Origin of the sequence: Micromonospora okii (genome assembly GCF_020884795.1) — a bacterium.
Classification (GTDB): domain Bacteria; phylum Actinomycetota; class Actinomycetes; order Mycobacteriales; family Micromonosporaceae; genus Micromonospora; species Micromonospora okii.
The window spans coordinates 114,873-228,862 of the sequence record NZ_BBZF01000018.1; the positions used below are offsets into that span (position 1 = coordinate 114,873).

The window sequence follows — 113,990 nt, forward strand, 5'->3', positions numbered from 1 at the left end:
TTCGGCTATTGTCCACAGCGGGGTGCTCGTCCACAGCTCGCGGCCGGTCGGCTGGTTTTCTGTCGGACCCAGCGCCTAGCGTGTCCGCGTGACGCGAAGCTCAGGAAAGACGCCGGCGAAGGCAGGGGTGGCAACGATGGCGGCAGGTCCTGACCGGGAGAAGGCGCTCGACCTTGCTCTCGCTCAGATCGACAAGCAGTTCGGCAAGGGTTCGGTGATGCGGCTGGGGGAGCGCCCGGTCATCCAGACCTCGGTGATCCCGACCGGGTCCATCGCCCTCGACGTGGCGCTCGGCGTGGGCGGCCTGCCCCGCGGCCGGGTGGTCGAGATCTACGGCCCGGAGTCCAGCGGTAAGACGACGGTGGCCCTGCACGCGGTGGCCAACGCCCAGCGGGCCGGCGGCATCGCCGCCTTCGTCGACGCCGAGCACGCGCTCGACCCGGAGTACGCGAAGGCCCTCGGCGTCGACACCGACGCCCTGCTGGTCTCGCAGCCCGACACGGGCGAGCAGGCGCTGGAGATCGCGGACATGCTGGTCCGCTCCGGCGCGATCGACATCATCGTGATCGACTCGGTGGCGGCCCTGGTGCCGCGCGCCGAGATCGAGGGTGAGATGGGCGACAGCCACGTGGGTCTCCAGGCGCGGCTGATGAGCCAGGCGCTGCGGAAGATCACCGGTGTGCTCAACAACACCGGCACCACCGCGATCTTCATCAACCAGCTCCGCGAGAAGATCGGGGTCATGTTCGGCTGCATGTCGTACTCGACCAGGGTCACCCTGGCGGACGGCACACAGGAGAAGATCGGCAAGATCGTCAATCAGCGGATGGACGTCGAGGTTCTCTCCTACGACCCGGAGACCGACCGGGTGGAGCCGAAGCGGATCACCAACTGGTTCAACAACGGCCCGGCGGAGCAGTTCCTCCAGTTCACGGTGGCGAAGTCGGGCGGCAACGGCCGGGCCCAGTTCGCCGCCACGGCCAACCACCTGGTCCGTACGCCCGGTGGCTGGCGCGAGGCCGGTGAGCTCATCGCCGGTGACCGCGTGATGCTGGCCGAGCCGCGTCGCCTCAGCGAGCAGCAGTGGCAGATCGTGCTCGGCTCGCTGATGGGCGACGGCGCCCTCTCCCCGAACCGGAACGATCGGGCCGGGGTCCGGTTCCGGCTCGGCCACGGTGCGGCGCAGGTCGACTACCTGGACTGGAAGGTGTCGCTGCTCGGCAACATCAACCACTCCCGGCGGACCGACCCGCGCGGGGCGTCCTTCGCAGACTTCACCCCGTTGCCCGAGCTGGACGAGCTGCGTCGTGCGGTCTACCTGGGCGACGGCATGAAGCACCTGAGCTGGGACTACCTCAAGGCGCTGACCCCGCTCGCACTCGCGGTGTGGTACATGGACGACGGCTGCTTCACGCTGCGCTCCAAGGGCGTGCAGGAGCGCACGGCGGGGGGCTCCGGCCGGATCGAGATCTGCGTCGAGGCGATGGCCGAGGGCAGCCGTGCCCGGCTGGTCGAGCACCTGCGCGACGCCTACGGGCTGGACGTGAAGCTGGTGGCTCGCGGTGCCCGCCAGACGGCCTCGATCCTCTTCACCACCGAGGCGTCGGCGGCGTTCCAGGCCCTCGTCGCCCCGTACGTGCCGGCGGCGATGGAGTCCAAGCTGCTGCCGAGGTTCCGTGGCCAGTGCGCCGTCGAGCCGCAGTTCGTCTCGGCGGAGCTGAGGCCCGTGCCGGCGCGGATCGTCGATGTGCATGTGAAGCCCAAGACGCGCTCGATGAACCGCTTCGACATCGAGGTGGAGGGCAACCACAACTACTTCGTCGACGGCGTCATGGTGCACAACAGCCCCGAGACGACCACCGGTGGCCGGGCGCTGAAGTTCTACGCCTCGGTCCGGCTCGACGTGCGCCGCATCGAGAGCCTCAAGGACGGCACCGACGTGGTCGGCAACCGCACCCGGGTCAAGGTGGTGAAGAACAAGGTCGCCGCGCCGTTCAAGCAGGCCGAGTTCGACATCATGTACGGCAAGGGCATCTCCCGCGAGGGCTCGCTCATCGACGTGGGCGTGGAGCAGGCGATCATCCGCAAGTCCGGCGCCTGGTACACCTACGACGGCGACCAGCTCGGCCAGGGCAAGGAGAAGGCCCGCGAGTTCCTCCGGGAGAACCCGGACGTGGCGGCCGAGATCGAGAAGAAGATCCTGGAGAAGCTCGGCGTCGGGGTCGGCGCGGGCGACGCCGCCGGCGGCCCGGAGCTGCCGCCGGTCGACTTCTGACCGGTCGCTGACCCGTGGCAGGACGACGCGCCCGCACGGGGCGGGGCTGGGATGCCAGCCCGCCCCGCGCGGGCGACGCCGACGGCCCGCCCCGCGAGGGCAGCACTCCGCCCCGTCCCCGGCGCGGCCGACCCGGCGGCACCGGGGAGACGACCGACCCGGCGACCGGCGGCGGGGCCGCGCCCCGTGACGAGGCCGAGCTGGCCCGGGAGGTCTGCCTGCGGCAGCTCGCCGTGCGCCCGCGCACCCGGGCCGAGCTGGCCGCCGCGCTGGCCCGGCGGGGGATCTCCGAGGAGGTCGCCACGCGGGTGCTCGACCGGTACGACGAGGTCGGCATGATCGACGACGCCGCGTTCGCCCGGGCCTGGGTGTCCAGCCGGCACACCGGCCGGGGGCTGGCCCGGCGGGCGCTGGCCAACGAGCTGCGCCAGCGCGGCGTGGACGGCGACGTGGCCAGCGAGGCGCTCGGCGAGCTGGACGCCGAGACCGAGGCCGAGACGGCGCGGGCGCTGGTCGAGCGGAAGCTGCGCACCGCCCGGGGCGAGCCGGACGCCGTGTTCCGCCGCCTCGTCGGCATGCTCGCCCGCAAGGGCTACCCGCCGGGGGTGGCGATCCGGGCGGTGAAGGACGCGCTGGCCGCCCAGAGCGCCGAGGCGGCCGAGTTCGCGGACGGGATCGACGCGGACGCGCTCGCCGACGCGGAGGGCGACCTCGACCGCGAGCCCCGCAACCTCGACTGAGTTGCCGGCCGCCCGGGTGGCGGGCCGGTCCCGGGTCGTGGACGATCGGTCGGGGCCGGAGCCGGCGGTGGGAGGGCGGGAGCGATGCTGAAGGCGTGTCTCAACGGCGGGCGTACGCGGGCGGAGCACCCGGCGGTGCCGGTCACCCCGGCCGAGTTGGCGGGTGACGCCGCCCGCTGCGCCGCGCTCGGGGTCGCCGCGGTGCACGTCCACCCGAGGGACGCGGCGGGGGCCGAGTCGCTCGCCCCGGGGGTGATCGACGCGGCGGTGACCGCGCTGCGCGCCGCCTGCCCCGGGCTGCCCGTCGGGGTGAGCACCGGCGCGTGGATCGAGCCCGACCCCGCCGCCCGGGTGGCGGCCGTGCGGGCCTGGCGGGTGCTGCCCGACTTCGCCTCGGTCAACGTGCACGAGGCCGGTGCCGAGCAGGTGGCGGAGGCGCTGGCCGAGCGGGGTGTCGGCGTCGAGGCCGGTGTCTGGACCGTCGACGCCGTCGCGGCGTACCGGCGCTGGCGGGTGCCGGTCCTGCGGGTCCTGGTCGAGTGCCTGGCGACCGAGCCGGCGGTGGCCCTGACCGATGCTTCCGGCATTCTCGCCGCCCTTCCGTCCGACCACCCGCCGGTGCTGCTGCACGCCGAGGGCCCGGCGGTGTGGTCGATCCTCGACGAGGCGGTCGAGCGCGGGCTCGACACCCGGATCGGCCTCGAGGACACGCTCCACCTGCCGGACGGCGCGCCGGCTGCCGACAACGCCGCGCTGGTCGCTGCGGCGGCGCGCCGGGGTGCCCGCTGAGCGGGCCGACACCCGGCGGCTCGCGTCGTTTGCCCCTTCCTGTCCGACCCTGAATGAGCGCTGGGTAACCCGTCGACTTCTCTCCGTTCGAGGGGTTTGATCATGAGTTCTTGACCAGACGGCCTCTGGAGACCTAGCCTCGCCATACAGGCTCACATTGCCCGACCAGCGCAGGCTAAGCGCACAACATAGAACGCGTAACAGAACAGCATCACTTTGGCCGGCTCGCCGGCCTGCGGTGTCAGCCCCGGACAGGCCGGTCCGGGGTCGGCGCGACAACTGCACCCGGCCGCCGGCGATGCCCCATGGGCACCGCCGGCGGAGAGCTACCCACGGCCAGCCGCTCAGGTCGGGCGTCTCAGAGCCGCAGGTACGTGCCCACCGGCACGTCACTGCGGCGTTGGCGTTCAGGGGAGGCGGCCATGGCGGGGCAGCAGAGGTTCATTGGTGGTCCCGACGGGACGGCGGTCGGTGGCGACGCGCCACCGGGAGGCGACGACGCGCCGCCGGGAGGCGATGCCGGGCTACCGGGAGGCGTCGGCGCGCCAACGGAAGGCGATGCCGGGCCCTGGAGCGGTCGGCACGCGCGGGCCCGGCTCGACGTGGCGGTCCGGCCGTGACCGCCTTCGACGCCGTCATGCTCGCGGTGGTGGTGCTCCTCGCCGTGGTCGTCGTCGGCGCGGTGCTGGTGGGCCTGCGGGCGATGCGCCGGATCAGCGCCGCCCCCCGCCCCGAGGACCCGGCCTTCATCGCCGAGAAGGACCGCCAGGAGCAGTCCCTGGCCGCGCTGCGCACCGCCGCCGACGAGGCGAACAGCACCATCGACGTGGCCAAGTCGGCCGCCGCGGCGGCGCGGGCGGAGGCCGCCGCGGCGGCAGCCGAGGCGAAGGCGGCGCGCGCCGAGGCCCGGCGGGTGCTCGACGGCGCCCGCGCCGAGGCGGACACCGTGCTCGAGCGGGCCCACAAGCAGGCCGAGGCGGACGCCGAGCAGCTCCGCACGGCGGCCCGGCGCAGCGGCGAACGCGAGGTCGCGGTGCTCGCCGCGACCACCCGGGAGCAGGCCGCCGAGGTGGAGCGCCGGGCCGCCCGGATGGACGAGCGGGAGCGGCTGCACACCGAGGAGGTGGAGCGGCTGGCCGGCCGGGAGCGGCAGCTCACCGCCGCCAGCGCCGCCCTGGCCGCCCGGGAGGCCGCGCTGGTCGAGCGGGAGCGGGCGGTCGCCGAGGCGGAGGAGCAGCGCCGCCGCGAGCTGGAGCGCGTCGCCGGGCTGACCGCCGACGCCGCCCGGGCCGAGCTGATCGAGGCGATCGAGACGCAGGCCAAGCGCGAGGCCGCCCTGCTGGTGCGGGACATCGAGTCCGACGCCCGGGGCAACGCCGAGCAGCGGGCCCGGCACATCGTGGTGGACGCGATCCAGCGGGTGGCCAGCGAGCAGACCGCCGAGAGCGTGGTCAGCGTCCTGCACCTGCCCGGTGACGAGATGAAGGGGCGGATCATCGGCCGGGAGGGGCGCAACATCCGCGCCTTCGAGTCGGTCACCGGGGTCAACCTGATCATCGACGACACGCCCGAGGCGGTGCTGCTGTCCTGCTTCGACCCGGTGCGCCGGGAGGTCGGCCGGCTCACCCTGGAGAAGCTGGTGCTCGACGGCCGCATCCACCCGCACCGGATCGAGGAGGTCCACGACCTGGCCCGGCAGGAGGTGGAGGAGCTGTGCCAGCGGGCCGCCGAGGACGCCCTCGTCGAGGTCGGCATCACCGAGATCCACCCCGAGCTGGTGACGCTGCTCGGCCGGCTGCGCTACCGCACCTCGTACGGGCAGAACGTGCTCAAGCACCTCGTGGAGACCGCGCACATCGCCGGGATCATGGCCGCCGAGCTGCGGCTGGACGTGCCGACGATCAAGCGGTGCGCGTTCCTGCACGACATCGGCAAGGCGCTCACCCACGAGGTGGAGGGCAGCCACGCCATCATCGGCGCCGACCTGGCCCGCAAGTTCGGCGAGAGCGAGGACATCGTCCACGCCATCGAGGCGCACCACAACGAGGTGCCGCCGCAGACCATCGAGGCCGTCCTCACCCAGGCGTCCGACGCCTGCTCGGGCGGGCGGCCGGGGGCGCGGCGGGAGAGCCTGGAGGCGTACGTCAAGCGGCTGGAGCGGATCGAGGAGATCGCGGCCGGCAAGCTCGGCGTGGAGAAGGTCTTCGCCATGCAGGCGGGCCGGGAGATCCGGGTGATGGTCAAGCCCGACGACGTCGACGACATCGGCGCGGCGGTCCTCGCCCGGGACGTGGCCAAGCAGATCGAGGAGGAGCTGACCTACCCGGGGCAGATCCGGGTGACCGTGGTCCGCGAGTCGCGGGTCACCGAGATCGCCCGCTGACCGGAAAAACGTCCGTCCCCGGCGAACGGGTCGCCGGGGACGGACGGTGGGCGGGCGTGGAGAAGGACGGAGCGGCTCAGCCCTGCGGCTCGACGACGGTCTGTTCGGCGGCGGGGGCGGCGGAACGCCGCGCGACGCGGAAGGCGCGCCGCTGGGAGCGCCGGTCGAGCCAGTTCGCCAGCAGGGTGATCAGCGAGTTGATCGCGATGTAGATCGCGGCCACCACGATCGCCGCCGCGACCACGTTGCCGTAGTTGGCCGAGAGGTCGTTGACGCCGCGCTGGAGGAGCTCGGGGTAGGCCACGATGTAGCCGAGCGCGGTGTCCTTGAGCAGGACGACGAGCTGGCTGACGATCACCGGCAGCATCGCGCGGGCGGCCTGCGGCACCAGGATCAGTTGCATGACCTGGCTCTTGCGCATCCCCACGGCGTAGGCGGCCTCCGACTGGCCGGCGGGGATCGACCGGATGCCGGCGCGGAACGCCTCGGCGAGCACCGACCCGTTGTAGAGGGTGAGGCCCACGACCACGGCCCAGAACGCCGGGACCGGCCCCTGGATGAGGAACGGCACGCCGTACAGGATGAAGAAGATCATCAGCAGCAGCGGCACGGCGCGGAAGAACTCCACCACGACGCCGGCCGGCACCCGGAGCCACCAGCGGTCGGAGAGCCGCCCGACGGCGAAGACGATGCCGAAGGCCAGCGACAGGGCCATGCCGGTGGCGGCGGCGATCAGGGTCTGCCACAGGGCGGGGAGGATGAACTCGGTCCAGGTCTTCGCCTCGGCGAACGGCTTCCAGAGCCGGGCCTCCCACTGGCCCGCCTCGTCGAACCTGCGGTAGATCCACCACAGCAGGACGACCACGCCGACGCCGAAGATCACGCTGAGCACCGCGTTGCGGACGCGGGCGCGCGGCCCCGGGTGGTCGTAGAGGACGCTGCTGCTCATCAGCGCTTCACCGCCAGTCGGTTGGCCAGCCAGCCGAAGAGGTAGCCGGTCGGGATCAGGAACGCGGCGAACGTGCCGGCGAAGACCAGGAAGATCGGGATGACCGCGTCGCCGTTGCTGTTGATCAGGTCCTTCATCACGTTGGAGGACTCCATCAAACCGATCGTGCCGACGATCGTGGCGTTCTTGCACAGGGCGATGAGGACGCTGCCGAGCGGCGCCACCACGGCCCGCCCGGCCTGCGGCAGCACCACGATGCGCAGGGTCTGGAAGAAGGTGAGCCCGATCGCGCGGGCGGCCTCGGCCTGCCCGGCGGGCACGGTGTTGATGCCGGAGCGGACGGCCTCGCAGACGAACGCGGCCGTGTAGACCGACAGGCCGACCACGCCGAGCCAGTAGTTGTTCAGGTCGAGGTCGTCGGCCAGGCTCAGCCCCAGCGTGGAGAAGAGGCCGAAGTAGCAGAAGAAGACGATCAGCGTGAGCGGCGTGTTGCGGAAGAGGCTGACCCAGGTGGCGCCGACGCCGCGCAGCACCGGCACGGGTGAGACCCGGAACGCGGCGAGCAGCACGCCCAGCACCAGCGCGAGGAACGCCGACGCGCCGGTCAGCTTGAGGATCCAGAGAAAACTCGACAGGTACGCGTCGAGGTTGGCCTGATCAGCGAATACGTGCATGCGTCGACTCCCGGGGCACGTCGTCGGCGTCGCGGCGGACCGGGGCCGGCACCGTCAGGCGGTGCCGGCCCCGGAACCGGTCAGCTGCCGCAGTTGGTCAGCTTGGTGGTGTCCAGCTCGGGCGCGGCCTTGCCGCTCTTGCCCAGGGTGGAGTCCCAGGCGGCCTTGTAGGTGCCGTCCCCGGCGGCGGCCTTGAGGATCTCGTTGACCTTCTCGCAGCCGGCCTTGTCGTCCTTCTTCAGGCCGATGCCGTAGGGCTCGCTGGAGAAGGGCTTGCCGACCACCTTGAACTTGCCGGCGTACTGGTCCTGGGCGGCGTAGCCGGCGAGGATGATGTCGTCGGTGGTCACCGCGTCGACCTTGCCGTTCTCCAGCAGCGGCAGGCACTTCGAGTACGAGTCGAACTGCTGCAGCTTCGCCTTCGGGTGGTCGGTCTGGATCCGCTTGGCCGGGGTCGAGCCGGTGACCGAGCAGACCGTCTTGCCGTCCAGGGCCTCCGGCCCGGTGAGCGGGGAGTCCGCCTTGACCAGCAGGTCCTGCCCGGCGATGAAGTACGGCCCGGCGAAGTTGACCTTCTGCTTCCGCTCGTCGTTGATCGTGTAGGTCGCGATCACGAGGTCGACGGTGCCCTGCTGGATGAAGGGCTCGCGGTTGTTGGAGACGGTGGTCTTCCACTCGATGTTGCCCGCGTCGACGCCGAGGCCCTTCGCGATGATCTTCGCGACCTCGATGTCGAAGCCCTCGTACTGGCTGCCGGTCTGCAGCCCCAGGCCCGGCTGGTCCGCCTTGACGCCGATCACCAGCTTCTTCTGGCTCTGCGCCTTGCCCACGAGGCCCTTGGCCGAACTGCCGGACTCGCCGTCGCCGTCGCCGCCGCAGGCGGCCATCCCGAGGGTCAGGGCCGCGGCCATGGCGACGGCCGCCACGCGCTTGATACGCATACTTCTCTCCTTCTTCGACGGAGCCCGCCGGGGGGCGACGCGCTCCACGGACGGACGCCTAGTGCGTCAGGATCTTCGACAGGAAGTCCTTGGCGCGCTCGCTGCGCGGGTTGGCGAAGAACTCGGCCGGGGCAGCGTCCTCGACGAGCTGGCCGTCGGCCATGAAGATGACCCGGTTCGCCGCGTGCCGGGCGAAGCCCATCTCGTGGGTGACCACGACCATGGTCATCCCCTCCCGGGCCAGCGACGTCATCACGTCCAGCACCTCGCCGACCATCTCCGGGTCCAGCGCGCTGGTCGGCTCGTCGAAGAGCATCGCCTTGGGCTGCATGGCCAGGGCGCGGGCGATCGCGACGCGCTGCTGCTGGCCGCCGGAGAGCTGGGCCGGGAACTTGTCGGCCTGGTTGGCGATGCCAACCCGGTCCAGCAGGGCCAGGCCGCGCTCGCGCGCGTTCGCCGGCTTCTCCCCGCGCACCTTGATCGGGCCGAGGGTGACGTTCTCCAGGATCGTCTTGTGCGCGAAGAGGTTGAACGACTGGAACACCATGCCGACCTCGCTGCGCAGCTTCGCCAGCGCCTTGCCCTCGGCGGGCAGCGGCTGCCCGTCGAAGGTGATGGTGCCGGAGCTGATCGGCTCCAGCCGGTTGATGGCGCGGCACAGCGTCGACTTGCCGGAGCCGGACGGGCCGATCACCACGACGACCTCGCCCCGGCCGATCGAGAGGGAGACGTCGTGCAGCACGTGCAGCGGACCGAACCACTTGTTGACCGAGTCCAGCACGATGAGCGGTTCGCCCGTCGTCACGTCGTCCACCGTCCCCTGTCGTTGCGCGTCGGTGGGTCTGATGACCCCCGGTTGGGCAACTCTAGGCGGGCTGACGTGGCAGGACGCAACCCAACTGGTCACGGTGCGGTAACACCGGTAACGATCCGCGTCGGGCGTCCGAATTCCGTCGCCGACCGGCACGGCCGGGTGGCGTCGGACACGCCCGGCGCACATCATGGGGGGATGACGGAGCCGGTGCGCCTGACCGAGTACGCCCGCGGCGGGGGCTGCGCCTGCAAGATCCCGCCCGGTGAGCTGGAGGCGATGGTCGCCGGCCTCGGCCCCGCGAGCGGGACGGCGGAGCTGCTGGTCGGCCTCGACCACGGCGACGACGCCGCCGTGGTCCGCCTCGACGAGCGGACCGGCCTGGTGAGCACCGCCGACTTCTTCACCCCGGTGGTCGACGACGCCTACGACTGGGGGCGCATCGCCGCCGCGAACGCGCTCTCCGACGTGTACGCGATGGGCGGCACCCCGCTGGTCGCGCTCAACCTGCTCTGCTGGCCCCGGGAACGGCTCCCGCTGGAGCTGGCCCGGGAGGTGCTGCGCGGCGGCCAGGACGTGGCCCGGGAGGCCGGCTGCCACCTGGCGGGCGGGCACAGCGTCGACGACGACGGCCCGAAGTACGGGCTCGCGGTCACCGGCGTGGTCCGGCCGGAGGAGCTGATCACCCTCGACGCCGGGCGGGCCGGGCTGCCGCTGTCGCTGACCAAGCCGCTCGGCGTCGGGGTGCTCAACACCCGGCACAAGGCCACGGGCGAGCGGTTCGCCGAGGCGGTCGCCTCGATGGCGGCGCTCAACCGGGACGCCGCCCGCGCGGCGGTCGCCGCCGGCGTCCGGTGCGGCACCGACGTGACCGGGTTCGGGCTGCTCGGGCACGCCTCGAAGCTGGCCCGGGCCAGCGGGCTCACGGTGGCGATCGACGCGGCGGCGGTGCCGTACCTGCCGGGGGCGCGGGAGGCCGTCCGCGACGGGTACGTCAGCGGCGGCAGCCGGCGGAACCTGGACTGGGTGACCCCGTGGACCGACTTCGGCGGCGCGGACGAGGGGGAGCGGCTGCTGCTGGCCGACGCGCAGACCTCGGGCGGGCTGCTCGTCGCCGGCGAGCTGCCCGGCGCGCCCGTGATCGGCGAGCTGCGCCCCCGGGGCGAGCACATGGTCGTCGTCCGCTGAGCGGCCGCTGGCCCGGGTGTCGCCGCACCGGCGGGGCACCATAGCTGACAAGCTGTCGCGTTTCCGTCACTTCCCGCTACGGCCACCCAGGAAATTTTGCCCGGAATGGTCACAGACCGGTAACTTGCCCCCGGCTGCGGTCATATGCCCCCCACCATCGTCAGTAAGGCCCGATCCGGAGGCCGGTGGGACGAACGCAGCGAGGAGGCGGCGTGACCGAGCTGTGGAACTGGAGAATCGACGCGGTACCCCCGGTGGAGGTGTACCCGGCGCTGGCCGAGGCCCTGGGGCGGGTGGTGATGCCGCTCGCGGTGGCCGACCCCGCCCGGCTGCCCGCGTACGCGGTGGTCTGCGACGTCTGGGAGGCGCCGGGGGAGTTCGGCACCGTCGTGGACTGCTACGGGGTGCCCGAGCGACTGCCGGAGCTGCCCGCCGTGGCGGCGCTGGCCCGCCTGCTGGGGCGCGACTGCCTGTTGCGCGACGACACCCTCGACGCCGGTCGGCACCTGCTCGTCGCGCCCGGCGGCACGATCCGCCCGGTGCACTTCGACGTCGTCGAGACCGACGACGGGGAGGTGCTCAGCGGCCGACGGCTCTGCACCCTGGCCCACCCCGGCTGCCGGGGCTGGTCCCGGTGCCACCGGTCCCGGTGGGCCCCCGACTCGGTCGCCCCGGCCCTCGCCGCGGCCTGAGCCGGCGGGCCCGGGACGGGTCAGCCCCGCCCGGCCGGCTGCTGGCCCCCGCGCACCACGAGCTGGTCGAGCAGGGTCGCGGTGGCCTCGGCGACGGCGGCCACCGCCGCGTCGAACGCCGCCGCGTTGTGCGCGGCCGGTGCGCGGAACCCGGAGACCTTCCGGACGTACTGCAACGCCGCCGCCTCGATGTCGGCGCGGCTCACCTGCGGCACGAACGGCTCACGCAGGGTCTTGATGCTTCGGCACACGGCTTGCTCCTCGTTCGGGTCGGTCGGTGGGTGCGGATACGCTGTGCGGGTCATGACTACCGCAGCCGCGGGCAGCCCGCGCACCTACCAGGTGCGCACGTACGGCTGCCAGATGAACGTGCACGATTCCGAGCGCATCTCCGGCCTGCTGGAACAGGCCGGCTACGTGCGCGCCGCCGAGGCCGACGACAACCCCGACGTGATGGTGTTCAACACCTGCGCCGTGCGGGAGAACGCCGACAACCGGCTCTACGGCAACCTGGGTCACCTGCGCCCCGTGAAGGACAGGCACCCGGGGATGCAGATCGCCGTGGGCGGCTGCCTCGCCCAGAAGGACCGGGGCGACATCGTCCGCAAGGCCCCCTGGGTCGACGTGGTCTTCGGCACCCACAACATCGGGTCGCTGCCGGTGCTGCTGGAGCGGGCCCGGCACAACGCCGCCGCCGAGGTGGAGATCCTCGAATCCCTCGACGTCTTCCCCTCGACGCTGCCGACCCGGCGCGAGTCGACGTACGCCGGCTGGGTGTCGATCTCGGTGGGCTGCAACAACACCTGCACGTTCTGCATCGTGCCCTCCCTGCGCGGCAAGGAGAAGGACCGCCGCCCCGGCGACATCCTCTCCGAGGTGCGCGCCCTGGTCGACTCCGGCGTGCTGGAGGTGACCCTGCTCGGGCAGAACGTCAACTCCTACGGCGTCGAGTTCGGCGACCGGTACGCCTTCGGCAAGCTGCTGCGCGCCTGCGGCGACATCGAGGGCCTGGAGCGGGTGCGGTTCACCAGCCCGCACCCGAAGGACTTCACCGACGACGTCATCGCCGCGATGGCCGAGACCCCGAACGTCTGCCACTCGCTGCACATGCCGTTGCAGTCCGGCTCCGACGACGTGCTGAAGGCGATGCGCCGGTCGTACCGCTCGGAGAAGTACCTCGGGATCATCGAGAAGGTCCGGGCGGCGATGCCGGACGCGGCGATCACCACGGACATCATCGTCGGCTTCCCCGGCGAGACCGAGGCCGACTTCCAGCGCACCCTCGACGTGGTCCGCGAGGCCCGGTTCTCCTCGGCGTTCACCTTCCAATACTCGAAGCGCCCCGGCACCCCGGCCGCGACCATGCCCGGCCAGCTCCCGAAGCAGGTCGTCCAGGAGCGGTACGAGCGGCTGATCGCCGCCGTGGAGGAGATCACCTGGGCGGAGAACAAGAAGCTGGTCGGCGAGACCGTCGAGGTGCTGGTCGCCGTCGGCGAGGGCCGCAAGGACGAGCGCACCGGCCGGATGTCGGGCCGCGCCCGCGACGGCCGCCTCGTGCACTTCGCGACGGGCGCGGACGACGGACCCGGCTCCCTCGCCGGGCGGATCCGCCCCGGCGACATCGTGCACACCACCGTCACCTACGCCGCCCCGCACCACCTCAACGCCGACGGCGAGCCGCTGGCCCACCGGCGCACCCGGGCCGGGGACGCCGCCGAGGCGGGGCGCTCCCCGCGTACCCCCGGGGTGTCGCTCGGGCTGCCCACGATCGGCGCGCCGGCCGCGCCGCCCGCGCCGACGACCGGCTGCGCCGCCCACTGACGCGACCGGGGCCCGCCGCGCCAGCGACGGGCCCCGACCGGGGGGTACGAACGGCTCAGCCGGCCTGCTCGGCGAGCTGGAGGAACTGCCGCTTCGAGGCCAGCGCCTGCTCGGCCTCCTTGACCCGCCGCGCGTCGCCGGCGGCCTGGGCGCGGGCCAGCCGCTCCTCGGCCTCGGCCACCTGCGCCCGCATCTGGGCCAGCAGCGGGTTGTCCTCCTTGGTGGTGCGGCGCCACGCCGAGTCCATCACCTCGCGGACCTTCTCGTCGACCACCCGCAGCCGCCGCTCCAGCCCCGCCGCGGCCTCCCGCGGCACCCGGCCGGCCTCGTGCCACTGCGCCTGGATGTCCCGCAGCTTCGCCTGCGCGCCCTTGGGATCGGCGTCGACGTCCAGCGCCTCGGCCTCGGCGAGCAGCGCCTGCTTGCGCTCCAGGTTGGCCCGCTGCTCGTTGTCCCGCGCGGAGAAGACCTCGCTGCGCCGGGTGAAGAAGCCGTCCTGGGCCGCCCGGAACCGTTCCCAGAGCTTCTGCTCGGCCTCCTTGGCGGCGCGCGGGGCGGCCTTCCAGCGGGCCATGAGGTCCTTGAGCTCGTTGGCGGTGGCCGCCCACTCCGTGGAGTCCTTCAGCTTCTCCGCCTCGGCGACCAGATCCTCCTTGACCTGCTGCGCCTGCTTGCGCTGCGAGTCCAGGGTGGCGAAGTGGGCGCCACGGCGGCGGGTGAAGCCGTCCCGGGCGGCGGCGAACCGCTTCCACAGCTCACCGTCGGTCTTCTTGTCGACGCCGCGGATGGTCTTCCACTCGTCGAGGATCTCCTTGAGCCGGTCCCCGGCGGTCTTCCAGCCGGTCGACTCGGCGGCCAGCTTCTCCGCCTCCTCCACGAGGGCGGTCTTGCGCGCCAGCGCCTCGCCCCGGGCGGCGTCCCGCGCGGCCCGGGCCTCGCCGGCCTTCTCCTCGGCGAGGGTGGCCAGCTTGTCCAGCCGCGCGGCCAGCGCGTCGATGTCGCCGACGACGTGCGCCTCCGGCAGCGACGCGCGGATCCGGCGGATCGTGGTCAGCGAGTGACCGGCGTCCGCCGCGCCCGAGTTGAGCCGCGCCGCGGTCAGGTCCACCTCGGTGACCAGGTCCGCGTAGCGGCGGGCGAAGTGGGCGAGCCCCTCCTCCGGGGCCCCCGCCTGCCAGGATCCGACCACCCGCTCGCCCTCGGCGGTCTTGACGTACACGGTGCCGTCCGCGTCCACCCGTCCGAAGGCCGTCCAGTCGCTCATGTGCCCATCCTCGTTCTCCCGGCGTCGACGGGAAGACCCGCGATCGCCGCCACGGCGCAGCAAAGTTACTCCCGGCATTGTCACAGGTCCGACCCGGTCCGCGTCGAGCGCCTGTCGCCGACCGTGACCATACGGTGTCCTAGACCCCGGACGACACCATCGGCGCGGGGACGCACCGGCGCGTCCCGCTACGGTGAACGGGTGCCTCTGGTCGCCGCCGCCGTCTGCCCCCATCCGCCCCTGCTCGTCCCCGAGGTCGCCGGCGCCGCCGCCGGCGAGCTGGACGACCTGCGCGCCGCCTGCGAGGCGGCGGTCGCCCGGCTGCTCGCCGCCGAGCCGGAGGGGATCCTGCTGGTCGGCGGCGGGCCGGCGACGGAGTCCTTCGGCGCGGCCGACTACGGCTCACTGCGTCCGTACGGGGTGGACCGGTACGTGCGGCTGTGGAAGACCAACTGCGCCGGCTCCGACCGGCTCCCGCTGAGCCTGACGATCGGCGCGTGGCTGGTCGGCCGCTCCGGCACCGGGCTGCCCCGCCTCGCGTACGCGGTGGCCGCCGACGCCTCCCCGGCCGAGTGCGCCCGGCGGGGCGCCGAGCTGGTCGCCGACGACCGGGTGGCGCTGCTGGTGCTGGGGGACGGGTCGGCGTGTCGCGGCACGAAGGCGCCCGGCTACGACGACCCCCGCGCCCAGGCGTACGACGAGGGGGTGGCCCGGGCCCTGGCCGACGCGGACGCCGACGCCCTGCTCGGCCTCGACCCGGGCCTGTCGGCGGAGCTGCGGGCCGCCGGGCGCGCGCCCTGGCAGGTGCTCGCCGGCGCGGCGCGGGCGACCGGCGGCGACTGGCGCGGCGAGCTGACCCACCACGAGGCCCCCTACGGCGTGGCCTACCTGGTGGCGACCTGGGCGCCGGCGTGAGCGCGAGGAGTGAGCTTGCGAGCCCCGCAGTCGTGAACGGGGGTTGGGCTGTGAGCGCGAGGAGTGAGCTTGCGAGCCCCGCAGTCGTGAACGGGGGTTGGGCTGTGAGCGCGAGGAGTGAGCTTGCGAGCCCCGCGTCGTGAACGGGGTCGCGCTGTGAGCGCGTACGTCGGGCGCGGCACGGTCGTGGCGGTGGTCGGGCCGACCGCCGCCGGGAAGTCGGCGCTGAGCGTCGCCCTCGCCCACGCGCTCGGCGGCGAGGTGGTCAACGCCGACTCCATGCAGCTCTACCGGGGCCTGGACATCGGCACCGCGAAGCTCACCCCGGCCGAGCGGGAGGGGGTGCCGCACCACCTGCTCGACATCTGGGAGGTGACCGAGCCGGCCAGCGTCGCCGAGTACCAGCGGCTGGCCCGCGCGGCGATCGACGACGTCCTCGCCCGGGGGCGGGTGCCGCTGCTGGTCGGTGGCTCCGGCCTGTACGTGCGGGCGGTGCTGGAGCGGTTCGAGTTCCCCGGTACCGACCCGGCGGTGCGCGAACGGCTGGAGGCGGAGCTGGCCGAGTCGGGCCCGGCCCCCCTGTACGCGCGGCTGCGCGCCGCGGACCCGGCCGCGGCGGCGGGCATCCTGCCCGGCAACGGCCGGCGGATCGTCCGCGCCCTGGAGGTGATCGAGCTGACCGGCGCGCCGTTCACCGCCTCGCTGCCCGAGCCGACGCCGTACTACCCGTCGGTGCAGCTCGGGGTGGACCTGGACACCGCGCTGCTGGACGAGCGGATCGCGTTGCGGGTGGACCGGATGTGGGCCGCCGGCCTGGTCACCGAGACCCGGGAGCTGCTCGGTCGGGGCCTGGCCCAGGGGCGCACGGCCAGCCGGGCGCTCGGCTACCAGCAGGTGCTGCGGCTGCTCGCCGGCGACCTCACCGAGGCCGAGGCGCGCGACGAGACGGTGCGCGCCACCCGCCGTTTCGTCCGCCGGCAGCGCTCCTGGTTCCGCCGCGACCCGCGCGTGCACTGGCTGGACTCGGCCGCTCCCGGCCTCGTCGAGGACGCGCTGCGGCTCGTCAGGTCGGCTGCGCGATGATGGGGCCGTGGAGTTCACCAAGGGACACGGCACCGGCAACGACTTCGTCATCCTCCCGGACCCGGAGGGCGCGCTCGACCTGACGTCCGGCCTGGTCGCGGCGCTCTGCGACCGGCGGCGGGGGATCGGCGCGGACGGTGTCCTGCGGGTGGTCCGCTCGACCGCGCACCCGGAGGCCGTCGGCCTGGCCGGCGAGGCCGAGTGGTTCATGGACTACTGGAACGCCGACGGCTCCTTCGCCGAGATGTGCGGCAACGGCGCCCGGGTCTTCGTCCGCTACCTGGTCTCCACCGGGCTGGCCGAGCCTGACGGGGCGACCCTGCGGGTGGTCACCCGCTCCGGCGTCGTGCGGGCGCGCCTGGACGGGGAGACGGTCGCCGTGGAGATGCGTCGCCCCCGGCTGCGCGACACGGCGACGGCCACCCTGGGCGGGCTCACCCTGCCCGGCGCGGCCGTGGACGTCGGCAACCCGCACCTGGTCTGCGTCCTGCCGGCGGGGCTGGCGCTGGGCTCGCTCGACCTCACCCGGGCGCCCGAGGTCGACCCGGTGGTCTTTCCCGCCGGGGTGAACGTCGAGTTCGTCGCCCCGGGCGACCCCGTCGACGGCCACGTGCTGATGCGGGTGTACGAGCGCGGCTCGGCCGAGACGATGTCCTGCGGCACCGGCGCGTGCGCGGTGGGGGCGGTGGCGCTGCGGGACGCGGGCCGCGACACCGGCACGGTGGCGGTCGACGTCCCCGGTGGCCGCCTGACGGTCACGGTGACCGACGACTCCTGCTGGCTGGCGGGCCCCGCCGTCCTGGTCGCCACGGGCACGGTAGACCCGGCAACCCTCACGGCCTGACCCACACCCCGCCGACCTCCCCGCGCCCACCCCCGCCCCCGCCCATGTTGATCAAGAGGTTTGCGTCGGGAAAGATCGTCACTCTGACGCAAACTTCTTGATCAACGCGTCTCCGCGGAGGGCGGGAAGCGGGGGAGCGGGGGAGCGGGGTGGGTCAGGGGGTGGCGCTGGCGTTGGCGGCGATTTCCGGGAGGTCGGCCGGGCCCGGGTCGGCCGCGGGGGGCGGGGCCGGCTGCTGGGCGGCGGCGCGGACGGCGGCGGCGACCGCCGGGGCGACCCGGGAGTCGAAGACGCTCGGCACGATGACCGTCGGGTTGATCTTGTCCTCGCCGACCACGTCGGCGATCGCCCGGGCGGCGGCGATCGCCATCTCCTCGGTGAACTCCTCGGCGTGCGCGTCGAGCATCCCCCGGAACACCCCGGGGAAGGCCAGCACGTTGTTGATCTGGTTGGGCTGGTCGGAGCGGCCGGTGGCGACCACCGCGGCGTGCTTGCGCGCCTCCCGGGGGTCGACCTCCGGGTCCGGGTTGGCCAGCGCGAAGACGATCGAGTCCTTGGCCATCGTGGCGATGTCGTCGCCGGTGAGCAGGTTGGGCGCGCTCACCCCGATGAAGACGTCCGCGCCGCGCACCGCCCCGGCCAGGTCGCCCGAGTAGTTCTCCCTGTTGGTGTTCTCCGCCAGCCACTGCCAGGCCGGGTTGAGCCCGGTCAGGCCGCGGTGCAGGGCGCCCTGGCGGTCGTACGCGATGATGTCGCCGACGCCCTGGCGTAGCAGCAGCTTCATGATCGCGGTGCCGGCCGCGCCGGCGCCGGAGACGACCACCCGCACGTCCGCGATCTGCTTGCCCACCACCCGCAGCGCGTTGGTCAGCGCCGCCAGCACGCAGATCGCGGTGCCGTGCTGGTCGTCGTGGAAGACCGGGATGTCCAGCGCCTCGCGCAGCCGGGCCTCGATCTCGAAGCAGCGCGGCGCGGCGATGTCCTCCAGGTTGATCCCGCCGTACGCGGGCGCGATCGCCTTGACGATCGCCACGATCTCGTCGGTGTCCTGGGTGTCGAGCACCACCGGCCAGGCGTCCACCCCGCCGAACCGCTTGAACAGGGCGGCCTTGCCCTCCATCACCGGCAGCGACGCGGCCGGCCCGAGGTTGCCCAGGCCGAGCACGGCCGAGCCGTCGCTGACCACCGCGACCGTGTTGCGCTTGATGGTCAGCCGCCGGGCGTCGGCCGGGTTCTCGGCGATGGCCTGGCAGACCCGGGCCACCCCCGGGGTGTACGCGCGGGACAGCTCGTCGCGGTTGCGCAGCGCGACCTTGGAGCTGACCTCGATCTTGCCGCCGAGGTGCAGCAGGAACGTCCGGTCGGAGACCTTGCGCACGTCCACCCCGTCGAGCGCGGTCAGCGCGTCGACGACCTGGTCGGCGTGGCCGGCGTCGGCGGTGTCGCAGGTCAGGTCGACCAGCACGTGCGTCGGGTCGGAGTCGACGACGTCCAGCGCGGTGACGATCGCCCCGGCCTCGCCCACGGAGGTCGTCAGGCGGCCGATCGAGGAGGCGTCCGCGGGCACCGCGATCCGGATGGTGATCGAGAACCCCGCACTCGGCAGTCGGGTGATGGCCACGGGAATGCCTCCGTCAACGCTGATCGCAGGTCGAATGTTGTCCCGCCTTTCTACTCGCCCGTGTGCGCCGCGCCGCATTCGCCCCCACTCCCGGGGCCCCGGCGACGGGCATATAGCGGGTGCGTCGGGCGTTGACACGTGACAGGATTGCTCGTACGCGACAGAAAGCTGTCATTGCGGGACAGACCGTCACCGCAGAGCAGAACGGACAGGAGGCGCGGCTTGCGCGACCAGGAGACCTACGTACCCTTCTCGGACGACGAGCTCGAAGCGACCACTGGGGAGTTCGAGCTGGCGGAGCGGCAGGCGCTGCGGCGGGTCCCTGGCCTCTCGACCGAGCTGACCGACATCACCGAGGTCGAGTACCGCCAGCTCCGGCTGGAGCGGGTCGTCCTCGTCGGCGTCTGGACGGAGGGCAGCCAGACCGACGCCGACAACTCCCTCACCGAGCTGGCGGCGCTGGCCGAGACCGCCGGCTCGCAGGTGCTGGAGGGGCTGATCCAGCGCCGCAACCGCCCCGACCCGGCGACCTACGTCGGCCGGGGCAAGGTCGACGACCTCGGCGCGGTGGTGCTCTCCACCGGGGCCGACACGGTGATCTGCGACGGGGAGCTGTCCCCGTCCCAGCTCCGCAACCTGGAGCAGCGCACCAAGGTCAAGGTGATCGACCGGACGGCGCTGATCCTCGACATCTTCGCCCAGCACGCCAAGAGCAAGGAGGGCAAGGCGCAGGTCGAGCTGGCCCAGCTCGAATACCTGCTCCCGCGCCTGCGCGGCTGGGGCGAGACGCTGTCCCGGCAGGGCGGTGGCGCCGGCGGTGGCGCGGGTGGCGGCGTGGGCCTGCGCGGCCCCGGTGAGACCAAGCTGGAGACCGACCGGCGACGCATCCGCACCCGCATCGCCCGGCTGCGCCGGGAGATCAAGGCCATGAAGACGGTCCGGCAGACCAAGCGCGCCCGCCGGTCCCGCAACGCCGTGCCGGCGGTGGCCATCGCCGGCTACACCAACGCCGGCAAGTCCAGCCTGCTCAACCGGCTCACCGGGGCCGGCGTGCTGGTGGAGAACGCGCTGTTCGCCACGCTGGACCCGACCACCCGCCGGGCCACCGCCGCCGACGGCCGGCTCTACACGCTCTCCGACACCGTCGGGTTCGTCCGGCACCTGCCGCACCAGATCGTCGAGGCGTTCCGCTCGACCCTGGAGGAGGTCGCCGCCGCCGACCTGGTGGTGCACGTCGTCGACGGCGCCCACCCCGACCCGGAGGAGCAGGTCCGGGCCGTCCGTGAGGTGCTCGCCGAGGTGGGCGCGGACCGGCTGCCCGAACTGCTGGTGGTCAACAAGATCGACGCCGCCGACGAGGAGACCCTGCTGCGGCTCAAGCGGCTCTGGCCGGACGCCGTCTTCGCCGCCGCCCACTCCGGTCGGGGCATCGACGACGTGCGGGCCGCGATCGAGCAGCGGCTGCCCAGCCCGGCGGTGGAGGTCCGCGCCGTGCTGCCGTACGACCGGGGGGACCTGGTCGCCCGGGTGCACCGGCAGGGCGAGGTGCTCAGCACCGCCCACCTGCCGGAGGGGACGCTGCTGCACGTGCGGGTCGGCGAGGCGCTGGCCGCCGAGCTGGCGCCGTTCGCGGCGGCGGAGGAGCGGGTCGTCGCCTACACCGGCTGACGGGGGCGTGGGCGGGGCAACATCGTCGCCCCGCCCCGTCCCGCCGTCCGCCCCACGGCCCACCCCCGGGCGCGGCGGGCGGTCCCGGCATGACCGTCACCTTCCCGTCGGCATGCGACACTGAGCCAATGCGCCGCGCTGTTTCCTCGGTCACGGTTGCCCTCGGCCTGCTCGGGGCGACCGTGGCGCTCCCCGGAGCCATCCTGGCCGCGCCTGCGGCCGCCGCGCCCGAGTCGACCCCGGGCAAGAAGCGCTGCACGGTGACCGACGAGCGGCTGCGGGAGATCTCCGGCCTGGTGGCGACCAAGGACGGGTACGTCGTGATCAACGACGGGACCACCGACGAGAGCCGCAAGCGGGTCTTCTTCCTCGACACCAGATGCAGGATCAGCGGGGAGCCGGTGCGCTACTCCGGCAACGGTCCGCTCGACACCGAGGACCTCGCGCTCTCCCCGGACGGCAAGAAGCTGTGGATCGCCGACACCGGCGACAACATCACGAACACCACGCGGCGGGAGCGGGTGGCCGTGTGGAGCATGCCGGTCGACGGGTCGTCCCGGCCGGTGCTGCACCGCCTCTCCTACCCGGAGAAGAAGCCGCACGACGCCGAGGCGCTGCTGATCGGCAACGACGGCAAGCCGCTGATCATCACGAAGGTGGCCAGCGGCAAGGCCCAGATCTTCGCCCCCTCCGGGAAGCTGCAGACCGGCGACACCGAGCCGGTGCCGATGACGAAGGTCGGCGAGATCGGGCTGCCCAAGACCAACACCGAATCCCGGCTGGGGGTCCTCGGCCGGGTCGCCATCACCGGCGCGGCCCGGTCGCCGGACGGCGCGCGGGTGGTGCTGCGCACGTACGCCGACGCCTTCGAGTACGACGTGTCGAACGGCGACCTCGTCGGCGCGCTGACCGGCGGGAAGCCCCGGGTGACCCCGCTGACGGACCCGTTCGGCGAGGCGATCTCGTACACGCCGGACGGCAAGTCCTTCGTCACCGTCTCCGACGGCGGGGAACTGGCCGAGGACGACCCCATCGAGATCCTCGCCTACACCCCCTCCACCAAGGGGGCCGAGGCGCTGGCCGGCGCGGCCGGCCCGCCGAAGCCGACGGCGGAGAAGTCCTGGATGGAGGGGCTGAGCCTCGACGAGATCACGTACCTGATCGCGGCGGTCGGCGTGATCGGCGCGCTGATGGTCGGGGCGGGCGTCCTCGGCATCGTCCGGGCCCGGAAGCGTCCCGCGCCGCCCGACGACCCGAGGGACGACTCCGACCTGCCGGAGCGCGACGAGTTCCCGCTGAACGTCGCCCCGGTGGAGCCCGCCCGGGCCCGGCCCGTCGACGGCCCGCCCCAGGGCGGGGACCGGCCCCGGGGCGGCGTCTACGGCGGCGGTGCCCCGGCGCGCGGCGGGGTCTACGGCGGGGCACCGGCGGACGCCGGGCCGGGCCGGGCGACCCCCGGCAGCGGCGTGTACGGCGGCGGCGCACCGGCCGGTGGCGGCGGTCGCCCCCAGGGCGACGGTCGCGGCGGTCGTCCCCAGGGCGGCGGAGTGTACGGCGGTGGTCGGCCCGCCGGCAGCGGCGTGTACGGCGCGGGTCAGTCCGCCGGTGGCCCTCCCCCCGGCGGCGGGCAGCCCGGACGGAACGGCCAGCCCGGTCGCGGCGCGGTCCACGGCGGCGGCCGGGACGCGCAGCCGGGTCGCGGTGGGGGACGGGCGCAGCCGCCCCGGCGGGAGCAGGACCCCCGGGACCCGCGAGCGGGCCGGCGGGGCGACGGCGGCCGGGGCGACGGCGCTCGCGGTCGGGGCGACGGCCGGCGGGGCGACGGTGGGCACGACGACGGGCGGGGCCGGCACGGTCAGCCGCCCGGCGGCGGTCGCGGGTACCGGGGCGACCGGTACTGACCGACTACCCGGCCGCCCGGACGACGTCAGCCGGGCCGGCGAGGGCCGGCTGACGTCACCCGAGTCCGGCCGGATGCGGGCGTGCGGTCAGATGCGGCGCAGGACGGCCACGACCCGGCCCATGATGGTCGCGTCGTCGCCCGGGATCGGGTCGAAGGCCGGGTTCTGCGGCATCAGCCAGACGTGGCCGTCGCGCCGGCGGTAGGTCTTCACGGTCGCCTCGCCGTCGAGCATCGCCGCGACGATGTCCCCGGCCTCGGCGGTCGGCTGCTGCCGGACCACCACCCAGTCTCCGTCGCAGATCGCGGCGTCGAGCATCGAGTCGCCCTTGACCTGGAGCATGAAGACCTCGCCCTCGCCCACCAGCTCGCGGGGGAGGGGGAAGACATCCTCCACCGCCTGCTCGGCCAGGATCGGGCCGCCGGCGGCGATCCGGCCCAGCATCGGCACGTAGGCCGGGGCGGGGCGCTGCGAGCGGGACGCCTCGTCGTCGAGCGTGTCGTTGGGGGCGCGGACGTCCACGGCGCGCGGCCGGTTGGGGTCGCGGCGCAGGAAGCCCTTCTTCTCCAGCTCCTTGAGCTGGTAGGCGACGCTGGACGGGGAGACCAGGCCCACGGCCTCACCGATCTCCCGCACGCTCGGCGGGTACCCGTGCCGCTCGACCCAGGTGCGGATGAACTCCAGGATGCGGCGCTGCCGGGCGGTCAGGTCGACGGTGGCCGGTTCGGGGAAGCTGCTGACCACGGGGGTGACCGGGCGCACGGCGGGCTGCCCGGCCCGGCTGCGCGCGGCGCGGGGGCGCCGGGTGGCCGGCGGACCCGCCTCGGCGATCTGCTGCGGGTTCTTCGGCCGGCTGGCCCGGTCGTCGGTCACGTCCGTCCTCCCTGGTCGGCGCTGGGTGCCTCGGCGGCTCGTGGTGTGGATGGGGGTGTGGCCACCGATCCGACGCGACCCGCCGGGCTCGGTTGTTCTTGACCGTATAGGTGGGATCAGTCATTTTCAAACATCTGTACGACCTTCGTCGGCGTGTCGGAGCCGAAAAGCGGGAAATCCGAACGCCTGTTCTGATAAATGGTACGCCGTGGTCGAACACCCGTTCGACTGTCGTTCCTTTCGGTGGGTCAGGGGTGTGCCCCGTGTCCGCCCGGGCCGTGCCGCGTTGCACACTCGGCGGGGCGGGGGAGATGCGGCGGGGGCGTGATTCTGGCGACTCGCCGGAGGTGCCGGCCAACTTGACCTCGGTCCGTGGGGCGAATACGGTCGACCCCTAGATGTAGTAGTCACACGGGCGTAAGTCGCCTACAGGTTGGGTTCGACTACCGACCGCACTCCCGTCGCCGCATCCCGGTGGCGGCCCCTGCGCGGGGCCGGCGCCGTGGTTCCGCGCGTCCGGGGGTGTGTCGGTGTGCCCGCCGTCGATGAGGAGGTCAGGCGATGCGGTGCCCGTACTGCCGGCACGCCGACTCGCGGGTCGTCGACTCCCGCGAGGCCGACGACGGCCAGTTGATCCGCCGGCGGCGGTCCTGCCCGGAGTGCGGCAAGCGGTTCACCACCCACGAGGAGGCGGTGCTCGCGGTGGTCAAGCGCAGCGGGGTCACCGAGCCGTTCAGCCGCATCAAGATCATCGGCGGGGTGCGCAAGGCGTGCCAGGGCCGGCCGGTCGACGAGGACTCGATCGCCCTGCTCGCCCAGAAGGTCGAGGAGACCGTCCGGGCCAAGGGCGCCGCCGAGATCCCCAGCCACGACGTGGGGCTGGCGATCCTCGGGCCGCTGCGGGACCTGGACGAGGTGGCGTACCTCCGCTTCGCCAGCGTCTACCGCTCGTTCGACTCGCTGGCCGACTTCGAGCGCGAGATCGAGACGCTGCGGGCCGCCGCCCGCGCCCGTGCGGGTGCCGCCGGGGCGGACGGCGACGCCGGGGCCGCGGCGGGGGCCGCGGGCCGTACCAATTGATTTTTGCTGGTTTCTGACAGTTGGACGCGCGGCGGGTGACCGCGCAGACGAGGGGGCGGATGAGATGGCGGGGGACGGCGTGACAGCCAGCCGGTCGCGGACCAAGGCCGGGGCGGGGCTGAAGATCGAGCGGGTGTGGACGACCGACGGGGTCCACCCGTACGACGAGGTGGCGTGGGAGCGCCGCGACGTCGTGATGACGAACTGGCGGGACGGCTCGATCAACTTCGAGCAGCGCGGGGTGGAGTTCCCCGAGTCCTGGAGCGTCAACGCGGCCAACATCGTGACCACCAAGTACTTCCGGGGCGCGGTGGGCACCCCGGAGCGGGAGTGGTCGCTCCGGCAGCTCATCGACCGGGTGGTCAGCACCTACCGCGCCGCCGGCGAGCAGCACGGCTACTTCGCCACCCCCGCCGACGCCGAGGTCTTCGCCCACGAGCTGACCTGGATGCTGCTGCACCAGGTGTTCAGCTTCAACTCGCCGGTCTGGTTCAACGTCGGCACGCCCTCGCCCCAGCAGGTCAGCGCGTGCCTGCCGTACGACTCGCTGGTCAGCACCCCCGGCGGCCTCGTGCCGATCGGCAAGCTGGTTGCCGACGACGCCGTCGGCACCAAGGTGTACGACGGCACGGGGCTGACCCGGATCGTCGCCGTCAAGGCCAACGGGGTGCGCGAGGTCCTCCGGCTGCACACCAAGGCGGGCTACCAGCTCGACGTCACGCCAGACCACGTGGTGTGGCGCAGCACGGGCCACGGCACGGGCGAGTGGGTGGAGGCCGGCACCCTGAAGACCGGCGACAGGCTCGAGTGGCACCGCACGTATGCCTACGGCGAAGCCGAAATCGATCTGCGGGAGATCCGCGAGGCGGCACTCGCGGGCTGGTTGCAGTCGGACGGCTTCGTGGGCCAGTACGACGAGGGCACCAACCGGTCGCTGACCGTCGAGGCGATGACTGTCAACGACGACGAGCTGGACTGGGTTCGCGGCACCCTCGACGAGGTCTTCCCGGGCGCGCACCGGCACGAGCGTGCCGTGGAGACGCAGAGCGACGAGCTGGACTGCCGGCGTACCCGCCTCTACGGCGAGCACCTGCGCCCGTTCGTGGAGAAGTGGGACCTGCTGACGCGCGGCGTCGAGATGGAGGTGCCGCAGCGGCTCCTCACCGCCCCGCTGCCGGTCGTCGCGGCGTACCTGCGCAGCATTTTCCAGGCCGAGGGGTACGTCTCGGCGCGTGAGCGCTCGACGCTCGTCGCGGTGGACATGATCTCCGAGAAGCTGATCCGCGGCGTGCAGAGCCTGCTGCTGCGGTTTGGGATCTTCTCCCGGGTCGGGTACAAGGCCGACCCGCGCCCGAACCGCAAGGGTTGCTGGTCGGTGCGGATCCAGAACGACGGCGACCGGGACCTCTTCGCCACCCACATCGGGTTCATCGGCGCGGAGAAGATGGCCAAGCTCGAGGCGAGCTTCGCCAAGGCGGGCCGATCGGCCGCCGACGTCAAGCGGCTGGAGATCGACCGCATCGAGCCGCTGGGCGCGATGGAGGTTTACGACATCCAGACCGAGAGCGGCGAGTTCCTGGCCGGCAACCTGCGGGTGCACAACTGTTTCATCCTCTCCGTGGATGACTCCATGGACTCGATCCTCGACTGGTACAAGGAGGAGGGGCTGATCTTCAAGGGCGGCTCCGGCTCCGGGGTCAACCTGTCCCGCATCCGCTCCTCCAGGGAGCTGCTCTCCTCCGGCGGCACCGCCTCCGGCCCGGTCAGCTTCATGCGCGGCGCCGACGCGAGCGCGGGGACCATAAAGTCCGGCGGCGCCACCCGGCGCGCGGCCAAGATGGTCATCCTCGACGTCGACCACCCGGACATCGAGGAGTTCGTGATCACCAAGGCGCGCGAGGAGGACAAGATCCGCGCGCTGCGGGACGCCGGCTTCGACATGGACCTCGGCGGCAACGACATCGTCAGCGTGCAGTACCAGAACGCCAACAACTCCGTCCGGGTCTCCGACGAGTTCATGACCGCCGTGGAGAACGGCGGCGGCTTCGACCTGCGCGGCCGGCTCGACGGGCAGACCATCGAGACCATCGACGCCAAGAAGCTGTTCCGCACGATCTCCCAGGCCGCCTGGGAGTGCGCCGACCCCGGCCTCCAGTACGACGACACCATCAACGACTGGCACACCTGCCCGGAGACCGGGCGGATCACCGCGTCGAACCCGTGCTCGGAGTACCTGCACCTGGACAACTCCTCGTGCAACCTGGCCTCGCTCAACCTGATGAAGTTCCTCCGCGCCGACGGCGGCTTCGAGGTGGAGAAGTTCGTCCGCTCCGTCGAGCTGGTCATCACCGCGATGGACATCTCGATCTGCTTCGCCGACTTCCCGACCGAGCGGATCGGCGAGACCACCCGCGCCTACCGGCAGCTCGGCATCGGGTACGCCAACCTGGGCGCGCTGCTGATGGCCTCCGGCCTGCCGTACGACTCGGAGCAGGGGCGCTCGGTCGCCGCCGCGATCACCTCGCTGATGACCGGCACGGCGTACCGCCGCTCGGCCGAGCTGGCCGGCGTCGTCGGCCCCTACGACGGCTACGCCCGCAACGCCGAGCCGCACAAGCGGGTCATGCGCAAGCACGCCGCCGCCAACGACGCGATCAAGCCGGCCGGCACCGTCGCCACCGCCATCCAGCGCGAGGCGACGAAGCAGTGGACCCAGGGCAACAAGGTCGGCGACCGGTTCGGCTGGCGCAACTCGCAGGCCAGCGTGCTCGCCCCGACCGGCACCATCGGCCTGATGATGGACTGCGACACCACCGGCGTCGAGCCGGACCTGGCGCTGGTCAAGTTCAAGAAGCTGGTCGGCGGCGGCTCCATGCAGATCGTCAACCAGACCGTCCCGCGCGCCCTGCGCAGCCTCGGCTACCCCGAGGAGCAGGTCGAGGCGATCGTCGAGCACATCGCCGACCACGGCCACGTCGTCGACGCCCCCGGCCTCAAGCCGGAGCACTACCCGGTCTTCGACTGCGCCATGGGCGAGCGGTCCATCGCCCCGATGGGCCACGTGCGGATGATGGCGGCCGTCCAGCCGTTCATCTCCGGCGCGATCTCCAAGACGGTCAACATGCCGGAGCAGGCGACCGTCGAGGACGTCGAGAAGATCTACTTCGAGGGCTGGAAGCTCGGCCTCAAGGCCCTGGCGATCTACCGGGACAACTGCAAGGTCGGTCAGCCCCTGTCGGTCGCCAAGCCGAACAAGGCCGTCGCGACCACCGTCGCCCCCGCCGAGACGGCCGCCGTCGCGCCGGTGGTGGAGAAGGTCGTCGAGTACCGCCCGGTGCGCAAGCGGCTGCCGAAGAAGCGCCCGTCGCAGACGATCTCCTTCTCGGTCGGCGGCGCGGAGGGGTACCTCACCGCCTCGTCGTACCCCGACGACGGCCTCGGCGAGGTCTTCCTCAAGATGTCGAAGCAGGGCTCGACCCTGGCCGGCGTGATGGACGCCTTCTCGGTGGCCATCTCCATCGGTCTCCAGTACGGCGTCCCGCTGGAGACGTACGTCAGCAAGTTCACCAACATGCGCTTCGAGCCGGCCGGCATGACCGACGACTCGGACCTGAGGATGGCCGCCTCGGTGATGGACTACATCTTCCGTCGCCTGGCGCTGGACTTCCTGCCGTACGAGCGCCGCGCCGAGCTGGGCATCTTCACCGCCAAGGAGCGGGCCGCCCAGCTCGCGGCCGAGGCGGAGGCGGAGGCCAGCGGTGCGGACCTCACCGCGATGGCCTCCTCCGCCCCGGTCGAGGCGCCGGAGACGAAGACCGGCCCGGTCGCCCAGCCGGCGCAGGAGGTCGCCGACGTCGCCGCCGCCAAGCCCGCGCCGTCGGTGGGCTCCAGCACCGAACTGCTGGAGGCCGTGATCGGCAAGGCCGCCGACGCGCCGCTCTGCTTCACCTGCGGCACGAAGATGCGCCCGGCCGGTAGCTGCTACGTCTGCGAGGGCTGCGGCTCGACCAGCGGCTGTAGCTGAGGGATGCGGCGGTCGAGCCCCGGGCGCTGACGCGCCCGGGGCTCGACCTGCCGGAAAGGAAGGGCACCTTGTTAACGCCTGCGGTAGAGAAGGGAACCCCTCTCACACCCGAGGCGTGACTACCCTGTCCCGATGAGCCGCACCCCGACGGACGACCAGGAGACGACGACCGCCGGCCGCTACGCCGAGTTCGCCGCCCGGGAGGCGCGTGACGTCTCTCCCACGTACGAGCGCCTGGCCCTGGCGGTCTCCCGCGACCGCGAGGTGCTCGCGCTGCTCGCCGCGCTCCCGCCCGCCGATCGGCAGCCGAACCTGCTGTTCGGGGTCGTCCGGTTCCTCGGCGGCCCGGTCGAGGACCCGGCCGCGTTCCGCGACTTCGTCCTGGCGCGCTGGGCCGCCGTCGCGGCGGAGCTGCGCGCCCGGGCCACCCAGACCAACGAGGCCGGGCGGTGCGCCGTGCTGCTGCCGGTGCTCGCCGCGCTGCCGCAGCCGCTCGCGCTGCTGGAGGTCGGGGCGTCCGCCGGGCTCTGCCTCTACCCCGACCGGTACGCCTACCGTTACGGCGACCGGCAGGTCGGCGCGGGCGGGCCGGTCCTCGACTGCGCGCTCACCGGAATCGCCCCGCCGGCCCGCCGGCCCGAGGTCGTGTGGCGGGCCGGCCTGGACCTGAACCCCCTCGACGTGACCGACCCCGCCGACATGGCCTGGCTCGACGCCCTCGTCTGGCCGGAGCACACCGCACGCCGCGCCCGGCTGCGCGCCGCCGCGTCGGTCGCCGCCGCCGAACCCCCGCTGCTCGTCCGCGGCGACCTGGTGGACGACCTGCCGGCCCTGGCCGCGCGGGCGCCGGCCGGCGCGACGCTGGTGGTGTTCCACACCTCCGTGCTCTACCTGGTGCCGCCGCCACGCCGGGCGGCGTTCGCCGAGGTGATACGCAACCTGCCCGGACACTGGATCGCGAACGAGGCCCCGGACGTGCTGCGGCACGACGGCCTGCCCGCCCCGCCGGACGGCGCGCACCACAACGTGCTCGCGTTGGACGGCGTGCCGTTGGCGTGGACTCGTCCGCACGGGCAGGCGCTCACCTGGTTCGCGTGACGTCCTGCGCGTGGCGCCGGGCTGCACGGCCGCCGCCGGCTGTTCGATGGGCCAGGCAGGACCGACTCCTGTACGACCCCGTGTTCCAGGACCGCTACGGCAGCGCCCGTCCCGAGGCCGCCAGCCGGTCGGCGAGCGCGATGACACGGCCGCGGAGCTCGTCCGGGCGTTCGATGACGAACGGCAGGTCGAGCGCGGCGAGCACGGCGGGCAACCAGTCGAGACTCTCGGCCCGGATCTCCACGGACTGCCAGCCTTCGTCCTCGCCCTCTCGCACCTCGGCGACGCTGGCCGGCAGTCGTGTGCGGATCTGCTCGAGTGTTCCCTGTATCCGCAGCGTCACCGCATGCCGGTACGGCACCCGGGCCATCGACGCGAGAAGGCGTTCGGCGGGATCGTCTCCGGCGGTGGCCGGCGGCGCGACCGGCGTGGTGGTGACCCAGGGCACCGACACGCTGGAGGAGACCGCGTTCCTGGCCGACCTGGTCTGGCCGCACCCGGAGCCGCTGGTCCTCACCGGCGCGATGCGCAACCCCACCCTGGCCGGCGCGGACGGCCCGGCGAACCTGCTCGCGGCGGCCCGGGTGGCCGCCGCGCCGGCCGCCCGGGGCCTGGGCGCGCTGGTCGCGTTCCACGACGAGGTGCACGCCGCCCGGTGGGCCCGCAAGACGCACAGCACCAACACCGCCGCGTTCGTCTCCCCGAACGCCGGGCCGCTCGGGCACGTCGTGGAGGGCGAGGTGCGGGTGCTGACCCGGCCGCAGCGGCTGCCCCCGGTGACCGGGGTGGACCGGGGCCGGCTCGACACGGTCCGGGTGGCCCTGCTCACGGTCACCCTCGACGAGGACGCCGACCACCTCGCCCACCTGTTCCGGGGCCGGGACGCGGTGGTCGTCGCCGGGTTCGGCGTCGGGCACGTCCCGTCCGCGCTCGCCCCGGTGCTCGGGGAGCTGGCGGAGCGGGTGCCGGTGGTGCTCACCTCGCGGACCGGCGCGGGGTCGGTGCTGCGGCACACGTACGGGGCGGTGGGGTCGGAGACCGACCTCCAGCGACGTGGGCTCATCAACGGTGGGCTGCTCGACCCGTACAAGGCGAAGGTGCTGCTCCGGCTGCTGCTCGCGGCGGGCGCGGACCGGGCGGGGATCGCCGCCGCGTTCGCCCGGCACGGCTGACCCGGCGCACTCCCGCCGCCCCGGGCCGTCCCACCGCGCGCTCCCGCGCCCTCGCGCCACGCCCGCCCCGGGGCGACTTGTTAGGAAGGGGCCCTTCCTATGCAGAAAGCGTTAACAAGGTGCCCTTCCTTACCCCGGGGTGTCAGTGGGCGGCGACGAAGACCCGGGAGGCGACCTCGCGGGGGAGCTGGATGCGGTCGCCGGAGCGGTCGATGAAGACCTCGCCGCGTTCCTGGGCGACGGTCACGGTCGCGCCCGGGTCGACCCCGGCGGCGCGCAACTGCCGCAGCACGCCCGCGTCGGTCTGCACGCTCTCGCAGATCCGCCGGACCACCACCGGGCCGGAGAGCCCGGGGAAGGCCAGGTTGCGCTCGCCCTCGCTGCCGTCGGTCTCCGTCCCGGCGGTGCCCAGGTCCGCCAGGCCGGGGATCGGGTTGCCGTACGGGGACCGGGACGGCCGGTTGAGCAGCTCGTAGACCCGCTTCTCCACCGCGTCGCTCATCACGTGCTCCCAGCGGCAGGCCTCCTCGTGGGCCTCCTCGTAGGGCATCCCGATGACGTTGACCAGCAGCAGCTCGGCGAGCCGGTGCTTGCGCATCACGGAGACGGCGGCGGCACGCCCCTGCGGGGTCAGTGCCAGGTGCCGGCCGCCCTCGACGGTGAGCAGCCCGTCGCGCTCCATCCGGGCGACGGTCTGGCTGACGGTGGGGCCGCTCTGGCTCAGCCGCTCCGCGATGCGGGCGCGCAGCGGCGGCACCCCCTCCTCCTCCAGCTCGAGGATGGTGCGCAGGTACATCTCGGTCGTATCTACAAGATCGTGTTTCATCCGATCTGCCACCTCTCTCCGGTGGTGATCGAACTAACGGTCGTCTCGACCAGGTCATTCACGTCAGGGACCTCCCGGAAGTCGATGGTACCCCGGCCGACGCCCACCGCCGACCGCCGAAACGCGAGGTCGCCGCCCTGATGGTGTTGACTGGTCGCCATGTCCGATGCCGAGAATCCGCTGGTCGAGGCCGACCGGCTCGCCGCCGAGCTGCGCTCCGCCGCCCCGCCCACCCTGCTCGACGTGCGCTGGCGGCTCGCCGGCCCGCCCGGCCGCGACGACTACGCCGCCGGCCACCTGCCGGGCGCCGTCTTCGTCGACCTGGACGCCGAGCTGTGCGGGCCGCCCGGCGCCGCCGGCCGCCACCCCCTGCCCGACCCCGACGCCCTCCAGGCCGCGCTGCGGGCCGCCGGAGTGCGCGCCGGTCACCCCGTCGTCGTGTACGACGGCGGCGACGGGATGGCCGCCGCCCGCGCCTGGTGGACGCTGCGCTGGGCCGGTCACCGGCCGGTCCGCCTGCTGCACGGCGGCTTCCCGGCCTGGGTGGCCGCCGGCCTGCCCGTCTCCACGGACCCGCCCGCGCCGACGCCCGGCGACGTGACGGTCCGGCCCGGGGGGCTGCCGGTGCTCGACGCCGGCTCGGCAGCCGCGCTGGCCGCCGCCGGGGACGGGGTGCTGCTCGACGTGCGGGCCGCCGCGCGCTACCGGGGCGAGAACGAGCCGGTCGACCCGGTCGCCGGGCACGTGCCGGGCGCCGTCAACCTCCCCGCCGCCGGGTACGTCGGCCCGGACGGCCGCTTCCCGTCCGCCGCCGCCCTGCGCGAACGGTTCGCCGCCGCCGGGGTCGCCGACGCCGCGCCGGTCGGGGCGTACTGCGGGTCGGGGGTGACCGCGGCGCAGGCCGTGCTCGCCCTGCACCTGGCCGGCCGCCCGGACGCCGCCCTCTACGTCGGATCGTGGAGCGGGTGGGTGGCCGACCCGTCCCGCCCGGTCGCCACCGGCGGCTGACCGGCCGGGATCGGCCGCCGGGCAGCGCGTGCGCTGGGCGGGTCGCGGCGCGCGTGCGACGATGACGCCATGTCCGAGGACACGGTGGTGGTGTGGGACGAGGCCCTGCTCGCGTACGACATGGGCGATCATCCGCTCGACCCGGTGCGGGTGGAGCTGACCGTCGCGCTCGCCCGCGAGCTGGGCGTGCTCGACCGGCCCGGGGTGCGGCTGGTGCGGCCCGAGCCCGCCGACGAGGCCCTGCTGACCCGGGTCCACGACCTGCGCTACCTGGACGCGGTGCGGGTCGCCCCCCGCGACCCGCTCTTCGCCGGGCACGGGCTCGGCACCGCGGACAACCCGGTCTTCGACGGGATGCACGAGTCCAGCGCCCTGGTCGCCGGGGCCACCGTGGCCGCCGCCGAGGCCGTGTGGCGGGGCGAGGCCCGGCGGGCGGTCAACGTGGCCGGCGGCCTGCACCACGCCATGCCGGCCCGGGCCGCCGGCTTCTGCGTCTACAACGACCCGGCGGTGGCCATCGCCCGGCTGCTCGACCTGGGCGCGCGCCGCATCGCGTACGTGGACGTGGATGTGCACCACGGCGACGGCGTGCAGCAGGTCTTCTACGACGACCCCCGGGTGCTCACGGTCAGCCTGCACGAGACCCCGCTCGCGCTCTTCCCCGGCACCGGCTTCCCCGACGAGACCGGGGGGCCGGGCGCGGAGGGCGCCGCCGTGAACGTCGCGCTGCCGCCCGGCACCGACGACGCCGGCTGGCAGCGCGCGTTCCACGCGGTCGTGCCGTCGGTGCTGCGCGTGTTCCGGCCGGAGATCCTCGTCACCCAGTGCGGCGCGGACGGGCACCGGCTGGACCCCCTCGCCGACCTGCACCTGAGCGTCGACGGGCAGCGCGCCACCTACCTCGCCCTGCGGGCGCTCGCCGACGAGCTGTGCGAGGGCCGCTGGGTGGCCACCGGCGGCGGCGGGTACGCCCTCGTCGAGGTCGTGCCCCGGGCGTGGACCCACCTGCTCGCGGCGGCCACCGGGGCCCCGCTCGACCCGGCGACGCCCACCCCGCCGGGCTGGCGGGCGCTGGCCGCCGCGCGCCGCCCCGGCCGGGAGGTGCCGCTGCGGATGACCGACGACGTCGACCCGGCGTACCGGCCGTGGCAGCCGACGGGCGAGCCGAACTCCGTGGACCGGGCGGTGGCGGCCACCCGCAAGTCGGTGTTCCCGCTGCTCGGGCTCGACCCGCACGACCCGCGCGACTGAGCCGGCACGCCGGGGGAGGGGAGCCGGAGGCGTGACCACAGTCGACCAGCCGGTGGACGTGCTGCTCAGCGACGGGACGACCGTCGCGCTGCGACCGATCCGACCGGACGACGGGCCGGGGATCGTGGCGATGCACTCCCGATTCTCCGAGCGCACCCGCTACCTGCGCTACTTCTCGCCGTACCCGCGCATCCCGGAGCGGGACCTGCGCCGGTTCGTCCACGTGGACCACCGCGACCGGGAGGCGTTCGTGGTGCTGGCCGGGGAGCGGATCGTCGCCGTCGGCCGGTACGAGCGGCTCGGCCCCGAGGCCCCGGAGGCCGAGGTGGCCTTCGTCGTGGAGGACGCCTACCAGGGGCGGGGGATCGGCTCGGTGCTGCTGGAGCACCTGGCCGACGCCGCCGCGCGGGCCGGGATCGTGCACTTCGTCGCCGAGGTGCTCCCGGCCAACGGGGCGATGCTGCGGGTCTTCGCCGACTTCGGCTACCAGGTCCAGCGCCAGTACGCCGACGGCGTGGTGCACCTGAGCTTCCCGATCGCCCCGACGGAGGCGACCCTCGAGGTGCAGCGCGGCCGGGAGCACCGCACCGAGGCCCGCTCGATCGCCCGGCTGCTCGCCCCCCGGGGCGTCGCCGTCTACGGGGCGAGCGCCACCGGGCAGGGCGTCGGCGCGGCGCTGCTCGGCCACCTGCGCGACGCCGGGTTCACCGGCGCGGTGGTGCCCGTGCACCCGAGCGCGGCGACGGTGGCCGGGCTGCCCGCGTACCCCTCGGCGGTCGAGGCCGGCCACGCGATCGACCTGGCGGTGGTCGCGGTGCCCCCGGAGGCGGCCGGCGCGGTGGTGGCCGACGCGGCGGCGGCCGGCGCGCACGGCCTGGTGGTGATCTCGGCCGGCTTCGCCGAGGCCGGCGCGGCGGGCGCGGCGGCGCAGCGGGCCCTGGTCCGGGCCGCGCACGCCGCCGGCATGCGGGTGGTCGGCCCGAACTGCCTCGGGGTGGCCAACACCGACGAGACGGTACGCCTCAACGCCACCCTCGCCCCGGCGCTGCCGGCCCCCGGCCGGGTGGGGATCTTCAGCCAGTCCGGCGCGTTCGGGGTGGCGCTGCTGGCCGAGGCGGCCCGGCGCGACCTCGGCCTGTCCAGCTTCGTCTCGGCCGGCAACCGGGCCGACGTCTCCGGCAACGACCTGCTCCAGTACTGGCGGGACGACCCCGGCACCAACGTGATCATGTTGTACCTGGAGACCTTCGGCAACCCCCGCAAGTTCGCCCGGCTGGCCCGGCGGATCGGCCGGGACAAGCCGGTGGTGGCGCTCGCCTCGCCGGCCCGCCCGCCCGGGCTGAACGCCGACGCCCCCGGCCCGGACACGGTCGCGGTCAGCGCCCTGTTCGCCCAGTCCGGGGTGATCCGGGTCGACACCGTCGCCGAGCTGCTCGACGTCGGCGTGCTGCTGGCCCACCAGCCGCTGCCGGCCGGCCGGCGGGTCGGCGTGGTCGGCAACTCCTCGGCGCTGACCGGGCTGGCGGCCACCGCCTGCGCCGCGCAGGGGCTCACGGTGGCCGCCGGGTACCCGTGCGACGTGGGCCCCCGCGCCGGGGCCGCCGACTTCGCCGCGGCCCTGCGCGCGGCCGTCGCCGACGACGGCGTGGACGCCCTCGTCGCGGTGTTCGCCCCGCCGCTGCCCGGTCAGCTCACCGACACCGAGGCCGACTTCGCCGCCGCCCTGCCCGGCGCGCTCGACGCCGGCAAGCCGGTGGTGGCCACGTTCCTCGCCGGCCGCACCCCGGTCGGGGTGCCGGCGTACCCGAGCGTGGAGGAGGCGGTGCGGGCGCTCGGTCGGGCCGCCACGTACGCCGACTGGCGACGCCGCCCCCTCGGGACGCTGCCCGAGCTGCCCCGCATCGACCCCGCCGCCGCCCAGGCCGCGCTGCGGCCCGACGGGGCCGACCCCGCCGGGCTGCTCGGCGCGTACGGCGTCGACGTGGTGCCCTCGGTGGCCGCGCGCTCGGTCGACGAGGCGGTGGCCGCCGCCGGGGCCCTCGGCTACCCGGTGGCGCTGAAGGCCGCCGCCCCCGGGCTGCGGCACCGCGCGGACCTCGGCGCGGTCCGCCTCGACCTGTCCGACGCCGGGGCGGTGCGCCGGGCGTACACGGAGATGTCGCCGGCCTTCGGGGCGGAGGTGCTGGTGCAGGCGATGGTCCCGCCGGGCGTGCCGTGCGTGGTGGAGCTGGTGGAGGATCCGGCGTTCGGGCCGGTGGTGGGCTTCGGCCTCGGCGGCGTCGCCACCGAGCTGCTCGGCGACCGGGCCTGGCGGGCGGTGCCGCTGACCGACTCCGACGCCGCCGAGCTGGTGGACGCGCCCCGGGCCGCGCCGCTGCTGCGGGGGCACCGGGGCGCCGCCCCGGTCGACCGGGCGGCCCTGGCCGACCTGCTGCTGCGGGTCGGCCTGCTCGCCGACGAGCAGCCCCGGGTCCGCTCGCTGACGCTCAACCCGGTGCTGGCCCGCCCGGACGGCATCTCCGTGCTGCACGCGAGCGTCCGCGTCGGCACCGGGGCCGCCCGCCCCGACACGGGCCCCCGCCGCCTGTAAGGAAGGGCCCCCGGTTAACGCTTCCGGTAGAGGAAGGGCCCCCTGTTAACGTCCCGCCCACCCGCGCGGCGGGCCGAGGCGGAACACCCGGCGGGTGGAGCCGAAGGCGGCAGGTCGGGGCCGAACGTCCGGCGGGTCGGGGCCGAACGCCCGGCGGGTCGGGGCCGAATGCCCGGCGGGTCGGAGGGCCGAACGCGGCGAGGGGCCCCGGCGAACCGCCGGGGCCCCTCCTTACGTGTGCCGGCTCAGCAGGCGTACGCCTCCAGCCGCTGCGCCCGCTCCGGGGCGCGCAGCTTCAGCAGCGTCACCTTCTCGATCTGCCGGATCCGCTCCCGGGACAGGCCGAACTCCTTGCCCACCTCGTCCAGGGTGCGCTGCCGGCCGTCGTCCAGGCCGAAGCGGAGCCGGATCACCGCCTGCTCCCGCTGGGACAGCGTGGCCAGCACGATCCGCACCTCGTCGCGCAGCTCACCGTCCGCGGCGGCCTCGCCCGGCCCGGCGGCCGGGTCCACGGCGGCGACGAAGTCCCCGAGGGCGCTCTCGCCGTCCTCGCCGACGGCCTGGTCCAGGCTCACCGGCTCCCGGTCGTACGAGATCAGCTCGATGACCTGGAACTCGGGGACGTCCATGGCGCGGGCGACCTCGGCCACGGTGGGCTCGCGGCCCAGCGTGACGGCCAGCTCGCGGCGGGCCCGGACCATCCGGTTGACCTGCTCGACCACGTGCACCGGGATGCGGATGGTGCGGGCCTGGTCGGCCATCGCCCGGGTGATGGCCTGCCGGATCCACCAGGTGGCGTACGTGGAGAACTTGAAGCCCTTGGTGTAGTCGAACTTCTCGACCGCCCGGATCAGGCCGAGGTTGCCCTCCTGGATCAGGTCGAGGAACGCCATGCCCCGGCCCGTGTACCGCTTGGCGATGCTGACGACGAGGCGCAGGTTCGCCTCGAGCAGGTGCTCCTTGGCCGTACGGCCCTCGGCGACGATGAGCTGGAGGTCGGCGCGCAGCTGCGCCGAGACCGGCGTGCAGGTCGCGAGCTTCTCCTCGGCGAAGAGCCCGGCCTCGATCCGGCGGGACAGCTCCACCTCCTGCTCGGCGGTGAGCAGCTTGGTGCGGCCGATGCCGTTGAGGTACGCCCGCACCAGGTCGGTGGAGATGCCGCGCTCGTCGGTGGCGTCCAGGTCGGTCAGGGTGTCGGCGGCGGCCTCGGCGTCGCTCGTGCCGGCCGGGCCGATCTGGTTCTCGATCATCTGCAGGGCCATCTTCGTCTCTCCCCGTGTCCACGTCGGTGCCGCCTTGCCGGCCCAGTGGCGCCGGTGACACACACTCTGGCAAGCGGAGCGTGAAACGGGAGTGAGGCGATCGGGGAACCGACACCGGATAGGGGTGGTCGGCGCTCCGGCGAGCGGCGCTTGCCGGGCCGGGCTACGGTGCCAGCGGTCGGCCGATCGGGCCGGCGCTGCGGTTGGATTCGGGAGAGAGTGGAGGGTGTCGTGGTCTTCAAGCGGCTCATGCAGGCAATGGGCGTCGGCGGCCCGTCGGTCGAGACGGTGCTGGCCAATCCGAACTGCCGGCCCGGCGGCCAGTTGGAGGGCATCGTCCACGTGGCGGGCGGCGAGCACCCCGTGGACGTCGAGTACGTCGCGCTGGGCCTGGTCACCCGGGTCGAGGTGGAGAGCGGCGACAACGAGTACGACACCACGCAGGAGTTCCACCGCCGCCAGGTCACCGGCGCGTTCCGGCTGGAGCCGGGGCAGCGGTACGACGTGCCGTTCCGCCTCGACGTGCCCTGGGAGACCCCGCTGACCGTCCTGTACGGCCAGCACCTGCACGGGATGACGATGGGGCTGCGCACCGAGCTGGAGGTGGCCCGGGCCGTCGACAAGGGAGACCTCGACGCGGTGGCGGTGCACGCCCTGCCCGCGCAGGAGCGGCTGCTGGAGGCGCTGCTGCGACTGGGCTTCCGGTTCGCCCGCGCCGACGTCGAGCGGGGCCACATCTACGGGGTACGCCAGCACCTGCCGTTCTACCAGGAGATCGAGTTCTACCCGGCCCCCCAGTACGCGAACGCGATCAACCAGCTCGAGGTCACCTTCGTCACCGACCCGCAGCAGGTCCAGGTGGTGCTGGAGATCGACAAGCGGGGCGGCCTGTTCACCGAGGGCCGTGACGCCTTCGGCCGCTTCACCATCGACCACGCCACCGCCCAGAACACGGACTGGGCCGCCCAGCTCGACGGCTGGCTGCGGCAGTCCCTCCAGCGCCGGGGCCTCTTCTTCTAGGGGCGGAGGCCGTCAGAGGTCGAGCAGGATCGTGCGTGGGCCGACGTTGACGCTCTCCACCAGCATGTGGGCGCGGAAGCGGCCCGTGGCGACCGACGCGCCGCGCTCGCGCAGCGCGTCGACGACCGCGGTGACCAGGGGCTCCGCGGTCTCCGCCGGGGCGGCGGCGGTCCAGCTCGGCCGCCGGCCCCGGCGGGCGTCGCCGTAGAGGGTGAACTGGCTGACCACGAGGATGCCCGCGCCGGTGTCGGCGGCGCTGCGCTCGTCGTCCAGGATGCGCAGCTCGTGGACCTTGCGGGCCATCGTCCGCGCGACCTGCGGCGTGTCCGTGTGGGTCACGCCGAGCAGCACCAGCAGCCCGTCGTCGACCGCGCCGACCACCTCCCCGTCGACCGTGACGCTCGCGCGTCCGACCGTCTGCACCACCGCCCGCATCAGGCCGTCACCGGCTCGACGATCCCCCGCTCCACGAGGTGCGCCACGATCGGGCCGGCGGCCTCGGTCAGCTCCTCCGGGGCCACGTCGTGCGCGGCGGCGAGCAGGGCGAGCTGGTCGCGCAGCGGCAGCCGGCCGTCCGCCCCGCCGACCAGGGCCAGCACCAGCGGGTCGATCTCCTCGGTCCAGCGCAGCCCGCGCGGCATGGCGAGGACCTGCCGGTCCACCGCCCAGCCCTCCTCGCCCATGGTGGCCTCCTGCCGTAGCTGGAGGCCCTCGGCGGCCCGGTAGCGCTCGGCGAGCAGCCCCTCGGTGTCCCGGGCCCGCAGCCAGTCCTGGCGGTCGAACCAGGCGGCGACCCGGTCGCCCATCGGCGGCTCCACCCGCTGCCGCAGGTCCTCCACCCGCACCACCGGGTCGGCGTGTCCGGCGTTGCGCAGCGAGACGATGCCGAACCCGACCGCCTCCACCTTGTGCGCGTCGAACCAGTCCAGCCAGGCGGCCATCCGGTGCGGGTCGGCCGCCTCGCCGACGTCGGTGAGCCACAGGTTGACGTACGCCATCGGGTCGGCGACCTCCCGCTGGACCACCCAGGCGTCCAGGCCGGTGCCGGCGAACCAGCCGGCCACCCGCTCGCCCCACTCCTCCCCGGCGACGTGCACCCAGTTCGCGAGGTACTGCATGGTGCCGCCGGGGGTGAGCAGGCCCGGGGCGGCGGCGGCCAACTCCGCGCCGATCGCGTCGCCGACCCGGCCGGAGTCCCGGTAGACGTGGGTGGTGGTGCCGGGGCCGACCACGAACGGCGGGTTGCTGACCACCAGGTCGAACCGGCGGCCGGCGACCGGGGCGACCATGTCCCCCCGGAGCAGCTCCCAGTCCTGGCCGTTGAGCGCGGCGGTGGTGGCGGCGAAGCGCAGGGCCCGCTCGGAGACGTCGGTGGCGGTGACCCGGCGGGCGTGGGTGGAAAGGTGCAGCGCCTGCACGCCGGAACCGGTGCCCAGGTCGAGCGCGGTCTCCACCGGCCGGCGGACGGCCGCGCCGATCAGCGTCTGGGTGGCCCCGCCGATGCCGAGCACGTGCTCGGCGTGCAGCGGCCGACCCGGTCGGGAGCTGACCGGCAGGTCGGCGAGCACCCACCAGTCGTCCCCGTACGGCTCCAGGTCGACGCCGGCGCGCAGGCCGTCGCCGTGCCGTTCGACGAGCCCGCCGGCCAGCGCCTCGTCCACGGTCAGCGGGGCCAGCGCGGCGGCCACCGCGGCCTCCGGCTCGGTCTGGTCGCAGACGAACACCCGGATCAGCGTGCCGAGCGGGTCGCGGTCGGCGGTGGCGCGCAGGGCGGCCCGGAAGTCGTTGCGGGCCACCCCACCCGTGGCCTGCGGGCCGAGCCGGGCGGCGATGCCGTTCGAGGTGTACGCGGCGCGGGACAGCGCCGTCCGGAGCGCCTCGACGCCGGCGGGGGAGAGCAGCATGTCGTGTTCGTCCACGTCACCATCCTGCCCTCCCCACCCCGACGGGTCTCCCACCACCCGGGCTTTCCCGTGCCCGTCCTCGACGGCGGAACCGGGGAGCGCGGCGGTTCGTTGAGCCAGCAGGCGAGGCGGCGGCGACGGGTGGGTGATGGCGGACGGGCGGGGCACGGAGCTGCTGCGGGGGGAGGTCAGCTCGCCCCGGGCCACCTTCCTGGAGCTCTTCTTCGACCTGGTCTTCGTCTTCGCGCTGACCCGGGTGTCCCAGCGGGTCATCGACGACGTGGCGGCCCCCGGCGACGACCTGCTCCGCGAGGTCGCCCAGACCGTGCTGCTCTTCCTCGCCCTCTGGCTCGTCTGGTTGCTCACCGCCTGGGTGACCAGCCGGTACGAGCCGGAGAGCTGGGTGATCCAGTTCGTCGTGGTGGCGTCGATGTTCGGCAGCATGGTGATGGCCGTGGCGCTGCCCCGGGCCTTCGCGGAGCGGGCGCTGACGTTCACGTGCGCGTACGTGGCGATCCAGGTCGGCCGGCCGCTCCTGCTCACCGTCGTGCTGGGGCGGCACTCCCGCCGGGGCGTGACGGCGCGGATCGCGGCCTGGGCGGCGCTCGGCGGGGTGTTCTGGCTGGCCGGCGCCCTGACGTCGGAGCCGACGCTCCGCGCGGTGCTCTGGACGGTGGCGTTGGCCTGGGAGTACGCCGGGCTGGCGCTCGGCTGGCCGGTGCCGCGTCACGGCCTGTCCCGGACGTCGGGCTGGGGGGCGATGGGCGAGCACCTGATCGAGCGCTACCAGCAGTTCTTCCTGATCGCCCTCGGGGAGAACATCCTGGTGATCGGGCTCACCCTCAGCGGCAGCGACTTCTCGTCCGCGAGATTCGGCGCCTTCGCCCTGTCGTTCCTCGTCACGGCGCTGCTCTGGCGGATCTACTTCCACCGGGCCGGGCGGTTGCTGGCCGAGACGATGCGGGTGGCCCGGTCGCCGGGGCTGCTGGGCGAGTCGGCGAGCTGGACCCATCTGGTGATCGTGGCGGGCCTGCTGATCACCGCCGTCGGGTACGAGTTGGTGATCAACCACCCGTTCGGCCGTACGGAACCGGTGTGGTCGGCCTTCGTCATGGGCGGCCCCGCGCTGTTCCTGGCCGCGCGGGCGCGCTTCGAGTACGAGGTCTTCGGCCGGGTCTCGGCCTCCCGCGTGGTCGGGGTGCTGCTGCTGATCGCGCTGGTCCCGCTGGCACCGCGGCTGCCGCCGACGGGGGCGCTGGGCACGGCCGCCGCGATCCTGGCGGGGGTCGCCGCGAGCGACGCGCTGCGCAGCCGGGGACGGCCGGTGGAGCGGCCGGCGTCGCCGCTGTAGGGGCACGCCCCGGGCGGGGGAGGCGCCGTGGGGGCCGATTTTCGCCGATCATCGGCCCGGAGTGACAGGATGGACCCAATCCCTGTTGGAGGTCGTGGTGAAGCGTCAGGCGTACCAACCGATCCTGATCACCGACGCCCCGCGCAGCCAGGAGGACCAGCTCACCAGCCGGCAGCGCCGCTACGTCCTGATGATGGGCATCCGGATGGCGTGCCTGGTCGGCGGCGCGATCCTGGTCGGCGTGCGGGCACCCATGCTCTGGCTCTGGCTGCCGCTGTGCGCGATCGGGATGGTGCTCATCCCGTGGCTGGCGGTGCTGCTGGCCAACGACCGGCCGCCGAAGGACGAACACCGGCTGGCCCACCGGTTCCGCTCCCGCAACCGCGACGAGGCCCCGCCGATGAGCCTGACCGCCGAGGAACGACCCCACCGGGTCATCGACGCCGACTCCTGACCGGGCCGGGGCGCGCCGAGCGGCACGACCCGGCCCGGGACTCGTCAGCCCGCCGGCCGGGCGCCGACCGTGGAGACGGCCAGCGCGCCGAGGTCGCCGGCCCGCTCCAGCGCCGCCCGGGGGGCGGCTCCGGCCAGCCAGGCCGACAGCAGCCCGGCCGCGAAGGCGTCCCCCGCCCCGGTGACGTCGGCCACCGCCGCCCGCCGCGCCGGGGCCACGCCGACCGACGTGGTCCGGTCCGCCCAGACCGCCCCCGCCGCGCCCCGCTTGACCACGACCCGGCGCGCCGTCGCCGACAGCGCCCGGGCCTGCGCCGCCGGGTCCAGCCCGCCGGCCAGCACGGCCGCCTCGTCCGCGTTGACCAGGAGCAGGTCGACGTCGCGTACCCAGGCCAGGAACGTCGCCGCGCCGACCCGCCGCAGCGGCTCCGTAGACGCCGCGTCGACGCTGGTGGTGAGCCCGCGCTCGCGCGCCACGGCCAGCGCGCGCAGCCCGGCGCCGCGCGAGGCGGCGTCCAGCAGGGGGTACGCGGACAGGTGCAGGTGCCCCGCGTCGGGCGCGGCGGCCAGGGCCGCCTCGACGTGCCGGGCGTCCAGCCGCAGGTTCGCGCCCCGCTCGGTCACCATCGTGCGCTCCCCGTCGCCGGTGAGCACGACGACCGTGCCGGTGACGGCCCCGCTGACCCGCTCGACCGCGCAGTCGACGCCGGCCCGCTCCAGTTCGGCGACGCGCTCCCGCCCCGCGTCGTCGTCGCCGACCGCGGCCACCAGGGTCACCGGGACGCCCTGGGCGGCGAGCCAGGCGGCGGTGTTGGCCGCCTGCCCGCCCCCGGCGACCCGGATGCTGGCCGGGGTGTCCGAGCCGGGGGCGAGCGGCGCGCCGAGCACCGCCACCACGTCGGTGACCAGGTCGCCGACGACGACGACCCGGCGCGGACCGGTCATGCCACGGCGGCGGCGCGGGCCGCCGTGGCGACCGCGATCCGGGCGGCGAGGTCGGCGTTGCGCAGGATGATCCGCACGTTCACCGCGAGGCTGGCACCGGAGGTCGCGGAGTGGAAGTGGGCCAGCAGGTACGGCGTCACGGCCTTGCCGGTCACGCCGTTCCGCTCCAGCAGGGCGAGGCCCTCGGCGAGCGTCCGGTCGTGCAGGGCCGGGTCGAGCTGCTCGTCGACCGGGAGGGGATTGGCCACGATCAGCCCGCCGCCGTGCGCGCCGTGGGCGTCCCGGGCGGCCAGCACGCCGGCGACCTGCTCGGGCGAGTCGACCGACCAGTCCAGGTCGAAGCCGGCGTCGGTGAGGTAGAAGCCCGGGAAGCGCCGGGTGCGGTAGCCGACGACGGTGACGCCCAGGGTCTCCATCCGCTCCAGGGTGGCCCCGACGTCGAGGATCGACTTGACCCCGGCGCAGACCACCGCGATCGGGGTGCGGGCCAGGGTGACCAGGTCGGCGGACTCGTCGAAGGTCGTCGCGGCCTCCCGGTGCACCCCGCCGAGCCCGCCGGTGGCGAAGACCCGGATGCCCGCGGCGGCGGCCACCGCGCTGGTGGCGGCGACCGTGGTGGCCCCGTCCGCGCCGGTCGCCGCCGCCACCGCGAGGTCGCGCACCGAGAGCTTGCTCACGCCGTCGGCGGTGGCGAGCCGGGTCAGCTCGGCGTCGTCGAGCCCCGCCACGAGGCGGCCACCGATCATGCCGATGGTCGCCGGGACCGCCCCGGCGTCGCGGACGGCCTGCTCGATCTCGCGGGCCACCCGCAGGTTGTCCGGCCGGGGCAGGCCGTGCGAGACGATGGTGCTCTCCAGGGCGACGACCGGGCGGCGGTCGCGCAGGGCGGCGGCCACCTCGGCGCCGAGTTGGATACGAAAGTTGTTCACGCCCGCAACGGTACGTTTCTTCCCCGGGGCGGCCTGCGGTGGACCTGTCTTCGGCGACCTGCCAAACTTGGACGGTTGGAGGTGGAGAAGTGAGCACTGAGGTTCTCGAGCGCCCGGAGTTGAAGGACGCCGACACCGGTCCCGAGATGTTCCACTACGTCCGTAAGGACAAGATCGCCGAGAGTGCCGTGATGGGCACCTTCGTGGTCGCGCTGTGCGGGGAGACCTTCCCGGTGACGAAGGCCGCCAAGCCCGGCTCGCCGGTCTGCCCGAAGTGCAAGGAGATCTACGACTCCTGGCGCGAGTGACCGTGGGCGGTTGGGACTGCCGCCCACGTAACCTTCGTCGGTGACCACCTCCACCGCCCTGCTCCTCGCCGACCTCACCGGCGTGGCGGTCTTCGCCGCCTCCGGCGCCTCCGCAGCGGTGGTCAAGCGGCTCGACCTGTTCGGCGTCGCCTTCGTCGGCTTCGTCGCCGCCCTCGGCGGCGGGATCTTCCGCGACCTGGTCATCGATGAGGTGCCCCCGCTGGCCTTCGCCGACTGGCGGTACGCCGCCACCGCCGCGGTCACCGCCGCCGCCGTGTTCTGGCTGCACCCCCAGTTCGCCCGGCTGCGCACCACCGTGCTGGTCCTCGACGCCGCCGGCCTCGGGCTGTTCACCGTCACCGGCACCCTCAAGGCACTCGACGCGCAGGTCCCGCCGGTCGGGGCCTGCCTCATCGGCATGCTCACCGCCATCGGCGGCGGGCTCGCCCGGGACCTGCTCACCGGCGAGATCCCCGTGGTGCTGCGCCGGGAGATCTACGCGGTGGCGGCTCTCGGCGGCTCGATCGCCGTGGCGGCGCTCCACGCGTCCGGGCACGCCGGCGCAGCCGGACTGACCGCTGCCGCCGTGTTCGTCTTCGCACTGCGCCTGACGGCGTTGCGGCGGCGCTGGTCGGCCCCGGTGGCCACGCTCCGCCCGCCCCGCGCCGGCGCCCCTCGCCCCTGACCCAGGGTGCAGGCCGGGGCGCTGTCAGTGCGGCGTCGAGCGGTGCGAACGTGACCAGCGTGGCGTCGCCTGGGCGCTTCGGCCCGCGCTGGTTATGCTGATCCGGCCTTCGCGGCATCCGATGCGCGAGGGCCTTTTCATGGGCGGCGGTACCGTGGCCCTCGGCCCTGGTCGCCGTCGTGCGATCGGAGAGGAGCCTGACGCGTGGCAGCCCGGACGCCGGCGCTCGAGACGTTTCCATCACTACGCGCATGGCAGCGCAGGGCGCTGGTGGAGTACCTGCGCCGACGCACCGAGGACTTCACGGCGGTCGCCACCCCCGGGGCCGGCAAGACCACCTTCGCCCTACGGATCGCCGCCGAGCTGCTCGCCGACGGCACCGTCGAGGCGGTCACCGTGGTCGCCCCCACCGAGCACCTGAAGACCCAGTGGGCGCAGGCCGCGGCCCGGGTCGGCATCCAGCTCGACGCGGCCTTCCGCAACGCCGACCTGCACTCCTCCGCCGACTTCCACGGCGCCGTGGTCACGTACGCCCAGGTCGGCATGGCGCCCCAGGTGCACCGGCGGCGCACCATGACCCGGCGCACCCTGGTGATCCTCGACGAGATCCACCACGCCGGCGACTCCCGCACCTGGGGCGACGGGGTGAAGTCGGCGTTCGAGCCCGCCGTACGCCGGCTCATGCTCACCGGCACCCCGTTCCGCTCGGACGACAACCCGATCCCGTTCGTCACCTACGAGCGGGGCGGCGACGGCCTGCTGCGCTCCCGCGCCGACGCCGTGTACGGCTACTCCGACGCGCTGCGCGACGGCGTGGTGCGGCCGGTGCTCTTCCTCGCGTACTCGGGGGAGACCCGGTGGCGGACGAACGCCGGCGACGAGCTGGCGGCGCGGCTGGGCGAGCCGATGACCCAGGACCTGATCGCCCAGGCGTGGCGAACCGCGCTCGACCCGGCCGGCGACTGGATGCCGCAGGTGCTGCGGGCCGCCGACGCCCGGCTGACCGTGCTGCGCGAGGCCGGGATGGCCGACGCCGGGGGGCTGATCATCGCCAGCGACCAGCAGGCCGCCCGCTCGTACGCGAAGCTGATCGAGCAGGTGACCGGCGAGAAGGCCGCGGTGGTCCTCTCCGACGACCAGGGCGCGTCCGCCCGGATCGCGACGTTCGCGGAGTCGCAGCAGCGGTGGCTGGTCGCGGTGCGGATGGTCTCCGAGGGGGTCGACATTCCCCGGCTGGCGGTCGGCGTCTACGCCACCAGCGCCAGCACCCCGCTCTACTTCGCCCAGGCCATCGGCCGCTTCGTCCGCGCCCGCCGCACGGGGGAGACCGCGTCGGTCTTCCTGCCCAGCGTGCCGCACCTGCTGGAGCTGGCCAGCCAGATGGAGGCCGAGCGCGACCACGTGCTGGGCAAGCCGAAGGACCGCGAGGGCTTCGACGACGACCTGCTGGAGCGCGCGCAGCGCGACGACCAGGCCAGCGGCGAGCTGGAGAAGCGGTTCGCCGCCCTGTCGGCCACGGCCGAGCTGGACCAGGTGATCTTCGACGGTGCCTCCTTCGGCACCGCCGCCCAGGCGGGCACCCCGGAGGAGGAGGAGTACCTCGGCCTGCCCGGCCTGCTCACCGCCGACCAGGTCTCCCTGCTGCTGACGAAGCGGCAGGCGGAGCAGTTGGCCGCCCAGCGACGCCGCGCGGCCGAGCGGGCCGCCGAGCCCGCCCTCACGGCCACCGTGGCGCCCCCGCCGCCGATGAGCGCCGCCCAGCGCCGGGTGGCGCTCCGGCGGCAGCTCAACGCGCTCGTGGCCGCCCGGCACCACCGCACCGGCCTGCCGCACGGGAAGATCCACGCCGAGCTGCGCCGCCTCTGCGGTGGTCCGCCGAGCGCCCAGGCCACCATCGAGCAGCTCGAGGAGCGCATCGCCACGGTCCAGACCCTCTGACGGGCGGGCCTAGGAAATAGTCGACCGGAGGCGCCCTCAGGGCGCCTCCGGTCGACTATGTCGGGTTGTGGAACCGCCGTCTCAGTTCGCGATCAGGTCGGCGCCACGCCAGCTGAACTCGGGGTCCGTCGCGTACCGCACGGTGATCTTCACGAGATCCTCCGCGTACTTGTTGGCGTGGTGCCCACAGAACACCAACTCGCTCCCGCCTGCGAGAGTGATACGGAGCTTGCCGGCAGCGTTGCAGCGGTCGCACCGTTCATCGGCGGCTGGGGGAGCCACCGTCTCGCCCGGCGGCGTGAGGGTCGGGGTCATCGCCTTCCTCCTCTGGTCGTCACCGATGAACAATCTCTTCGGTCGTTGCTCACCTATCCTGCAACGCCCACGCCGGGCGCTGCCTTCCCTGTGTGCCCGCGGGGGACCGAGGTCACACATGGCGGCAAGAGTGTGCCGTGCACCAAGGGTGCCACGTCAACGATCACAATCGCGCAGCCGGCCCATCGCCACGCGCCGTTGTACGCGTGGTGATCAAAGCGACACGCCTAGTTGACGAAACGTCCTCAGTCCAGGTAGTCCCGGAGCACCTGCGAGCGGGACGGGTGGCGCAGCTTCGACATCGTCTTCGACTCGATCTGCCGGATCCGCTCCCGGGTCACGCCGTAGACCTGACCGATCTCGTCCAGCGTGCGCGGCTGGCCGTCGGTCAGGCCGAAGCGGAGCCGGACCACGCCCGCCTCGCGCTCGGAGAGCGTCTGCAGGACCTGCTGGAGCTGGTCCTGGAGCAGGGAGAAGGAGACGGCGTCGACCGCGACGACGGCCTCCGAGTCCTCGATGAAGTCGCCGAGCTGGCTGTCGCCCTCGTCGCCGATGGTCTGGTCGAGCGAGATGGGCTCCCGGGCGTACTGCTGGATCTCCAGCACCTTCTCCGGTGTGATGTCCATCTCCTTGGCCAGCTCCTCCGGGGTGGGCTCGCGGCCCAGATCCTGGAGCAGCTCCCGCTGGATGCGACCGAGCTTGTTGATCACCTCGACCATGTGCACCGGGATGCGGATGGTGCGGGCCTGGTCGGCCATGGCCCGGGTGATGGCCTGCCGGATCCACCAGGTGGCGTACGTGGAGAACTTGTAGCCCTTGGTGTAGTCGAACTTCTCGACCGCGCGGATCAGGCCGAGGTTGCCCTCCTGGATCAGGTCGAGGAACGCCATGCCCCGGCCCGTGTACCGCTTGGCCAGCGACACCACGAGTCGGAGGTTGGCCTCCAGCAGGTGGTTCTTGGCCCGCTCGCCGTCGCGGGAGATCCAGCCCAGGTCGCGGAACATCTCCCGGGTCATCTTCTCGTCGCCCTCGTCGGCGACCCGCAGCCGCTCGGCGGCGTAGAGCCCGGCCTCGATCCGCTTGGCCAGCTCCACCTCCTGCTCGGCGTTGAGCAGAGGCACCTTGCCGATCTGCTTCAGGTATGCCCGGACCGAGTCGGCGGAGGCGGTCAGCTCGGCGTCGCGGCGCGCCTGCTTGAGCGCCTCGGACTCCTCGTCGTCCCACTCGAAGTCGTTGTCCGTGGCGGCGCTGGCGGCGTCGGCCTCGGCGGCCTGGGCCAGCTCGGCCGGCTCCTCGACCACCACGTCCTCGATCTCGGCGGCGAGCTCCTCCGGGTCGATGTCGCCCTCGGCGGCCTCGCCCGGGGCCTTGCCGGGCGCGCCCTTCGCGGCCTTGCCCGGGGCCGCGGCCACGGTCGCCTTGGCGGCGCGGGAGGGGCGCGCGACCTTCGCCGGCACGGCCGCCTTGGCGACCGCCTCGGTCGTGGCCCGCCGCGCGGCGACCTTGCGGGGCGCCGGCGCGGGGGAGCCGTCCGCCGCCGGGGCCTGCTTCGGGGCGGGCACGGCGGCCTTCTTGGTGGTCTTCGCGGTGGTGGCCCGGGACGCGGGGGTGGCGGACCGGGCGGCGGCGACCCGGCGGCGCGGGCTGGCCGAGCCGTCCACGACGACGGTCACCCCCGCTTCCGCGAGCGCCCGCAGGATCTTCTTGGCCTGGGCCGGAGTCACCTCGGCGGACTCGACGGTGCGCGCGAGCTGGGCCGACGTGAGCTGGCCGCCCGCGCTCTGCGCGTGGGCGATCAGGGTGTCGGTGAGCGAGCGAACGTCGGCGCCGGTCTGGCGGGGTTCTGTCACGAATGACCTTCCGGAGGCGAAGAGCGAGCACGGCCGGGTTGCCCGGCGCAGCGCGCGGAGCACGGTGCTGGGCGATGTGGTTGAGGGGCCCCCGTGTCCCGGGCCGGCCGGTCGTCGGCGGTCCGTGGCGCGTGGGCAGGGGTGAATTGTAACGCCGTCTGCGGCGATCATCCTGCGCCGCACGGCGCACGGGCGGTCGGGACCGCCGATTGGGCGCAGATGTGGACTTTGTAAGGATGATACCCGCGCGTGACCCGGAGGGGCCCGGTCGTGCGGGAAGGGGACGAACATGGATCGCTCGGCGCCGCCGCCCGGCGAGTTGCTGGAGATCGCCGTCGATGTCGCCCGGGGCGCGGCGGCGACCGCCCACCGGATGCGCGCCGAGGGGGTCTCCGTCGCCGCCACCAAGTCCACCGTCACCGACGTGGTCACGGCCGCCGACCGGGCCGTCGAGCGGCAGGTGGTCGAGGCCCTGCGCGGGCTCCGGCCGGGCGACGCCGTCCTCGGCGAGGAGTACGGCGCGGGCGAGGCCGCGCCGGCGGCCGACGCGGCCCGGGTGCGCTGGATCGTCGACCCGATCGACGGGACCGTCAACTACCTGTACGGGCTGCCGTACTGCGCCGTGTCGCTGGCCGCCGAGGTCGACGGCGAGGTCGTCGCGGGCGTGGTGCGCAACGTCTCCACCGGCGAGGAGTGGACCGCCACGGCAGGCGGGGGCGCGTGGCGGGACGGGCGTCGGCTGCGCTGCTCCACGGAGACCGACCTGGGCCAGGCGCTGGTCGGCACCGGGTTCGGCTACGACGCCGGGCGGCGGGCCCACCAGGCCCGCGTGCTCGCCGAGCTGATCCCGCACGTGCGGGACATCCGCCGCCAGGGCGCCGCCGCCCTGGACCTCTGCCTGGCCGCCGAGGGCCGGCTGGACGTGTACTACGAGAAGGGGCTGGCCGCCTGGGACCAGGCCGCCGGGGCGCTCGTCGCCACCGAGGCCGGGCTCCGGGTCGGTGGGCTGGGCGGGCTGCCGGCCGGGCCGGACCTGGTGATCGCGGCCCCGCCCGCGCTGTTCGCGCCGCTGCACGACCGGCTGGCCGCCCTGGACGCCTCCGGCGGGCCCTGAGCCGCGCCCCTGCGCCCGGCCGGACCCGCACGGGCCCGGCCGGGCGTCAGCGGGTCACTTGTTGACGGGCATCGGGCAGGTGCCCGGCGGGGGGGTGGGGGCGCCCAGGTCACCGAGGGCCTGGTTGACCTCGGTGGTGGTGGCGAGCTGGGCGAAGCCGCTGCCCAGTACCACGTCGACCGTGTCGTCCTTGCGCTCCATGTCGAACTGGGTGTCGGCGTTGTCGAGGAAGTACGCGCGCAGCAGGTGGGCGGAGCCGACGCCCTTCGGGCCGTACCGCAGGACGGCGACGTCGTCGAGCTGCTTGGGGGCGGTGCCCTCCTTCTTCACCTGGAACTTGCGGTTGCGGAACTCGTCCGCGACCTTCTTGGCCAGGCCCGGCTCGTCGGTGGCGTTGTAGACGTTGATCCGCACGTCCTTGCGCTCGCGCAGCCGCACGTCCGCCAGCGGCGCGTCCTCGGGGCAGCCGCCCGCCACGCCCTTGCCCTGGGTGTCGCGCACCACGGCGACGACCACGAAGACCAGGGCGACGACCGCCAGCAGACCGACGACAACGAGTGCTCGCACTCGCGCAAAGCTCATCTGGGCGCTCCCCGGACGGTGGATGGGTGGCGGCGGCCGGGGGTGGTCGTCCACCGCGCCGGCCGTCAGGTACGCCGCTGAGGCTAGCGGTTGTCCGACGGACGCGTGGAAACAGTCCGACATACCGGCGCGGCACCCGGCGAGCGGGTAGTACTACCCCTATCTTCGTGTCGCCTGAGTCACATTGGGAACAACTTCGAGGTCTGGGGCGTACATCTGAGCCGCGAGGGCGGTATACATGCCTCGCCCGGTGGGGGTAAGGTACCGCGCTCGCTGGGGGAGTTTCTCCGGCGACCCCGATCCGGGGTGCTCGGGTCGGGTGACCGACACATCTCGGTGGCCGGCCGGCGGAACCGAAACAGCGTCGTCCGGCGTTACAACCGGAAGCGACCATATCGATATGGGAGAGTGAAACCGATGGCCACCGACTACGACGCCCCGCGTCGCGACGAGGTAGACCTCGGCGAGGACAGCCTGGAAGAGCTCAAGGCCCGGCGCGTCGACTCACAGTCGGGTGCCGTGGACGTCGACGAGGCCGAGGTGGCCGAGACCTTCGAGCTCCCGGGCGCCGACCTGGCCGACGAGGAGCTCACGGTCAAGGTGCTACCGATGCAGCAGGACGAGTTCCGATGCGCCCGCTGTTTCCTGGTCCACCACCGCAGTCAACTGGCCGTCGAGCGTAACGGCGAGCTGATCTGCCGCGAGTGCGTCTGACCCGTACCCACGGAAATCGGCGGCGGCCTCACCGGTGAGGCCGCCGCCGTGGGGTGGGCCACCCTCGGCGCCCGCGCCACCGGCTCGCGGCCGTGCCGTGCGCCGGCGGCGGGGAACTGCTTGACTTCTTCAGGGCAGTCTCCCCGCCGACGGATTCGGGAGGTCGACGCGATGGCCGAGGACATTGACCCCGGGCCCAGCACGGGCTCCGGCGGCTCCGGCACCACGTCCGGCTCCGGCGGCAGCTCCAGCCCCGGCACCACGTCCGGCACCACGTCCGGAACCACGTCCGGCGGCGACCCCGCTTCTCCGGCGGCGGCCGGCGACGGGGAGGCGCTCGGCGCGACCGTGGCCGCGCTGACCGCCGACGACATCGAGCCGGCCCGCCGCCGGCAACTGCTGACCCGGATGGTCGGCCAGGTCCGTGGCCGTGGGCTCGGCGACCTGTTCAAGCCGAGGGCCGCCGTCCGGTGGATGACCGACGCCGTGGCCGACGTCGCCCCGCACGTGCCGATCCGCGACCTGGCCACCCTGCGCCGGCACTTCCCCGGCCTCGACGACGAGGCGCTGGCCGACCGGCTGGTGCGCAACGCCGCCCGGACGACCGCCGGGATCGGCGCGGCCGGCGGCGGGGTGGCGGCCGTCGAGTGGGCCGTCACGCCGGCCCTGCTCTCCGCGCCGGTGCTGCTGGCCGCCGAGACGGTCGCCGTGGTGGCCGTCGAGCTGAAGCTGATCGGCGAGCTGCACGAGGTGTACGGGGCCCCGCTGCCCACGGGCGGCAGCCAGCGGGCGGTGTCCGTGGTGCAGTCCTGGGCCAGCCAGCGCGGGGTCAACCCGATGATGCCCGGGGTGGGCGTCGGCGCGGTGCTCGGCACGGCGGCCCGCAAGGAGCTGCGCGACACCCTGCTCAAGCGGTTCGGCCGCAACCTGACCACGCTCGGGCCGTTCCTCACCGGGGCGGCGGTGGCCAGCTACCTCAACCGGCGGGCCACCCGGTCCCTCGCCGACCAGCTCCGCGCCGACCTGCGCCGGCAGCGGCGCGAACTGCCCTGAGCGCCGCCGGCCCGCTCCCGAGCGCCGCCGGGGGCCGCTCCGCCGCAGAGCCGGTGCGGCGGGGGAGCCGTCGCCCCGCCGCTCTCAGCGGGCGTCGCGGGCGGCGACCAGGGTCGCGGCGAGCCGCACCGGGTCGCGGGTGCTGACCACCCAGAACGGGGTGGGGTCGGCCGGGTCGTCGAGCACCACCTGCACCGCACCGGAGATCCAGGGACGCTGGACCACGAACGCCAGCGGGTCGGCCCCGACGCCGAGCACCTCGCGGCGGCCCTCGGCGTCCAGCGGGACGGCGTCGGCCACGAAGCGCACCGGGAGCCGGGCGTCGTCGACCCGCAGCTCGCCGTCGGTCACCTCGACCCGGATCCGGCCCAGCCACCACAGCGTGGCCAGGCTCGCGAGCGGCAGCACCACGAACGGCAGCCAGGCGCGCGCCCCGTCGGCGCCCATCCACAGCTCCACGGCGAGGAAGCCGCCGACGAGCAGCCCGGCCAGCCAGAGCCACCAGGGCAGGCCGAGCCGCTCGGCGTAGGTCGTCGGAGCGGCGGTGGCGGGCGGGGAGGACGGCGATCGGCTCACTCCTCGAAGGGTACGGCGCGCGGCGGCCTGTCGACCCGGCAGGATGGCAGGGTCACCCCGTGGATCGGACGGAAGAGGGACAGGCGTGACCGACGACGTACCCGTGCCCGTGCGGCGGCTCGACCCGGAGCTGCCGCTGCCGGCGTACTCCCATCCCGGCGACGCCGGGGCCGACCTGGTGGCCGCCGCGGACGTGGAGCTGCCCCCCGGCGGGCGGGCCCTGGTCCCCACCGGCCTGGCGATCGCCCTCCCGCAGGGGTACGTCGGCCTGGTGCATCCCCGATCGGGCCTGGCGGCCAGGCTCGGCGTGACGGTGCTCAACGCGCCCGGTACGGTCGACGCCGGCTACCGGGGTGAGATCCTGGTGAACCTGATCAATCATGATCGGGAGACACCGGCGAAGATCGCCCGTGGCGATCGGATCGCGCAGCTCGTTGTCCAGCGGGTGGAGCGCGCCGATTTCCGGCCGGTGGCCGAGCTGCCGCCGTCCGGGCGGGGCGCCGGTGGGCACGGGTCGACCGGCGGACACGCCGGGCTGGTCCCGCCGGCCGACCGGGTCGGCGGGCAGCCGGAAGAGGTGGCAGGGTGAGTGCGAACAGCGGAAGGTGGGCGCAGTGATCTTCTCCCGAAAGCGGGCCGACGGCGATCGGCGTGCCGGTGACGGGCGGGCCGCCGAGGTCCTCGACGGCCGCGACGCCGAGGCCGCGGCCCCGGCGCGCGGGCCGTACGACCTCTCCGAGGCCCCGGGCGACGTGGAGCGGCTCGACCTGGGCAGCCTGCGCATCCCGGCGGTGCCCGACGTCGAGGTGCGGGTGCAGGCCGACCCGGAGGGCGTGATCCAGCAGGTCGTCCTGGTGCACGGTCAGAGCGCGCTCCAGCTCGGCGTCTTCGCCGCGCCCCGCTCCGAGGGCATCTGGGACGAGGTGCGCGAGGAGATCCGCCAGTCGTTGTTCGACGACGGCGCGGCGGCCCAGGAGGTGCAGGGCGAGTACGGCCCCGAGCTGCGCGCCCGGGTGCGCACGCCGGACGGCCTGACCGACCTGCGCTTCGTCGGCGTCGACGGCCCGCGCTGGATGGTGCGCGGCGTCTACCAGGGCGCGGCCGCCACCGATCCGGCCGCCGCCGGGCCGCTCGCCCAGTGCCTGGAGGGGCTGGTCGTCGACCGGGGCCAGGAGGCGAAGCCGGTGCGCGAGCCGCTGCCGCTGCGCCTGCCCCGCGAGGTCGCCGACCAGGCAGCCGCCTCGGCCGAGGCGACGCCGCCCGGGGCCTGACCCCGCACCGGTCTGCTCAGCCGGGGCCCGTCCGTCGGCGTGTCGCCGGTGGACGGCCCCCGGCGGGTCGCCGGGGCCGCCGGGCGGGCCTGGCTGCGGTCCCGTCCCGTCGCCCGTCGGCGTACGCTGGCGGGACGGCACCGCGTGGCGCCGCATCGGTGCCGGCGCGGCCGGCCGGCGGAGGAGAGGGTGACGCGGAGGTCATGACGACCGACGAGGGCAGCAGGGTATCGCTCCGGCGACTCCTGCGGCGGCTCACCGCCAGCGAGGCCGAGATCGAGGCGCAGGAGTTGCGCCGGGAGAGCGCCGAGTCCGGCGGCGTGCCGGCCCGGCAGTGCACGCGGGGCCAGGTGGTCTCCGTCACCGGACGGCTGCGCACGGTGGTCTACACTCCCCGGACGAACCTGCCCACCCTGGAGGCCGACCTCTACGACGGCAGCGACGTGGTGACCCTGGTCTGGCTCGGGCGGCGGCACATCGCCGGGATCGAGCCGGGCCGGCACCTGACGGCGCGGGGGCGGGTGGCGGTGCGGGGCGACCGCAAGGTCATCTACAACCCGTACTACGAGCTGGAGTCGCCGAGGTGACGGCGCGGACGCCCCGGACGGGAGAGGCGCGATGACCACCGGACAGCACCGCACGGAGCCGGAGACCGGCCCGGAGGACGACGAGCGGCTGCCGACCATGGCCGAGCAGATGGCCGACCAGCTCGGCGGCTGGCGCGGGCTGGTCGAGTCGAGCATCCCGGTCGTGGTCTTCGTGATCGCCAACATCGTCGGCGAGCTGCGGCCGGCGGTGATCGCCTCGGTGGCCGTGGCGCTGCTCATCGCCGGGCTGCGGCTGGTCCAGCGCCGGCCGGTCCGGCACGCGGTCAACGGGCTGTTCGGCGTCGGCATCGGCGCGGCCATCGCCTGGCGCACCGGCGACGAGCGCGACTTCTACCTCCCCGGCATCCTCTACGGCATCGGGTACGGGCTGGCCCTGCTGGCCTCGGCGGCGATCCGGCAACCCCTGGTGGGCTGGATCTGGTCGGTGCTGGTGGCCAAGGGCCGCTCGGAGTGGCGGGACGACCCGCGCCTGGTGCGCACCTTCACCCAGCTCACCGTGCTCTGGGGCGTGGTCTGGCTGGCCAAGGTCGGCGTGCAGGCCGGGCTCTACCTCGCCCACCAGGACACCGCGCTCGGCGTGGCCCGGCTGGCGCTGGGCTACCCACCGTACGCGCTGCTGTTGTTGATCACGGTCTGGACGGTGCGCCGGGTGACCCGCGAGACGGCGACCGCGCCGGAGCCGCTGCCGCGCGGCTGAGCCCCCACCGCCCCACGCTGAGCGCCCGGCCGGGCCGGGCTCCGCTCAGCTCCCGCCGCGGGTGCGCTCGACGCTGTCCGCGCCCAGGATCACCGCGCGGACGGCGTCCTCCGCCTCGGCCGTGCAGACGAAGATCAGCTCGTCGCCGGCCTCGATCGGGTCGTCCGGGCTGGGCACCAGCACCCGCTTGCCGCGCAGGACGGCCACCAGGGCGGCGTCCCGGGGGAGCGGCACCGCGTGGAGGGGCTGCCCCACGTACGGGGCGGTGGGCGGCAGGGTGATCTCCACGAGGTTCGCCTCGCCCTGGCGGAACGTCATCAGCCGCACCAGGTCGCCGACCGTCACCGCCTCCTCGACCAGGGCCGCCATCACCCGCGGCTTGCTCACCGCGACGTCGACGCCCCACTGCTCGGTGAAGAGCCACTCGTTCTCGGCCCGGTTGACCCGGGCCACCACCCGGGGCACCGCGAACTCGGTCTTGGCCAGCAGCGACACCACCAGGTTGACCTTGTCGTCCCCGGTCGCCGCGACGACCACGTCGCAGCCGGCGACGTCGGCCTCCTCCAGGCTGGCCAGCTCGCAGGCGTCGGCGAGCACCCAGTCGGCGGCGGGCACCCGGTCCGGCCGCAGCATCCGGGGCTGGCGCTCGATCAGCATCACCTGGTGGCCGTTGTCGATCAACTCCTGGGCGATCGAGCGGCCCACGTTGCCGGCGCCGGCGATGGCGATCCGCATCGTCAGTGCGCTCCTTCCGGCGGGCTCCCCGCCACCGAGGTCACCGACGCCGCGATGTCGTCGGTGACCAGCATGAAGGTCTGGTCGCCCTCCTGGATGGCGGTCGACCGGGTGGGCAGGGTGCCGATGCCGAAGCGGCTCAGGTACGCCACCCGCGCCCCGGTGGCCTCCTCCAGCGCCCGCAGGGGCCGGCCGATCCAGTCCTTGTGCGTCGGGACCTCGACGATCGACACGGTGCTGGTCGGGTCGCGGAAGATCTCGACGTTGCCCTCGGGGACCAGGTGGCGCAGCATCCGGTCGGCGGTCCACCGCACCGTGGCCACGGTGGGGATGCCCAGCCGCTCGTAGACCTGCGCCCGGCGCTGGTCGTAGATCCGGGCGGCGACCCGGGACACGCCGAAGGTCTCGCGCGCCAGCCGGGCCGAGATGATGTTGGAGTTGTCGCCGCTGGAGACCGCCGCGAAGGCGTCCGCCCGCTCGATGCCGGCCTGCCGCAGCACCTCGCCGTCGAAGCCGGCCCCGGTGACGGTGACCCCGGCGAAGTCCGGGCTGAGCCGGCGGAACGCGTCGGCGTCCTGGTCGATGACCGCCACCGAGTGCCCCCGGGACTCCAGGTTCTGGGCGAGGGTCGAACCGACCCGGCCGCAGCCCATGATCACGACATGCACGGTGTCCCTCCCAAGGTGCGCGCCCGCCGGCGTCGGTGGCCGTCGACTGCGAGCCTGCCACGTCCGGGTCACGGGCGGGGGACGACGGTACCGCCCCGGCCCCGGCCGACGTCACGCCACCCCCGGGCGACCGCGCGACGGTGGTCGTACCCTTAGCGCTTGTGGCCAGTCCCACCTCGCTGCTGAAGCGGCTGCTCGTCGGTCGACCGTTCCGGTCCGACCGGCTCCAGCACACCCTCCTGCCGAAGCGCATCGCGCTTCCGGTCTTCGCCTCCGACGCGCTGTCCAGCGTCGCGTACGCCCCCGACGAGATCCTGCTGACCCTCTCCATCGCGGGGGCGTCGGCGTTCATCTTCTCCCCGTGGATCGCGCTCGCGGTGGTCGTGGTGATGCTCACCGTCGTGGCCAGCTACCGGCAGAACGTCCACGCCTACCCGTCCGGCGGCGGCGACTACGAGGTGGCCACGGTCAACCTCGGCCCCCGGGCGGGCGTCGCGGTGGCCAGCGCCCTGCTGGTCGACTACGTGCTCACGGTGGCCGTGTCGGTCTCCTCCGGGGTGGCGAACCTGGGCTCGGTGGTGCCGTTCGTGGCCACCCACAAGGTGCTCATCGCGGTCACCGCGGTGGTGCTGCTCACCGCCATGAACCTGCGCGGCCTGCGCGAGTCCGGCACCGCGTTCGCCGTGCCCACGTACGGCTTCGTCATCGTGATCGGCGGGATGATCCTCACCGGCCTGGTCCGGGTCTTCGTCCTCGGCCACGACCTGCGCGCCCCGAGCGCCGGGCTGGAGATCCAGGCCGAGCACAGCGTCACCGGGTTCGCCCTGATCTTCCTGCTGCTGCGCACCTTCTCCTCCGGCTGCGCCGCGCTCACCGGCGTGGAGGCGATCTCCAACGGGGTGCCGGCGTTCAAGGCCCCGAAGAGCCGCAACGCCGCCACCACCCTGCTGCTGCTCGGCACGATCGCGGTGAGCATGCTGGTCGGCATCATCTGGCTGGCCCGGCTCACGAACCTCCAGTTCGTCGAGGACCCGGCGATGCAGATCGTCTCCGGCCCCGCCGGGTACGTGCAGAAGACCGTCACCGTCCAGCTCGGCGAGACGGTCTTCGGCTCCGGCTCGATGCTGCTGTACGTCGTCGCCGGGATGACCGCGCTGATCCTCTTCCTCGCCGCGAACACCGCCTTCAACGGTTTCCCGGTGCTCGGCTCGATCCTCGCCCAGGACCGCTACCTGCCCCGGCAACTGCACACCCGGGGCGACCGGCTGGCGTTCTCCAACGGCATCGTCTTCCTCGCCGTCTTCGCGATCGTGCTGATCGTCGGCTTCCAGGCCGAGGTGACGCGGCTGATCCAGCTCTACATCGTCGGCGTCTTCGTCTCGTTCACCCTGTCGCAGGCCGGCATGATCCGGCACTGGAACCGGCACCTGCGCAACGAGCGGGACCCGCAGGCCCGGCGGCGGATGGTCCGATCCCGGGCGATCAACACGTTCGGCATGCTGCTGACCGGCACGGTGCTGATCATCGTGCTGCTCACCAAGTTCCTGCTCGGCGCGTGGATCGCCATCGTCGCGATGGCGCTGATCTACGCGCTGATGCTGGCGATCCGCCGGCACTACGACCGGGTCGCCGCCGAGCTGGAGCCGACCGAGGCCCGGGGCGTGCTCCCGGCCCGCAACCACGCCATCGTGCTGGTCAGCAAGCTGCACCAGCCGACCCTGCGGGCCATCGCGTACGCCCGCGCCACCCGGCCGGACACGCTGACCGCCGTCACGGTGAACGTCGACGACAAGGACACCCGCGACCTTCAGGCCGACTGGGAGCACCGGGAGCTGCCGGTGCCGCTCACGGTGATCGACTCGCCGTACCGGGAGATCACCCGGCCCATCCTGGACTTCGTGGCCAACACCCGGCGGGAGTCGCCGCGCGACGTGGTCACGGTCTTCATCCCCGAGTACGTCGTCGGCCGCTGGTGGGAGAACCTGTTGCACAACCAGAGCGCGCTGCGCCTCAAGGGACGGCTGCTGTTCGAGCCGGGCGTGATGGTGACGAGCGTGCCCTGGCAGCTCGCCTCCACCGCCGGCAAGAATCTCGACCGGCTGGACGCCACGCTGACCCGAGGCCCCGCCCGCGGCCCCCGGGTCGCGCCGCGCAGCACCCTGCCGCCGCCGGTGCCGCCGGTGGTCTCCGTCCCGCCCGGTGAGACCGGCCCGACCGACGGGGACCGGTCGTGACGCCCCCCACCAACGCCGGCCGCCCGGCACCCGCCCCCGGTGACCCCGACCGGCGCGGGCTGACCGAGGCCGAGCGGGTCGAGCTGACCGTGGACGCGGTCGCCCCCGGCGGGCACTGCGTGGCCCGGGTGGACGGGCAGGTCGTCTTCGTCCGGCACGCGCTGCCCGGCGAGCGGGTCGTCGCCGAGGTGACCGAGGTGCACCGGGGGTTCGTCCGGGCCGACGCGGTGACGGTGCTCGACGCCGCCCCGCAGCGGGTCGAGCCGCCCTGCCCGTACGCGAAGCCGGGCCGCTGCGGCGGCTGCGACCTGCAACACGTCGCCCCCGAGGCCCAGCTCGACTGGAAGACGGCCGTGGTGCGGGAGCAGCTCGGCCGGCTCGCCGGCCTCACCGACGCGGAGATCGACCGGCTCGGCGTGCGGGTCGCGGCGCTGCCCGGCGGGCCGCTCGGCTGGCGCTCCCGGATCCGGTACGCCGTCGACGCCGCCGGCCGGGCCGGGCTGCTCAAGCACCGCTCGCACGAGGTGGTGCCGATCGACCGCTGCCTGATCGCGCACCCGGCGATCCAGGAGCTGCCGGTGCTCGGGCGGCCCTGGCCGACGGCGGAGGCGGTGGAGACCGTCGCCTCCACCGGCGGGGACGTCGCCGTCACCGCCCTGGCCGACGGGGTGCCCACGCCGGTCGACGGGCCGACGACGGTCCGCGAGGTGGCCGCCGGCCGGCAGTGGGCGCTGCCCGCGTCCGGCTTCTGGCAGGTGCACCCGGCGGCGGCGGACACCCTGGTCGCCGCCGTGCTCGACCTGCTCGACCCGAGGCCGGGGGAGTCGGCCTGGGACCTCTACGGCGGGGCGGGACTCTTCGCCGCCGCCCTGGCCGAGCGGGTCGGCCCGACCGCCCGGGTCACCGTCGTCGAGTCCGCCGCCCCGGGCGTCGCCGCCGCCCGGGAGAACCTGAGCGACCTGCGCGGGGTCGAGGTGGTGGCCGCCCGGGTGGAGACCGCGCTGGCCCGCCGCCGGATCACCGGGCCGGTCGACCTGGTGGTGCTGGACCCACCCCGGACCGGTGCGGGCGCCCGGGTGGTACGGGACGTGGTGGCGGCCTCGCCGCGCGCGGTCGCGTACGTGGCCTGCGACCCGGCCGCCTTCGCCCGGGATGCGCGGACGTTCGCCGAGGCCGGGTGGCGGCTGGCGGAGCTGCGCGGCTTCGACCTGTTCCCGATGACCCAGCACGTCGAGCTGGTGGCGCTGCTGCTCCCGGCCGGCGACCGCTGAGGGGATGTCGACTTCCGTGCGGGTCGTGGGGTTGATGTCGGGGACGTCGTACGACGGGGTGGACGTCGCGGCGGCCGAGTTCACCCTCGACGGGGAGACCCTGCGGCTGCGCCCGCTCGGGTTCGCCGAGCTGGCGCACGACGCGGGGCTGCGGGCGGAGATCGAGGCGGTGCTGCCGCCGAACCCGACCACGATCGAGGCGGTCTGCCGGCTGGACAACCGCCTCGGCGAGGTCTTCGCCGAGGCGGCGGCGCGTGGCGTGGAGCTGGCCGGCGGCCGGGTCGACGCGGTCGTCTCGCCGGGGCAGACCGTCTACCACTGGGTCGACGGCGGCGCCGTGCGGGGAACCCTCCAGCTCGGCGCGCCGGCCCGGGTGGCGGCGCGGGTCGGCGTACCCGTGCTGTCGGACCTGCGCTCGGCGGACGTCGCGGCTGGCGGGCAGGGCGCGCCCCTGGTGCCGGCCTTCGACGCGCTGCTGCTCGGCGGCGGGGACGGGCCGCCCCGCGCGGCGCTGAACCTGGGCGGCATCGCCAACCTCACGGTGGTCGCGCCGGGCGCGCCGGTCCTCGGGTACGACGTGGGCCCGGCCAACGCCCTGCTCGACGCGGCGGCCCGGCGGCTCCTCGGCCGCCCCTGCGACCTCGACGGGGCGCGGGCGGCGGCCGGCCGGGTGCACCCGGCCCTGCTGGAGCTGCTGCTCGCCGAGCCGTACTACGCCGCGCCGCCGCCCAAGTCGACCGGCAAGGAGCTGTTCCACGCCGGGTACCTGGACGCGCGGCTGGCCGCGCTGGGCGAGCCGGTGGCCGCCGACGACGTGTTGGCCACCCTCACCGAGCTGACCGCCCGGACGGTGGCCGCCGAGTGCGACCGGCACGGGGTGACCGAGGTGGTCGCCGCCGGGGGCGGGGTGCGCAATCCCACACTCCGGGGCCGGCTGGCCGCCCTCGGCAAGGGGCGGTGGCGGCTGCGGGTCGCCGACGAGCTGGGGGTGCCGGCGCAGGCCAGGGAGGCGTACGCGTTCGCCCTGCTCGGCTGGCTCTCCTGGCACGGCCTGCCAGGTGCGATCCCGTCGGTGACCGGGGCCGAGGAGGCGGCCGTGCTCGGCTCCTGGACGCCGGCCGGGCCGTCCCGCAGCGCCCCGCCGCCCGTCCCGCCCCGGCGGCTGGTGATCACGGCCTGACCGCCCGCCGGGGGCGGCCGGGGCGCTCACGGCCCGGCTGCGGACTGTCGGAGGGCCGATAGACTCTTGGCTCATGAGTGCTGAAGAGGACACGGCCAACCACGGCCGGCTGCTGGCCACGGTGCGGGGTCCGCAGGACGTGAAGCGGATGACCACCGAGCAGTTGGACATCCTCGCCGCCGAGATCCGTGACTTCCTGATCGCCAAGGTCTCCCGCACCGGCGGGCACGTCGGCCCCAACCTGGGCGTGGTGGAGCTGACGCTGGCGATGCACCGGGTCTTCGACTCCCCCCGGGACCGGCTGCTGTTCGACACCGGCCACCAGGCGTACGTGCACAAGATCCTCACCGGCCGGCAGGACGGCTTCGACAAGCTGCGCCAGCGCGGCGGCCTCTCGGGCTACCCGAGCCAGGCCGAAAGCGAGCACGACCTGGTCGAGAACTCGCACGCCTCCACCGCCCTGTCCTACGCCGACGGCCTGGCCAAGGCGTACGCGCTGCGCGGCGAGAAGCGCGCCGTGGTGGCGGTGGTCGGCGACGGCGCGCTCACCGGCGGCATGTGCTGGGAGGCGCTGAACAACATCGCCACCGCCGGCAACCCGCTCGTCATCGTGGTCAACGACAACGGTCGGTCGTACGCGCCGACCATCGGCGGCCTCGCCGACCACCTCTCGTCGCTGCGGCTCAACCCCGGCTACGAGAAGATCCTCGACACGGTCAAGGACGCCCTCGGCTCGACCCCGCTGGTCGGCCGGCCGATGTACGAGGTGCTGCACGCGGTCAAGAAGGGCATCAAGGACGCGGTCGCCCCGCAGGCCATGTTCGAGGACCTGGGCATCAAGTACGTGGGCCCGGTCGACGGCCACGACCTGGAGGCGGTCGAGTCGGCGCTGCGGGCGGCGAAGCACTTCGGCGGCCCGGTGATCGTGCACGCGGTGACCCGCAAGGGCTACGGCTACCGCCCGGCCGAGGAGGACGAGGCGGACTGCCTGCACGGCCCCGGCGGCGCGTTCGACGTGGAGACCGGCAAGCTGGTCGCCGCCCCCTCGGTGAAGTGGACCCACGTCTTCGCCGACGAGCTGGTCTCGATCGCCGACTCCCGGCCCGACGTGGTGGGCATCACCGCCGCGATGGCCGAGCCCACCGGCATCGCCAAGCTGGCCCGCAAGCACCCGCACCGGGTCTACGACGTGGGCATCGCCGAGCAGCACGCGGCCACCTCGGCCGCCGGGCTGGCCCTCGGCGGGCTGCACCCGGTGGTGGCGGTCTACGCGACCTTCCTCAACCGGGCCTTCGACCAGGTCCTGCTCGACGTGGCGATGCACAAGCTGCCGGTGACGTTCGTGCTGGACCGGGCCGGCATCACCGGCCCGGACGGGCCGAGCCACTACGGCATCTGGGACATGTCGGTCTTCGGGGTGGTGCCGGGCCTGCGCATCGCCGCCCCCCGGGACGCCGCCACGCTGCGCGAGGAGCTGCGCGAGGCGGTCGCCGTGGACGACGGCCCGACGGTCGTGCGGTTCCCGACCGGAAGCGTCGCCGCCGACCTGCCGGCCGTGCGCCGGGTCGGGACGGTCGACGTGCTGGCCGAGTCGGCGCGCACCGACGTGCTGCTGGTCGCGGTCGGCGCGTTCGGCCACCTCGGCATGGAGGTCGCCGCCCGGGTCGCCGAGCAGGGCTACGGGGTGACCGTGGTCGACCCGCGCTGGGTGCGGCCCGTCCCGGCCGAGCTGGTCGAGCTGGCCGCCGGTCACCGCCTCGTCGTCACCGTCGAGGACGGCGTGCGCGTCGGCGGCGTCGGCGACGCCCTCGCCCAGGCGATGCGGGACGCCGACGTCCGGGTGCCGCTGCGCGACCTGGGCGTGCCGGCGGACTGGCACCCGCACGGCACCCGCGCGCAGATCCTCGCCGACCTGGGGCTCACCGCCCAGGACGTGGCCCGGGACGTCACCGGGTGGATCTCCCGCCTCGACGCGCAGCCGGTCGAGCCGGTGCGCCTGCCGCACTGAAAGAAGGGGCCCCTTCTCGACGCCTGACGTCGAGAAGGGGCCCCTTCTCACCGGCCGTTCGTCGGCGGATGCGCCGCACGCCCGCCCGCCAGCGGGCCCGCGTCAGCGACCGCCGACCGAGCGGTAGTAGGTCTTCTCGGCCCCGGCCAGGCTGAACGTCGCCTTGCCCGCCGGCTGCGGCACCACCACCAGGCCGGGCCGGTCGACCAGCCGGGGGGTGCCCGGCGGCACCGACAGCGAGGTGTACCGGTTGGCCCGCCAGCTCAGCAGCACCAGCGGCTGCCCGGGCACCGGCAACGTGTACGCCTGCAACGTGCTGGCCCGGTCGGCGGGGGAGACCACCGGGTCGCCGTCGGCCGGCCGGTAGACGATCGCCGTCATGGTGCCCGTGCCGGTCTCCCAGCTCAACTGCTCCAGGTCGGCCGGGTCGCCCCCGCCCAGCGCCACCTCGCCGAGCGCGCGCACGCTCACCTTCCCCAGCGGCCAGGACTCCGGCACGGAGCGCGGCGCGTCCCGGTCGCCGATGCGGCGGGGGATGCTGCCGAACGGGCCCCGCTCGTCGGCGAGCACGCAGGTGTCCAGGCCGTCCAGCGCCCGCCGGCCCGAGCCGGTCTCGTCGCGCACCAGGGGGTAGCGGGGGTCGGCGGTGGCCGTACCCAGGTCGAGCAGGCGGTCGGCGGCCCGGCCGCGCGGCAGCGACCGGGTGGCGCGCAGCGTCGCGGTCAGCGGCACGGCCCCGCAGGCGGGGGCCTTCACCGGCTCGGTCAGCCCGTCCCGGGACGGCACGGCCCGGCCGCCGGGGCCGAGCAGCCGCTCGACCCGCTCAGACAGCAGGTAGCGCCGCCCGCCGCCGGTCTGCACGGGCAGCACGTCGGAGTAGACGAGGTAGCCGGGGTCGGTGTACTCGCTGGCCCGGTCGACCACCCACCGGTCGCCGTCGCGGGTCAGTTGCAGCAGCCAGGACGCGCTCTCGCCGGGCACGTCGGCGGCGACCAGGGCCAGCGGCGCGCCGTCGGCCTCACCGGACCAGAGCAGCCCGGACGAGGGCAGGTGCGCCCGGTCGTCGACCGGCGACCGCCAGCCCCGTACCGCCTCGGTGATCGCCGCCGTCGCGGCGGCGTCGCCGGCCAGGGCGCCCCGCGCGGGCCACACCCGCAGCGTGCCGTCGAGGGTGTCGTAGCCGACGGGCAGGTCGTCGGGCTTCCGGTCGGCCACCGGCCCACAGGCCGTCGCCGTCAACAGCAGGCTGAGCAGTGCGGTGGCCGTCATGCCGCGCCGGCGGGCTGAAGCCACCTGTACGCCCCCGATCGCGTCGCCCGGTCGTGTTCGCGCCCCACATGGTACGAGACGCCCCGGTGGCGCGGACGGGCACCTCGTGCCGCTCCGCGACCGGCCACAATGGAGTCGTCGGCGGTTTCGGGAGCCCTCGCCCGCTCCGGTAGACTCCGCCGACTGTGACCCCTGCCGAGCCCCGTGGAGACCTCCGTCCGGTGCCCGACGCTCCCGCCGACGCAGCCCCCGCCGGGGCGCTGGCGACGGCCCGGCCGACCCCGGTCGACGCGACCGCCGCACCGGCCCCGGCCGACGCGACCGCCGAGCCGACGCCGGCCGACGCGGGGACCGAGGCGACCGGGCCGACCGCGAAGCCGACTGACGCGACCGCCGGGGCGGGCGGCGGTGGCCGGCGGCGGTGGACGACCCGGCGGCGCGACCTCGCCGTGTACGGCCTGTTCCTGCTCGCCGCGCTCTGGGTGACCAGCCAGATCTGGCTCGACCCGTCCGGCCGGGTCGCCTCGCTCTACAGCAGCGACCCCGCCCAGGTGCAGTTCTTCCTCGCCCACTCGGTGCGGGTGGTGCTGCACGGCGAGTTCCCCTTCTACACCGAGCAGTTCAACTACCCGGACGGGGTCAACCTGATGGCCAACACGGCCATCCTGGCGCTCGGCATCCCGATGGTGCCGGTGACCCTGCTCTTCGGCCCGGCCGTCACCTTCGTGGTGCTGGTCACCTGCGGCCTGGCCGGCACCGCCGCCGCCTGGTACCGGGTGCTCTCCCGGCACGTCGTGCGCAACCCGGTCGCCGCCGCCGTCGGCGGCTGGTTCTGCGGCTTCTCCCCGGCGATGCTCTCGCACGCCAACTGGCACCCGAACATCATCAGCCAGTTCCTGCTGCCGTTCATCGTCTGGCGGGTGCTGGTGATCACCCGCTCCCGGCGGCCGGTCCGCGACGGCGCGCTGCTGGCCCTGCTGGTCGTCGTGCAGGCGTTCATCAACGAGGAGATCCTGCTCTTCACCGCGATGGCCCTCGGGGTGTTCCTGATCGCCGTGCTGGTGCAGCGCCCGAGCCTGTGGGCGGCGGCGTGGAAGCCGCTCGGCATCGCCGTCGCGGTCTGCGCCGTGCTGGCCGGCGCGCTGCTGGCGTATCCGCTGTACGTGCAGTTCGCCGGCCCGATGGCGTACCACGGGCTCAGCGACGCGGTCCGCGACTACGGCAACGACATCGCCGCCTTCTTCGCCCCCGGCTCGCCCACCCTGGGCGGCAACGAGCGGGCCAACGTCAACCTCGCCCCGAACTACTCCGAGGAGAACGCCTTCTTCGGCTGGAGCCTCGCGCTGATCACCGTGGGCATCGTGCTCTGGCTGCGCCGCGAGCCGGTGGTCCGGGCGCTCGCGGCGACCGGGGCGTTCTTCGCGGTGCTCTCCCTCGGGGAGCGGGTCTCCTGGTGGGACCGGGAGCTGTTCACCGGCCCGTGGGAGCTGCTGGTGAAGCTGCCGCTGCTCGACGCGGTGGTGCCCACCCGGTTCGGCATGATCACCTCGGTGGTGATCGGCGTGCTGCTGGCCCTCGCCGTCGAGCGGGTCTGGTCGCTGCGCCCGGCCGAGGCCCGCACCGTGCGTACCCTCGGGGTCGGCGCGCTGGTGCTGGCGCTGCTGCCGATCGTGCCGATGCCGCTGAAGGTCACCTCCCGCCCGCCCGTGCCGCAGTTCATCACCGCCGACCGGTGGCGCGAGTACGTCGGGGCGGACCAGACCCTCGTGCCGATCCCGGTGCCGAGCATGGGCAACACCCACGGGATGCGCTGGGCCGCCTCCACCAACCTCGACTTCAAGATCCCCGGTGGCTACTTCCTCGCCCCGCGCAACGGCAACACCGGCGACCCGGGGCGCTTCGGCGGGCGGCCCAGCGGCATCGGCGAGCTGCTGGAGGAGGTGTCCAGCACCGGCCGCACCCCGAAGCTCGACGACCGGCAGCGCCGCCGGGCGCTGGACGAGCTGCGGCACTGGCGGGCCGCCGTCCTGGTGCTCCCGCTGCGCCAGCACAACGCCGAGCCGCTGCGCCGTACCGTCGAGGACCTGGTCGGGCCCGCGCGCCGCGAGCTGGACGTGTGGGTCTGGGACGTCCGGACGCTGACCGACCCCTCGGCCTGATGGCCGAGCCGGCCGCGCCCGCCGCCCGCGAGCCCGCCCCGCCGCCCCGCCCGGAGGCGGCGGCCGACGGCCGGGCGGGGCGCCGCCGCTGGCGGGTACGGGGCGTCGACGCCGCCGTGGTCGCCGGCTACCTCGGGCTGGCGGTGCTGCTCACCGGCGGGCAGTGGGGCCGGCCGGAGCGGCTGTTCCACCAGGACAACGACCAGATGCTCTTCGAGTGGATGCTGGCCCACGCCGCCCGGGTCGTCACCGGCGCGGAACACCCCCTGCACAGCACCGCCCTCAACGCCCCCGACGGGGTGAACCTGATGGCCAACACCTCGGTGCTCGGCCTGGGCGTGCCGCTGGCCCCGGTGACGCTGCTGCTCGGCACGCAGCCGGCGTTTCTGGTCGCGGTGGTCGCGTGCCTCGCCGGCACCGCCACCGCCTGGTACGCCCTGCTGGCCCGCCGGCTGGTCCGCTCCCGGGTCGCCGCCGCCGTCGGCGGGCTGGTCTGCGGCTTCGCGCCCGGCATGGTCGCCCAGGCCGGGGCACACCTGCACATGGCCGCCCAGTTCCTGGTGCCGCCGATCCTGGCACTGGTGTTCCGCCCCGGCGTCGACCGGGTCCGCCGGCACGGGGTGGCGCTCGGGCTGCTGGTGGCCTACCAGGTCTTCCTCGGCGAGGAGGTGCTGGTCTTCGTGGCGCTCGCCGCCGGGGTGCTGGCCGTGGCGTACGCCCTCGCCGACCGGGGCGCGGCCCGCCGGCTCGCGCCCGCGTTCCTGGGCCGGATCGGGGTGGGCGCGCTCGTGGCGGCGCCCCTGCTGGCGTACCCGCTGTGGTTCCAGTTCCTCGGGCGGCAGCACTACTCGGGGATGCCCTTCCACGCGCGGAGCTTCCAGCTCGACGCGGCCTCGTTCACCGCCTCGGCCCGGCAGACCGTCCTCGGCGACGACCACCTGCCCGGGCTGCTCGCCCCGAATCCGACGGAGGAGAACTCGTTCTTCGGGCCGGGGCTGCTGGTGCTCGCCGTGGTGATCGTGGTGTGGCTGTGGCGCCGGCCGCTGGTGCGGGCGCTGGCCGTGGTCGGCACGGTCGCCGCGCTGCTCTCCCTCGGCACCACGATCCGGGTGGACGGCGCGTCGACCGGGCTGCCCGGGCCGTACCGGCTGCTCGCCGGGGTGCCCCTGCTCGACCTGGTGGTGCCGGCCCGGTTCGCGCTGATCTGCGTACCGGTGCTCGGGGTGCTGGTCGCGCTCTCCCTGGACCGGGTCCGGCAGCCTGCCCTCTCTTCGGGCGGTGGCCGACCGGCGGGTGGGGACCGGCCGGTGGTGCCGGTGCGGCTGCTCTGGGGCGGCGCGGTGGCCGCCGCGCTGCTCCCGCTCACCCCCACGCCGATCCGCACCGTGCCCACCTGGCCGGTGCCCGCGTTCGTGGCCGGCGGGGGCTGGCGGGCGTACGTGCCGCCCGGCCGGACGCTGGTGCCGGTGCCGCCGGTGACCGGCGCCGGGGCGAGCCCGGCGACGTTCTGGTCGGCCCGCACCGGCGTGGCGTTCACCGCGCCCGGCGGCTACTTCATCGGCCCCCGCGCGGCGGGCGACCCGAGCGCCCGCTGGGGCGCCCCGGACCGCCCGACCGCCGCCCTGCTGCGCCGGGTGGCGCTGACCGGCGAGGTGCCCGCGCTGGGCGACGGCGACCGGCGGCAGGCGGTGGTGGACCTGCGGCACTGGCGGGCGGCCGTGCTCGTCCAGGGCGGCCTGCACCGGGGTGACCCGGTGCGCCGCACCGTCGACCAGCTCGTCGGCCCGGGACGGGAGATCGGCGGCGCGTGGGTGTGGGACGTCCGCCCTCTGGTGGGCTGACTTCCGCCCCGGTCCCCGCCCTACCTTGGGCGGGAGGCGTTGAGCAGGTTGCCGTGAGTGTTGCGTAGGTTGCCGTAAGTCCGGTCGGCTACCGATGCCCGGAGGCGCACGCCCGGCCGGGCACCCGGCCTCGCCGGCGCCACCACCACCGACACGGCCTGCTCAGCAGGACCCGAACCCCTGCCGCTGAACGCTCGCCCCGGCAGCGGTGAACCGGCCCCGGTGCGCCGGCTTTCCGCTTCGTCGCCCTGCCACTGCACCCTCTCGCCGCCCTTTGCTCTGCATCCAAATAGGCAACAGTCACGATCGGTGATCCTGCTGGGGGCCGGTGCGCCAATCATCGTCCCTGATCATGCCCCTGTTGCGTGGGCGGGTGCAGAGCAAAGGGCGGCAGCCGGGGGCGGTGGTGGGGCCGTGTCGCTTACGTGCCGTGACCGTTGGCGTGTCTTGCCGGGCACGGGTGGCTGACCGTGGTGGCCCGTAGCGGCATTGATCGACTCCGTGTCGCCGACCCGGGGCGGTCCAGGAGCGGCGGAAGGCGCAATGTCGCCGACATGGAGCGCCTCAAGCGTTAACCGGGGGCCCTTCCTCACACCTTCCAGAGCCAGACGTCGTCGACGCGCTGCGCCGGGCCGAGCAGGGCCGTCATCAGGTCGCGCAGGACCGCCTCGCGCGGGTGCGCGCCGAGCACGACCACGGACGCCTTCCAGTGGCGCAGGTCCTCCGCCGCCTGGCGGCGGTGCTCCTCGGTCAGCGGCGGCACGACGCCCGAGTCCATCGTGGCGTAGATCAGCGTGCTGGTCGGCCGGTTCGGCGCGCCGAAGACGCCCTCGCCGTCGGCGTTGGGCCCGATGAAGTAGCCGCCGGGGACGGGGAACGCGTGCTGGGTCAGCGCGCTCCAGCGCAGGGTGGACAGGCCGTGCACGTTGCTGGGGATCGGCACCGGCACCAGGGTCCGGCCCGCCGGCACGTACGGCCGCCAGCCGCCCGAGGTGATGAAGCGCGGCGGTGGGTCGACCGGCTGGGCCGGCAGCGGGCGGGGGACGAGCGGGAGCACGGCCAGCGCGAGGGCCGCGTACCCGACCGGGCGCAGCCAGCGCCGGGACCGGGCCGGGACGGCGGTGGCCGTGGCCGTGGCCGGCGCGGCGTCCGCCGGGTCGGCGGCGGCGTCCGCCGGGGCCCCGTCGGCGGGCGGGCGGGGGGCCGGCACGCGCGGCCCGCCGGCCGGGGCGGTGCGGGCCAGCGCGTCCCAGGCCAGGGCCAGCAGCACGCCGAGGGCGGCGGCCACCACCAGGGAGAGCCGGGTGGGCATCATCATCTCGACCAGCGGCAGGTCGTCGGGGATGTACGCCCACGGCCCGTCGATCGTGGTCTCTTCGCCGTCGAAGCGCACCACCGGGCCGATCGAGGCGACGGTGAAGACCACCACCAGGACCGCGACGATCCGGGCGGCCAGCGACCGGCGCACCAGCAGCGCCAGGGCGACCAGCGCCACCAGCACCAGGGGCCAGCCGAACCAGGTGTTCTGTTCGGTCAGGCCGATGGTCTTCTCCACCGCCTCGTCCCCGGCGAGGGTGTCCCGGGCGAACGTGACGAACGCCACCAGGTCCTCGCCCCAGTTGTGGAACACCCCGCCCTGCAGGCCCCGGTAGGACTGCGGGCCGTTGAACTGGAACCAGATCGGATACGCCGTGAGCAGCAGGGCCAGCGCGCCGCCGAGGCCCAGCGCGCCCAGGAAGCCGCCGGCCCGCGCTCGCGCCGCCCGGGGCCGCTGCGCCACGTAGGCCAGCACGATCACCAGGCAGGCCAGCGCCGTGAGCAGCAGCATCTCCTCGTTGATGAAGATCTGGTACGCCACCAGCAGGCCGAGCACCAGCCCGTCGCGCCGCCAGCTCCGCCCCGGCGCGCCCAGCAGCAGCACCCGGGCCACGATCACCGGCAGCAGGAAGTTGGAGACGAAGTTCGGCTGCCCGTTGGCGTGGTGCACGATGCCGGGCGCGAAGCCGAGGAACGCGCCGCCGACGAACGCCGCCGCGCGCGAGCGCACCAGGTGCCGCGACAGCATCCAGTACGCGGTGCCGGCCGTCGCCGCGAGCGCCCCGCCCAGGTAGAGGGAGTACGTCACCTGCGGGCCGAGCAGCCAGGTCACCGGGGCCAGGGGCAGGGTGACCCCGAGCAGAGACGTGTTCGCCATCATGTTGACCCCGTCCGGGGCGTTCTGGCGCAGGGAGAACAGCGGGTTCTCCAGGTTGCGCACCGAGTACGCGCCGTGCGAGAAGAGCCACTCGAACCAACTGTGGTCGGTCGGCAGGTGCGACGACACGCGGTGGTGGATGTCGGCCCAGTAGTTGAGGCACACGAGGACGCCGAGGAGCACGTACGCTCCGATGGCCAGCAGATCGGCGCGGCTCGGCCGCCGGCGGCGTGCGGTGGCTGTGCCCGTCCCGTCGGGTCCGGTCGGCGCGGCCTGCGCCGAGGCGGGTGCGGAATTCGAGTTCAGCGAGGGGTCTACCACCGGAACGGCCACGACGCGCCATCGTACAGACGTCGCCGCGTGGCGCGGGCCGGCCGGTGCGGCCCGGCCGTCTTCGGGGGAGGAGCGTCGGTGACCGTCATCGACCTCGGCGAGCTGCGGAGCGACGCCGAGCGGGATCCCCCGCCGCCGCCCCGGGCCGTAGGTCGGCCGCTGCGGGTGGCGCTGGCCGGGGCCGCCGCCCTGCTCGCCCTGGCCGGCTCCGCGCCGGTAGCGTCGCCCGCCTCGGCGCTCGTCACCGGCCCACCCGGCACCGAGGCCGTCGCCGCCGGCGGCCGGGTCTACGTGGCAGGACCGGTGTCGTCGGGCGAAGGTGGGACGCGCGAGGTGACCGCCCACGCGCCCCCGGCCCGGGCGGGCGGCGCTCTGCGACCGCTGTGGCGTGCCTCGGTGCAGATCGGTGCGGGCCCGTTGCAGGTGTGGGAGCACGTCGGGCTCGTGCTGGTCACCGGCGGGGACGACAGGCTGCTCGCGACGGTCGCCCTGGACGCGGCGACCGGCCGTCAACGGTGGCGGCTGCCCGGTGCCTCGGCCCCGACCGTCGGCGGAGGGCTGCTGCTCTTCGGCTACGGGACGGTCGATCCGCTGCGCGGGGTGGACGCGGCATCGGGGCGGCCTCGCTGGTCGGTGGCGGCCCACTGGAGCTGGACGGTCCGCCAACGGGGTGTGGAGATCGACCGGATCGTGCTGCTCGGCAGGTCGGGACGGATTGAGGTGCGGGAGGCGGCGTCCGGGGCGGTTCTCGCCGCCCGCGACACTGGTAGGTCGCCGGGAGTCCAGACGGCCCGCGTCGCCGGGGGCCTGCTGCTGTTGGCGACCGGCGGCGAGACCGGCCTCGATCGGGTCACCGCCTACGGGCTGGACGCGCTGGACCGGCGCTGGGAGCTCGACCTGCCCCGGACCGGGGACCTGCCGGATTGCGGCGACCTGCTCTGCGTCGCCACCCCGGAGGCCGGGCTGGCGGTGTTCGACCCGGCGACGCGCCGGCCCAGGTGGACGAACCCGCGCTGGACCGGGGTCGTCGCGGCCCGGGGCGGCCGGCTCCTCGTGGCCGACATCGAGGACGTGACGTCGTCGGCGGCGTCGGAGGTCGCCGTGCTGGACGCCGCCACCGGGCGGACGGTCGCCGCGCTGGGAAGCTGGCGTCCGGTGGACCAGTGGGACCCGGACGGGCCGCTGTTCGGCACCCGGCCCACCCGGGAGGGCGGGCTGATCGTCGCCGAGCTGGACCCGGCGCGGGCGACGGCCCGGTGGCTCGACGTGCTGCCCGACGTGACGGGGAGGTGCCGCGCCGTCGACCGGGACCTGCTCTGCCCCGTCCGGAACGGAGCGCAGGGCTGGTGGCGGCTGCCCCGGTGAGGCCGCTGGCGGCTGCTGTGGTGCGCCCGGGCCCGGCGCGCCCGACCGGTCACCAGTTGGGCTGGGCGGGCGGCGGGGGCAGCGGCACGTCGGGCGGGCGGATCACGTAGGCGATCCCGCCGCTGCCGGACTGCCAGGCCGCCTCCAGGCGGTGCCGGTCCACGGTGCGGCGCACGCCGGAGTCGTCGGGGGCGTACGGGTCGTTGAGCACCGGGTCGCCGTCGGCGGTGAACCCGACCAGCACCATCAGGTGCCCCCGGGTGTCGTAGTCCAGCCCCGGCACGTCGCCGGCGCGGAACGCGGCGGAGATCACCAGCGGCACCCCGGCGGCCACGAACTCCCCGGCCTCGGCCAGTGACCGCAGCCGGGTGACGAACGCGTCCACCCCGTGCCCGGCGGCGTACGCGGTGTTGAAGGCCCAGTTCCCGGCCCCGCCGTAGGCCGGGTCGAAGCAGTGCCGGGCGGCGTGCGTCACCACCGGCCGGGGGCCGGTGGGCACGACCCAGGCGTACCGGTCGGGGGTCGGGCCGACGCCCCAGTGGTCCAGCACCATGGAGACGCTGGTCGGGCTGCACCAGGAGTCCCCGCCGCCGCCCCAGCGCCGCTCGGCCCCGCCGTGCAGCCGCTGCGAGTACCGGGGCACGTCCAGCACCCGGCCCCACCCGGTCCGGTCGCCCTCGGCGGCCCGGTGCGCGTCGACCGGCAGGACCGGACGGGGGCCGGAGGCGACCGCGCCGAGGCCGCGCAGGACGGGGGTGGCGGCACTGCCGCCCGGCCGCAGCAGGGTCACCCGGGCCTGCCAGCCGGTGACCGTCGCGCCGCTGACGACCAGGGTGTCCGCGTCGACGCGGGCGTCGGCGTCGGCCTGGCCGGGCAGGGAGGTGCGGCCGAAGGGCTCGTCGTCGGCGGCCCAGCGGGCCAGCGCGTACCAGCCGGTGGCCGGGGCGCCGTCGTGCCAGCCGCGTAGCTCGACGATGATGCCGCAGCCGTCGGGGGTCTCCGCGGCCCAGGAGGGGACGATCTCGGCGACGGCGAACCCGGTGGCCACCGGCGGAGAGGTCCAGGTCGCCGCGTCGTACCGGCGGGTGTCGTCGGCCGGGTGGGCGAGGGTGCCGGTCGGGGCGGCGAGAACCGCGCCGCCGTCGCCCGCGCGCACCCCGTCGCAGGCCCCGGCGGGCAGGTCGGCGGGGAGGCGGAAGCGCCGCTGGGCGACGTCGCGCCGGGACACGCGTGCCGGTCCGGTCATCGCCACTCCCTCCGCCGCAGATCAGCGCCGGGAAGCATCCCGTACCTGAAGATTTTTTGCAACGCCCCGGCGGTGACGCGGCCGGGGCGACGCCGGTTTGGTGGCCGGCACTAGGTTGTCGGAAGGTCAGCCGGCGGGGAGGTCGGGATGCGGGTACTGGTGGTCGAGGACGAGCGCAACCTCGCCGACGCGATCGCGCGCGGGCTGCGCAAGCGCGGCATGGCCGTGGACGTGGCCTACGACGGCGACAGCGGCCACGAGATGGCCTTCGTCACCCGGTACGACGTGGTGGTGCTGGACCGGGACCTGCCCGGGATGCACGGCGACCAGATCTGCGCCGAGCTGGCCGCCTCCGGCACCCTGACCCGGGTGCTCATGCTCACCGCCAGCGGCACGGTCGCCGACCGCGTCGAGGGGTTGCAGCTCGGCGCGGACGACTACCTGCCCAAGCCGTTCGCCTTCGACGAACTGGTCGCCCGGTTGCAGGCGCTCGGCCGACGGGCCACCCCGCCCGCGCCGCCGGTGCTCGCCGTCGCCGACCTGGTGCTCGACCCGGCCCGCCGGGTGGTGACCCGGGGCGGCGTGCCGGTGGACCTGACGAACAAGGAGTTCGGCGTGCTGGCCGAGCTGCTCAAGGCGCGCGGGGCCGTGGTCTCCAGCGAGGAGCTGCTGGAGCGCGTCTGGGACGCCAACACCGACCCGTTCACCACCATCGTCCGGGTGACCGTGATGACCCTGCGGAGGAAGCTGGGCGACCCGCCGCTGATCGAGACGGTGGTCGGGGCCGGCTACCGCACGGCGGAGGGGGCGGCGTGAGCGGCGGGACCGGGCGGGGCGTGCTGCCACGGCTGCGGCCCACCCTGCGTTTGCGGCCCACCCTGCGGCTGCGGCTGACCCTGCTCAACGGGGTGCTGCTGGTCGGCGCCGGGGCGATCCTGGTGCTGCTGGCCTGGCTGCTGGTCCGCGACGCGCTGCGCCCCACCGACGAGCTGCTCCCCGGCACCACCGTGCTGCTGGCCGACGGCCGCTCCCTGGACGCCGCGCAGTGGCAGCAGCAGCTCGTCGACGCGACCTCCCAGGAGCTGCTGGTCAAGGGGCTGCTGGCGCTGCTGGCGATCGGCCTGGTCGGGGTGGGCGGCGCGTACGCCGTGGCGGGTCGGGCGCTGCGCCCGCTGCACCAGGTCACCGCGACCGCCCAGCGCCTCGGCGAGGCCACCCTCGACCAGCGGATCGGCTGGTCCGGCGCGGACGACGAGGTGGCCGAGCTGGCCAAGACGTTCGACGCGATGCTGGACCGGATCGCCGCCGCGTTCGAGGCGCAGAAGCGCTTCGTGGCCAACGCGTCGCACGAGCTGCGCACCCCGCTCGCGGTGATGCGTACCGAGATCGACGTGACGCTCAGCGACGACGAGGCCGACGCCGCCGAGTACCGGCGGATGGCCACCGTGGTCCGGGACGCCTCCGAGCGGGCCAACGGGCTGGTCGACGCGCTGCTGGTGCTGGCCCGCAGCGAGGCGCAGGCCGGCCGCTCCCTGGGCCGGCGCACCCGGTGCGACCTCGCCACCGGCACCACCAACGCGCTGTCGGCGATGCGCCGGGAGGTGGAGCGGATCGGGCTGCGGGTGCAGACCTCGCTGAAGCCCGCGCCGGTGGTCGGCGACCCCGGCCTGCTGGACCGGCTGGCCGGCAACCTCGTCGAGAACGCCGTGCGCTACAACCACCTGCACGGCCGGATGGTGGTGCGCACCGGGACGGACGGGCGTACCTCCTGGCTGGTGGTGACCAACACCGGGTTCGAGGTCAGCCAGGCCGACGTGCCGGGGCTGTTCGAGCCGTTCCGCCGGGGCGGGCAGGAACGCACCGGGGCCCGGGGCTCCGGGCTGGGGCTTTCCATCGTCCGGGCGGTCTGCGACGCGCACGGCGGCACCGTGCGCGTGGTCGCGCAGCCCGGCGGCGGCCTGGAGGTCACCGTGACCCTGCCCGCCGCCGACGCCACGCCGGCGGCGACCGGCCCGGCCGCCCACGTCGGCCGCACCGCCGCCGGCCGCTGACCACCGCCGATTTCCGCTGACCACCGCCGGTCTCCGCCGACCACCACCGATGGTCGACCGCCGCCGCGCCGGCCGGCGACGCGGGCGGGACCTTCGGCCACTGGACTCCACGGCGGCGGTGGGCCACAGTGTGGTGGCGCCACGCCCCCCGAGGCGCGCCCCGGGCCGGCCGCGCGCGAGCCGTCCGGTGGCGAGAACCCCTTCCGTACGTGCTCCGGGAGTTGCCCGTGCCCCACCACCCGGCCCTGCCCCGCCGTGCCGTGGCCGCGCTCGCCGCGGTCGGCCTGACCGCCGCCGGCCTCGCCGTCGGCGGCGCGGCGTCCGCCGCCCCCGACCACGCCACGGTGGTCTCCGCCGTGCCGTCCAACGCCTCGCCGGACATCGTGGACGGCACCGTCTTCGCCATCCACGACGCCGGCACGAAGATCATCGCGGCGGGTTCGTTCACCAAGGTCCAGAACCGCAACTCCGACGTGGACATCAGCCGCAACTACGTGCTCGCCTTCGACAAGGCCACCGGCGAGGTCGACACCGCGTTCGCGCCCGTCGTCGACAACGAGGTGAGCGCCGTCGCGGCTGGCCCCACCGCCGGCACCGTCTACCTGGCCGGCAAGTTCAACACGGTCAACGGGGTCACCCGGCGCAAGGTGGCCCTGGTCGACGTCGCCACCGGGGCCACGGTCACCAGCTTCGCCGGCCCGGCGTTCAACGGCCTGGTCAACGACGTCGCCCTGGCCGGCAACCGGCTGCTCGTCGGCGGCATCTTCACCACCGCCGGCAACGCCAACCCGCGCGGCGGCCTCGCCTCGCTCAACGCCACCACCGGGGCGCTCGACGGCTACCTCACCACCACCCTGACGGAGAACCACAACTACGACGGGGTGAGCGGGGCCAAGGCCGGCGTCGGCCCGGAGAAGCTCGCGCTCTCCCCGGACGGCGCCACCCTCGTCGTCGTCGGCAACTTCAAGAAGGCCGACGGGGTGCTGCACGACCAGATCGTGAAGCTGGACCTCGGCCCCACGGCGGCGACCGTCGCCGACTGGAACACCAGCCGGTACACCCCGCGCTGCACGTTCAAGTCGTTCGACTCGTACATGCGCGACGTGGCCATGTCCCCGGACGGCAGCTACTTCGTGGTGGTCACCACCGGCGGGAAGTACGGCGGGACGCTCTGCGACTCCGCCGCCCGCTGGGAGACCGCCGCCACCGGCGACGGGCAGGAGCCCACCTGGGTCGACCACTCCGGCGGCGACACGTTCCTGTCGGTGGCGGTCAGCGAGCAGGCCGTCTACGTCGGCGGGCACCTGCGCTGGCTCAACAACAGCCTGGGCGCCGACAACGCGGGCGCCGGGGCCGTCGGCCGGGCCAGCGTCGCCGCACTCGACCCGCGCAACGGCCTGCCGCTGTCCTGGAACCCGGGCCGGCACCCGCGCGGCTACGGCGTCGCGGAGCTGCTGGTCACCCCGGAGGGCCTCTGGCTGGGCTCGGACCATTCCTGGATCGGCAACTTCCGGTACCGCCGGGAGCGGATCGCGTTCTTCCCGCTGACCGGCGGCAGCGCGCCGCACCCGACCACCACCGCCGGCCTCCCCGGCACCGTCCACCAGCTCGGGGTGCCCGCGCCGACGAACGTGCTGTACCGGGTCAACGCGGGCGGCCCGGCCGTCGCGGCGACCGCCGGCGGGCCGGACTGGAGCGCCGACGACGCCGCCAACCCCAGCCCGTACCACAACGGCGGCAGCAGCGCGTCGGGCTTCGCCGCCGGGGCCACCCTGGACTCCACCGTGCCGGCCGGCACCCCGGCCGCCCTCTTCGACGACGAGCGGTACGACCCCAACGGCGCGCCCGAGATGCAGTGGGACTTCCCGGTGCCCGCCGGCACCGAGGTGGAGGTCCGGCTCCACCTCGCCAACCGGTACGCCGGCACGGCGCTTCCCGGGAGCCGGGTCTTCGACGTGGCCCTGGACGGCACGCTCGTCCTCGACGACCTGGACCTGGCGGTGAACCCGGGGCACAACGTCGCCACCACGCGGTCGTTCACCGTGGTCAGCGACGGCAACGTCGACATCGACTTCGGCCACGTGCGGGAGAACCCCATCGTCAGCGCCATCGAGATCGTCAAGACCGGGCCGCCGCCCGCCGGCACCGGCGACGAGGCGCAGTCCCGCTCGTACGACGGGGCGGGCGCGGTCGGCGCGCCGACCCCGCTGGCCAACCCGGACGGCACCGCCTGGTCGACGGCCAGGGGCGCGTTCTGGGTCGGCGGCACCCTCTTCTACGGGATGAACGGGGCGCTGCACCGGCGCTCCTTCGACGGCACCACCCTCGGCGCGCCGAGCCTGGTCGACCCGTACCACGACGCGTACTGGGACACGGTGGAGACCGACTCGGGGCCGGAGGGCCAGACGTACGTCGGCGTGACCAGCAACTTCTACCCGGAGATCGCCAACGTCACCGGAATGCTGTACACCGCCGGCCGGCTCTACTACACCCTGGCCGGCCAGAACGGGCTGTACTGGCGCTGGTTCACCCCGGACAGCGGCGCGGTCGGCGCGGAGAAGTTCACCGTCGCGGGCGTGACCGGCTTCGCCGACACCGGGTCGGTCTTCCTGGCCGGCGGCACCCTGTACCGGGTCAGCCGCTCGACCGGCGCGCTCGCCTCGACCGCGTGGGCCGGCGGCGCGCCCACCGGCGCGTTCACCACCGTCAGCGGCCCCGCCGTGGACGGGGTGGACTGGCGCGCCAAGGCCGTCTTCGTCGGCCCGTAACCCCGCGCCACGACGGCGTTCCGGCCCGGTCCCGCGTCCGCGCGGGGCCGGGCCGCCCCCTTTCCGGTACGCGTCGAAAAGGCGTTGCCGGTGCCGCCGGGGCCTGGCACGATCACCGGCGTCAGCCCGAGGCCCGGAGGGAGGTGCGGTTGATGTCCACGACCAGTCCCGCGCCCCGCTCCACCCGCCGCTGACCTCTGCCGATCGCGCGGGGCGCTCCACTCCACGACGGAGGAACGACCGTGAGCGCACGGATCAGGAACATCAGCGTCGACTGCCACGACACCTATGCCCTCGCCGGCTTCTGGGCGGAGGTGTTCGGCACGCAGCGGCAGCCCGACGACCTCCCCGGCGACCCGGAGGCGATGGTGCTCACCGCCGAGGGGGAGACCGTGCTGTTCCTCCGGGTGCCGGAGGGCAAGGCGGTGAAGAACCGCCTGCACCTGTGCCTGGAGCCGGCCGACCGGGGCCGCGACGCCGAGGTCGAGCGGCTGCTCGCGCTCGGCGCGACCCAGGTCGACGACCGGCGCCGGCCGGACGGCACCGGCTGGGTGGTGCTCGCCGACCCGGAGGGCAACGAGTTCTGCGTGCTGCGCAGCGCCGCCGAGCGGGCCGCGACGGCGTAGCGCCGCACACCGGCCGGGCCCCCGTCACCGGCACCGGCGCGGGGGCCCGGCCGGGCCGCTCCGACGGGACGGGCCCCCTCCGCCACCGGCGGAGGGGGCCCGTCTCACGCGTGGCTCAGGAGCGCTGCTCGATCTGGCCGCGCATGGTGACGAACTCGGCCTTCGCCTGGGCGGCCGTCTTGAAGTACATGACGATCATGCCGACGCTGCCCTTGTCGGCCCAGAGGCAGACGCCCAGCTTCATGCCCTCGCTCTTGCCGTCGCCGCAGCGCGCCTCGCCGCCCAGCGGGCCCGCGTCGACCGTGGCGACGTTGCTCAGCGGCATCTCCTTGCCGAGCTCGCTGATCGCGTCGTCCAGCTCCTTCGTCGGGTCGGCCAGCAGGCCCGACGCCGCCGCGATCATCACCAGGTCCTGCTTCTGCAGGTCGCCGTAGAAGCCCCCGGCGGTGCTGGTCTCGTTCTGCACCGTGGACTTCATCTGGGCGATCATCGTGTCCACCGCCGCCTGGAGCTGCGGCTCGGTGACCTTCGGCCGACCGGCGAGGGTGGCCGGGGCGGTCACCCGGGTCTTGGTGGCCTCGACCGCGTCGGTCACGTCGTCCTTGACGGCGAACCAGGCGATCGCCCCGCCGCCGCAGCAGAGCACCAGCACCACGGCCAGGACGATCAGCACGATCTTGCCGGCCTTGGACTTCTTCGGCGCCGGCGGTGGCGCGGCCACCGGGTCGCCGTACGGCGCGCCGACCGGCGGGTAGCCGCCCTGCTGCTCGCCGTACGGCTGCTGCGGGACGGGCTGCTCGCCGTACGGCTGCTGCGGCTGGTTCGGGTAGGGGTTGCCCGGCTGGGACATGTTCAGTCAGCTCCAGGTTGTCGATCAGGAGCGGTGATCGTAGCCAGGTGGTCCGACATCCGCCGACCCGCCCACCTGCCCGTACGACGAACGCGGTGGTCGGAGCGCCCTTTCAGGACGCCCGGCCACCGCGTTCGGGTGAGCGGGGGTGGGTCAGCCGGGCAGGCTGGCCGCGCCGCGCGGCAGGAACCGCCGGCCGGTGACTCGCTCGCTGGTGCCCGTCCGGTCCAGGTACGGCGTGATGCCGCCCAGGTGGAACGGCCAGCCCGCGCCGAGGAGCATGCACAGGTCGATGTCCTGCGCCTCGGCGACGACGCCCTCGTCCAGCATGAGCCGGATCTCCTGCGCCAGCGCGTCGAGCGCGTTCTGCCGCACCTGCTCGGCGGTGAGCGGCGCGTCGCCGGTCACCAGCAGCTTCGCGACCTCGGCGTTGATCTCGTCGTCGACCACGATGGGCTGCCCCGAATCGGCGATCCGCTTCAGGTTCTCGCTGACCACGAACCGGTCCGGGAACGCCGCGTGCAGGGTGCCGCCCACGTGGTACGCCACGGCCGGGCCGACGAGCTGGAGCAGGGCCAGCGGGCGCATCGGCAGGCCCAGCGGGTCCAGCGCGGAGTTCGCCACGTCCAGCGGGGTGCCCGCGTCCACGGCGGCGAAGACGGTGCCGAGGAAGCGGGTCAGCAGCCGGTTGACCACGAACGCCGGGGCGTCGGACACCAGCACGCTCGACTTCTTGAGCTGCTTGCCGACGGCGAACGCGGTCGCCAGGGTGGCGTCGTCGGTCCGCTCGCCCCGGACGATCTCCAGCAGCGGCAGCACGGCGACCGGGTTGAAGAAGTGGAAGCCCACCACCCGCTCCGGGTGCTCCAGGTCGGCGGCCATCTCGGTGATCGACAGCGACGAGGTGTTGGTGGCCAGCACCGCCTCCGGGGAGACGATCTTCTCCAGCTCGGCCCAGACCTGCTTCTTGACGCCGAGGTCCTCGAAGACGGCCTCGATGACGAAGTCGGCGTCGGCAAAGGCGGCGGCCTTGTCGACCGAGCCGCTGACCAGCCCGTACAGCTTGGCGGCCGTGCCCTTGTCCATCCGGCCCTTGGTGACGGCCTTCTCGATCTGGGTGTGCACGTAGCCCACGCCCTTGTCGACCCGGGCCTGGTCCAGGTCGGTCAGGACGACCGGCACCTGGAGGCGGCGGGCGAACAGCAGCGCGAGCTGGCTGGCCATCAGGCCGGCGCCGACGATGCCGACCTTGGTGACCGTGCGGGCCAGGCCCTTGTCCGGCGCGCCGGCCGGGCGCTTGGCCCGTCGCTGCACCAGGTCGAACGCGTACAGGCCGCTGCGCAGCTCCTCGGAGAAGACCAGGTCCGCGAGGGCCTCGTCCTCGGCGGCGGTGCCGGCGGCGAAGTCGGCGTCCTTCGCCGTCTCCAGCAGGTCCAGCGCCCGGTACGCGGACGGGACCGCGCCGTGCAGCCGCTGGTCCAGGGTCTGCCGGGCGAAGTAGAGCACGCCCGCCCACATGTCCCTGTCGACCTCGGGCCGGGTGACGGTGATCTCGCCCCGGACCACGCCGGCGGCCCACTGAAGGGACCGCTCCAGGAAGTCCGCCGGCTCCAGCAGCACGTCGGCGATGCCCATTTCCGCCGCCTGCTTCGGCTTGAGCATCCGGTTCTGCATCAGCGGGTTCTGGAGGATCACCTGGGTCGCGGCCGGAATGCCGATCAGGTTCGGCAGGAGCTGCGTGCCGCCCCAGCCGGGGACCAGGCCGAGGGAGACCTCGGGCAGCGCGAGCGCCGCTGCGCCGCCGGAGAGCGTCCGGTAGTGGCAGTGCAGCGCCAGCTCCAGGCCGCCGCCCATCGCCGCGCCGTTGACGAACGCGAACGTCGGGACCGTGCTGTCCTTGAGCCGGGCGAAGACCCGGTGGCCGAGGCGGCCGATCTCCAGGGCCTGCTCCCGGTCGGCGAGGTGCGGCAGGCTGGTGAGGTCCGCCCCCACGCAGAAGACGTACGGCTTGCCGGTGACCGCGACGAACGCCGGGTTCGCCGCGAGGGCGGCGGTGATCGCCTCGTCGAGGCTGGTCAGGCCGCCGGGGCCGAAGGTGTTCGGCTTGGTGTGGTCGAAGCCGTTGTCGAGGGTGATCAGGGCGGCGGGCCGGTCCAGCCCCGGCACGTTCACCTGGCGCAACAGCGCCCTGGTGACCACCTCGTTCGGTGCGGTGAGCGCGCTCACTGGGCTTCCTCCGTTCGCGACTGCGGGACTCGCAGGCCCGGCTCGTTCCTCGCGCTCACTTGTTGCCCTCCTGTCCAGCCTCGGCGGCGGAACCCTCCCAGTGCGGGTTCTCCCAGATCACGGTGCCGCCCATGCCGATGCCGATGCACATGGCGGTGACGCCGTAGCGGACCTCGGGGTGCTCGGCGAACTGCCGCGCGAGCTGGGTCATCAGCCGCACGCCCGAGGAGGCGAGCGGGTGACCGATGGCGATCGCGCCGCCCCACGGGTTGACCCGGGGGTCGTCGTCGGCGATGCCGAAGTGGTCGAGGAAGGCGAGCACCTGCACGGCGAACGCCTCGTTCAGCTCGAACAGGCCGATGTCGTCGATGGTCAGGCCGGCGATGCGCAGGGCCTTCTCCGTCGACGGGATCGGGCCGACGCCCATCACCTCGGGCTCGACGCCGACGAAGCCGTACGACACCAGGCGCATCGCCACCGGCAGGCCCAGCTCGCGGGCGGTGGACTCGGCGGCGAGCAGGCTCGCGGTGGCGCCGTCGTTCAGGCCGGCCGCGTTGCCCGCGGTGACCTTGCCGTGCGGGCGGAACGGGGTCTTGAGGGTGGCGAGCTTCTCCATCGACGTGTCGCGCGGCGCCTCGTCGACTCCTGCCAGCCCCCAGCCGCCCTCGTCGTCCCGGATCGCCATCGGCACCAGGTCGTCCTGGAGCTTGCCGTTGGCGTACGCCTTCGCGGTCCTCTGCTGCGAGGCGAGCGCGAAGGCGTCGGTGCGCTCCTTGGTGATGTGCGGAACCCGGTCGTGCAGGTTCTCCGCGGTCGCTCCCATGACCAGCGCGGACGGGTCGACCAGCTTCTCCGCGACGATGCGCGGGTTGGGGTCCACGCCCTCGCCCATCGGGTGCCGGCCCATGTGCTCCACGCCGCCGGCGATGGCGACGTCGTACGCGCCCATGGCGATGCCGCCGGCCACGGTGGTGACGGCGGTCATCGCCCCGGCGCACATCCGGTCGATGGCGAAGCCGGGGACGGTCTTCGGCAGGCCGGCCAGCAGGGCGGCGGTGCGGCCGATGGTGAGGCCCTGGTCGCCGATCTGGGTGGTGGCGGCGATGGCGACCTCCTCGACCCGCTCCGGGGGCAACTGCGGGTTGCGGCGCAGCAGCTCGCGGATGCAGCGGATCACCAGGTCGTCGGCGCGGGTGTTGGCGTACATGCCACCCGCCTTGCCGAACGGGGTGCGGACGCCGTCGACGAAGACGACATCCCGAACTTCACGGGGCACTTGAGCCTCCTTTTCGACCGTCGTCCGGCCTCCGCGCCGACGGGCGGCGCCGGGAGGCGGAACGAGGATCGCCGGCACGGGCGTGTCCCTCGGATGCTACTCGTCGGTAACTATCGCCGACAGCACCCCCCGTGTGGCCCACCCCACACGCCGGCGCGGCCGGCGGCGGGCCCGACCCTGCGGCCCGCCGACGACCACCGTCAGCCCGCGACGGACGGGGGGACCAGGGCCTCGGCCAGCCCTCCGGTGAGGAGGCCGAGCTGCCACTCACGGGCACCGTAGCCGCGCAGCACCTCCGCGACCGTGGCCTCGGTGATCTCGTCCGGCGGCGTCCACGCGAGGCGGCGGATCGAGTCCGGGGCGATCAGGTTCTCCGGCGGCAGGGCGTGCTCGCCCGCGACGCGGACCACCACCTCCCGGCACCGGGCCAGCCGGCCGGCCGCCACCGGGTCCCGCTCCGCCCAGCGGTGCGGCGGGGGCGGCCCCTCCACGACCGGGGTCGCCGGCAGCGCGTCGTCCGGCAACTGCCGGGCGTCGTCCAGCGCCGCCAACCAGGTCCGGGCCAGCCGGCGCACCGACCGGCCGCCGAAACCGGGCAGGGTGAGCAGGGTCCTCTCGTCGCGCGGGTCCAGCTCGGCGGCGGCCACGATCGCCGAGTCCGGCAGCACCCGCCCCGGCGCGGAGTCCCGGCGGAGGGCGATCTGGTCCCGGGCGTACCACAGGGACCGGACCCGGGCCTGGGCCCGCGCCCCGCGCACCCGGTGGATGCCGGAGGTGCGCCGCCACGGCTCCGCGCGGACCCGGGGCGGCCGGGCGCCGTTGCGCACCAGCGCGGCGAACTCCTCCGCCGCCCACGCCGACTTGCCCTGCCGGGCCAGCTCCGCGTCGAGGGCGTCGCGCAGGTCCGTGAGCATCTCCACGTCCAGCGCGGCGTACGTCAGCCACGACTCCGGCAGCGGCCGGCTCGACCAGTCCGCCGCCGAGTGGTGCTTCTCCAGGCTGAACCCGAGTAGCTGCTCGGTCAGCGCGGCCAGGCCGACCCGCTCGAATCCCGCCAGCCGAGCGGCCAGTTCCGTGTCGAACAGCCGACGTGGGCGCAGCCCCACCTCGGCCAGGCAGGCAAGGTCCTGGCTGGCCGCGTGGAGCACCCACTCGGTGTCGGCGATGGCCGCGTCGAGGAGGCTCAGGTCGGGCAGCGGCAGCGGGTCGATCAGCGCCGTGCCCGCCCCGGCCCGCCGCAACTGCACCAGGTACGCCCGCTGGCTGTACCGGTACCCCGACGCGCGCTCGGCGTCCAGGGCGACCGGGCCGGTGCCGGCGGCGAATCGGGCGACGACCTCGGCGAGCTCGGCCTCGGTGGCCACCGGCTCGGGTGTGCCGTCTCGGGGCGCGATCAGCGGCACGGGCCCGCCGTCGGTCGGTTCGGGCTCCGCGTCCACCGGCTCGGGCACGGCCGACGACGGAAGGGGCGGCTCGTCTCCCGTTCGGCTTTCGACGGCCCGACGGCGCAGGGGTGGTTCGTCGGTCACCTGACAACCCTAGTGCGCGCGGCGATCCGCCGCGCGCAGCCGGGTGCGCCGTGTGTCGCGGCGGCGACTTGACGCGGCATGGCAGGGTCGGGACATCGGGGGAGACAAAGCGCGTTCGCGCGGGTACGTTCCTTCGGGCCCCCGGCCGGGACAAAATCGCGCGGGCGCGGACACCGGGGGCGGCTACGGGGAGGACGTGACGATGACGACGGCTGGGTACGGTCCGACAGGCGCGGGTCAGGGGGCCGGCGACGGCTCCGGCGCGGGCTGGGCCGACGCGACGCCGAGCGCCGAGGGGCGGGGCGCCGACAACCGCCCCGGCCCGCTGCCGCCCCGGATGGTCCCGCCCCGAGGCTCCGCCACCCCGTACCCGCCACTGGCCGCCCCCACCGGCCACGCCTCCGTCCCGGGTTACGCCCCTGCCCCCACCCCCGGCGGCCCCTTCCCGGGGCCCGCCCCCGCACCGGGACCCGCTGTGCCGGGCCAGGCTGCGATTCCTGGTCAGGCCGCCATTCCTGGTCAGGCGTCCGTGCCGGGACAGGCCGCCGCTGCCGGGAAGTGGCCCGGGGCCGCGCCCACCGGCTGGGCCGCTCCCGGGCAGCCCCCGCAGTCGCCGCAGCCCCCGCAGCCGCAACAGTCGCCGCCGACGCCGCTGCCGGGGCAGCCACCCGCTGGGCGCCCGGGAGTGCCCGGCACCCCGGTGGGGCAGTCCCCGGCGGCCGGGCCGGCGTACCCGCAGGGCGCGGCGGCGTATTCCCCGGGTGGGCCGACGCCGGCCGCCGGGCCCACCTGGTCCACGCCCGCCCCGGCCGGCGGCCCGACCCCCGCCGCGCCCGCCGCCCGGGGGCGGGCGCTCACCCTGGTCGCCTTCGGGCTGGCCGTGGTCCTGGCCGTGGTGGCGGGCGTGCAGGCGTACCAGATCAACCGGCTCTCCGACCGGCTCGGCGACACGAACCAGCGGCTGGCCGCCGGGCAGGAGGGCGACGGCAGCCGGCTCGACGGTCTGGACCAGCGGACCCGGGCCCTGGAGAAGCAGGCCGGGGCGCAGTTCAACCCGGAGGCGGTGGCCAGCGCGGCGCTGCCCAGCGTGTTCCGGGTGCGGGCCGGTCAGTTCACCGGCACCGCGTTCGCGATCGGCAAGCCGGCGAGCGGCGGCGGGACCAACCTGTTCACCAACTACCACGTGGTGGAGTCGATCTGGGCCGGCGGCGGCCGGGAGGTCTTCCTGGAGCGCACCGACCAGCGTTACCCGGCCACCATCGTGAAGGTGGACGAGGCCAACGACATCGCCCAGCTCCGCACCACCAGCAAGTTCACCGGCCTGGTGCCGGCCTCCGCCGCCGTCAAGTCCGGCCAGCAGATCGTCGTGGTCGGTGCCCCGCTCGGCCTCCAGGACAGCGTCACCACCGGCGTGGTCAGCGCCTTCCGCGAGGCCCGGCAGGGCTCGGGCCCGGTCATCCAGTTCGACGCACCGATCAACCCAGGCAACTCCGGCGGCCCGGTGATCAACGGCCAGAAGCAGGTGGTCGGGATCGCCACCGCCAAGGCCCGCGACGCCGAGGGCATCGGCCTCGCCGTACCCATCAAGGTCGCCTGCGACGGCTTCCGGATCTGCTGATCCGGGGGCGTCGGCCCCGTACCGCCCGGTCCGCCGCACCCCGTCCGGCCGCCGGGCCGCCTCACCTGGAGGAAGAGAAGATGACCCAGCCACCGAACGGGCCGGGGGGCCACCCGCCGTACCCGCCGGGCGGCGGGTACGGCCCCGGCCAGCCCGCCCCCCAGCAGTACGGCCCGCCCGGCCAGCCGAACGACCCGACCCGGCAGTTCACCCCCGGCCAGTACGGCGCGCCGCAGCCGGCGGCGGAGCCGACCCAGCAGTTCACCCCGGGCCAGTACGGCGCGCCGCAGCCCGGCCCCGCTGCGCCGCAGCAGCAGCCCCCGTCCTACGGCCAGCAGCCGCCCCAGTCGGCCCCGCCGTACCAGCCCGTCTCCACCCCGCCCGTCTCCACCCCGCCGTTCTCCGGCCCGGGGTACCCCCAGTCGGCGCCGCCGGCCTCCGGGCCCGGCTACGGCCAGCCGATGTCCGGCCCGCCGGGGGCGACGCCCCCCTACGGCGCCCCGGCACCCCCCGCCGGCAAGGGCAGGCGCGGCGTGCTGGTCCTGGCCCTGGTGGCCGGTCTGCTCTTCGTCCTCGGGGGCGTGATGACCGGCCTCTACCTGGCCAAGGGCAACGAGCTCGAAGACACCGAGAAGCGGCTGACGGCCCAGGTCAGCCAGCGGGACGGCACGATCGCGGCGAACAAGACCGAGATCGAGAAGCTCAAGTCGGATCTGCAGGGCGTGCGGGAGAAGCTCTCCAACACCGAGCAGGACCTCACCGGCACCCGCAACGACCGCGACGAGCAGGCCCGGCAGAAGAAGGTCATCGCCACCTGCCTGGACAAGCTCACCACCGCGCTGGCCGCGGCGGCGGCGAACAACAAGGCCGCCTACGACAAGGCCACCCAGGGCATGAACAAGGTCTGCGACGAGGCCGAGGACTACCTCTGACGGGTACGCCCCCGACGGCGGCCCTACCTGCTGACGGGCCGCGCCACCGACGGGCCGTGCCTCTGACGGCATGCCCACCCGGGCCGCGCCACCGGACACCACTCCGGGGCGCGGCCCGTCCCGTTTCCGGGCGCCGCCGCCGAAGCCTGAGATCATGGAAGGAACGGCCCCTGGAGGGGCCGTTTGCTGCCACGATCTGGCTGGGCGGAGGGCAGGCGGCTCAGGCGGCGCCGGCGGGGCGGCGCTCCGACAGGGCCGTCACGCCGGGCGGGGGCAGGCCCGCCGTCGAGGCGAGCAGCGCGCACCAGGCGAGGAGGTGGGGCGTCAGGTCGTCGTCGAGCGGCGTCCAGGAGGCGCGGATCTCGATGTCGGCGACGGCCGGCGGCCCGGCCAGCGCGCCGAACCGGGTCGACGTCGTCTGGGTGATCGTGCCGCCGAGCGCCCGGTGCGGCGCGTCCTGCGCGTCCAGCGCGTCGGTCAGCCAGGTCCAGCCCACGCCGGGCAGCAGCGGGTCGGCGGCCAGGTCGATCTCCAGCTCCGCCGTGACGTACGTGACCAGCCGTAGCGTGCCCTGCCACGCCTCGTGGCCGGCGGGGTCGTGCAGCAGGATCAGCCGACCCGTGGCGACCTCGTCGTCGTCGCGCACGACCGCGGCGGAGAGCGCGAAGGCGTACGGGGCGAGCCGCTGGGGCGCGCCGACCTCCTCCAGGACGATCTCCGACCGGGGCGCGGCCGACCGCAGCCCGGCGACCGCGCGGGCGAAGGTCTCCGGGAGCGCGATCGGGGGGGCCATGCCCGGCAGCCTATTCCGCCCGCTGCCCGCCCGCCCGGCGGCACGCCGACGACCGGCCACGGCGTGACCCCGCCCGCCCCGGTCGGGGCCGCCCGCCACCCCGCCCCGGTCGGGGCTGCCCGCCCCGCCCGGTCGCCCCCGCAGGGGTGATAGGGGAACCCTTCTCTACCGCAGGCGTTAACAAGGGGCCCTTCCTTACACCAGGCTCGGGCGTGGGACGATTGGCGCGATGAGCACCGACACCACGGGCGCCCCCGCCCGAGACGAGGAGCCGCGCCGCGACGGGACGGCCGCGTCGCCGTTCGTCCGGGCCTGCCGGCGCCAGGACGGCCCGCACACCCCGGTCTGGTTCATGCGTCAGGCCGGCCGCTCCCTGCCCGAGTACCGCGAGATCCGCGCCAACGTCGGGATGCTGGAGTCCTGCCGCCGCGCCGAGCTGGTCGCCGAGATCACCCTCCAGCCGGTCCGCCGGCACGGGGTCGACGCGGCGATCCTGTTCAGCGACATCGTGGTCCCGGTGGCCGCCGCCGGGGTGGACCTCGACATCGTGCCGGGCACCGGGCCGGTGGTGGCCGAGCCGGTGCGCACCGCCGCCGACGTGGAGCGGATCAGGCCGATCGGCCGCGACGACGTGCCCTACGTCGACGAGGCCGTCCGGCTGCTCGTCGCCGAGCTGGGCGACACCCCGCTGATCGGCTTCGCCGGGGCGCCGTTCACGCTGGCCAGCTACCTGGTGGAGGGCGGTCCGTCGCGCTCCCACGCCAGGACCAAGGCCCTGATGTACGGCGACCCGGACCTGTGGCACGCCCTGTGCGCCCGGCTGGCCGAGGTCACGCTGGCCTTCCTGCGGGTGCAGGTCGACGCCGGGGTGTCGGCGGTGCAGTTGTTCGACTCGTGGGCCGGCGCGCTGTCGGAGGCCGACTACCGGCGCTACGTGCTGCCGCACTCCACGAAGGTGCTCTCCGGGCTGGTCGACGCGGGCGTGCCCCGCATCCACTTCGGAGTGGGCACCGCCGAGCTGCTCGCCGCGATGGGCGAGGCCGGGGCCGACGTGGTCGGCGTGGACTGGCGTACCCCGCTGGACGTCGCGACCCGCCGGATCGGCCCCGACAAGGCGGTGCAGGGCAACCTGGACCCGGCCGTGCTGCTCGCCCCCTGGCCGGTCGTGGAGGGCGAGGTACGGCGCATCCTCGCCGAGGGCCGGGCCGCCCCCGGCCACGTCTTCAACCTCGGTCACGGCGTCCCGCCGGAGACCGATCCGGACGTGCTGACCCGGGTGGTCGCGCTGGTGCACGAGGTGTCCGCGCGCCCGGCGGAGTGAGGGAGTGACCGTGCGGCAGCCGTGGCGGGTGGCGATCGTCGGTGGCGGGATCACCGGGCTGGCCGCCGCCGTGCGGCTGCGCGACCGCGCGCCGGCGGGCACGGAGGTCACCGTGTACGAGCAGTCCGGCGCGCTCGGCGGCAAGCTGCGCACCGGCGAGCTGGCCGGCGGGCCCGTGGAGTTCGGGGCCGAGTCGTTCCTGATGCGGGACCCGGCCGGCGGGGAGTCCGCCGCGGTGACCCTGGCCCGCCGGTTGGGGCTGGCCGACGAGATCGTGCACCCGACCGTCGGGCAGGCCGCCCTCGCCGTCGACGGGGGGCTGCGCCCGGTCCCGGGCGGGACGCTGGTGGGCGTACCCGGGGATCTGGAGAAGGTGGCGGCGGTGGCGGAGCCCGCCACGGACGCCGACCGCGACGGCGGTCGGCCGCTGCTGGAGCCCGGCGCGGACGCCTCCGTCGGGGCGCTGGTGCGCGCCCGGCTCGGCGACGCGGTGGTGGACCGGCTGGTCGACCCGATGCTCGGCGGCGTCTACGCCGGGCGGGCCGACGACCTCTCCCTGGTCACCACCATGCCGGCGCTGGCCCGCGCCGCCCGCGTGGAGCACACCCTGGTCGGCGCGGTCCGGGCCGCGCAGGCCGCCGCGCCGCGCGCCCCCGGCGCCCCGGTCTTCGGCACCCTGGCCGGCGGGCTGAGCCGGCTGGTCACCGCCGCCGCCGAGGCCGCCGGGGCGACGATCCGCCGCGACGCCGCCGTCCGCGAGCTGACCCCGACACCGACGGGCTGGCGGCTGACCGTCGGCCCGACCCGTGACCCGGAACTGGTCGAGGCCGACGCGGTGATCCTCGCCGTGCCGGCCCGGCCGGCGGCCCGGCTGCTGGCCGGCGTCGGCGACCTCGCGCCCGGGGTCGCCGCGACCGTCGGCGAGCTGGACTACGCCAGCGTCGCCCTGGTCACCCTGGCCCTGCCGGAGCCGGCGCTGCCGGCGCTGTCCGGGTTCCTGGTGCCGGCCACCGAGGGGCTGCTGATCAAGGCGTCGACGTTCTTCACCACCAAGTGGGGGCACCTGGCCCGGCCGGACGGGCTGGCGCTGGTCCGCGCGTCGGTGGGCCGGTACGGCGAGGAGGCGTCCCTCCAGGTCGGCGACGACGACCTGGTGGCCACGGTGCACCGGGAGCTCTCCACCGTGCTGGGCACCGCGCTGCCCGCGCCGGTGGCCAGCCACGTGCAGCGGTGGGGCGGGGCGCTGCCGCAGTACACCCCGGGGCACCTCGACCGGGTGGCCGCCGTCCGCGCGGCGCTGCGCGTCGGCCCCCCGCGCCTGGCCCTGGCCGGTGCCGCCTACGACGGCGTCGGCATCCCGGTCTGCGTCCGCTCCGGCGAGACGGCGGCGGAAGAGATCATCGAAGCACTGGGAGGATCGGCAGCATGACCGAGCAGACCAACGCGGCCCGGCTCAAGGAACTGAACGACAGCATCCGCTACACGATGTGGTCGGTCTACCGGGCCACCAGCCCGCTGCCGTCCCTGCGCGACAACGTCATCGGCGAGGTCGAGGCCCTCTTCGAGGAGCTGGCCGGCAAGGACGTGACGGTCCGGGGCACGTACGACGTGGCCGGGCTGCGCGCCGACGCCGACCTGATGATCTGGTGGCACTCGTCGTCGAGCGACGCGCTCCAGGACGCGTACCTGCGGTTCCGCCGGACCACGCTGGGCCGCGCGATGACGCCGGTCTGGTCGCAGATGGCGCTGCACCGGCCGGCGGAGTTCAACAAGAGCCACATCCCGGCGTTCCTGGCCGGCGAGGAGGCGCGGGCGTACCTCTGCGTCTACCCGTTCGTGCGCTCGTACGAGTGGTACCTGCTGCCGGACGCCGAGCGGCGCGAGCTGCTCTCCGAGCACGGGAAGATGGCCCGGGGGTACCCGGACGTGCGGGCCAACACGGTCGCCTCGTTCGCCCTCGGCGACTACGAGTGGATGCTCGCCTTCGAGGCCGACGAGCTGCACCGCATCGTCGACCTGATGCGCGACCTGCGGGCGTCGCGGGCCCGCCGGCACGTGCGGGAGGAGATCCCGTTCTACACGGGCCGCCGCCGCTCGGTCGCCGACATCGTGACCTGCCTGGTCTGAGGTGTAAGGAAGGGCCCCCCGTTAACGCAAAACGTGGCGGATTCCAGGGGTCGTTGCACCATAGATGATCAACTGGTGTTGGTCAGTAGTTTAGCGAGGCGCTCGGCTGGGGTGTCCCAGCCGAGTGTTTTGCGTGGTCGGCCGTTGAGTTCGACGGCGACGGCGGCGAGGTGTTCGGGGGTGTGGACGGCGAGGTCGGTGCCTTTCGGGAAGTACTGGCGTAGCAGGCCGTTGGTGTTCTCGTTGGATCCGCGTTGCCAGGGTGAGTGGGGGTCGCAGAAGTACCGGGCATGCCGGTGGCGGTGCTGAACTGGTGATGCAGGGCCATTTCGGCGCCTTGGTCCCAGGTCAGGGAGCGTTTGAGGTGGGTGGGCAGGGTGGCGACGGTGGCTAGCAGCGCATCGCGGACTGCTTCGGCGGTGCGGTTTCGGCCGAGGTGGACCAGCAGGACGTAGCGGGTGGCGCGTTCGACGAGGGTGCCGATGGCGGAGGCGTTGTCCTTGCCGATGATGAGGTCGCCTTCCCAGTGTCCGGGCACGGCCCGGTCGGCGGCTTCGGCGGGTCGGTCGCTGATCATCACCATCGGGGTGGTGAAGCGGGACTGGCGTTGTCCGGGTTGACGGTGCGGCCGGCGCACCGCGCGGCCGGTGCGCAGCGCCCGGGTCAGCTCGCGGCGTAGCTCGCCGCGTCCTTGGACGTAGAGCGCCTGGTAGATCGTCTCGTGGGTCACGTGCATCCCTGGCCGGTCGGGGAAGTCCTGCCGTAACCGTCGCACGATCTGTTCGGGACTCCACCGTCGGTCCAGGCCGTCCTGCACCGCTTGGCGCAGTTTCGGATTCGCGGCGAGTCTGCTGATCTTCGGCCGGGGGCGCCGCGCGTCGGCCTGCGCCTGGGCCGCGTGCGGGCGGTAGTCCCCGGTCCGTGGGTGGGCGTTACGGCGCACCTCACGGCTGACCGTGGAGGGATCCCGTCCCAACTCGGCCGCGATCGACCGCAGCGATCTGCCCTCCCGGCGCAGGTCCGCGATCAAGATCCGATCCTCGACGGACAGGAACCGGCCGGAAGGGCTCGGCCGGGCGGGAGGCTGCGCCTCCCGCCCGGCCTGGCTTACTCGTCCGTACCGCCAACGGTGCCCGGTACGCCGGTTGACCCCGGCAACCCGGCACGCCTGCGCGGTACCCACACCTTGCGCCACAAGATCAAGATAAGCCTGGCGCTCGGCATGTAACTTCTTCCGCCCCTGCGGCAACCGGTCCTTACGAACTTCGAACACTGCAACCCCTGCAACTCAGGTGTTGCAACCACCACTAGAACCCAAGCGTTGTACAGGGGGCCCTTCCTAACGCGACGGCCGCCGGGGCGGCGCGCGGTCGACGTCGGACCCCGGCCGCGTCAGACCGTCGCCGTGCAGGTCGGCGTCGGCGCGGTGTTGGTGCCGGTCGACGAGGCGAGGAAGCCGAACGTGGTCTTCGCCCCGGGGGCCAGCGCCCCGTTGTAGTCGACGTTGCGCGCGGTCACCGTGGACCCGCTGCTCGTCACGGTGGCGCCCCACGAGGAGCTGATCCGCTGGCCGTTGGCGTACGTCCAGTTCACCGTCCAGCCCCTGATCGCCGACGACCCGGCGGTCACCTCGACCTCACCCTGGAACCCGCCGGACCAGGACGTGGTGACCCGGTACGTCGCCGTGCAGCGACCGGCCGCCGGGGGAGTGGTCGGCGGGGCGGCCGTCGGCGGCGGCGTGGTGGGCGGGGCGGCGGTCGGCGGCGGGGTCGTGGGCGGGGTGCTCGGGCCGGTGCCGCCGAAGTCCACGTCGCTGCACAGGTAGTACGACTGGTCCAGGTGGCTGGCCTGCCAGATGGTGTAGACGATGTGCCGGCCGCTGCGGCCCGGTGCGCTCGCCGGCACCTGGATCGACACGCCCTGGCTCTCCGGCGTCCACTGCGAGGCCGGCGTGTTGCCGATCTGGCCCGCCAGCTCCAGGTCGCTCCACGCCAGCGGTTTGGTGAGCGCGTTGAAGCCCTGCTTCGTCACGTACACCCGGATGTAGTCCGCGCCGTGGCTGGCCTGGTCCAGGAACTTGATGCGGAAGTTGTTGGTGGTCGGCGCGGCCCGCCACGCGCCGAGCGCGTCGAGCGCGTTGTACCGGCCGCTGTTGGAGCGGCCCCCGCTGCACAACTGGCCGTCGGGGATCGCGGCCTGGTGGTTGCCGGCGACGCCCTCGCGGAACAGGCCGTTCCAGTTCCACATGGCGTTCGGGTCGGCCTGCCACGCCTGCCAGCACATCGGGTCCTGGGTGGCCATGTTCGGGTTCTGGAAGTCGCTGCCCCAGCGCTGCCAGCAGCCGTAGTTGCGCGACGCCGGGTCGACGACGGAGCCGTGGGCGGACGCCGGGTTGGCCAGGGCGGTGGTGAGCAGCAGCGCGACGACCGCGCCGATGGCGAGCAGCCAGGCCGGCGCGAGCGGCGCGGGTCGGCTGCGGAGCAGGGGGGACATGGAGCCTCCGGGTGCAGGGTCGGACTGCGACGACGCCCGGACGCCCGGGAGTTGCCCCTCCCGTGCCGGCTCGCCTGACTCCCGTGACGGCTCTGCTGCGCAGATTTCCACACCCATTGTTCGATGTCAATCGATGGCGCGCTCCCGGCGCATCGGGGTGTGCGGGATGCCGTCCTCGACGTAGTCGGGGCCGCTGACGACGAAGCCGTGCCGGGTGTAGAACCCGGCGAGGTGCGACTGCGCCTCCAGCACGCACGGCCGGTCGCCCACCACGGCCAGCGCCTCGGCCATCAGCCGGCCGGCGTACCCGCCGCGCCGGGCCGCCGGCGCCACCACGACCCGGCCGATCCGCGCCAGGCCGCCGGGGTCGGCCAGGATCCGCAGGTACGCCACGACGGCGCCGTCCCGGGTCAGCCAGAGGTGCCGGGTGCCCGGCTCGACGTCCCGGCCGTCGAGTTCGGCGTACGGGCACCGCTGCTCCACGACGAACACGTCGATGCGGAGTCGGAGCAGGTCGTGGAAGGTGCGGGCGTCCAGCTCGGCGAAGGAGGCGAGCCGGACCTCGACGTTCTGCGGTGGCACCCGGCGATGGTAGGCCCCCCGCCGCCCGTGCAAGGAAGGGCCCCTTGTTAACACCCGTCTGTTAACAAGGGGCCCTTCCTTCTATGCGGGGCGGGCGCCGACGGCGTCGCGGATCTCCGCGCCCCGGTCGCCCTCCTCGGCGCGGGCGCAGTGGGCGCAGCAGAAGAAGCGCCCCGAGACCTCGACCCCGTGGCCGAGGATCTTGACCTGGCAGTGCTCGCAGATCGGGGCCAGCTTCTGCGCGGCGCACTCCAGGCAGTCGAAGGTGTGCGTGTCGCCGCTGACCGTGCGCACCTCGAACGCCATCCAGTAGTCGTTGCCGCAGACCTCGCACGCCGCCATGCCGTACCCCCGAAGAAAAGGACTCGTCTGCCCTCAGCGTGCGGCAACAGCCGGAAACGGACCCGCGAAACCGGCGAACCCGACCCGCCCCGGCGGCGTGTCGGGGCCGGCGTGTCGCGCGTTGTGCCTGGTGGAGGCCCCGAACCGGCGGAGGGTGACGTGATCAAGCGCAGCAGGCTGTTCGGCAACCAGACCCGGGTCACCTTCTGTCTGCCCCGCGACGCGCCGGCCGGCACGGTGAGCGTGGTCGGCTCCTTCAACGGCTGGGAGCCCGGCCGGCACGAGCTGGTCGCCCGCCGCGACGGCACCCGTACGGTGACCGTCCGGCTCCCGCCGGGCAGCCACCGGTTCCGCTACCTCGCCACGGGCGGGATCTGGCTGGACGACGAGTCCGCCGACCGGGTGGACGAGCAGGGCAGCCTGCTGCTGCTCTGACCGTGCGCTGCCCAAGATCCGAGCAACTTCGGGGAAAGTGCGGCCATCCCGCGCCGCCAGAGCCCACCTTCCCTGAAGTTGTGCAGATCTTGACCGCGCCGCCAGCCGCAGGTGGCGGTCGGTCCCGAGGCGCTAGGCAGGTTCCAGGCGCACCGAGATGGAGTTCACGCAGTGGCGGGTGTCCTTCGGGGTGAAGCCCTCGCCCCGGAAGACGTGCCCCAGGTGGCTGTCGCAGCGGGCGCAGCGGATCTCCGTACGCCGCATACCGAGGGTGTTGTCCTCGATCTCCTTCACCGCGCCCGGAATGGCGTCGTCGAAGCTCGGCCAGCCGCAGTGGGAGTCGAACTTCGTGTCGCTGGGGTACAGCTCCGCACCGCAGGCGCGGCAGTGGTAGACGCCCGGGGTCTTCGTGTCGACGTACTCGCCGGTCCACGGGCGCTCGGTGCCCGCCTCGCGCAGCACCCGGAACTCCTCGGGGCTGAGCCGGACCCGCCACTCGTCCTCGGTGCGGGGCAGTTCGTTCTCGTCAAGACTCACCCCGCAACGGTACGTCGGGTGTCGGTGCCGTGGCATATGGTCGCGGGATGGGTGGCACCTCGAAGACCACGGCCGACCAGATCGAGGTGGCCGGGCACACCGTACGGCTGAGCAGCCCGGAACGGGTGATCTTCCCGGAGCGGGGCTTCACCAAGGCGGACGTCTTCGGCTACTACCTGGCGGTCGGCGACGGCATCATGCGGGCCCTGCGGAATCGCCCCACCACCCTGCAACGCTTCCCCGAGGGCGTCGGCGGGGAGATGTTCTTCCAGAAGCGGGTGCCGACCCGGGGCGTGCCGCCGTGGGTCGCGACCGCCCGGATCAACTTCCCGAGCGGCCGTACGGCCGACGAGCTGTGCCCGGTCGACCTCGCCCACGTGGCCTGGGCCGCGCAGATGGGCACGATCGTGTTCCACCCGTGGCCGGTGCGCGCCGCCGACGTGGACCACCCCGACGAGCTGCGCATCGACCTCGACCCGCAGCCCGGCACCGACTTCGTCGACGCGGTCACCGCCGCCGCCGAGGTGCGGGCCCTGCTCGACGAGCTGGGCGCGACTGGCTGGCCGAAGACCTCCGGCGGCCGGGGCGTGCACGTCTACCTGCGCATCGCGCCCCGGTGGACGTTCACGCAGGTGCGCCGGGCGACCATCGCGCTGGCCCGCGAGCTGGAGCGCCGCCGCCCCGACCTGCTCACCACCGCCTGGTGGAAGGAGCAGCGGGGCGAGAAGGTGTTCGTCGACTACAACCAGATGGCGCGGGACCGCACGATCGCCTGCGCGTACTCGCTGCGGGCCAACGCCCGCGCCACCGTCTCCACCCCGGTCACCTGGGACGAGCTGCCCGACGTAGACCCGGACGAGTTCCACCTGGGCAGCGTCCCGGCGCGGCTGGCCGAGCGGGGAGACCCGCACGCCGGCATCGACGACGCCCCGTGGGACATCACACCGCTGCTGGAGTGGGCCGACCGGGACGACGCGGAGGGCCGGGGCGACCTGCCGTACCCGCCCGACCACCCGAAGATGCCGGGCGAACCCAAGCGGGTCCAGCCGAGCCGCGCGAAGGACCCCACCAGCTAGAACGCCTTCGTGGACCGCTCCCGGTGCAGACTGTCGGGTCTCATCGGTCGCCGGCCAGGGTGCCGGTGGGAAAGATGTACGAGTCGCCGCAGGACCGGGCGATCCTGGGCGACATGTCGGCCCGGTGGGCGGTCAGGTCGGCCGACCAGGCAGCGACGGTGGCATCTATGACGTGCCGACCGCACACGTACACCGACGCGTCGAGAGAGGCAAGCCGATCGAGGGCGGCGGGGGTGACGACCTCGATGCGTGCGGTGGCAGCCCTTCTGCACTCGGGCAGGGCGAACGGTAGGCCGCTCACAGGTCGGCATTCACTCTTCGGCGCAGGAAGCTGCGGGTCGAGTCGCCCGGACGCCCGTGCCGTCCAGGCCAGGAACCTGTCGAACAGTTCCTCTGGGGCCGGCGGTTGGCTCGGAGTGAGCTTCATCAGGTCCCCGGCGGCGTCGAACAGCATGCCCGCCATGTACACGGACAAGCCCGCGCTGTCCCGCCGGTAATCCATCGTCAGTAGCAGCCGGGCCGGCGGGCACGGCCAGGCGGCAGCGCACACCCGGCACAGCCACAAGGGGCGCATCGGAGCGTGCGGGCGGACGGCCCGGGCCTGCCGGCCGTGTACGGGCGAGGTGTTCGGCGGAGGCATCCCCACATCCTGCCAACGCTGTTAGCGATCGTCAACGGCTACCGCTGTTATCGACCGTAGAACAATCGGCAGTACCTACCGTCAACTCATGGTCGAGTTCGTGGGGATCGCTGAGATACGGGTGATGCTCGGCGGCGTGTCGCGGGCTCGGGCGTCCGTGATCGCGTCTCGCCGCGACTTCCCCGCCCCCTACCAGGTGTTGACCATGGGGCAGATCTGGCGGAAGACCGACGTCGAAGAGTGGATCAGAAAGTATCGGCCGGACCTGGCCGCCGACTGAGCCGGCGGGGCAGGGCCTCGGGTCAGCGCACCGGCCCCGTCATCGCCTCGACCGCCTCCTTGGCCGTGCGCAGGTCCACGCCCGTCGCCTCCCGGTACGCCTTGATCGCCGCGATCTTGTTGCCGCGCGCCAGGTGCTCCCGGACCCCGGGCGGCGCCGGGTTCGGGTCGACCACCCCGAGGTGGTCCATGACCAGTTGCAGCCGACGCTCGATCTGGGCCAGCCGGGGCCCGACGGTGCGGTCCTGCCGGGAGTTGGCCGTCTGCGCGGCCAGCAGCAGCACGACGCCGAGCAGCAGCACGCCGAGGACGATATCCATGCCCGACATCCAAGCAGGCCGGTGCCCGTACCGGCCCGCCCGCCCGCTCCCGGGGCGGTCCAAGCCGGCAACCGGCGCGGCATCGCACGCATAACGGTCGGGTAACGGGCGCGAACCTTTTCCCGCCCGCAGTCGCTCTTTGTCGGCGTCGGGCCGCTGGGCTGCGCGGGGGAGGCGTCGGGATGGCGATGGTGTGGAGGCGGGCGCGGGCCGCCCGGGGGCTGCTGCTCGCCGCTGCGGCGGCGGCCCTGGTGGCGGTCGCCCTGGTCACCGGGCTGGCCGACTACAACCGGCGGGCCGTGGACGCGGGGCAGCGCGCGGTGCTCGCCGCGTCCCCCGCGCAGGAGCGCAGCCTGCTGGTCAGCGGCTCCGCCGGCCCCGACCTCGCCACCTTCGCCGCCCGGGACCGGGCCGTGCGCGACCGCTTCGCCGCCGGCCTCGGCGGGGCGTCGGTGACGGTGCGTGGGGCCCGGTACGGCACGGGGCGGGAGCTGACCGGCGACCTCGGGGCGGCGCGGACCGGCGACGACCCGGTCTTCGCCGAGCTGGCGACCCTGGAGGACCTGGCCGGGCACGCCGAGCTGGTGGCCGGGCGGCAGCCGCGCGCCGGTGCCGTGCCGACGCAGGTGCTCCTGCCGGAGCGGGTGGCCGGCGCGCTGGGCCTGGGCGTCGGCGAGCGGGTGCCGCTGCGCGACCGGGCCACCGAGCGGACCGGGCAGGTCGAGGTGGTGGGGCTGTTCCGGCCCCGGGACCCCGCCGGGTCGTACTGGCGGCTGGCGCCGGGGGCCGCCGCCGACTCCGACACGTCGTACGGGCCGTTCCTGCTCGACCCGGCCGACTTCGACCGGGCCTTCCCCGGCTCCACGTCGGCCGCCTGGCTGGTCGAGCCGGACCTGGCGGCCGTCGAACCGGGCCGGCTGGGCGCGGTGAAGCGCGCCGTCGCCGCCCAGGTCGCCGAGCTGCCCGAGGCGACCGGCCTGGGCTCCTCCGCGCAGACCGTCACCAGCATGGACCGGCTGCTCGACCGGCTCGGCCGCGCCGACCTGGTGGGCCGGTCGGCGCTGCTCACCCCGCTGCTGCTGATCCTGGTCCTCGGCGGGTACACGCTGGTCCTGGTGGCCGCGCTGCTCAACGAGGACCGCCGGGGGCAGACCGCGCTGCTGCGCGCCCGGGGCGCGGCCCGGCGGCAGATCGCCGGGCTGGCCGCCCGGGAGGCGCTGCTGGTGGTCGCGCCGGCCGCCCTGCTCGGGCCGCCGCTGGCCGCCGAGGCGCTGCGCCTCATCGGCCGGAACCAGGGCTGGTCGGAGCTGCCGGGCGGGGGCGGAGCGACGGCGCTCGCCGCCGGCGGCTCGACGCTCACCTGGGCGGTCGCCTCCGCCACCGCGGCCGGGTGCCTCGCGGCCATGGTGCTGCCGGCGATGCGCCGGGCCGGCACGTACGTGGCGGACATGGCGGCCCAATCCCGGCCGAGCCGCGCCGCCACCGCCCAGCGGGCCGGCGCGGACCTGGCCCTGGTCGGCCTGGCCGTGCTCGCCTGGACCCAGCTCCGCCAGTACTCCTCCCCGCTGACCGGCTCCGGCGGTCGGCTCGGCGTCGATCCCCTGCTGGTGGCGGCCCCCACGCTGGGCGTGCTCGCCGGGGCCGTCGTCGCGCTGCGCCTGCTCCCGCCGGCCACCCGGTTCGCGGAGCGCTTCGTCGATCGCCGGCCCTGGACGGCCGCCATGCTCGGCATGTGGCAGGCGGGCCGCCGGCCGCACGCCGGGCCGGTGCTGCTGCTCGCGCTCGCCGTGGGCGGCAGCACCCTGGCCTGGTCGCTGGTGACCACGGGCGAGCGGTCCCACGCCGACCAGGCCGACCACACCGTCGGCGCGGACCTGCGGCTGGTCGAACGCTCCGGGGCCGCGCCGCCCGACCGGGCCGCGCGCCTCGCCGCCGCCCCCGGCGTCGACCGGGCGCTGCCGGCCTGGCGCGACGACATCCGGCTGGGGCGCGAGGACCTGCCGGTGAGCGTGCTGAGCCTGGACGCGGCGGCGGCCCCCGACGTCGTACGCCTCGACGCCCGGCTGGCCGACGAGCCGCCCCGCGCCCTCTTCGACCGCCAGGTACGCGACCGGGTCGCCCCCGTCGGCGTCGAGCTGCCCGCCGCCGCCCGCCGGCTCACCGGCACCGTCCGCACCCCGGTGACCGAGCCGGTGCGCCCCCACCGGGTCGCCGTGTCCGTGCTGCTCACCACCGCCGACGGTGCCGCCTGGAAGCTGCCCCTGGGCACCGCCGGCAGCGACGGCCGGCCGGTCGGCGTGGCCGTGGACCTGCCCGACGGCGGCGGCCGGGCGTACCGGCTGGTGGGTTTCGAGGCCAGCGGCGGTCCGGCGGCCGGCCGGGGCTACGGGCTGACGGTGACCGGGCTGCGCGCGGTCGACGCCGCCGGGGCGGCGAGCCCGGTGCGGCTCACCGGGGACTGGGCGGTCCGCGCCGACGACCCGGACAGCGCGCAGCCGGTCACGGTCACCCCCGACGGGCTCTCCGGGGGTCGGACGGTGCGGTTCCTCGCCGGCGGCCGGTTCGCGTCGCAGCCGACCAGCCGCTTCGCCGTCGTGCCGGGCGGGGACAACCCGCCCGTGCCGGCGCTGATCACCCCGCAGGTGGCCCGGGCGCTGAGCGTCGGCCGGGGCGACACGATGGAGGTGGGCCTCTCCGGGGTGACGCTGCCGATCCGGGTGGTCGGCGAGGTCGCGGCCGTGCCGAGCGGCGGGTCGGCCGGCGTGCTGCTGGACCTGCCCGCCGCGGTCGACTGGCTGGTCCGCGCCCAGGGGGTCGTCCGGCCGGTCACCGAGTGGTGGGTCCGCACCGACCCCGCCGGGGCCGAGGCGGCGGCGCGGGCGGCCGGCGACCTGCCCGGAGTGACCGTGCTGGACCGGCGGGCGACGGCGGCGGAGGCCGGCCGCGACCCGTACTGGCTGGGCACGCGCACCGGCCTGCTCGCGGCGGCGGCCGGCTCCGTCCTGCTCGCCCTGGTCGGGCTGGGCGTGGACGTCTGGGCCACCGCGCGCCGCCGGCTCGGCGAGCTGGCGGTCCTGCACACCCTGGGCGCCCCGCCCCGGCTGCTGGCCCGCGCCCTGCTCGCCGAGCAGACCTTCCTGGCCGGGCTCGGCGTCGGCGTCGGGCTGCTGGTCGGTGCCGGGGTCGCCGCCACGATGGCGCCGCTGGTGGTGCTCACCCGCTCGGCGGACCGGCCGGTGCCGGAGGCGGCCTTCGCCCTGCCCTGGCCACCCGTCGCCGCCACCGCCCTCGGCCTGCTGCTGGCGGCGCTCGCGTGCAGCGCGGCGATCACCTCCGGCCTGCGCCGGCGGGTCGCGGCGGCGCAGCTCCGCGTCGGGGGCGACCGGTGACCGGGGCCGCCCGCCGGGTGCGGGCCGTCGGCGGCCAGTTCCTCCTGCTGGGCACGCTGGTCGCGCTGGCCGCGCTGCTGGTCGGCGGGGTGCCCCGGGTCGCGGACCGGCTCGCCTCGCAGGGGCTGCGGGAACACCTCGCCGCCCGCCCGCCCGCCGAGCGGGACCTCACGTACACCACCGCCGAGGCGCCCGTCGACCACTCCGTACGCGAGTCGGTCACCGCGCGGCGGGCCCGGGGCCTCGACGTGCTCCAGGAGGCGATGCCCGCCGCCGTCCGGAGGTCGGTGGAGAGCCGGTGGTACGTCGCGGAGAGCGCCCCCGGCCGGCTCACCGGCCCCGACCTGGCCGCGCGGAACCTGTTCGTCGTCTCCCGGCTGCGCGCGGTGCCCGGCATCGCCGACGCCGCCGCCCTCACCGAGGGACGCTGGCCGGCGGAGACGGCCGCCGACGGGCAGCCCGTCGAGGTCGCGCTCCCCGCCGACACGGCGCGGAAGCTGAACCTGCGTGTCGGCAGCCGCCTGGACTGGGGCGGCGGGGCCGGCCCCCTCCCGGTGCGCGTGGTCGGCGTCTTCGAGCCCACGCGCGACGGCGACGGCATCTGGGACGCCCTGCCCCAGGTGCTGCGGGTCACCGAGCCGGCCGGCGACGCCCAGCCGTACGAGATAGTGGCCGTGACCGGCAGCGCCGGCCTGGACGCGGCGGTCGCGGCCGGCGCGCCGGCCCGGTTCTCCTGGCGCTTCCGCCTCGGCGGCGCGCTGACCGTCGCCGAGGCCCCCGGCGTCGTCGACGGCGTGCGGCTGCTGGTGCGGCAGAGCCCGCCGGGGCTCAGCGTCACCCAGTCCGTCGACGTCCCGCTGCGGCAGTTCCTCGACGCGCTCGCCGCCGCCCGGGCGCTGCTCGCGGTGATCGCCGCTGGGGTGCTGGCCACCGTCGCCGGGCTGATCGCGCTCGCCGCCCGCCTCGCGGCCCGCCGCCGGGAGACCGAGTTCGCGCTGCTCGTCGCCCGGGGCGGCACCCCGGCCGGCGTCGCCCTCCGCAGCCTCGCCGAGTCGGCGCTGGTCGTCCCGCCGGCTGCGGCGCTCGGCTGGCTGCTCGGCCGGCTCCTGCCGGGCGGCGACGCCGGGACGGGCTGGCCGGTCCTCGCCGTGGCGGTCCTGGCCGCCCTGGCCCTGCCGCTGGCCACGCTCGCCGGCGCGGCCCCGCCGGGCACCCGGCGCGACCTGCTCGGGGCGCGCCCCGGCGCGCGCCGGCTCACCGGCGAACTCCTCGTCGTGGCCCTCGCCGTGCTGGCCACGGTCCTGATCCGGCGGCGGGGGCTCGCCCCCGGCTCCGTCGATCCGCTGCTGGTCGCCGTGCCGGTGCTGCTGGCCGTCGCGGCGGCGGTGCTGGCGCTGCGGCTCTACCCCTGGCCGCTGCGGCTGCTGGGCCGGCTCGCCGCCCGGACGCGGGGCAGCGTGGCCTTCCTCGGCGTGGCCGGGGCGAGCCGGTCGGCGGCCCTCGGCCCGGTGGTCGTCGTGGTGGTCGCGGTCGCGACGGCGGCGTTCTGCGCCGTCGTGGCCGGCGGCATCGAGGCCGGGCGGGACCGGGAGGCGACCCGGGCCGTGCCGGCGTCCGCGCTGGTCGACGGCGAGCGGCTCGCCCCGGAGACCGGCGCGGCCCTGCAACGGCTGCCCGGCGTGCGGCGCGCGACCCCGGTGCTGCGCGAGGGGTCGCTGCGCATCGCCGACGCGCGCGGCGTCGACGCGGGGCTCGCCCCCGTCTCCGTGCTGCTGGTCGACGGGCCGGGCCTCGCCGACGCGGCGCGGGACGCCGGGCTGGCGCTGTCGGTGCCGGCGGCGCTGCGCGGCGGCCCGCAGCCCGGCCCGGCGACCGCGATCGTCTCGCCGGGACTCGCCGCCGAACTGGCCCGCGCCGGCCTGGACGCCTCGGCCCGGGTGACCGTGCAGGGGCGCGACCTCCCGTTCCGGGTGGCCGGCACGGCGGACGGCTTCCCGCTCGTGCCGCGCGCCGCCGAGCGGTTCGTGGTGCTGCCCTGGCAGTCCCTCCCCGACGCCGGCCCGGCCGGGCCGGTGCCGACGGGCTTCCTGGTCTCCGGCGACGGCTTCGACCCGGGGGCGCTGCGGCAGGCCGGCGACGAGGGGCAGCGCCGCTACCAGACCGGCGGCACCGTCGCCGCCGGGGAGCGCCCGCGTGCCTCCGAGGTGACCACCTGGCGGCAGGCCCGCCACCAGCTCGGCGGCGGCGGCGCGAACGGCCTGCTGGTCTTCGGGTTCGCGGCCGGCGCGGCGGGCGGGGCCGCCCTCGGCCTGCTCGCGGTCGCCTTCGCGGTGCTCGCCGGGGCGCGGGCCCGCGCGCAGGCCCTCTCCCGGCTGCGCACCCTCGGCCTGTCCCGCCGGCAGTGGCGCGGGCTGCTGCTGGTGGAGCTGACGCCCCTGGTCGCCGTCGCGCTGCTCACGGGCGCGGTGACGGGGGCGGCGCTGCCCCTGCTGCTCACCCCGGCGCTCGGGCTCGGCGCGTTCACCGGTGGCACGCCGGTGCGGATCGCGTTCTCACCCGGGCTGGTCGGGGCCGTGGTCGCGGCCGGCGCGGTGGCGCTCGCCCTCGCGGTGACCGTGGAGACGCTGAACAACCGCCGGATGCGCCTCGGTGAGGTGCTGCGGCTCGGAGAGGAGAGCTGACATGACAGCCACCGTGGAGTCGTCCGCCGCGCCGGACCTGGCCACCCTGCAACGGCGGGCCGCCCAGCGCGCCGCCGAGCGGGCCGGCGGGCAGGACCGGCTGCGCGGGCACATCGTCTGCGACGGCCTGGTGCGCATCTTCAAGACCGACGGGGTCGAGGTGGTCGCCCTGCAGGGCCTCGACCTGGTCATCGACCGGGGCGAGCTGGTCGCGATCGTCGGGGCGTCCGGGTCGGGCAAGTCGACCCTGCTGAACATCCTGTCCGGGCTGGACACGCCGACCGCCGGCATCGCCCGGGTCGCCGACTACGACCTGCTCGCCCTCTCCGCCCGCCGCCGGCTGAGCTACCGCCGCCGGACGGCCGGGTTCGTCTGGCAGCAGACCGGCCGCAACCTGCTGCCATACCTGACCGCCGAGGAGAACGTGGAGCTGCCGATGCGGCTGGCCGGGCGGCGGGGGCGGCGGGCCCGCCGGGAGCGGGCGCGGGAGCTGCTCGACCTGGTCGGGGTGGGCCACCTCGCCGAGCGGCGGCCGGGGCAGCTCAGCGGCGGGGAGCAGCAGCGCTGCGCGATCGCGGTGGCCGTGGCGAACGACCCCGAGGTCCTCTTCGCCGACGAGCCGACCGGCGAGCTGGACGAGGCCACCGGCGCGGAGGTCTTCGCCGCGCTGCGGCAGATCAACGCGGAGCTGGGGGTGACCGTCGTGGTGGTCACCCACGACGCCGCCGTGTCCGCCCAGGTCCGCCGGACCGTCGCGATCCGCGACGGCCGGACCTCCTCCGAGATACGGCGCACCGCGCGCATCGGCGCGGACGGCGGCACCGAGCTGATCAGCGAGGAGTACGCGGTGCTCGACCGCGCCGGGCGGATGCAACTGCCCGAGTCCTTCGTCGACGCGCTGGCCCTGCGCGACCGGGTCCGCCTGACCCTGGAACCCGACCATGTGCAGGTGCGGCCGGGCGAGCGGCCCGACGCCGAGGGGAGCGAAGCGTGAGCGCGCAGTCGTCCGCCACCGCCACCGGCGAGCTGGTGCGGGTGGAGGGGGTGAGCCGGATCTTCGGCCGGGGCGGGCGCGCCGTGCACGCCGTGCGGGACGTCTCGTTCACCGCCGGCCGGGGCGAGCTGATCGCCGTCCGGGGCCGGTCGGGCGCGGGCAAGACCACCCTGCTGAACCTGGTCGGCGGCCTGGACCGGCCCGACTCCGGCCGGGTCCGGGTGGCCGGGCACGACCTCGGCTCGGCGGGGGAGCGGGAGCTGCTGGCGCTGCGCCGGGGGACCGTCGGGTTCGTCTTCCAGACCTTCGGGCTGATCCCGATCCTCTCCGCCGCCGAGAACGTCGGCGTGCCGCTGCGCCTGGCGAAGGTGCCCGCCGCCGAGCGGGAGGAGCGGGTGGCGGTGCTGCTGGAGCTGGTCGGGCTGGGCGGGCACGCCGCGCAGCGGCCGTACGAGCTCTCCGGCGGGCAGCAGCAGCGGGTGGCGCTGGCCCGGGCCCTGGCCAACGAACCGGACCTGCTGATCGCCGACGAGCCCACCGGCCAGCTCGACTCGGAGACCGGCCGCTCGATCATGGACCTGATCCGCGCCGTGGTGCGGGCGCGGGGCATGACCGCCCTGGTCGCCACCCACGACGCGGCCCTGATCGAGGTGGCCGACCGGGCCCTGACGCTGCGCGACGGCCGGTTGCTCCCCTAGCGGGTCAGCGCAGGGGCAGCTTCATGCCCTCGTGGCTGGCGACGAAGCCGAGGCCGAGGTAGAAGCGGTGCGCGTCGGTGCGGGCCTTGTCCGTGGCGAGCTGCACCAGGGCGCAGCCGCGCCGCTCGGCCTCGCCGATCGCCCAGCGCATCATCTCCCCGCCGATCCCCCGCCCCCGGCGGTCCGCGCGCACCCGCACCACCTCGACGAGGGAGCGCTCGGCACCGTGCCGGCTGAGCCCCGGAATGTAGGTGATCTGCATGCAGCCGACGACGGCACCGTCCTCGTCGGCCACGACGAGGTGGTTGCGGGGGTCGGCGGAGATGTCGGCGAACGCCTTCTCGTACGCGTCGTCGACCTCCGTCGAGTCGCGGGCCCGGCCCAGCACGTCGTCGGCGATCAGGTCGAGGACGGCCGGCAGGTCCGCCCGGACCGCCTCCCGGAAGATCACTGTGTGCATTCCGCCAGCGTGGCACAACGACATCCGGCGATGCCCCGGAGCGCCCGCCGGTTCCACGGGTGAGCCGTCACCGGGCCGGGCAGCGCAGCCCCTCCCGGGGCACCGTCAGCGAGATCAGGTACGCGTCGACCGCGTTCGTCACGCACGCCGTCTGCGGGTACGCGGTGTGGCCCTCGCCGTCCCAGGTCAGCACCCGGCCCACCCCGAGCATCGCGGCCAGCTTCGGCGTCTGCTCGTACGGCGTCGCCGGGTCGCCGGTGGTGCCCACCACCAGGACGGGCGGCGCGCCCTTCGCCGCACCCGTCGGGTACGGGTCCGCCGCGCCCGGCCACACGACGCAGCCGAGCATCCCGACGGCCAGCGCGGGACCGAACAGCGGGTACTTCTCCCGCCACTGCGACTGGAGCTGACGGACCCGCTCGACGCTGGGCTTCTCCGCGTCGTCGGCGCAGTTCACCGCGAGGTTGGCGTCGAAGAGGTTCGAGTACCGCCCGTCGTCCTCCCGCCCGGCGTACTCGTCGGCGAGGCGGAACACCTCGGCCGGGTCGCCGCCGTCGAGCCGGTCGATCGCCCGGGCCAGCTCCTGCCAGCCCGACTCCGTGTAGAGGGAGGAGATGACCGCATAGAAGACCCAGCCGGAGGTGGCCTCCCGGCCGCCCGCGCCCCGCACCGGGGAGACCTTCGCCTTGTCGATCGCCGAGGTCACCGCGCCCCGGGCGTCCGGGGCGAGGGGGCAGCGCCCGGCGTTGGCGGCGCACCAGCGGGTGAAGTTGTCGAAGGCCCGCTCGAAGCCCCTGGCCTGGCCCTCCGAGCCGGCCACCAGGTCCTGCGTCGGGTCGACCGCCCCGTCGAGCACCATGGCCCGGACCCGGGACGGGTAGAGCTGGGCGTACGTGGCGCCGAGCAGGGTGCCGTACGAGTAGCCCAGGTAGGTGAGCCTGTCGTCGCCGACCGCCGCGCGGATCGCGTCCATGTCCCGGGCGGCCTGCTCCGTGCCGTAGAGCGGGAGCTGGTCGCCGTACCGGTCGCCGCAGCCGCGCCCGATCCGCTGGTTGAGCGCGACGAACCCGTTGAAGGACGCCGGGGAGGCCGGATCCGGGTCGTAGCCGAAGCTGGCGTCCAGGTCGGCGTCGGGGATGCACTTGACCGGGCTGGACCGGGCCACCCCGCGCGGGTCGAAGCCGACGATGTCGAAGCGCTCGGTGACCGACGCGGGCAGCCCCCCGAACGCCGGGCCGAACGAGAGGTAGACGGCGGTGTCCACGCCTGAGCCGCCCGGCCCGCCCGGGTTGATCACCAGCGAGCCGATCCGGTCCCGCTGCTTGGTCGAGCGGGCCCGCAGCAGGGCGATCTCGAACGTCTCGCCGCTCCCCGGGCCGGCCGTGGCCCCGGTGCCGGGGCCCCAGTTGCGCGGCACGGCGATCCGCGCGCACTCGTACCGCATGTCCGGCGCGCCCCGGCCCACCAGCTCGTCGGCGACCTCCGGGCAGGCCCGCCAGGTCGGCGTGGTGCCCGGCGGCGCGGCCTCGCCCTCGGTGCGCGGCGCGAACGCCGGCAGCGTGCAGCCGGCGGCCACCACGGCCGCCGCGACGAGCCCGGCCAGGGTCAGCCGGACCCGGCGGATGCGGTCGGGAAAGCGGGTCACCGGCACGCCTCTCATGATCGGGTTCGGGCCCCAGGCTACGCCCGGTCGCGCGCCGGCCCCGCCGTCGCCGCCGGATCGCCGCGCAGGACCTCGTCCACGTCGTACCTGACCGGGCGGTCGAGCTGCTCGTAGCGGCAGGAGCGGGGATCGCGGTCGGGCCGCCAGCGGACGAACCGGGCGGTGTGCCGCAGCCGGTCGCCCTCCATCGCGTCGTAGCCCACCTCGGCCACCAGCTCGGGGCGCAGCGGCTCCCACTCCAGGTTCTTCGTCCCGGTCCACCGGCTCACCCCGCCGGGGATGCGCTGGCCGCGCTCGTGGTCGCCGTGCACCCACGGGTGGTCGGCCCCGGCGTCGCGGTAGGGCTCCAGCTCGTCGAGCAGCTCCCGACGACGGGCCGCCGTGAACGAGGAGCTGACCCCGATGTGGTGCAGCACCCCGGCGTCGTCGTAGAGGCCGAGCAGCAGCGAGCCGACCACCGGGCCGGACTTGTGCCAGCGGAAGCCCGCCACCACCACGTCGGCCGTGCGGGCGTGCTTGACCTTGGACATCAGCCGCTTGCCCGGCTCGTACGGCAGGTCGGCCGGCTTGGCGATCAGCCCGTCGAGCCCGGCGCCCTCGAACACGTCGAACCAGCGCCGGGCGGTCTCCGGGTCGGTGGTGACCTGGGTGACGTGCACCGGCGGGCGGACCCCCGCCAGGGCCCGCTCCAGCCGGGCCCGGCGCTCCGGGTAGGGCCGGTCGGTCAGCAGCTCGTCGCCGAGGGCGAGCAGGTCGAAGGCGACGAAGTCGGCCGGGGTGGTCTCGGCCAGCAGCCGCACCCGGGACGCGGCGGGGTGGATGCGCTGGGCGAGCAGCTCGAAGTCCAGCCGGGGCCGGCCGTCGGGGCCGTCCCGGCGGATCACGACCAGCTCGCCGTCGACCGCGCACCGCTCGGGGAGCTGCCGCAGCGCCTGCTCGACCACCTCCGGGAAGTAGCGGGTCATCGTCTTGCCGCCCCGGCTGGCCAGCTCCACCTCGTCGCCGTCGCGGAACACGATGCAGCGGAAGCCGTCCCACTTCGGCTCGTACGTCGTGCCCGGGTCGGTGGGCAGTCGCGACACGGCCCTGGCCAGCATCGGCTCGACTGGCGGATTGATCGGCAGGTCCACGGCGACAGTCAACCAGACACCACCGAGAGTCGTGAGGCGGATCACGCTCGGTGGTCGCGCCCGATGCCCCGCCACGTCCCGCTCGTCCCCCGGGCCCGGATGGCTTTTCCGCAGCTCAGAGCTAGTTTCGGCGGGTGACGGAGTGGGTCTGCGGATGCTGCGGGCGCTGGCGGGTCAGCGTCGAGCTGATCCGCGGTCGCTACCGCTACCGCCTGGTGCGCCGCTACCCGGCCCGCTTCGGCGGCGGCAAGGACGTGCTCGGCGAGGCCGCCACGATCGCCGGGCTGGAGGAGCTGCTGCGCCGCCGCACGCCGCTCACCCTCGCCGATTTCCACGAGGCCGACGCGGCCTGAGTCGCCCCGGTCACCCCCGCGTGCGCCCGTCCGGCACCATGACGGAAGGCGCGCCAGGCCCCGGCGACGGTCGACCGGCGGCAGCGCGGCCGGGTGGGGGAGAGCGACGATGCGGTTCGAGGCCGGCACGGAGATCGCCGCCGACGTCGAGGCGGTCTGGGCGGTGCAGGTCGACATCGACCGTTGGCCGGAGTGGACCGCCTCGGTGCGCCGGGCCCGTCGGCTGGAGCCGGGGCCGCTGGCGGTCGGCTCGACAGCCCGGCTGGAGCAGCCCCGGCTGCCGCCCGCCGTGTGGCGGGTGGTCGAGCTGGAGGCGCCGTACCGGTTCGCCTGGGTCTCCGAGGCCCCCGGGGTACGCAGCCGGGCCGACCACCGGATAGTCCCCCTGGACCACGGGCGGGTGCGGGTCGAGCTGACCCTGACCCAGTCCGGTCCGTTGGCCGCCCCGGTCGGCTGGCTGTACGGCGGGCTCACCCGCCGCTACCTGCGGCTGGAGGCGGACGGTCTCAGGCGTCGCTGCGAACGGGCCTGACCAGCCGCTTCTCGAACTCGGTGAGCCGAATGCCGACGGCGTCCGGCCGGCTGCCGACGACCTCGTAGCCGTGCCGCCGGTACAGCCGCAGGTTCCCCTCGCTGGCCGCCCCGGTGAACAGCGCGAAGCGGGACACCCGGTCGGCGCAGGCGGCCTCCACCGCCGCCAGCAGCAGGGTGCCGACGCCCCGGCCCTGCTGGTCCGGGGCCACGGCCAACCGGCCGACGTGGGCGGTGTCGCCCTCGACCACCGCCCGGACCGAGCCGACCAGCCGGTGCCCGACCCGGGCGACCAGCACCGTCGTGGGGCCCGCCAGCACGGCCCGGATCTCGTCGAGCGTCTCGGCCAGCGGCGGCAGGAACGGCTCGCCGTAGTGCTGGGCCTCGCTCACGTAGGCGGCCCGCTGCACGGTGAGGATCTCACCGGCGTCGGCCGGGGTGGCCGGGGTGATCAGTGGTGGAGTGGTCACGGCGTCCAGCTCACCACACCGCCGTACCCTGGCGGTGCCCGGACCGGACCAGGAGAGGCGGGGCGACGTGCCCGAGCTGACCTACCCGCACGTCGGCGCGACCCGCACCGGGGAGCTGCCGCCGGGATGGCGGCACGTCCGGCACCGGGTGCGGCTGCCCGACGGCGCCTTCGCGGCGGCCGGCGCGGCGGTGCTGGGCTGGCGGCTGCACCGGGCCGCCGGCATCCGCATGGACACCGACGCGCCCCGGGCCGCCGCCGGGGTCACCGTCGTCTCCCGGCTGGGAGTCGGCCCGCTGCGGCTGGCCGCGCCGTGCCAGGTCGTCTGGGCCGCCGACGACGACCGCCGGGCCGGCTTCGGGTACGGGACGCTGCCCGGCCACCCGGCGCGCGGCGAGGAGGCGTTCGTGGTCAGCCGGGACGACTCCGGCGCGGTCTGGTTCGAGGTGCGGGCGTTCAGCAGGCCGCAGGGCTGGCTCATGCGCGCCGCCGGGCCCGCCGGCCGCGCCTTCCAGCACGGGTACGCCTGGTGGCTGGGCCGCACCCTGCGCCGCCTCTGCGCCCGGCCCTGACCCGCCGGACCCCCCGCCGCCGGGCTCAGTAGCGGGCGAAGGAGCGCAGCGGCATCTTCGGCCCGAACCGGGGGGCCTGGACGCCCTCGGCGGCCAGCAGCACGCAGACCCGGCCCCGGTGCCCCCGGAACGGCTCCAGCAGCGCCAGCATCCGGGCGTCGTCGCCGCGCGCCTCGCCGGCCAGCGCCCAGGCCACCGTGTTCGGCACGTGGTAGTCGCCCACGCTGACCGCGTCCGGGTCCCCGTACGCGATCCGGACCACCTCGGCGGCCGTCCACGCGCCGATGCCGGGAATCGCGGTGAGCCGGCGGGTCGCCTCGGCGGCGTCGGCGCAGCGTTCCAGCCGCGCGGCCTCGGCGGCGGCCCGGCGCAGCGCGTCGGCCCGGCGCTGCTCCACCCCGAACGGGTGGAAGACCCAGTACGGCGCGGCGGCCACCGCCGTCGGGTCGGGCGGCAGCAGCAGCGGCTGCATCGGCCCGGGGGCGGGCTCGCCGAAGTGGCGCACCGTCGCGGCGTACGCCCGGTACGCCTCCGTGCCGGTGACCTTCTGCTCGAAGACCGCCCGCAGCACGCGTGCGAAGACCAGGCCGGTGGCCGGCATCCGCAGCCCCGCGTGCCGCGCGGCCAGCCGGCCCACCACCGGGTGCGCGGCGGCCAGCGCGGCGAAGCCGGTGAGGTCGTCGCGGAGCCCGGCGACGGCGTCGGCCCGCTCCACCACCCAGTCGGCCCCCGGCCCGTACCCCTCGGCGAGCAGCTCCCCGCCCGCCGGGCGCAGCGCGAGGGTGGCGGGGCCGGTCGGCGTGCGCGCCGCCCACCAGAACGTGCCGGCGGCGATCCGGGCGCACGGGTCGTACGTGCTGAAGGTGAGCGGGCGGACCGACGCGGCCAGCCGGTACCCGGCCGGCGGGCGCAGCGCCCGGCGGGCGGAGGGCTCGGTCACCAGGCCACTCTACGGTCAGCGGCGGACCGAGAAGATGCCCGGCGGGGGCGGGGTGGAGTCGGTGGCGTCGGCGTCGCGGACCACCACCGCCCCCGAGGCAAACCGATCCAGCTCCTCGCCGGCCAGCACCCGGCCCGGGAACCAGTCCCCGGCGGCGCGGCGGGTCAGCTCCGGCACCGGCGGCTCGACCCGGCCCGCGACCAGCACCAGGTTGCCGTAGCGCCGGCCGCGCAGCACCGCCGCGTCGCCGACCAGGCAGGCCCGGGGCAGCACCGCGCGGACCGTGGCCACCTGGGCGCGGGCGTGCCGCAGCGGCGGGCCGTCGGCGACGTTGGCCAGGTACCAGCCGCCGGGCCGCAACACGCGGGCCACCTCGCCCGCGTACTCGACGCTGGTCAGGTGCGCCGGGGTGCGGGCGCCGGCGAAGACGTCGGCGACCACCACGTCGTAGCTGCCGTCCCGGGTGGCCTCCAGGGCGGCGCGGGCGTCGGCGACCCGCACCCGCAGGCGGGGGTCGGCCGGCCAGGGCAGCTCCCGGCGGACCAGGTCGACCAGGGCGGCGTCCACCTCGCAGACCCGCTGGGTGGAGCCCGGGCGGGTGGCCTGGACGTACCGGGGCAGGGTCAGCGCGCCCCCGCCCAGGTGCAGCACCCGCAGCGGCGCGCCGGCCGGGGCGACCAGGTCGAGGGCGGCGGCGAGCCGCCGGACGTACTCGAACTCCAGGTGGGTG

The 113,990-nt window shown here is 74.8% G+C and carries 97 protein-coding genes and 8 pseudogenes (1 of these 105 only partly in view); 62 read left to right on the forward strand and 43 right to left on the reverse strand.

What is annotated here, in order from left to right; translation table 11 throughout:
- Positions 1-136 precede the first annotated feature (136 nt).
- From recA to rny, 6 genes and pseudogenes are all read left to right on the forward strand, one after another.
- Positions 137-988: pseudogene (gene recA, locus LPU43_RS28690) on the forward strand (recombinase RecA); the annotation flags it as partial.
- A gap of 42 nt (positions 989-1,030) precedes the next feature.
- Positions 1,031-1,603 (forward strand): annotated as a pseudogene (locus tag LPU43_RS28695) (LAGLIDADG endonuclease); the annotation flags it as partial.
- A gap of 171 nt (positions 1,604-1,774) precedes the next feature.
- Complete coding sequence (locus LPU43_RS28700; RefSeq protein WP_223884623.1) at positions 1,775-2,275, forward strand: hypothetical protein; 501 nt, start codon at positions 1,775-1,777, stop codon at positions 2,273-2,275.
- Positions 2,276-2,289: 14 nt separating this feature from the next.
- Complete coding sequence (locus LPU43_RS15845) at positions 2,290-3,015, forward strand: regulatory protein RecX (protein ID WP_229401202.1); 726 nt, start codon at positions 2,290-2,292, stop codon at positions 3,013-3,015.
- 84 nt (positions 3,016-3,099) lie between these two features.
- Complete coding sequence (locus LPU43_RS15850; protein ID WP_229401203.1) at positions 3,100-3,804, forward strand: 3-keto-5-aminohexanoate cleavage protein; 705 nt, start codon at positions 3,100-3,102, stop codon at positions 3,802-3,804.
- A gap of 616 nt (positions 3,805-4,420) precedes the next feature.
- Positions 4,421-6,187 (forward strand): ribonuclease Y, encoded by a 1,767-nt coding sequence (gene rny / locus LPU43_RS15855; protein WP_229401204.1) that lies wholly within the window; start codon positions 4,421-4,423, stop codon positions 6,185-6,187.
- A 76-nt stretch (positions 6,188-6,263) separates the two neighbouring features.
- Here rny and LPU43_RS15860 read toward each other — a convergent pair whose 3' ends face one another.
- The 4 genes from LPU43_RS15860 to LPU43_RS15875 all read right to left on the reverse strand — a co-directional run bounded on the left by LPU43_RS15860 (position 6,264) and on the right by LPU43_RS15875 (position 9,565).
- The gene (locus tag LPU43_RS15860; protein WP_229401397.1) at positions 6,264-7,139 is read right to left on the reverse strand and encodes an amino acid ABC transporter permease; all 876 of its coding nucleotides are present in this window, start codon (positions 7,137-7,139) and stop codon (positions 6,264-6,266) included.
- Positions 7,136-7,810, reverse strand: a complete 675-nt coding sequence (locus LPU43_RS15865) for an amino acid ABC transporter permease (RefSeq protein WP_229401205.1) — start codon at positions 7,808-7,810, stop codon at positions 7,136-7,138. Before LPU43_RS15865 ends, LPU43_RS15860 begins: the two co-directional genes overlap by 4 nt.
- A gap of 80 nt (positions 7,811-7,890) precedes the next feature.
- On the reverse strand, positions 7,891-8,751 hold the full coding sequence (locus LPU43_RS15870; protein ID WP_229401206.1) for a glutamate ABC transporter substrate-binding protein: 861 nt from the start codon (positions 8,749-8,751) through the stop codon (positions 7,891-7,893).
- 58 nt (positions 8,752-8,809) lie between these two features.
- Complete coding sequence (locus tag LPU43_RS15875) at positions 8,810-9,565, reverse strand: amino acid ABC transporter ATP-binding protein (protein ID WP_229401207.1); 756 nt, start codon at positions 9,563-9,565, stop codon at positions 8,810-8,812.
- A 195-nt stretch (positions 9,566-9,760) separates the two neighbouring features.
- Here LPU43_RS15875 and selD point away from each other — a divergent pair, with 195 nt between their 5' ends.
- Both selD and LPU43_RS15885 read left to right on the forward strand, forming a co-directional pair.
- Entirely contained in the window at positions 9,761-10,750 is a 990-nt protein-coding gene (selD, locus tag LPU43_RS15880) for a selenide, water dikinase SelD (protein WP_229401208.1), read from the forward strand.
- A gap of 212 nt (positions 10,751-10,962) precedes the next feature.
- Positions 10,963-11,442: a hypothetical protein gene (locus LPU43_RS15885; protein WP_229401209.1), complete on the forward strand. Its 480-nt coding sequence runs from the start codon at positions 10,963-10,965 to the stop codon at positions 11,440-11,442.
- 20 nt (positions 11,443-11,462) lie between these two features.
- Here LPU43_RS15885 and LPU43_RS15890 read toward each other — a convergent pair whose 3' ends face one another.
- Positions 11,463-11,693: a DUF2277 family protein gene (locus LPU43_RS15890; RefSeq protein WP_229401210.1), complete on the reverse strand. Its 231-nt coding sequence runs from the start codon at positions 11,691-11,693 to the stop codon at positions 11,463-11,465.
- 52 nt (positions 11,694-11,745) lie between these two features.
- Here LPU43_RS15890 and miaB point away from each other — a divergent pair, with 52 nt between their 5' ends.
- Entirely contained in the window at positions 11,746-13,263 is a 1,518-nt protein-coding gene (gene miaB / locus LPU43_RS15895; protein ID WP_229401211.1) for a tRNA (N6-isopentenyl adenosine(37)-C2)-methylthiotransferase MiaB, read from the forward strand.
- Positions 13,264-13,318: 55 nt separating this feature from the next.
- Here the strand turns inward: miaB and LPU43_RS15900 are convergent, their stop codons facing one another.
- The gene (locus LPU43_RS15900) at positions 13,319-14,527 is read right to left on the reverse strand and encodes a DUF349 domain-containing protein (protein WP_229401212.1); all 1,209 of its coding nucleotides are present in this window, start codon (positions 14,525-14,527) and stop codon (positions 13,319-13,321) included.
- Between the two features lie 201 nt (positions 14,528-14,728).
- On the opposite strand from LPU43_RS15900, the gene LPU43_RS15905 reads away from it, so the two are divergent.
- The 3 genes from LPU43_RS15905 (at position 14,729) to dapF (ending at position 17,369) form a co-directional block, all read left to right on the forward strand.
- A complete protein-coding gene (locus LPU43_RS15905) occupies positions 14,729-15,442 on the forward strand; it encodes a class III extradiol ring-cleavage dioxygenase family protein (RefSeq protein WP_229401213.1) in 714 nt (237 codons plus the stop codon).
- Between the two features lie 156 nt (positions 15,443-15,598).
- The gene (gene miaA, locus LPU43_RS15910; protein WP_229401214.1) at positions 15,599-16,525 is read left to right on the forward strand and encodes a tRNA (adenosine(37)-N6)-dimethylallyltransferase MiaA; all 927 of its coding nucleotides are present in this window, start codon (positions 15,599-15,601) and stop codon (positions 16,523-16,525) included.
- A gap of 7 nt (positions 16,526-16,532) precedes the next feature.
- The gene (gene dapF / locus LPU43_RS15915; protein ID WP_229401215.1) at positions 16,533-17,369 is read left to right on the forward strand and encodes a diaminopimelate epimerase; all 837 of its coding nucleotides are present in this window, start codon (positions 16,533-16,535) and stop codon (positions 17,367-17,369) included.
- Between the two features lie 154 nt (positions 17,370-17,523).
- Here the strand turns inward: dapF and LPU43_RS15920 are convergent, their stop codons facing one another.
- Positions 17,524-18,990: an NAD-dependent malic enzyme gene (locus LPU43_RS15920; protein WP_229401216.1), complete on the reverse strand. Its 1,467-nt coding sequence runs from the start codon at positions 18,988-18,990 to the stop codon at positions 17,524-17,526.
- 222 nt (positions 18,991-19,212) lie between these two features.
- Here LPU43_RS15920 and hflX point away from each other — a divergent pair, with 222 nt between their 5' ends.
- Together hflX and LPU43_RS15930 are read left to right on the forward strand one after the other, a co-directional pair.
- Positions 19,213-20,658, forward strand: a complete 1,446-nt coding sequence (hflX, locus tag LPU43_RS15925; protein WP_229401217.1) for a GTPase HflX — start codon at positions 19,213-19,215, stop codon at positions 20,656-20,658.
- A gap of 128 nt (positions 20,659-20,786) precedes the next feature.
- The gene (locus LPU43_RS15930) at positions 20,787-22,559 is read left to right on the forward strand and encodes a hypothetical protein (protein ID WP_229401218.1); all 1,773 of its coding nucleotides are present in this window, start codon (positions 20,787-20,789) and stop codon (positions 22,557-22,559) included.
- An 87-nt stretch (positions 22,560-22,646) separates the two neighbouring features.
- Here the strand turns inward: LPU43_RS15930 and lexA are convergent, their stop codons facing one another.
- Positions 22,647-23,432, reverse strand: a complete 786-nt coding sequence (gene lexA / locus LPU43_RS15935) for a transcriptional repressor LexA (RefSeq protein WP_229401219.1) — start codon at positions 23,430-23,432, stop codon at positions 22,647-22,649.
- Positions 23,433-23,993: 561 nt separating this feature from the next.
- Between lexA and nrdR the strand changes: the two genes are divergently transcribed.
- The 5 genes and pseudogenes from nrdR to LPU43_RS15950 all read left to right on the forward strand — a co-directional run bounded on the left by nrdR (position 23,994) and on the right by LPU43_RS15950 (position 29,634).
- Positions 23,994-24,512, forward strand: coding sequence for a transcriptional regulator NrdR (nrdR, locus tag LPU43_RS15940; protein ID WP_229401220.1), 519 nt, complete (start codon positions 23,994-23,996; stop codon positions 24,510-24,512).
- A 64-nt stretch (positions 24,513-24,576) separates the two neighbouring features.
- Positions 24,577-25,044 (forward strand): annotated as a pseudogene (locus tag LPU43_RS28775) (vitamin B12-dependent ribonucleotide reductase); the annotation flags it as partial.
- Positions 25,045-25,926: pseudogene (locus LPU43_RS28780) on the forward strand (LAGLIDADG family homing endonuclease); the annotation flags it as partial. It abuts the pseudogene before it with no gap.
- Between the two features lie 177 nt (positions 25,927-26,103).
- A pseudogene (locus tag LPU43_RS28785) lies at positions 26,104-28,536 on the forward strand (vitamin B12-dependent ribonucleotide reductase); the annotation flags it as partial.
- Between the two features lie 132 nt (positions 28,537-28,668).
- Positions 28,669-29,634 (forward strand): DUF2332 domain-containing protein, encoded by a 966-nt coding sequence (locus tag LPU43_RS15950; RefSeq protein WP_229401222.1) that lies wholly within the window; start codon positions 28,669-28,671, stop codon positions 29,632-29,634.
- A gap of 94 nt (positions 29,635-29,728) precedes the next feature.
- Here LPU43_RS15950 and LPU43_RS15955 read toward each other — a convergent pair whose 3' ends face one another.
- Complete coding sequence (locus tag LPU43_RS15955; RefSeq protein ID WP_229401398.1) at positions 29,729-30,004, reverse strand: WCX domain-containing protein; 276 nt, start codon at positions 30,002-30,004, stop codon at positions 29,729-29,731.
- Between the two features lie 43 nt (positions 30,005-30,047).
- On the opposite strand from LPU43_RS15955, the pseudogene LPU43_RS15960 reads away from it, so the two are divergent.
- A pseudogene (locus LPU43_RS15960) lies at positions 30,048-30,806 on the forward strand (asparaginase domain-containing protein); the annotation flags it as partial.
- Between the two features lie 142 nt (positions 30,807-30,948).
- On the opposite strand, the gene LPU43_RS15965 reads toward LPU43_RS15960, so the two are convergent.
- Complete coding sequence (locus tag LPU43_RS15965) at positions 30,949-31,632, reverse strand: iron-dependent transcriptional repressor DtxR (protein ID WP_229401223.1); 684 nt, start codon at positions 31,630-31,632, stop codon at positions 30,949-30,951.
- A 159-nt stretch (positions 31,633-31,791) separates the two neighbouring features.
- Here LPU43_RS15965 and LPU43_RS15970 point away from each other — a divergent pair, with 159 nt between their 5' ends.
- The 3 genes from LPU43_RS15970 (at position 31,792) to LPU43_RS15980 (ending at position 36,481) form a co-directional block, all read left to right on the forward strand.
- Entirely contained in the window at positions 31,792-32,640 is an 849-nt protein-coding gene (locus LPU43_RS15970) for a sulfurtransferase (RefSeq protein WP_229401224.1), read from the forward strand.
- Positions 32,641-32,709: 69 nt separating this feature from the next.
- Positions 32,710-33,891: an acetoin utilization protein AcuC gene (locus tag LPU43_RS15975; RefSeq protein WP_229401225.1), complete on the forward strand. Its 1,182-nt coding sequence runs from the start codon at positions 32,710-32,712 to the stop codon at positions 33,889-33,891.
- A gap of 31 nt (positions 33,892-33,922) precedes the next feature.
- Complete coding sequence (locus LPU43_RS15980) at positions 33,923-36,481, forward strand: bifunctional acetate--CoA ligase family protein/GNAT family N-acetyltransferase (RefSeq protein WP_229401226.1); 2,559 nt, start codon at positions 33,923-33,925, stop codon at positions 36,479-36,481.
- 245 nt (positions 36,482-36,726) lie between these two features.
- Here the strand turns inward: LPU43_RS15980 and sigB are convergent, their stop codons facing one another.
- Complete coding sequence (gene sigB / locus LPU43_RS15985; protein ID WP_373321723.1) at positions 36,727-37,743, reverse strand: RNA polymerase sigma factor SigB; 1,017 nt, start codon at positions 37,741-37,743, stop codon at positions 36,727-36,729.
- Positions 37,744-37,974: 231 nt separating this feature from the next.
- Between sigB and LPU43_RS15990 the strand changes: the two genes are divergently transcribed.
- Complete coding sequence (locus tag LPU43_RS15990; protein WP_229401227.1) at positions 37,975-38,763, forward strand: sporulation protein; 789 nt, start codon at positions 37,975-37,977, stop codon at positions 38,761-38,763.
- Between the two features lie 12 nt (positions 38,764-38,775).
- Here the strand turns inward: LPU43_RS15990 and dtd are convergent, their stop codons facing one another.
- Together dtd and LPU43_RS16000 are read right to left on the reverse strand one after the other, a co-directional pair.
- Complete coding sequence (gene dtd / locus LPU43_RS15995) at positions 38,776-39,198, reverse strand: D-aminoacyl-tRNA deacylase (RefSeq protein ID WP_229401228.1); 423 nt, start codon at positions 39,196-39,198, stop codon at positions 38,776-38,778.
- Positions 39,198-40,682 (reverse strand): DUF7782 domain-containing protein, encoded by a 1,485-nt coding sequence (locus tag LPU43_RS16000; protein WP_229401229.1) that lies wholly within the window; start codon positions 40,680-40,682, stop codon positions 39,198-39,200. The genes dtd and LPU43_RS16000 overlap by 1 nt, the downstream gene beginning before the upstream one ends.
- Before the next feature lie 133 nt (positions 40,683-40,815).
- On the opposite strand from LPU43_RS16000, the gene LPU43_RS16005 reads away from it, so the two are divergent.
- Entirely contained in the window at positions 40,816-42,018 is a 1,203-nt protein-coding gene (locus LPU43_RS16005; RefSeq protein ID WP_229401230.1) for a low temperature requirement protein A, read from the forward strand.
- 97 nt (positions 42,019-42,115) lie between these two features.
- The gene (locus tag LPU43_RS16010; protein WP_229401231.1) at positions 42,116-42,472 is read left to right on the forward strand and encodes a DUF3099 domain-containing protein; all 357 of its coding nucleotides are present in this window, start codon (positions 42,116-42,118) and stop codon (positions 42,470-42,472) included.
- Between the two features lie 44 nt (positions 42,473-42,516).
- On the opposite strand, the gene LPU43_RS16015 is transcribed toward LPU43_RS16010, so the two are convergent.
- Together LPU43_RS16015 and LPU43_RS16020 are read right to left on the reverse strand one after the other, a co-directional pair.
- Complete coding sequence (locus tag LPU43_RS16015; protein WP_229401232.1) at positions 42,517-43,416, reverse strand: carbohydrate kinase family protein; 900 nt, start codon at positions 43,414-43,416, stop codon at positions 42,517-42,519.
- Entirely contained in the window at positions 43,413-44,345 is a 933-nt protein-coding gene (locus LPU43_RS16020; RefSeq protein WP_229401233.1) for a pseudouridine-5'-phosphate glycosidase, read from the reverse strand. Before LPU43_RS16020 ends, LPU43_RS16015 begins: the two co-directional genes overlap by 4 nt.
- An 89-nt stretch (positions 44,346-44,434) precedes the next feature.
- Here LPU43_RS16020 and LPU43_RS16025 point away from each other — a divergent pair, with 89 nt between their 5' ends.
- From LPU43_RS16025 to LPU43_RS16035, 3 genes are all read left to right on the forward strand, one after another.
- Positions 44,435-44,653 carry a DUF3039 domain-containing protein gene (locus LPU43_RS16025; protein ID WP_229401234.1) on the forward strand — a complete coding sequence of 73 codons (219 nt, stop codon included), beginning with the start codon at positions 44,435-44,437 and terminating at the stop codon, positions 44,651-44,653.
- Positions 44,654-44,693: 40 nt separating this feature from the next.
- Entirely contained in the window at positions 44,694-45,338 is a 645-nt protein-coding gene (locus LPU43_RS16030) for a trimeric intracellular cation channel family protein (protein WP_229401235.1), read from the forward strand.
- A 204-nt stretch (positions 45,339-45,542) separates the two neighbouring features.
- Positions 45,543-47,276, forward strand: a complete 1,734-nt coding sequence (locus LPU43_RS16035) for a DEAD/DEAH box helicase (protein WP_229401236.1) — start codon at positions 45,543-45,545, stop codon at positions 47,274-47,276.
- A gap of 81 nt (positions 47,277-47,357) precedes the next feature.
- Here LPU43_RS16035 and LPU43_RS16040 read toward each other — a convergent pair whose 3' ends face one another.
- Positions 47,358-47,591, reverse strand: coding sequence for a DUF7455 domain-containing protein (locus LPU43_RS16040; protein WP_229401237.1), 234 nt, complete (start codon positions 47,589-47,591; stop codon positions 47,358-47,360).
- 245 nt (positions 47,592-47,836) lie between these two features.
- Positions 47,837-49,441 carry an RNA polymerase sigma factor gene (locus LPU43_RS16045; RefSeq protein ID WP_229401238.1) on the reverse strand — a complete coding sequence of 535 codons (1,605 nt, stop codon included), beginning with the start codon at positions 49,439-49,441 and terminating at the stop codon, positions 47,837-47,839.
- 289 nt (positions 49,442-49,730) lie between these two features.
- Here LPU43_RS16045 and LPU43_RS16050 point away from each other — a divergent pair, with 289 nt between their 5' ends.
- Entirely contained in the window at positions 49,731-50,555 is an 825-nt protein-coding gene (locus tag LPU43_RS16050) for an inositol monophosphatase family protein (protein ID WP_229401239.1), read from the forward strand.
- Positions 50,556-50,609: 54 nt separating this feature from the next.
- Here the strand turns inward: LPU43_RS16050 and LPU43_RS16055 are convergent, their stop codons facing one another.
- Entirely contained in the window at positions 50,610-51,122 is a 513-nt protein-coding gene (locus LPU43_RS16055; RefSeq protein ID WP_229401400.1) for a LytR C-terminal domain-containing protein, read from the reverse strand.
- A gap of 432 nt (positions 51,123-51,554) precedes the next feature.
- Between LPU43_RS16055 and LPU43_RS16060 the strand changes: the two genes are divergently transcribed.
- Together LPU43_RS16060 and LPU43_RS16065 are read left to right on the forward strand one after the other, a co-directional pair.
- Positions 51,555-51,851 (forward strand): DUF4193 domain-containing protein, encoded by a 297-nt coding sequence (locus tag LPU43_RS16060; RefSeq protein WP_229401240.1) that lies wholly within the window; start codon positions 51,555-51,557, stop codon positions 51,849-51,851.
- Positions 51,852-52,022: 171 nt separating this feature from the next.
- Positions 52,023-52,904, forward strand: a complete 882-nt coding sequence (locus LPU43_RS16065; RefSeq protein WP_229401241.1) for a hypothetical protein — start codon at positions 52,023-52,025, stop codon at positions 52,902-52,904.
- An 84-nt stretch (positions 52,905-52,988) separates the two neighbouring features.
- Here the strand turns inward: LPU43_RS16065 and LPU43_RS16070 are convergent, their stop codons facing one another.
- Complete coding sequence (locus tag LPU43_RS16070) at positions 52,989-53,480, reverse strand: DUF3093 domain-containing protein (protein ID WP_229401242.1); 492 nt, start codon at positions 53,478-53,480, stop codon at positions 52,989-52,991.
- A 43-nt stretch (positions 53,481-53,523) separates the two neighbouring features.
- Between LPU43_RS16070 and dut the strand changes: the two genes are divergently transcribed.
- The 4 genes from dut (at position 53,524) to LPU43_RS16090 (ending at position 56,056) form a co-directional block, all read left to right on the forward strand.
- A complete protein-coding gene (gene dut, locus LPU43_RS16075; protein ID WP_229401243.1) occupies positions 53,524-54,069 on the forward strand; it encodes a dUTP diphosphatase in 546 nt (181 codons plus the stop codon).
- A gap of 25 nt (positions 54,070-54,094) precedes the next feature.
- Positions 54,095-54,751: a DUF3710 domain-containing protein gene (locus LPU43_RS16080; RefSeq protein ID WP_229401244.1), complete on the forward strand. Its 657-nt coding sequence runs from the start codon at positions 54,095-54,097 to the stop codon at positions 54,749-54,751.
- 203 nt (positions 54,752-54,954) lie between these two features.
- Positions 54,955-55,338 carry an OB-fold nucleic acid binding domain-containing protein gene (locus tag LPU43_RS16085; RefSeq protein WP_229401245.1) on the forward strand — a complete coding sequence of 128 codons (384 nt, stop codon included), beginning with the start codon at positions 54,955-54,957 and terminating at the stop codon, positions 55,336-55,338.
- A 31-nt stretch (positions 55,339-55,369) separates the two neighbouring features.
- Entirely contained in the window at positions 55,370-56,056 is a 687-nt protein-coding gene (locus LPU43_RS16090; RefSeq protein ID WP_229401246.1) for a DUF3159 domain-containing protein, read from the forward strand.
- Between the two features lie 45 nt (positions 56,057-56,101).
- Here the strand turns inward: LPU43_RS16090 and LPU43_RS16095 are convergent, their stop codons facing one another.
- Both LPU43_RS16095 and LPU43_RS16100 read right to left on the reverse strand, forming a co-directional pair.
- Positions 56,102-56,791, reverse strand: a complete 690-nt coding sequence (locus LPU43_RS16095) for a potassium channel family protein (protein ID WP_229401247.1) — start codon at positions 56,789-56,791, stop codon at positions 56,102-56,104.
- A 2-nt stretch (positions 56,792-56,793) separates the two neighbouring features.
- A complete protein-coding gene (locus LPU43_RS16100) occupies positions 56,794-57,459 on the reverse strand; it encodes a potassium channel family protein (RefSeq protein WP_229401248.1) in 666 nt (221 codons plus the stop codon).
- Positions 57,460-57,620: 161 nt separating this feature from the next.
- Here LPU43_RS16100 and LPU43_RS16105 point away from each other — a divergent pair, with 161 nt between their 5' ends.
- The 4 genes from LPU43_RS16105 (at position 57,621) to dxs (ending at position 64,152) form a co-directional block, all read left to right on the forward strand.
- On the forward strand, positions 57,621-59,693 hold the full coding sequence (locus LPU43_RS16105; protein WP_229401249.1) for an APC family permease: 2,073 nt from the start codon (positions 57,621-57,623) through the stop codon (positions 59,691-59,693).
- Complete coding sequence (locus LPU43_RS16110) at positions 59,690-60,964, forward strand: class I SAM-dependent RNA methyltransferase (RefSeq protein WP_373321724.1); 1,275 nt, start codon at positions 59,690-59,692, stop codon at positions 60,962-60,964. Before LPU43_RS16105 ends, LPU43_RS16110 begins: the two co-directional genes overlap by 4 nt.
- Before the next feature lie 4 nt (positions 60,965-60,968).
- On the forward strand, positions 60,969-62,144 hold the full coding sequence (locus LPU43_RS16115) for an anhydro-N-acetylmuramic acid kinase (RefSeq protein ID WP_229401250.1): 1,176 nt from the start codon (positions 60,969-60,971) through the stop codon (positions 62,142-62,144).
- A 73-nt stretch (positions 62,145-62,217) separates the two neighbouring features.
- A complete protein-coding gene (gene dxs, locus LPU43_RS16120; RefSeq protein ID WP_229401251.1) occupies positions 62,218-64,152 on the forward strand; it encodes a 1-deoxy-D-xylulose-5-phosphate synthase in 1,935 nt (644 codons plus the stop codon).
- A gap of 102 nt (positions 64,153-64,254) precedes the next feature.
- Here dxs and LPU43_RS16125 read toward each other — a convergent pair whose 3' ends face one another.
- Positions 64,255-65,445: a hypothetical protein gene (locus tag LPU43_RS16125; RefSeq protein WP_229401252.1), complete on the reverse strand. Its 1,191-nt coding sequence runs from the start codon at positions 65,443-65,445 to the stop codon at positions 64,255-64,257.
- Positions 65,446-65,642: 197 nt separating this feature from the next.
- Here LPU43_RS16125 and LPU43_RS16130 point away from each other — a divergent pair, with 197 nt between their 5' ends.
- Positions 65,643-67,580 (forward strand): DUF6311 domain-containing protein, encoded by a 1,938-nt coding sequence (locus LPU43_RS16130; RefSeq protein WP_229401253.1) that lies wholly within the window; start codon positions 65,643-65,645, stop codon positions 67,578-67,580.
- On the forward strand, positions 67,580-69,421 hold the full coding sequence (locus tag LPU43_RS16135; protein ID WP_229401254.1) for a DUF6311 domain-containing protein: 1,842 nt from the start codon (positions 67,580-67,582) through the stop codon (positions 69,419-69,421). Before LPU43_RS16130 ends, LPU43_RS16135 begins: the two co-directional genes overlap by 1 nt.
- A gap of 589 nt (positions 69,422-70,010) precedes the next feature.
- Here the strand turns inward: LPU43_RS16135 and LPU43_RS16140 are convergent.
- Positions 70,011-71,819 carry a DUF6311 domain-containing protein gene (locus LPU43_RS16140; protein ID WP_373321731.1) on the reverse strand — a complete coding sequence of 603 codons (1,809 nt, stop codon included), beginning with the start codon at positions 71,817-71,819 and terminating at the stop codon, positions 70,011-70,013.
- A 207-nt stretch (positions 71,820-72,026) separates the two neighbouring features.
- Between LPU43_RS16140 and LPU43_RS16145 the strand changes: the two genes are divergently transcribed.
- The gene (locus tag LPU43_RS16145; RefSeq protein WP_229401255.1) at positions 72,027-73,313 is read left to right on the forward strand and encodes an outer membrane protein assembly factor BamB family protein; all 1,287 of its coding nucleotides are present in this window, start codon (positions 72,027-72,029) and stop codon (positions 73,311-73,313) included.
- Between the two features lie 49 nt (positions 73,314-73,362).
- On the opposite strand, the gene LPU43_RS16150 is transcribed toward LPU43_RS16145, so the two are convergent.
- Positions 73,363-74,559 (reverse strand): C39 family peptidase, encoded by a 1,197-nt coding sequence (locus LPU43_RS16150; protein WP_229401256.1) that lies wholly within the window; start codon positions 74,557-74,559, stop codon positions 73,363-73,365.
- Between the two features lie 147 nt (positions 74,560-74,706).
- Here LPU43_RS16150 and LPU43_RS16155 point away from each other — a divergent pair, with 147 nt between their 5' ends.
- The 4 genes from LPU43_RS16155 (at position 74,707) to LPU43_RS16170 (ending at position 80,004) form a co-directional block, all read left to right on the forward strand.
- Positions 74,707-75,375 carry a response regulator transcription factor gene (locus tag LPU43_RS16155; protein ID WP_229401257.1) on the forward strand — a complete coding sequence of 223 codons (669 nt, stop codon included), beginning with the start codon at positions 74,707-74,709 and terminating at the stop codon, positions 75,373-75,375.
- Between the two features lie 32 nt (positions 75,376-75,407).
- On the forward strand, positions 75,408-76,610 hold the full coding sequence (locus LPU43_RS16160; protein WP_229401403.1) for a sensor histidine kinase: 1,203 nt from the start codon (positions 75,408-75,410) through the stop codon (positions 76,608-76,610).
- A 227-nt stretch (positions 76,611-76,837) separates the two neighbouring features.
- A complete protein-coding gene (locus LPU43_RS16165) occupies positions 76,838-79,378 on the forward strand; it encodes a malectin domain-containing carbohydrate-binding protein (RefSeq protein ID WP_229401258.1) in 2,541 nt (846 codons plus the stop codon).
- A gap of 242 nt (positions 79,379-79,620) precedes the next feature.
- Positions 79,621-80,004: a VOC family protein gene (locus LPU43_RS16170; protein ID WP_229401259.1), complete on the forward strand. Its 384-nt coding sequence runs from the start codon at positions 79,621-79,623 to the stop codon at positions 80,002-80,004.
- A 115-nt stretch (positions 80,005-80,119) separates the two neighbouring features.
- On the opposite strand, the gene LPU43_RS16175 is transcribed toward LPU43_RS16170, so the two are convergent.
- The 4 genes from LPU43_RS16175 to LPU43_RS16190 all read right to left on the reverse strand — a co-directional run bounded on the left by LPU43_RS16175 (position 80,120) and on the right by LPU43_RS16190 (position 85,885).
- A complete protein-coding gene (locus LPU43_RS16175) occupies positions 80,120-80,854 on the reverse strand; it encodes a YppG family protein (protein ID WP_229401260.1) in 735 nt (244 codons plus the stop codon).
- Positions 80,855-81,007: 153 nt separating this feature from the next.
- Positions 81,008-83,080, reverse strand: a complete 2,073-nt coding sequence (locus tag LPU43_RS16180; RefSeq protein WP_229401261.1) for a 3-hydroxyacyl-CoA dehydrogenase NAD-binding domain-containing protein — start codon at positions 83,078-83,080, stop codon at positions 81,008-81,010.
- A 55-nt stretch (positions 83,081-83,135) separates the two neighbouring features.
- Entirely contained in the window at positions 83,136-84,356 is a 1,221-nt protein-coding gene (locus LPU43_RS16185) for a thiolase family protein (RefSeq protein WP_229401262.1), read from the reverse strand.
- A 200-nt stretch (positions 84,357-84,556) separates the two neighbouring features.
- A complete protein-coding gene (locus tag LPU43_RS16190; protein ID WP_229401263.1) occupies positions 84,557-85,885 on the reverse strand; it encodes an HRDC domain-containing protein in 1,329 nt (442 codons plus the stop codon).
- Between the two features lie 337 nt (positions 85,886-86,222).
- Between LPU43_RS16190 and LPU43_RS16195 the strand changes: the two genes are divergently transcribed.
- Both LPU43_RS16195 and LPU43_RS16200 read left to right on the forward strand, forming a co-directional pair.
- Positions 86,223-87,503, forward strand: coding sequence for a S1C family serine protease (locus tag LPU43_RS16195; protein WP_444543572.1), 1,281 nt, complete (start codon positions 86,223-86,225; stop codon positions 87,501-87,503).
- Between the two features lie 80 nt (positions 87,504-87,583).
- Positions 87,584-88,435, forward strand: a complete 852-nt coding sequence (locus LPU43_RS16200; RefSeq protein WP_229401264.1) for a hypothetical protein — start codon at positions 87,584-87,586, stop codon at positions 88,433-88,435.
- A 220-nt stretch (positions 88,436-88,655) separates the two neighbouring features.
- On the opposite strand, the gene LPU43_RS16205 is transcribed toward LPU43_RS16200, so the two are convergent.
- Positions 88,656-89,228, reverse strand: a complete 573-nt coding sequence (locus LPU43_RS16205) for a DUF3000 domain-containing protein (protein WP_229401265.1) — start codon at positions 89,226-89,228, stop codon at positions 88,656-88,658.
- Between the two features lie 229 nt (positions 89,229-89,457).
- On the opposite strand from LPU43_RS16205, the gene hemE reads away from it, so the two are divergent.
- Genes hemE through hemQ form a run of 3 tightly spaced genes read left to right on the forward strand, consistent with a single transcriptional unit; the run spans position 89,458 to position 92,676 of the window.
- On the forward strand, positions 89,458-90,549 hold the full coding sequence (hemE, locus tag LPU43_RS16210) for a uroporphyrinogen decarboxylase (protein ID WP_229401266.1): 1,092 nt from the start codon (positions 89,458-89,460) through the stop codon (positions 90,547-90,549).
- A 10-nt stretch (positions 90,550-90,559) separates the two neighbouring features.
- Positions 90,560-91,978 (forward strand): protoporphyrinogen oxidase, encoded by a 1,419-nt coding sequence (gene hemG / locus LPU43_RS16215; protein ID WP_229401267.1) that lies wholly within the window; start codon positions 90,560-90,562, stop codon positions 91,976-91,978.
- Complete coding sequence (gene hemQ / locus LPU43_RS16220; RefSeq protein WP_229401268.1) at positions 91,975-92,676, forward strand: hydrogen peroxide-dependent heme synthase; 702 nt, start codon at positions 91,975-91,977, stop codon at positions 92,674-92,676. The genes hemG and hemQ overlap by 4 nt, the downstream gene beginning before the upstream one ends.
- A gap of 68 nt (positions 92,677-92,744) precedes the next feature.
- Here hemQ and LPU43_RS16225 read toward each other — a convergent pair.
- From LPU43_RS16225 to LPU43_RS16240, 4 genes and pseudogenes are all read right to left on the reverse strand, one after another.
- A pseudogene (locus tag LPU43_RS16225) lies at positions 92,745-93,949 on the reverse strand (IS30 family transposase).
- Positions 93,950-94,068: 119 nt separating this feature from the next.
- The gene (locus tag LPU43_RS16230) at positions 94,069-95,169 is read right to left on the reverse strand and encodes a lytic polysaccharide monooxygenase auxiliary activity family 9 protein (RefSeq protein WP_229401269.1); all 1,101 of its coding nucleotides are present in this window, start codon (positions 95,167-95,169) and stop codon (positions 94,069-94,071) included.
- A 126-nt stretch (positions 95,170-95,295) separates the two neighbouring features.
- Positions 95,296-95,751: a GNAT family N-acetyltransferase gene (locus LPU43_RS16235; protein ID WP_229401270.1), complete on the reverse strand. Its 456-nt coding sequence runs from the start codon at positions 95,749-95,751 to the stop codon at positions 95,296-95,298.
- 81 nt (positions 95,752-95,832) lie between these two features.
- The gene (locus LPU43_RS16240; RefSeq protein ID WP_229401271.1) at positions 95,833-96,093 is read right to left on the reverse strand and encodes a metallothionein; all 261 of its coding nucleotides are present in this window, start codon (positions 96,091-96,093) and stop codon (positions 95,833-95,835) included.
- Between the two features lie 159 nt (positions 96,094-96,252).
- Here LPU43_RS16240 and LPU43_RS16245 point away from each other — a divergent pair, with 159 nt between their 5' ends.
- Positions 96,253-96,528 carry an isoamylase early set domain-containing protein gene (locus tag LPU43_RS16245; protein ID WP_229401272.1) on the forward strand — a complete coding sequence of 92 codons (276 nt, stop codon included), beginning with the start codon at positions 96,253-96,255 and terminating at the stop codon, positions 96,526-96,528.
- 132 nt (positions 96,529-96,660) lie between these two features.
- Here LPU43_RS16245 and msrB read toward each other — a convergent pair whose 3' ends face one another.
- Entirely contained in the window at positions 96,661-97,065 is a 405-nt protein-coding gene (gene msrB / locus LPU43_RS16250; protein WP_229401273.1) for a peptide-methionine (R)-S-oxide reductase MsrB, read from the reverse strand.
- 47 nt (positions 97,066-97,112) lie between these two features.
- Between msrB and ligD the strand changes: the two genes are divergently transcribed.
- On the forward strand, positions 97,113-98,141 hold the full coding sequence (ligD, locus tag LPU43_RS16255; RefSeq protein WP_229401274.1) for a non-homologous end-joining DNA ligase: 1,029 nt from the start codon (positions 97,113-97,115) through the stop codon (positions 98,139-98,141).
- A gap of 40 nt (positions 98,142-98,181) precedes the next feature.
- Here ligD and LPU43_RS16260 read toward each other — a convergent pair whose 3' ends face one another.
- Both LPU43_RS16260 and LPU43_RS16265 read right to left on the reverse strand, forming a co-directional pair.
- A complete protein-coding gene (locus tag LPU43_RS16260) occupies positions 98,182-98,442 on the reverse strand; it encodes a hypothetical protein (RefSeq protein WP_229401414.1) in 261 nt (86 codons plus the stop codon).
- Between the two features lie 48 nt (positions 98,443-98,490).
- Positions 98,491-98,781: pseudogene (locus tag LPU43_RS16265) on the reverse strand (hypothetical protein); the annotation flags it as partial.
- An 88-nt stretch (positions 98,782-98,869) separates the two neighbouring features.
- On the opposite strand from LPU43_RS16265, the gene LPU43_RS16270 reads away from it, so the two are divergent.
- Entirely contained in the window at positions 98,870-99,061 is a 192-nt protein-coding gene (locus LPU43_RS16270; protein ID WP_229401275.1) for a hypothetical protein, read from the forward strand.
- Between the two features lie 22 nt (positions 99,062-99,083).
- Here LPU43_RS16270 and LPU43_RS16275 read toward each other — a convergent pair whose 3' ends face one another.
- A complete protein-coding gene (locus LPU43_RS16275) occupies positions 99,084-99,380 on the reverse strand; it encodes a hypothetical protein (RefSeq protein WP_229401276.1) in 297 nt (98 codons plus the stop codon).
- A gap of 182 nt (positions 99,381-99,562) precedes the next feature.
- Here LPU43_RS16275 and LPU43_RS16280 point away from each other — a divergent pair, with 182 nt between their 5' ends.
- Genes LPU43_RS16280 through LPU43_RS16295 form a run of 4 tightly spaced genes read left to right on the forward strand, consistent with a single transcriptional unit; the run spans position 99,563 to position 107,142 of the window.
- Positions 99,563-102,769 (forward strand): FtsX-like permease family protein, encoded by a 3,207-nt coding sequence (locus LPU43_RS16280; RefSeq protein ID WP_229401277.1) that lies wholly within the window; start codon positions 99,563-99,565, stop codon positions 102,767-102,769.
- A complete protein-coding gene (locus LPU43_RS16285; protein ID WP_229401278.1) occupies positions 102,766-105,450 on the forward strand; it encodes an FtsX-like permease family protein in 2,685 nt (894 codons plus the stop codon). The genes LPU43_RS16280 and LPU43_RS16285 overlap by 4 nt, the downstream gene beginning before the upstream one ends.
- Before the next feature lies 1 nt (position 105,451).
- Positions 105,452-106,444, forward strand: coding sequence for an ABC transporter ATP-binding protein (locus LPU43_RS16290; RefSeq protein ID WP_229401279.1), 993 nt, complete (start codon positions 105,452-105,454; stop codon positions 106,442-106,444).
- Positions 106,441-107,142 (forward strand): ABC transporter ATP-binding protein, encoded by a 702-nt coding sequence (locus LPU43_RS16295; protein ID WP_229401280.1) that lies wholly within the window; start codon positions 106,441-106,443, stop codon positions 107,140-107,142. The genes LPU43_RS16290 and LPU43_RS16295 overlap by 4 nt, the downstream gene beginning before the upstream one ends.
- Positions 107,143-107,146: 4 nt before the next feature.
- Here LPU43_RS16295 and LPU43_RS16300 read toward each other — a convergent pair whose 3' ends face one another.
- From LPU43_RS16300 to LPU43_RS16310, 3 genes are all read right to left on the reverse strand, one after another.
- Positions 107,147-107,602: a GNAT family N-acetyltransferase gene (locus LPU43_RS16300; RefSeq protein WP_229401281.1), complete on the reverse strand. Its 456-nt coding sequence runs from the start codon at positions 107,600-107,602 to the stop codon at positions 107,147-107,149.
- A 67-nt stretch (positions 107,603-107,669) separates the two neighbouring features.
- On the reverse strand, positions 107,670-109,226 hold the full coding sequence (locus LPU43_RS16305) for an alpha/beta hydrolase (RefSeq protein ID WP_373321732.1): 1,557 nt from the start codon (positions 109,224-109,226) through the stop codon (positions 107,670-107,672).
- A gap of 56 nt (positions 109,227-109,282) precedes the next feature.
- A complete protein-coding gene (locus LPU43_RS16310) occupies positions 109,283-110,395 on the reverse strand; it encodes an ATP-dependent DNA ligase (protein ID WP_229401405.1) in 1,113 nt (370 codons plus the stop codon).
- 134 nt (positions 110,396-110,529) lie between these two features.
- Between LPU43_RS16310 and LPU43_RS16315 the strand changes: the two genes are divergently transcribed.
- Entirely contained in the window at positions 110,530-110,748 is a 219-nt protein-coding gene (locus LPU43_RS16315; RefSeq protein ID WP_229401283.1) for a hypothetical protein, read from the forward strand.
- Between the two features lie 109 nt (positions 110,749-110,857).
- A complete protein-coding gene (locus tag LPU43_RS16320; RefSeq protein WP_229401284.1) occupies positions 110,858-111,280 on the forward strand; it encodes an SRPBCC family protein in 423 nt (140 codons plus the stop codon).
- Here the strand turns inward: LPU43_RS16320 and LPU43_RS16325 are convergent.
- A complete protein-coding gene (locus tag LPU43_RS16325; protein ID WP_505845631.1) occupies positions 111,255-111,758 on the reverse strand; it encodes a GNAT family N-acetyltransferase in 504 nt (167 codons plus the stop codon). The two genes, LPU43_RS16320 and LPU43_RS16325, sit on opposite strands and share 26 nt — an antisense overlap.
- 25 nt (positions 111,759-111,783) lie before the next feature.
- Between LPU43_RS16325 and LPU43_RS16330 the strand changes: the two genes are divergently transcribed.
- Complete coding sequence (locus LPU43_RS16330) at positions 111,784-112,320, forward strand: DUF1990 domain-containing protein (RefSeq protein WP_229401286.1); 537 nt, start codon at positions 111,784-111,786, stop codon at positions 112,318-112,320.
- Positions 112,321-112,345: 25 nt separating this feature from the next.
- On the opposite strand, the gene LPU43_RS16335 is transcribed toward LPU43_RS16330, so the two are convergent.
- On the reverse strand, positions 112,346-113,260 hold the full coding sequence (locus LPU43_RS16335; protein ID WP_229401287.1) for a DNA-3-methyladenine glycosylase family protein: 915 nt from the start codon (positions 113,258-113,260) through the stop codon (positions 112,346-112,348).
- Between the two features lie 15 nt (positions 113,261-113,275).
- A protein-coding gene (locus tag LPU43_RS16340) for a spermidine synthase (protein ID WP_229401288.1) crosses the window boundary here: on the reverse strand, positions 113,276-113,990 show its 3' portion. Its footprint extends 143 nt past the window's final position; 715 of the gene's 858 nt are visible here — the last part of the coding sequence; its start codon lies beyond the right edge, outside the window — the gene reads right to left on this strand; the stop codon is at positions 113,276-113,278.

What these genes read in the sequence shown, in the direction of transcription:
- LPU43_RS16200 (WP_229401264.1), top strand. Translation starts at nt 87,584, where the DNA reads ATGACCCAGCCACCGAACGGGCCGGGGGGCCACCCGCCGTACCCGCCG.
- LPU43_RS16050 (WP_229401239.1), top strand. Translation starts at nt 49,731, where the DNA reads ATGGATCGCTCGGCGCCGCCGCCCGGCGAGTTGCTGGAGATCGCCGTC.
- dxs (WP_229401251.1), top strand. Translation starts at nt 62,218, where the DNA reads ATGAGTGCTGAAGAGGACACGGCCAACCACGGCCGGCTGCTGGCCACG.
- LPU43_RS16095 (WP_229401247.1), bottom strand. Translation starts at nt 56,791, where the DNA reads ATGCGGATCGCCATCGCCGGCGCCGGCAACGTGGGCCGCTCGATCGCC.
- ligD (WP_229401274.1), top strand. Translation starts at nt 97,113, where the DNA reads ATGGGTGGCACCTCGAAGACCACGGCCGACCAGATCGAGGTGGCCGGG.
- sigB (WP_373321723.1), bottom strand. Translation starts at nt 37,743, where the DNA reads ATGGCCCTGCAGATGATCGAGAACCAGATCGGCCCGGCCGGCACGAGC.
- LPU43_RS16090 (WP_229401246.1), top strand. Translation starts at nt 55,370, where the DNA reads ATGACCACCGGACAGCACCGCACGGAGCCGGAGACCGGCCCGGAGGAC.
- LPU43_RS15870 (WP_229401206.1), bottom strand. Translation starts at nt 8,751, where the DNA reads ATGCGTATCAAGCGCGTGGCGGCCGTCGCCATGGCCGCGGCCCTGACC.
- LPU43_RS16005 (WP_229401230.1), top strand. Translation starts at nt 40,816, where the DNA reads ATGGCGGACGGGCGGGGCACGGAGCTGCTGCGGGGGGAGGTCAGCTCG.
- LPU43_RS16280 (WP_229401277.1), top strand. Translation starts at nt 99,563, where the DNA reads ATGGCGATGGTGTGGAGGCGGGCGCGGGCCGCCCGGGGGCTGCTGCTC.
- LPU43_RS16115 (WP_229401250.1), top strand. Translation starts at nt 60,969, where the DNA reads ATGTCGACTTCCGTGCGGGTCGTGGGGTTGATGTCGGGGACGTCGTAC.
- LPU43_RS15850 (WP_229401203.1), top strand. Translation starts at nt 3,100, where the DNA reads ATGCTGAAGGCGTGTCTCAACGGCGGGCGTACGCGGGCGGAGCACCCG.
- hemE (WP_229401266.1), top strand. Translation starts at nt 89,458, where the DNA reads ATGAGCACCGACACCACGGGCGCCCCCGCCCGAGACGAGGAGCCGCGC.
- LPU43_RS15950 (WP_229401222.1), top strand. Translation starts at nt 28,669, where the DNA reads ATGAGCCGCACCCCGACGGACGACCAGGAGACGACGACCGCCGGCCGC.
- LPU43_RS15930 (WP_229401218.1), top strand. Translation starts at nt 20,787, where the DNA reads ATGCGCCGCGCTGTTTCCTCGGTCACGGTTGCCCTCGGCCTGCTCGGG.
- LPU43_RS16155 (WP_229401257.1), top strand. Translation starts at nt 74,707, where the DNA reads ATGCGGGTACTGGTGGTCGAGGACGAGCGCAACCTCGCCGACGCGATC.
- LPU43_RS16060 (WP_229401240.1), top strand. Translation starts at nt 51,555, where the DNA reads ATGGCCACCGACTACGACGCCCCGCGTCGCGACGAGGTAGACCTCGGC.
- LPU43_RS15865 (WP_229401205.1), bottom strand. Translation starts at nt 7,810, where the DNA reads ATGCACGTATTCGCTGATCAGGCCAACCTCGACGCGTACCTGTCGAGT.
- dtd (WP_229401228.1), bottom strand. Translation starts at nt 39,198, where the DNA reads ATGCGGGCGGTGGTGCAGACGGTCGGACGCGCGAGCGTCACGGTCGAC.
- LPU43_RS15970 (WP_229401224.1), top strand. Translation starts at nt 31,792, where the DNA reads ATGTCCGATGCCGAGAATCCGCTGGTCGAGGCCGACCGGCTCGCCGCC.
- LPU43_RS15965 (WP_229401223.1), bottom strand. Translation starts at nt 31,632, where the DNA reads ATGAAACACGATCTTGTAGATACGACCGAGATGTACCTGCGCACCATC.
- miaB (WP_229401211.1), top strand. Translation starts at nt 11,746, where the DNA reads ATGACTACCGCAGCCGCGGGCAGCCCGCGCACCTACCAGGTGCGCACG.
- LPU43_RS16275 (WP_229401276.1), bottom strand. Translation starts at nt 99,380, where the DNA reads ATGGATATCGTCCTCGGCGTGCTGCTGCTCGGCGTCGTGCTGCTGCTG.
- LPU43_RS16065 (WP_229401241.1), top strand. Translation starts at nt 52,023, where the DNA reads ATGGCCGAGGACATTGACCCCGGGCCCAGCACGGGCTCCGGCGGCTCC.
- hemQ (WP_229401268.1), top strand. Translation starts at nt 91,975, where the DNA reads ATGACCGAGCAGACCAACGCGGCCCGGCTCAAGGAACTGAACGACAGC.
- LPU43_RS16085 (WP_229401245.1), top strand. Translation starts at nt 54,955, where the DNA reads ATGACGACCGACGAGGGCAGCAGGGTATCGCTCCGGCGACTCCTGCGG.
- LPU43_RS16175 (WP_229401260.1), bottom strand. Translation starts at nt 80,854, where the DNA reads ATGTCCCAGCCGGGCAACCCCTACCCGAACCAGCCGCAGCAGCCGTAC.
- LPU43_RS16015 (WP_229401232.1), bottom strand. Translation starts at nt 43,416, where the DNA reads ATGACCGGTCCGCGCCGGGTCGTCGTCGTCGGCGACCTGGTCACCGAC.
- LPU43_RS16300 (WP_229401281.1), bottom strand. Translation starts at nt 107,602, where the DNA reads ATGCACACAGTGATCTTCCGGGAGGCGGTCCGGGCGGACCTGCCGGCC.
- LPU43_RS16240 (WP_229401271.1), bottom strand. Translation starts at nt 96,093, where the DNA reads ATGGCGGCGTGCGAGGTCTGCGGCAACGACTACTGGATGGCGTTCGAG.
- LPU43_RS16195 (WP_444543572.1), top strand. Translation starts at nt 86,223, where the DNA reads ATGGTCCCGCCCCGAGGCTCCGCCACCCCGTACCCGCCACTGGCCGCC.
- LPU43_RS16320 (WP_229401284.1), top strand. Translation starts at nt 110,858, where the DNA reads ATGCGGTTCGAGGCCGGCACGGAGATCGCCGCCGACGTCGAGGCGGTC.
- LPU43_RS16290 (WP_229401279.1), top strand. Translation starts at nt 105,452, where the DNA reads ATGACAGCCACCGTGGAGTCGTCCGCCGCGCCGGACCTGGCCACCCTG.
- LPU43_RS16205 (WP_229401265.1), bottom strand. Translation starts at nt 89,228, where the DNA reads ATGGCCCCCCCGATCGCGCTCCCGGAGACCTTCGCCCGCGCGGTCGCC.
- LPU43_RS16230 (WP_229401269.1), bottom strand. Translation starts at nt 95,169, where the DNA reads ATGTCCCCCCTGCTCCGCAGCCGACCCGCGCCGCTCGCGCCGGCCTGG.
- LPU43_RS16150 (WP_229401256.1), bottom strand. Translation starts at nt 74,559, where the DNA reads ATGACCGGACCGGCACGCGTGTCCCGGCGCGACGTCGCCCAGCGGCGC.
- LPU43_RS16040 (WP_229401237.1), bottom strand. Translation starts at nt 47,591, where the DNA reads ATGACCCCGACCCTCACGCCGCCGGGCGAGACGGTGGCTCCCCCAGCC.
- LPU43_RS15955 (WP_229401398.1), bottom strand. Translation starts at nt 30,004, where the DNA reads ATGGCCCGGGTGCCGTACCGGCATGCGGTGACGCTGCGGATACAGGGA.
- LPU43_RS16270 (WP_229401275.1), top strand. Translation starts at nt 98,870, where the DNA reads ATGGTCGAGTTCGTGGGGATCGCTGAGATACGGGTGATGCTCGGCGGC.
- LPU43_RS15975 (WP_229401225.1), top strand. Translation starts at nt 32,710, where the DNA reads ATGTCCGAGGACACGGTGGTGGTGTGGGACGAGGCCCTGCTCGCGTAC.
- LPU43_RS15900 (WP_229401212.1), bottom strand. Translation starts at nt 14,527, where the DNA reads ATGAGCGACTGGACGGCCTTCGGACGGGTGGACGCGGACGGCACCGTG.
- LPU43_RS16135 (WP_229401254.1), top strand. Translation starts at nt 67,580, where the DNA reads ATGGCCGAGCCGGCCGCGCCCGCCGCCCGCGAGCCCGCCCCGCCGCCC.
- nrdR (WP_229401220.1), top strand. Translation starts at nt 23,994, where the DNA reads ATGCGGTGCCCGTACTGCCGGCACGCCGACTCGCGGGTCGTCGACTCC.
- selD (WP_229401208.1), top strand. Translation starts at nt 9,761, where the DNA reads ATGACGGAGCCGGTGCGCCTGACCGAGTACGCCCGCGGCGGGGGCTGC.
- dut (WP_229401243.1), top strand. Translation starts at nt 53,524, where the DNA reads ATGGCAGGGTCACCCCGTGGATCGGACGGAAGAGGGACAGGCGTGACC.
- LPU43_RS28700 (WP_223884623.1), top strand. Translation starts at nt 1,775, where the DNA reads ATGAACCGCTTCGACATCGAGGTGGAGGGCAACCACAACTACTTCGTC.